Here is a 115,343-nt window from a genome sequence, read left to right as displayed (position 1 = left end):
AGCGCTACGTCCTGGACGGTCATGTCGCCGACCTGGTGCTCGTGGTGGCCAGGACGCGGGCGGGCGTGTCGCTGTTCGCGGTGGAGCGGGGCGCCGTCGGTCTCACCGCCGTCCCGGTCGCCACCCTGGACCCGACCCGCAAGCTCGCCCGGCTCTCCTTCGACCGGGTCCGGGCCCGCCCGGTCGGCGCCGACGGCGAGGGCTGGCCCGCGGTGGCCCGGATGCTGGACCTGGCCGCCGTGGCACTGGCGGCCGAACAGGCCGGCGGGGCGCAGCGGGTGCTGGAGATGGCCGTCGCGTACGCCGGGCTCCGGGTGCAGTTCGGGCGGCCCATCGGCAGTTTCCAGGCCATCAAGCACAAGTGCGCCGACATGCTGCTGGAGGTGGAGTCGGCGCGGGCGGCGGCCTACCACGCCGGCTGGGCGGTGGCCGAGGACGACGACGAGGTGCCCGTCCTGGCGAGCCTGGCCAAGTCCTGCTGCTCCGAGGCGTACTTCCACGCCGCGGCGGAGAACATCCAGATCCACGGGGGCATCGGCTTCACCTGGGAGCACCCCGCCCATCTCTACTTCCGGCGGGCCAAGAGCAGCGAACTGCTCTTCGGTGACGCCGCCCACCACCGCGAGCTGCTGGCTCGGCGGATCGGAGTCTGAGCACCGACCGGAGGAGACGTTGGAAGCAGCCCCGGGCACGCCCGCGTTCCCGCACCCGTCCCGCACCGGGTCGTTCCGCCACCGGGTGCGGGCCTGGTTATCGGCCGGCGTCCCGCCCGGCCTCACGGCGGACGGCCACCCGGCGGCACACGGCGACGCCCGGGAGGGCCCGGGGGCGCGGGCCGGGCACGACGGCCCCGGCGCGGCGGCGTACGCGGAGTGGGAGCGCAGGCTGCTCGACGCGGGTCTGGTGTGCCCCGCCTGGCCGCGGCGGTACGGCGGGGCCGGGCTCGGTGTGCCCGAGGTGCTGGTGCTGGAGGAGGAGTGCGCGCGCGCCGGCGTGCCGAGGATCGGACGGGGAACCGGTGAACTCGTCGTCGGCCCGGTCCTGTTGGCCCACGGCACCGAGGAGCAGCGGGCCCGGCTGCTGCCCCGGATCCGGTCCGGCCGGGACACGTACTGCCAGGCGTACTCCGAGCCGTCCCACGGATCCGACCTCGCCTCCGTGGCGACCCGGGGCACGGTGACCGGCGACGAGATCGTGCTCCACGGCCGCAAGGCGTGGGTGCGCGGTGCCCGCCGAAGCAGTACGGCGCTGGTGCTGTGCCGGACGGATCCGGCCGCGGACCGGCACCGGGGCCTGTCGTGCGTGGCGGTCCGGCTCGACGGGGGCGAGGGCGTCCGGGTGCGTCCGGTCCGGTCGGCGGACGGGTCGGCGGACCTGTGCGAGGTGGAGTTCGACGGGGCCCGCGCTCCGCTGCGCGATGTGATCGGCGGGCCGGGCGGCGGATGGCCGGTGGTCATGACCGCCCTGGCGCACCAGCGGGCCGGCCGCGCGGCGGCGGAACTCGCCGGTTTCGACGCCGCGTTCCGGGATGTCGTCCGGGCGGCGCAGAAGGCCGGGAGAACAGGAGACCCGCTGGTCAGGGGCCAGTTGGCGGAGGCGTACACGCGGCTGGCGCTGCTGCGCCGGGTGGTGGCCGATCCGCCGGCGTCCGGCGGGCCGGGTGCCGGGGCGGCCGTGGTCGGGCTGATGCGGGCCGAGTACCGCCGCCGGTTCGGTGAGATCGCCCTCGCGGTGACCGGCGCCTCGGGCCTGCTCGGCGCGGGTCCCGGGGAAGAGGCCGACGACCCGGCGGTCGGCCCGCGGCGGCTGTTCCTGTCGGGCCGGGGGGACACGATCGGCGACGGTACCGGCGAGGTGCTGCGGGACATCATCGCCGAACGCCTCCTGGGGCTGCCGAAGGAGCGCTCCCCCGCCGGGCCCGGCGGCGAAGTCCCGGATGGCCGAAGGTGATCGGCCCGGCCCGGACACGCGGCCCGACCCACGCCCCGTCACTAGGATTCCGCGCATGGCCACAGCCCCTCACGCAGTCCTCGGTCTCCTTGACCGCTACGAACCGAAGAGCACCGCCGAACGCGCGGACGTGGAGCGGGTGCGCGCCCTCGTCGCGTCCGGCGACCCGTGGCGGCGGTCCACCCCGCTGCACGTCACCGGGTCCGCGCTGATCGTGCACCGGGACAGCGGCCGGATCCTGCTGCGCTGGCACCAGCGCCACGAGTCCTGGCTGCTGGTCGGCGGGCACGCCGACCCGGACGAGGACGACCCGCTCGCCATCGCCCTGCGGGAGGGGCGGGAGGAGACGGGACTGGCCGACCTCGTGCCCTGGCCGGACGCCGGGGTCCGGCACCTGGTGATCGTGCCGGTGCCGGCCAACGCCCGGGAGGCGGCGCACGAACACGCCGACATCCGTTTCGTCCTGGCCACCCGCACCCCCGAGGCGGTCCGCCCGGAGAACCCGCAGGCGCCGCTGCGCTGGCTGACGCCGCGGGAGGCACGCCGGGTGATCACCGAGGAGAACATCCAGGAGACCCTGTCCCGCGTGGAGCCACTGCTCGCGGGCTGACCGGCCGGAGGGCCCCAGATGTACGCGGTGCTGTCAGTGACCGACAAGACCGGTATCACGGAACTGGGGGCCGGTCTGAGCCGTCTGGGCCTAAGCCTGGCGGCCACCGCCGGCACCGCCGGACTGCTGCGGGAGGCCGGGCTGGACGCCACGGTGATCGGCGACCTGTCCGGGGTGCCGGAGCTGATGGGCGGCCGGGTCCGGGCGTTCCACCCGTCCGTCTTCGGCGGGCTGCTGTACCGCCGGGGGCATCCTGCCGACGAGGCGGACGTCCTCCGTCACGGGGTGCCCCGCATCGACGTACTGGTGTGCAACTTCCGCGATCTGCCGCCGGACGACACCTCCGAGGACGTGCTGGACTCCATCGACGTGGGCGGCCCCGCCATGGTGCGGGCCGCCGCCAAGAACCACGCCGACGTGCTCCCCGTCGTGGACCCGGCGGACTACGGCGCCGTCCTCGCCGCCCTGGCCGCCGCCGACGGCCGGGCCGGCGCCACCGACCCCGGCTTCCGGCGCCGGCTGGCCGTGAAGGCGTTCGCACGTACGGCGGCCTACGACCGGTCGATCCACCGGCTCCTCGCCCGGCTCGCGGGGACCGGAGCGGGGCGGCCCCGGACCTGAGCCCGCACAGCCCCTGCGCCCACGACATCGAGGACGGTGGTCTTCCCCCATGGACATCCGGGCCCTGCACACGGAAGCACTGCTCGCCACGGACCGGTTCGTCGCCGCCGTCGGCGCCGACCGGTGGGAGGCGCCCACCCCGTGCGAGCGGTGGAACGTACGGCAGGTCGTGAACCACCTCGTGGCCGGGAACCTGTGGGTGCGCGAGCTGGGCGGCGGCCGGACGATCGAGGACGTCGGCACGGAACTCGACGGCGATCTGCTGGGGGACGACCCGGCCGCCGCGCACGCGGCCTCCGTCGCGGCGGCGACCGAGGCGTTCGCGGCCGGGGACGCCATGGACCGCCTGTGGCCGCTGTCCTACGGCGAGCGGCCGGGCCGGGTGTACGCCCGGCAGCGGTTCGTGGACGTGCTGATCCACGGCTGGGACATCGGCCGCGCGCTGGAGCCGGACCCGCGGCTGCCGGCCGGTCTGGTCGACGCCTGCCTGGAACTCTTCGACAGCCGCCCGCGGATGTTCGCCCAGTGGGGCTTCGCCGAGGTGACCGTGGAGCCGGGCGCGGACCCGCAGACCCGGCTGCTCGCCCTCGCCGGCCGCCGCCCCTGACCCGCCCGGGCGGGCACCGTACCGTCGGCTACCCCGGCGCCGGACCGTCCTCGTCCAGCGCCGCCAGGACCTCCCGGGTGTGCTCGCCGAGCACCGGGGGCCGCCGGTACACCCCGGAGGGGGTCGCGGTGAAACGGATGGGGCAGCCGGGGAACACCACCGGGCGGGCGCCGCCCGGCTGTTCCACGGCGACGAGCATGTCCCGGGCGCGCAGGTGGGGGTCGGTGAACAGGTCGGCGGCGTCGTTCACCGGCCCCAGCGGGACCCGGCCGCCGAGTTCCGCGGTGATCTCGGCGGTGGTCCGCTCCAGCGTCCAGCCGGCGATCGCGTGGTGCACGAGGACGGCGTTGGCGACCCGGTCACCGTTGGTGCGGGTCCGCTCGTCGGCGACGAGGTCGGGACGCCCGATCGTCTCGCACAGCACCTTCCAGTGGTTGTCCGTCGGGGCGGCGATGGCGCACTGGCCGTCCCGGGTGGGGAAGATGTCGAACGGCACCAGCTGCGGATGGCTGTTGCCGGTGGGGGCGCTGACCACGCCGGTGTAGGAGTAGCGGTAGACGGCGGTCTCGCACAGGGACACGATCGAGTCGACCATGGCCACGTCGACCATCTGGCCCTCCCCCGTGGCCCGCGCGTGGTGCAGGGCGGAGAGGACGCCGACGGCCGCGAGCGCGGCGGGGTACAGGTCGCCGATGGTCGGGCCGACGCGGACGCCCTCGTGCCCGGCCGGACCGGTCATGCTGACCAGCCCGCCCATGGCCTGCGCGACGATGTCGTAGGCGGGCCAGTCCACGTAGGGGCTGGTGCCGGTGCGCGGGTCGCCGAAACCGCGGATCGCCGCGTACACCAGCCGGGGGTTGCGGGCGTGCAGCGCCTCGTACTCCAGCCCCCAGCGCTCCATCACGCCCGACCGGTAGTTCTCCACCAGCACGTCCGCGCCGTCCACGAGCTTCAGCAGCCGCTCCCGGTCGGCGGGCGCGCCGAGGTCCAGGACGATGCCCAGCTTGTTGCGGTTGATGCTGGCGAACAGCCCGCCGTAGTGCCGGCCGGTGTCGTCCTTGGTGAACGGGCCGGCGAACCTGGGCAGGTCCCCGGCGGGCGGTTCGACCTTGATGACCTCGGCGCCGAGGTCGCCCAGGATCATCGTGCAGAACGGGCCGGACACGGCGCGGGTGAGGTCGACCACCCGGACGCCCCGGAGCGGGCCGGTGGGCCCGGGCCGCATCGGCGCGGCGTGCTCGTGGCCGGTCAGGTGGGCGCTCCGGTCGTCCGGCGCGTCGCCGGGGCTAGGCGTGGTCAATGCGTTCCGTCCCTTCCGAGGCGCTGACATCGGCGCGGCACAGGTAGCGGACCGGCCGGAACACCACGTCGCCGGTGAGCGAGACGGCCGCTATCGGGTGCGAGGGGCGCAGCCGGGGCTCGCCCCAGCCGGCGGCATCGAAGACGGCCAGCGCCGGCCTGCCGCGCCGGGCGGCCGTGATGTCGTAGGCGCGCTCGACCTGGATGAGCCGGTTGCCGCGCGGGGTGCGGGCCAGGTGCATGGAGTCGGTGAACTGCAGGTCGGCGGGGGCCAGCGGGACGGGGTCGAGCAGGCGCGCGTCGAGCAGCGGGCGGCCGGCCTCGCGGACCTCGGCGGCGGCGCCGTGGTGGCGCAGCCGCAGCCCCACGGCGGCCGGACGGGTGCGGTATCCCCAGCGCTGGGCGAGCAGCCGGGCGGCCTCCTCGCCGTCGATGAACCCGGACACGTGGAAGCCCCTGCCGCGCGCGCCGCTGCGGCACACGACGCGGGTCTCGGCCAGGGTGAACGGTCCGGCGTCGCTCTCGGCGGCCCGCAGCACGGACACGGTGATCACCGGGGGGTTGACCGGGTGCAGGGCCGGGGGCAGGACCTCCTGCCGGGCGTGGGCGTCTATCTGGTAGACGAGCTGGAGGAGTTCCGCGCCGTGGCAGACCAGCGGTTCGGTGGCGGGGGCGGCGACGTAGGGGGCGGACGCGGCCATCGCCTCGGGGTCGGCGGTTCCGCTGAGCATCAGTTGCCGCCCTCCGCGAAGTGCGGCATGACCTCGGCGGCGAACAGCCGCATGCTGGCCAGCACTTGGTCCTGGGGCACCAGATTCGCCGTGTTCAGCAGGAAGTTGATCGCGTCCACGCCCATGCTCTCCCAGATCTTGACGGCCTTGACGATGCGGTCCGGGTCGCCGATGGCGACGCCCTCGGGAACGGGCCGCCGGGCCGCCGGGTCGGCGTCGCGAACCCGGTCGACGCCGCCCGGCGCGAGGTTGCCGAGCGACCGGTACGCCGGGGTGGGGTAGACCTCCCGCGCCCACAGCAGCTGGCTGTTGAGCATGCCGAAGGCGTTGAACATGGTGCCGCCGATCCGGCTCGCGGTGGCGTCGTCCTCGTGGCAGAAGAGGTAGTTCATGGTGGCCACCTGGTCGTTGACGGCGCGGCCGGCCGGGTCGCACTGCTGGATGCGCTTGCGGTACTCGCCGGTGCGCCGTTCCTGTTCCTTGAAGCTCGCCGCGGCGACCCCGAGGCAGCCGATGCCCCGGTCGGCCGCGTCGCGTTCGGTGCCGGGCGAGGTCACCGTCACCCACAGCGGCGGGTGGGGGTCCTGCACCGGTTTGGGCACCACGGGACGCTCGGGCAGGGTGAAGGTGGTGCCGTCGTAGCCGACGCGTTCCTCGGTCCACATGCGGGGCAGTACGTCGATGTACTCGTCCCAGGACATCTTGGTGCTGTCCGGGTCGGCCATGAAGCCGCCCAGCTCGGTGATGGTCGAGGCGCGTGCGGTGCCGACGTCCAGCCGGCCCCCGGAGAGGATGTCGAGGGCGGCGGCCCGTTCGGCGACGCGCACCGGATGGTTGATCTGGGGCACGCACACCACGCCGCCGTGGCCGACCCGCAGCCGCGACGTCGACATGGCGACGGCGGTGAGGAAGACCTCGGGGGCCGAGCAGTGCGAGTACTCCTGGAGGAAGTGGTGCTCGACCGCCCAGGCCGTGGTGAAGCCCAGCTCGTCGGCGAGCCTGCTCTGTTCCAGGGCGTCCCGGTAGGCCTGTATCTCGTCGGCGTGGCCCAACGGCTGCGGTACCGACAGTTCGAAGAAGATGCCGAATTTCATGCGTGCTCCCGTCAGGCTCGTCCGGAGGCCGGCTGCGTGCGGTGGCCGCCGGGTGCGTCAGCCGGCCCCTGTCTCCGGGCCGCGCACCCGGCGTCCGGCGGCGACGACCAGCCGCGGGCGCAGCAGGGCCCCGAGGTCGCGCAGCGGGTCGCCGTCCACCGCGAGCAGGTCGGCGCGGTGGCCGGGCGTCAGCGTGCCCGCGTCCTCGATGCCGAGTCCGGCCGCGGCGCCGGAGGTGGCGGCGAGAAGCGCCTGGTGCCGGGTCAGTCCGATGCCGTCCTCCCCGGCCAGGGCCGCCAGGTCCGCCGGGAAGCCGTCGAAGGCGCGGTGCGGCACGCCCGCGTCCGAGCCCGCGACCATGGGCACCCCGGCGGCGAGCAGCAGCCGGAAGACCTCGCGGACGCGCTGGTGCCGGTCGCGGAACCGGGGGGCGATCAGCTCGGTGCCGTCGCGCATCCGGTGCAGGGCGCCGCTGATCGTGGGGACGAAGGCGATGGAGCGGGCGGCCATCAGGTCGGCGGTGGCCGGGTCGTAGGCGATGCCGTCGGCCGTCTCGAAGAGGCAGTGCTCGATGGTGCGCGCGCCCGCGGCGGCGGACCGGCGGATGCTGAGTGGGTCGTAGGCGTGGGTGGCGACCGGGCGGCCCAGCCGGTCGCTCTCCTCCACGCAGGCCCGGACCTCCTCCTCGCTGAACTGGGGCCGCACCGGGTTGGTCCGGGGCGTCAGGTTGCCGCCGCCGACCATGAGTTTGATCCAGTCCGCGCCGTCGCGTACCTGGGTCCGGACGGCCACCCGGATGTCGGTGGGCGAGTCGCACTCGTGGCTGAACCAGTGGCAGTGGCCGCCGGTGACGGTGATCGGCCGGCCGCTGGTCAGCACCCGCGGTCCGGGGATCCGGCCGTCGGCCACCGCGGCGCGCAGCGGGAAGGCGACCTCGTTCGGGGTGCCCAGGTCACGGACGGTGGTCACACCGGCCTCCACGGCGGCCCGCAGGTTGACCACGGCGCGTACGGCGAGGGCGGCGGCACCGGTCCGGGCCTCCCGCAGGTAGTCGCGGACGGGCACGTCCGAGCCGCTGAAGGTCAGGTGCACATGGGCGTCGATGAGCCCCGGCATGAGGGTGGCGCCGGGCAGGTCCAGCCGGGTGGCGGCCGTGGTGTCGCCGTCACCGAGGTCCGCCTGGCGGCCGACGGCGGCGATGCGGTCGCCGTCGAGGAGCACGAACCCGTACCGGAGGGGTGCGGCGGCGGTCCCGTCCCAGACCCGGTCGGCCGTGACGAGCCAACGCCCGGTACATTCCCGCTCGTTCACGCTCCCTCCTCCTCGCCGGGTACGCGGGCACGCGGGCCGCGTGCGGGCCCGCGCGGCGGCAGGACGGCGACGTCCGTGCCGCGGCGGGTGGGATGCGCGGGGCCGGAGGCCATGGGCGTGCCGGGTCGCGGGGGTGGCGTGGCGGTGTGGTCCGACGGTCGCTCGCGCCGCGCGGTCACGGCGCCGGCCGCGGTGGGCCCGTCGGCGCGGGGTGCCGCCCCGCAGCGGTGCGGGGGCGGTGGCGCGGGCGTCGCCCGCCCGGCACACGGCGGTATCAGGTCCATGCCGCACCCGCCCCGGGCTCGGTGCGGCGGGAGCCGGGCGCGAGGGCCGCGAGCCGGTCCAGTACCCGGTCCAGGTCCTGGGCGCCCCACACCCGCGTACCGGTCCACAGTTCGCACAGCGACCGGTACATCTCGCCGACGAGTTCCACCACTTCGCGCGGGAGGGGGTCGGGGGCGGGCCAGGCCGAGCGGGGACGGCCCTCGCGGACCCACTCCTCCACCCGGGACTGCAGGCCGGTGGCCGCGTAGTGGTCGCGCAGCACCTGCTTGTCGGCGTGGGCGCCGTCCAGCAGCAGCCGGGCCTCGTCGGGGGTGCCCGCGTGGTCGACCAGGATCAGCCGGCCCCGCGCGTCCCGGCCGTACTCGACCTTGCCGTCGGCGAGCACCAGCCCGACGCGGCGGGCGTGCGCGGCCACCACCTCGGCCACCAGCCGGGTACGGTCCTCCAGTTCGGCCTGCTGCTCCGCGTCCAGCCCGCCGATCGCCGCGGCTTCGTCCCGGCGCACGAAGCGGTCGATCTCCTCCAGCTTGGTGGTGTATTCGATGACCGGGCGTTCCAGTACGGTGCCGGGGGCTGGGGGACGCGTGAGGCCGATGTCGGCCGGTTCCAGCCGGCCCAGTCGCAGGCGACGCAGCACCGAGGAGCCCTCGGGGAGCATGGTGCGGAAGATGACCTGGAGCGGGACGAGGTGGTTGACGTCCGCCGGCCCGAGCGGCCGTTCCCTCGGGTCGACGACCCTCAGCAGGTCGAACTCCAGCCGGTCGGGCGGGTGGTAGGCGCGGAAGTGGCTGGGCACGCCCGCCTCGGCCAGCAGGCCGAAGTTGAACGCCGCGATGCGGCAGCACGCCTCGCCCTTGCCGGGGACGGAGTCGGGCATCTTGCCGTAGTGGAAGACCGAGTAGTCGTCGGTGAACCGGAAACTGCCCACTCCGGTGCGCCCGTCGGCCGGTGCCCGCCGGACGTCGAGATCCTTGGTCGAGAATCTCTTCGGCACTGCTGCCTCCTCGCGTGCTCGTGCCCGGCGGGGTTCAGTCGACGGTGGTCCGGCCGTCGTCGTCGAGCACCGGGACCCAGTCGACGTCGGCGGGGACGTTCCGGGCGCCGCTGAACCAGAACTCGCGGACGACGCCCGCTTCCCGCAGCCCGGACAGCCACCGGACGGCGGCCCCGGGGCGCCGGGTGAAGGCGTAGCACATCGGTCCCTCGGAGCTCATCGCGACGGCGTCGATCCCCTGCCCCCGGCGCGCTTCCTCCAGCAGGTGCTTGACCTGGGAGGACTGCATGTCGATCTGTTTCTGCTTGAAGTGGCTCTCGTAGGTCAGGAAGTTCACCGCGCGGCAGAAGGCCGGGTAGTCGGCCTCGAGGACCGAGGTGGCCAGGTTCATCAGGACCGCGTGGGCGGTGCGGCGGGCCTCCTCGGCCGGGATGGGCAGCGTCCGGGCGAAGAACTGCCGTTCGGTCTCGCCGTGCATCTGGTGGCCGTCGGGGATGATCACGAGGACCGGCCAGGTGGGGAACGGCGCCGAGATCAGCACGGGGGGCCGTTTCCCGCCGCCCGCGAACCGGGTCGGGACCAGGTAGCGCTTCGGGTCCTCGGCGAAGTCGTCGGGGTTGAGGTGGCCGCCGTCGACCAGGAAGCCGCCTCTTTCTATGAGGTTGGGGCTGGCGCCCGAGGTGCCGGCCCGGCCGGCGGTCCGGGCTATCTCCGCGGTGCCGACCTGGAGGCCGGCGAACTGGGCGTAGGCGCGGCCCACGGCGACGGCCGTGGTGGTGCCGGAGCCGAAACCGGTGTGCGGCGGGAGGCCCTTGCGGATCACCACCTTCGCGGGCGGGCCGCCCCACGCCTCGCGCAGGCGGTCCAGCAGGGCGCCGACGGCCTCCTGGTGGGCCGAGCCGTTCTCGTCCGCCTCGACCGCGTTCTCGTGGTGCGGCAGGACGACGGCCTCCAGGCCGGGCGAGCGCAGCGCCATGGAGGCCATGCCGTTGCGGCGGCCGGTCTCGCCGTTCAGGTCGATCAGTGTGAAGCTGACGCGGCATCCGGTGCGGACGCGCACGCCCCATTCCTGCGACAGGGCCTCGGACATGGCGTCTCCCCCAGTCTCCTCAGTGGACCGCGTCGCTCTGCGCGTCCTCGACCACCAGGTCCTCGTACCGGGCCCCCGGCTCGATCAGGCCCCAGCGCCGCATCCAGGCGTAGGCCTTCTCGAACTCCAGGCGGGTGTACGGCTCCGGGGGTACGTAGCGCAGCCGCGGCAGGTGGAAGTCGTCGGGGGTGACCTCGCCCGCGAAGACCTCGGGCAGCGAGTCGATCAGGTAGTGCAGGTAGGGGCGCTTGTCCCGGCCGAGCGCGGCGACCGCGCGGTTGACCGCCCGGTTGCAGGCCGCGTAGACGGCGCGGTCGAAGTCCGGTGCCACCAGCTCCAGTCCCGCGTAGTGGGTCTCGATGACCTTCTGGAAGCCCTGCTTCTCGGCCAGGGTGATCCACGGTTCCGACAGGGCGACGGCCGCGGCCTCGCCGGACTGGACGGCGCGGTAGCCGTCGAGGGTGTGGTAGCCCACCGTCTTGATCTCGTCGGCCTCCAGGAAGCCTTCCAGCATCTGGATCGCGGCGTAGTGGTTGCCGTTGTGGAAGCTGACCGCCACGGGCGCGTTCGCCAGCGTCTGGGGATAGATGTGCTTCGAGCCGGGCGCCGCCATGAGGGCCATCACCGCGACCGACGAGCGTTTCCCGATGATCCTCGCTCCCCGGCGGCTGTCGTGGGCGCGCCGGATCTGCCCCCACTCGCAGGCTCGGTACAGGTCGACCTGCCCCTCCTCGAAGGGCACGTGGTTGCGGATGGAGTCGACCAGCTCGTGGTCCGCCACCGGTTCGGTCAGCCTCTGCTCCGCGCGGTTCTGGATGAATTCCACCGCGACGTTTTCCTCGGCGAAATAGCCGAGTTCGTCGGCGACCAGCCAGGGCAGCGCGAAGACGGCGGACGGGCCGACACCTTCGGTGCGCACGGTAACCGTCATGAAAAACGACCCCTCTCCGAAACCGTATTCCGCCCGACTGAAGGAGTATCACACCGGGGGCGGACTGCCAACCCCGCCTGGTTTTCCCCGGATTAGGGCAGGGATGAATCGCGGCACCGTTCCCCTGATTTCCCGGCCAGGAAACCATGGTCGAATATCTCGTACGGGTATCTCGTGCGGGTAATTCAGGGTCTTCGGGCGGGCTCGGGAGGCACGGGGGCCCGTGCCTGCTCCACCGTGAGGACCGCCCGCGCCCTGGCCACGCCGAGCGCGAGGCACTCGGGAGGGGGCAGGTCCGACAGCAGCCCGGCCAGGAAGCCGCCGGCGAAGGCGTCGCCGGCGCCGACCGCGCTGGTGACCGGGGTGCCGGGCGCGGCGACACGGTGCCGGCCGCCCGGCCCGTGGACGAGCGCGCCGCGGGCGCCCAGGGTGACCACGCCGAGCATGCCGTGCCGGGCCAGCACCGCGGCCGCCGCCTCGGCGTCGTCGGTGCCGGTGAGCGCCGTGGCCTCGGCCTCGTTGCCGAGGACGACGTCGACTCCGGCGGCCAGCAGTTCGGCGAAGCGCCGGCGGCGGGTGCGGACGAGGGCGGGGTCGGAGAGGGCGAGGACGCGCCGGGCGCCGAGCGCGACGGCGCGCCGCAGGGCGTCCCGGGCCGCCGCGCAGCCCTCCTCGGAGGCCAGCAGATAGCCCTCGACCAGCATGCCGTCGCAGGAGCCGGCGTCGGCCAGGCACGCCTCCACCGCGTCCGGCAGCATCCGCAGCCGCCCGCGCTCGCCCTGCCAGATGAGGAAGGCCCGCTCGCCGTCGGGGAGCAGCAGCACCAGGCAGCGCCCGGTGCGGCCCCGACCGGGCGTGCGAACCGGCACCGACACTCCGCGCCCGGCCAGGTCGTCCCGGACCGCCTGGGCGAGCGGGTCGTCCATGCACGCCGTGGCGAGCGCCGCCCGGCCGCCGTCGGCCACGAAGGCGACGCAGGTGTTGGCGGCGCTGCCGCCCGCCGACACCACGGCCCGCGCGCCCTCCCGCTCCAGCCGGGCGACGACCTCCGCCAGCGCGTCGAACTCCAGGAAGTCCGCGGTGCCCGGTTCGACCCCGAGCCGGGCGCACACCTCCGGCGGGACGGCCACCACCAGGTCCGCGAGGGCGTCCCCGAGCGCGACGAGACTCGCGGGCGCCATCAGAGGCGCTCCGCCGGGCGGGTGAAGCGGTCCGCCGTCGCCGCCCGCTCCCCATGGTCGCCGTCGGCCGGCGCGAGCGATTCACGACCGGGCAGACCGAGGAATTCCCCGATCTTCCGCTCGGCGCGGATGCTGTTATCCCGTAACGGGGCGTCCCCGTCCACGAGAAGAAAGTGATCGATTCTCAAGAGGATCTCCCGGCCGCCTCGTTCGAAAGTCTCGGGCGCTTCCCATTACAGCAGTTTCGGGATGACCTCCCGGGTCAGCAGCAGGAAAGAGGCGTGACTCAACGGCGCGCACAGCAGGTAGTGCAGGCCGATCTCCTCCTTGAGGGCCCTGATGTGTTCGGCGACCCGGGCGGGGCTGCCGTGGATCACGACGTCGTCCGCGTAACGCTCGGCCCGGTCCCGGCTGTCGTGTCCCGCCCCGCGCGCCCCGGCCGGGCGGATGCCTCGGGAGTAGTCGCGCCGGGCGGGGTCGCTCAGGGAGCCGAGGGTCCAGCGCGCGCCGCGCAGCGCGATCTCCCGGGCCTCCTCGTCGGTCGGGGCGACCGCGATCAGCCGTGCCATGGGGACGACCCGGCCGTCGACGGGATGACCGGCGTCGGCCAGGCCCTGCCGGTACGCCCGGTACTTGGCCCCGATGCCGGCGTGGGTGGAGTGCGGGTCCATCAGGATGGAGTAACCGGCGGAGGCCGCCCAGGCGACCGCCTCGGGTGAGGAGGCGGCCATCCACACCGGCGGGTGGGGCCGTTGCAGGGGTTTGGGCAGTACCTCGATGTCCTCGAAGGAGTGGAACCGGCCCCGGTGGGTGAGGCGTTCCTGCCGCCAGGCCCCGAGGACGACCTCCACGTTCTCGCGGAACAGGGCGTAGCTGCGTTCGAGGTCGAGTCCGAACACCCGGAACTCGGTGGGGTCGTTCCCGCGGCCCGCGCCCCAGTTGACCCGCCCGCCGGAGACCACGTCCAGCAGCGCGATCTCCTCGGCGAGCCGCAGCGGGTGGTGCATCGCGGCCAGCGAGACGGCGGTGCCGATGCGCAGCCGTTCGGTGCGGGCCGCGACCAGGGCGCCCATCATGCTCACCGACGGGGAGACCGAGTAGGTGGTGAAGTGGTGTTCGGCGAGCCACACCGCGTCGTAGACCCCCGACCGCTCCATGATGTCGATCCGTTCCAGCGCGCGGCTGTAGACGGTCTCCGGTGGTATCCGGCGGCCGGGCCAGGAGAAGAACTGCAGTACGCCGAAGCCGAGCCGGCCGTGGTCCGCTGTCGTCATGCCAGTCACCCCAGTTTCGCCGAGCGCCGGTAGGTCACCTCGGGGTCGGTGAGTACGTTGACGAGGTACGGCTCCCCCGCCGCGAAGGCCCGGCGCAGCGCCGGGGCGATCCGCCGCGGGTCGGTGACGGTCTCGCCCGCTCCGCCGAGCGCCTGGACGACCTGGTCGTAGCGGCTGCCCGGCCTCAGGTCGGCCGCGACGTCCGCGCCGTAGAGGGCGCGCATGGGGTGCTTCTCCAGCCCCCAGCCGCCGTTGTTGCCGACGACCATCACCACCGGCAGCCGGTGCCGCACCAGTGTGTCGACGTCACCGGCCGAGAAGCCGAAGGCGCCGTCCCCGAGGAGGAGCACCACCTGCCGGTCCGGGTGCCGCAGCCGGGCGGCGATCGCGTAGCCGATGCCGTTGCCGAGGCAGCCGAACGGGCCGGGGTCGAGCCAGTGGCCGGGCAGGTGGGAGTCCAGGAGCCGGCCCGCGTACGACACGAAGTCGCCGCCGTCGCCGATGACCACGGCGTCGTCGTCGAGCTGGGCGATCAGTTCCCCGAGGACGCGGGCCGGGTGGATGGGCTCGCCCGCGTGTTCCAGTTCCGGCCGTTCGGCCGCGCGCAGGGCGCGTTCGCGTGCGCGCAGCCGCCGTATCCACTCCTTGTGGTCCGCCCGGGACCCGGACCAGGCCGCCATGCCGTCGAGGATGTGCCGCAGGTCACCGGCCGGGGCGGCGGCCGTGGGCACGTGCGTGGCGCGCAGCGCGGGATGGTCCACGGCGTGGACCACGCGCGCGTCGCCGAACCGGCCGAAGGAGAGCCGGAAGTCCAGGGGGGTGCCGGCCACCACGACGACGTCGGCCTCCTTCAGGGCGCCCCGGGACCGGCTGAACGCCAGCTCGTGCCGGGCGGGCAGACAGCCGCGGCCCTGCCCGTTGGCGAACGTCGGCACGCGCAGCGACTCGGCGCAGTGGCGCAGCGCCTCCCAGGCCCCGCCCCACCACACGTCGCCGCCGGCCACGAGGACCGGGCGGCGGGCGGTGGCCAGGAGTTCCGCGGCCTTGGCGACCTCGTCGGGGTCGGGGGCCGGCGGGTCGACGGCCGACGGCGGGCACAGGGGGGCGCGCGCCCGGCGGTGCATCACGTCGAGGGGGATGTCGAGGAACACCGGGCCGCGGTGCGGGGTGGTGGCGGTGGCCGTGAGCGCCCGCAGCTCGGCGGGGATGGCGTCGGTGCGGGTGACGGTCCGGGCGTCCTTGGTCACCGGCGCGACCAGGGGGATGTGGTCGAACTCCTGCAAGGCGCCGGAGCCCCAGCGCTTCCGTGCGGCCCGCCCGGCCAGCACCACGACGGGTACGCCGTTGGCCTGGGCGGTCGCCAGTCCGCTGATGCCGTTGGTGACGCCGGGTCCGGCGGTGAGCAGCGCCACCGCCGGGCGGCGCCCGAGCCTGGCACTGCCTTCCGCGGCGAACACGGCGGTCTGTTCGTGGCGGACGTCGACGATGCGCATCCCGGCGCCGGCCGCGGCGTGCAGCACGGAGAAGATGTGCCCGCCCGACAGGGTGAACAGGGTGTCCACGCCGAGCGCCCGCAGCGCGGCGACAGCGAGCTCCCCACCTTCCCCCTCGACCCACCGGCCCCCGGCCGGGGCCACGTCACCATCGCCCTGCCGGGACCCAGCCGGGACCACCTCCCCGTCAACCCACCCGGGCCGGCCCGAGGCCGCCTCCCCGTCAACCCACCCATGCCCCGTCAGGGCCACCTCCCCATCGACCGGCCCAGCCCCCGTCAGGACCGCGTCCCCATCGCCCCGCCCAACCCCAGCCGAGGCCGCCTCCCCGTCAACCCGCCCGGGCCGGCCCGAGGCCGCCTCCCCGTCAACCCACCCAGACCCGCCCGGGGCCGCCTCCCCGCCCTCCGGGCCACCGGCCGGCGTGCCGGTTCGGCGGTCGCTCGGCTCGGGCTCAGCAGTCGGCATGGCGGAGGGGTGCGGGGGTCCGGTGGAGGCGGGCCTTCGTGAGGGGCAGCGGGGGCTTGGGGGCGAGGTCCGTCGGGTGGGTGACGGGCTCGCCCGGTGGGCCGGTCCGCGGTCCCGGGGTGGCCGGGGCCGGGCTCGCCTCCGCGCGGGGCCGGGTCGGCCGGAGCCTTTCGAGGTCGGGCCTCGGCACGGTCTGGTGACGAGGGTTCCGGTAACCGTTCGGGTCCACGCCTGCCCCTTTGGTCGGCTGCTGCGGTCGTCGGGCTACTCGCGCTGCGTCCCCACCCGCAGCTCGCGGAAGGGCACGTCGCGGTCGGCCTCCGGCTCCCGGGGCAGGCCGAGCACGCGCTCCCCGATGAGGTTGCGCTGGATCTCGTCGGTGCCGCCCGCGATGGACAGCGACTGCACCGACAAGGCCATCTGCTGGAACGCGCCTTCGTCCGTGGTCTCCGGACCGGTCAGCATGCCCTCGGCGCCCAGCAGGGACAGGGCGGTGTCGCGGGCCTGCCGTCCGGTGGCGGAACCGACGAGCTTGCCCAGGGACGCCTCGGGCCCGGGGCGGCGCGCGGCGCGGGCCCGCTGGTTGCGCATGCGGTTGGTCCGCGCCGTCACGTACAGGGCCGCGAGCCGCTGGCGGACGACGGGGTCCTCGGACCGGCCGAGTTCACGGGCGAGGGCGATCAGCGCCTCCGGGGTGCGCACGCCCCGGCGCACCCCGGCGGCCCGTTCCGCCCGGCGGTGTTCCTCGGCGAGTTCCGCGATGGGGCGGTGGAGCATCCCGGCCCGCCGGCCGGGCCGGGCGATGCGCGCGGGCCTCAGGACGCCCCCGCCGCCCACTTCCTCGCGTTCGTAGGCCAGGCTGGCCACGGCCAGCGGCCAGCCCTGGCCGACGGCGCCGATGACGTGCCCGGCGGGCACCACCACATCGGTGAGGAAGACCTCGTTGAAGGTGGCGCGGCCGTTCATCTGCCGGATCGGCCGGACGTCGACGCCGGGCTGGTCCAGGTCGACGACGAACAGGCTGATGCCCTTGCGTTTGGGGACGGAGGAGTCCGTGCGGGCCAGGGCCAGTCCCCGGTCGGCGTCCTCGGCCTCCCGGGACCACACCTTCTGGCCGTTCAGGATCCAGCGGTCCCCGTCGCGGTGGGCCCGCAGTTGCAGGCTCGCCAGGTCCGACCCGGCGCCGGGCTCGCTGAACAGCTGGCACCAGGACTCCGTACCGGCGGCCAGCGCGGGGACCCAGCGGCGCTGCTGCCCGGGCGTGCCGTGTTCCAGCAGGACCGGGCCGCCCACCATCTGTCCGACACCACCGGGCGGGCCGATCGCGCCGGCTTTTCCGATCTCCTCGGTTATCACCCGGGCCGCCGTGCGGTCCAGGCCGCGGCCGCCCATTCCGGCGGGCCAGGCGGGAAAGGCGTATCCGGCCTCGGCGAGCGATCTCCACCAGTCGCCGACCGGAAGTTCCTCGCTCCAGTTCTCCCGGAGCCAGTCCCGTATCTCCTGCCGTAGCTCCGCCGGCCGGCCGGATTCCCGATTACCTGCCACCTGCCGGACACCTCCGAGGACTCGGTCGCCCTGTCCGTCATCTGTCGCACCACGGAATCCGCATGATCGATGTGGGGAATCCGGGCCCGCGGACGGCAGGACCCTCGTGCACGTGTATCGGGTGTGCGAAACGGTGGAACCCGGGCCGGTGCTGAAAGAGGATCACTGGTTGCCCGGTACAGCCAGTCTAGGGTCGGGCCGGGCCCAGGCCGATACGGAATCCAATTGATCGTCTTTTTTGGCTCATATCGTTCAGTGGCGTGCCGTCCCGTCGGCGCGGGGCCTTTTCCGTCCGGACGGGCGGAGTGTGTTTCCGGCCGGTGCCGGGCTCATACGGCCGCGCGCCGCACCGAGGCGCGCAGCAGGAGCGTCCCGGGGAGGCAGACGGCGAGCACGGTGGGTGCGACGGCCCACCAGCCGTCGGCCGCCAGCACCGCGAAGCTGACCAGGGGCGGGCCGAGCAGCGAGCCGAGGCTGCCGACCTGGGCCAGGAGCCCGTTGGCGAGGTCGATGTCGGCGGTGTCCGCGACGACGGCGGGGATCATCGCGAACGCGGCGGCGACGACGAGTTCGTTGGCCAGTGCCACGAGGACCGCGCCGGCGGCGGCGAGGCCGGTGCCGCCCCAGTGCAGGAAGGCGACGGCCGTGCCGAGGGGCATCAGCAGCGCGCCGGTGAACAGCCGGCGCACCGGCACCCCGCGCCGCAGCAGCCAGCCGCTGAGGAAGCCGCCGACGGTGCCGGTCAGCGAGACGGCCCCGGTGAGGGTGCCCGCCACGGACGTGGGCACGTGGAGGACTTCATGCAGATAGGTGGGGAGCAGGGACACCACCGCGACGATGGTGCCGCTGGCGGTGGCGAAGCCCAGGGACAGCAGGAAGGGCCGCGACAGGCGGCGCACCGCGCGCCGGTCGAGGGACGGCACGGCCGGGGCCGGCTCCCCGGCGGCCGCGGTCCGCCCGCCGCGCGCGAGGACGGCGGCGGCCCCGGCGGCGAGCAGGGCGCACGCCTGGACGACCAGCCAGGTGCGCCAGCCGAGGAACGCCGACAGCACCCCGCCGAGGAACAGCCCCAGCGCCAGGCCCACCGGGAAGTACGTGCCCCACACGGCGAGCGCGGTCATCCGCCGGGGCCCGCCGCCCATGGCGATGATGAGCGCCGGGGCGGCCACGACGACGGCGACGTACCCGACCCCTTCCACCAGGCGCGCGCCCAGCAGCGGCCAGAAGTCACCGGCCCGCGCCTCCAGCAGCCCCGCCGCCGCCATGACGACGCAGCCGGCCGGCAGGGCCCTGCGGGGCGCCGTGCGGGCGACGAGATAGCCGACCGGCAGCCCGACCACGGCGGCGACCGCCGTGATGGAGGAGGTGACCAGCGAGACCTGGTCGAGGGAGAGGGTCAGCGCGGCGCGCAGGTCCACCGCGATCGGGGCGATCTTGCCGAGCCCGGTGGCCGCCAGCATCCCGCAGCCGTAGAGCAGCGCGAACCGCGCCCAGTACGCCGAGGAACCCGGGGTTCCGGCGGCCTCCGGCTGCCCGGTCCGGACAGCGTCGTCTGCGTCGCTCTTCACGGGCCGGTCACCTGATGCGTCGGGGATACACGGAACCCGGAGCCTATCCGGGGCACTGCCGGGCGGCAAGGCGCCATACGAGTGGCCGCCGGGCAGCGAGTTGACATACTGTCAGGCGTCCCGGGATTTTCCCTGACCGTAAAGATCCGGACAACGGTCATCGGAATTCGCCGTCCCGCCGCGCGGGCGCGGTCGTGCGCCCGCGGACCGGCGGCGGAAATACGGCCGTCGCCGCCGCATTCCGGTCGGCTCCGCGAAATGCCCGGCCGACGGGCGGGGTTGACGGCTGCCGTGAGGGCCCGGTTTCCTGGAACGCGGACACGACCGGGGCCCGCGGAACGTCCTGGTGATACCGCTCGGTGAAACCTGGTGAAACCGCTCGGCGAAAAGGGGCGGGACGGCTCCGCTGCCGTCATTTCGAACTCCCGCACAGCTCACGCGAAAGACGCCGCGCGACCGGCGTCGGTATTTCTTCCGGAGAGGCGGCCATGGTCGGCGAGCCCGCGCGTCTGCGTCTGAAGTACGGCCTCAATCCCCAGCAGCGCGACGCGGTGGCCCAGCCCACCGACGGCGGTCCCCTGCCCTTGTCCGTCCTGTGCGGCACGCCCTCCGTCGTGAACCTGCTGGACGCCTTGCAGGGCTGGCAGCTGGTACGGGAGGCGAGCCGGGCGCTGGGCCTGCCCGCGGCGGCGTCCATGAAGCACGTCTCCCCCGCCGGTGCGGCCGTCGCCGGCGAGGTCGACCCGGTCGCCCGGGCCACCTTCCGGCTGGGCGACGCCGAGGTGTCGGGCCCGGCGTCGGCCTACGCCCGGGCCCGGGACTGCGACCCGCGCTCCTCCTACGGCGACCTGGTGGCCCTGTCGCATCCCGTCGACCGGGACACCGCGGCGCTCCTGGCCCGGGTCGTCTCGGACGGCGTCATCGCACCGGACTTCGAGCCGGGCGTGCTGGAGGTGCTGGCACGGAAGAAGCGCGGCGCCTTCCTCGTGCTGCGCGTCGACCCCGCCTACGAGCCACCCGACCGGCAGGTCAGGGACGTGTTCGGGGTCCGGATCACGCAGGGCGCCGACCCGCTCGTGATCGACCCCGGCACGCTGGCCGAGGGCACCGCGGGCGGCACCCCACCGACCCGGCAGCAGGTGCGGGACGCCGTGCTCGGGCTGATCACCGTGCGGTACACCCAGTCCAACTCGGTGGCGTACGTCCACGGCGGGCGCACGATCGGCATCGGGGCGGGCCAGCAGTCACGGGTGGACTGTGTGCGGCTGGCCGGGGAGAAGGCCGACCGCTGGCGGCTGCGGCGGCACCCGCTGCCGGCCGGGGCCCGGTTCCCCGGCTCGATGACGGTCCAGGACCGCGTGAACAGCGTGATGCGGCTGATCGAGGGGGAGCCCGGCTCCTGGCCCGGCGCGGATCAAGCGGATCAAGCAGATCAAGCGGACCGTCAGGTCGCCGGTCCGCCCGCCGAGCCGCTGGGTCCCGCCGAGCGGAGCGCCTGGCTGGCCGGGCACACACCCTGCACCCTCGTCTCCGACGCCTACCTGCCCTTCCGGGACAACGTGGACGTCGCGGCGGCGCACGGGGTGCGCTGCATCGTCGAGGGCGGCGGGTCGGCGCGCGGCCAGGAGGTCGCGGCGGCCTGCGAGGAGCACTCCATCACCCTGGTCCGGACCGGACTGAGGCTGTTCTGCCACTGAACCGCGGAGGCCCTGTGGAAGCGGAGGCACCGGACGGCACACGGCTCGCCGCGGCGGCGGACCACCCCGTGGCGCCCGGATTCGACGACATCACTATCGAGGCGCTGCTGGCGCGCCGGACGCTCAAGTGGGGCCGGCACGGCGGGGAGGTGCTGGGCGCCTGGGTCGCGGAGATGGACTTCCCCGTGGCCCCCGCCGTGCGCGAGGCCGTGCACGAGGCGATGGAGCGCGGCGAGACCGGCTATCCGCTGCGTGACATCCGCACCGGGCTGCCGTCCGCCTGCGCCGACTGGCTGGCCCGGACCAGCGGCTGGACGGTGCCGGCCGAGCGGATCTTCCTGATCCCCGACGTGCTGACGGGGGTCGGCCTCGGCATCAGCGCGTACAGCCGTCCGGACAGCACCGTGGTCGTCCCCACCCCCGCCTATCCGCCGTTCCTGGAGGTCGTGTCGGCGCTGGGCCGGCGTGCCGTCGAGGTGCCCCTCGTCCCGGACGGCGCACGGCGCGTCCTGGACCTCGACGCCATCGGCGCCGCGCTGGCCGGCGGCGCGGGAACCGTGCTGCTGTGCAATCCGCACAACCCGCTGGGCAGGGTGTTCACCCGGCCCGAACTCCGCGCGCTCGGCCGCTGCGTGGCCGCGCACGGCGCGCGGGTCGTCGCCGACGAGATCCACGCCCCGCTCACCTACCCCGGGCACCCCCACATCCCGTACGCCTCCGTCTCGCCGGAGGCCGCCGACCACACCCTGACCCTGGTGTCCGCCGCCAAGGGCTGGAACATAGCCGGGCTGAAGTGCGCGCAGGCCGTGCTGACCAGCGACCGCGACGTCCGGCGGTGGCGGGCCCTGCCGTTCCACTCCCGGCACGGGGCCAGCACCCTGGGCATCGCGGCGAACATCGCCGCCTACCGCGCGGGCGACCCCTGGCGCCGGGAGGCGGTGCGCTATCTGGACGGCAACCGTCGCTTCCTGGCACGGGTGCTGGGCGAACGGCTCCCGCAGGCGCGCTACTCGATGCCGGAGGCGACCTATCTGGCGTGGCTGGACTGCTCCTTCACCGGCCTGGACGACCCGGCCGGCTTCCTGCTGCGCGAGGCCCGCGTCTGCCTGAGCGACGGGGCGTTCTTCGGTGCGGCCGGCCGGGGGTTCGTACGCCTGAACTTCGCCACGTCGCGCCGGATCCTCGAACGCCTCACCGCCGCCGTGGTCGAGGCGCTGGCGCCATGACGCCCCCGGCCGAGGAACGGGACGTGCCGGTGGCGGGCCCGACCGCGCCGGGCGTCGGTGTCGCCCTCACGGTGAACGCGGTACCGGCCCGGTGCGTCGTGGATCCGCGCGAGTCGCTGCTGGACGTGCTGCGCGACCGGCTCGGTCTGACCGGGGCCAAGAGGGGCTGTGACCACGGGCAGTGCGGCGCCTGCACGGTTCTCCTCGACGGCCGGCGGATCCTTCCCTGCCTGATGCCGGCGGTACAGGCCCGGGGCGCCGAGGTGACCACGATCGAGGGCCTGGCGGCACCCGACGGCACCCCGCACGCGGTGCAGCGGGCGTTCCTCGACCAGGACGCCCTCCAGTGCGGCTACTGCACGCCGGGGCAGATCATGTCGGCGGTCGCCTGCCTGGCCGAGGGGCACGCCGGTGACGACGAGGAGATCCGGGAGTACATGAGCGGCAATCTGTGCAGGTGCGGGGCCTACCCGCAGATCGTGGCCGCGGTCCGCCAGGCGGCCGGTCCGGCCGCCGCCCGCCCCGGGGGACGGCCGGATGCGTGAGTTCGCGTACACGGCCCCCGCCACCCTCGCGGACGCCGTCGAGGCACTGGCCCGGGGCGGCCCCGGGACGCGGGTCCTGGCCGGCGGCACCACCCTGTACGACCTGATGAGGCTGGGCGTCGAGACGCCCCGCGCGCTGGTCGACATCCGCCGGCTGCCGGAGCTGGCGGGGTTCGACACCTCGGGCCCGGAGGAGCTGGTGTTCGGCGCCGGGGCCCGGATGGCCGACGTGGCGGCGGACCCGGTGCTGCTGCGGGACTACCCGGCCCTGGCCGAGTCCCTGGCCAAGGCGGCCTCCCCGCAGCTGCGCAACATGGCGACCGTCGGCGGCAACCTGCTGCAACGCACCCGCTGCCCGTACTTCCGCGCCGGCCCGCCGTACCCGTGCCACAAACGCGCGCCGGGCAGCGGATGCGCCGCCCGGCGCGGACCGGACCGGGACCAGGCGGTCCTGGGCACGAGCGCGTCCTGCACCGCCGCCTACCCCGGTGACTGGGCGGTCGCGCTGCTCGCCTTCGACGCCCGGCTGGACCTGGTGGGCCCCGCCGGGGCACGGACCATCGCGCTGGCCGCCCTGCACCGGGCACCGGCGGACACTCCCCAGTACGAGCACACGCTGGCGGACGGCGAACTGATCGTCCGGATCCGCGTCCCCGTCACCGCGGCCGGGCGCGGCTCGGTCTATCACAAGGCCGGGGACCGCGAGTCGTTCGCCTTCGCGCTCGCCTCCGCCGCGGTCGCCGTGGAGCTGGACCGTCACGGCACCGTCGTGGACTGCCGGATCGCGCTCGGCGGACTCGCCACGCGGCCCTGGCGGGTACCGGCCGCCGAACGCGCGCTGCTCGGCGGCGCCCTGACCGGTGAGGCGGCCCGGCGCGCGGGCGAGATCGCGCTGACCGGGGCACGCCCCGGTGCGGACAACGGCTTCAAGACGGCCCTGGGCGCCCGCACCGTCGCCGAGGCCCTGCGCGTCGCCCACGAACGGTGGCCCCGGTGACCGACCACCCCGCCCACCCGAAGGACCCGGTGACCGACCGCGACCCCCGACCGGCGGACCCGGCGACCGACCGCTGCCCGCGACCGACGGAGCCGGTGGAGCCGGCGAGCCCGGTGGCCGACCCCCATCCGCGACCGGCGGACCCGGTGACCGGCCCGTCGGTGGTCGCGGGGCGCGTCGACGCGTACGACAAGGTGACCGGGCGGACCCGTTACACCGGCGACCTCACCCGGCCCGGCCTGCTGCACGCCGCGCTGTCCACCGCGACGGCCGGCCGGGGCCGGGTCGTCGAGATCGACACCCGGGCCGCCCGCGCCGTGCCCGGCGTACGGCTGGTGCTGACCCGGCTGGACGGCGGGGCGGTGCGCCCTCCCGGCCACCCGGCCGCCGGCTCCGGGTACGGCTTCCAGAGCCTCCAGCCCCTCCTGGACGACCGGGTGGCCTACCGCGGCCAGCCCCTCGCCCTCGTGGTGGCGGACACCCCGGTCGCCGCCGAGGAGGCCGCCGGACTGGTCCGCGCCGTGTACGCGGCACAGCCCGTGGCGGTCACCCTCGACGCCGTGGGCGCGGAGACGGTGGCACAGGCCGAGGTGCTTCCGGAGCCCCGGTTCGCGGACGTCTCGACGGGGGACGCGGAGGAGGTCTTCGCCCGCAGCCCGGTCCGGGTCGACGCGGTGTTCGACTTCGCGCCGCAGCACCACGTGCCGATGGAGTTGCCGGCCACCGTGGTCGAGTGGCACGGCGACCGCCTGGTGGTGCACGAGAGCACCCAGAACACCGGCGCCGTACGGCACGGTCTGGCCCGTCAACTGGGCATCGAGCCGTCCCGGATCGACGTCGTCTCCCACCAGGTGGGGGGAAGTTTCGGCCAGAAGACCTGGCTCCAGTCGCACCTGGCGCCGCTGGCGGTGGCCGCCCGCCGCCTGGGCCGGCCGGTGCGGTTCGTCATGCCCCGGTCGCAGACGTTCCACGCGACCACCTTCCGCCCGGCGAGCCGGCACCGGCTCAAGGTGGGCGCCGACCGCTCGGGGCGGCTGACGGCCGTGGTCCACGAGGCCCGCCAGCAGACCTCCCGGCACGACCTGTTCCCCGCGGACTTCCTCACGGTCACCTCGCGCCTGTACGGGGTCCGGCACTTCCACGGGGCGCAGTGGCTGACGCGGACGGACGTGCAGACACCCGGGTTCATGCGCGCCCCCTTCGAGCATGTCGCGGTGTTCGCGCTGGAGACGGCCGTGGACGAGGTCGCCCACGCCACCGGCCGCGACCCGGTGGAACTGCGCCTGGCGAACGACACGGCGACGGATCCCGTGACGGGGCTGCCCTTCTCCTCCCGTCATCTCGCCGAGTGCCTGCGGCGCGGCGCGGCGCGGTTCGGCTGGGCGGCCCGCTCCCTGCGGCCGGGGTCGACGCGGGCCGCCGACGGGTCCCTCGTCGGCTGGGGGGTCGCCGCCGGCGCGTACCGGGCCTCGATGACACCGGCCGTCGCCCGTCTGACGGCGCACGCGAGCGGTCATCTCACGGTCGACGTCACGGGCCACGAGATGGGGCAGGGGCTGCGCACGGCGGTGACCCGCGCCGTGGCCGCCGACCTGGGCCTGCCGGCGGACCGGGTACGGACCGTGCTCGGCGACACCCGCGGGGTCCCGCAGCACCTGACCGCCGGTTCCTGGGGCACCGCCTCCGCGCTGACGGCGGTGCACGCCGCCCTGCGCGCCCTGCGCGCCCGCCTCGGGGTGCCGGACCAGGGGCCGTTGGACCTGACGGCGGCGGTCGCGGCGACGGGCCGCCCGGCGGTGGAGGCCGAGGCGTTCACCCGGGGGCCGGGGCAGTCGGCGGAGGCCGGCGACCGGCTGCGCGCCGGGGCGTCGGCGCCGGCCGGACCGGGGTATCCGGAGTTCTCGGCCTTCAGCTTCGCCGCCCACTTCGCCGAGGTCCGGGTGACCGAGGGCACCGGGCGGATCCGGGTGCCCCGGGTGGTGAGCGTCGTGGACTGCGGCCGGGTGGCCAGTCCGGTGACCGCGGCGGGGCAGGTGCGCGGGGGCGTGGTGTGGGGGGTCGGCGCGGCGCTGCGGGAGGGCAACGAGCCGGACCCCGTCTTCGGCGGCTTCGTCCACACCGATCTCGCCGAGTACCTCGTCCCGGTCAACGCCGACATCGGCCGTGTCGACGTCGAGTTCGTCGACGAGCCCGACTTCCGGCTGAACGCGCCGGGCGTCAAGGGGCTGGGCGAGGTCGCCTTCGTCGGCGTGGCCGCGGCCATCGGCAACGCGGTCCACCACGCCACGGGTCGGCGCCTGCGGAGGCTGCCGATACGCCGGGAAGACCTGCTGTGAGCCGTGTCGCGGCCCGAACGAACCGTGCCGCCACCCGAACGGGTGAGGCGGGCCGGCCCCGCGGCCCCTCCATCGGGTCCTCCCCCGGCATTCTCCGGACGCTCGGTGATCGTACGTCTACGTTACGCACATGCCGCGCTGTGTGCCGCGGCCGCATAAGGAGGAACCCTTTGACATCGGTCTGCGACCCCAAGTACGCCCCCGCCGGTGACGTGAGCGGAGCGCTCATGGTGATCGACTCCCGGCTCAAGTCCATCTACGACGGCGGGACCGAGATCGACCCCGAACAGCGGCAGTTGATCGAGCAGTTCACCGCGTCCCTGGGCCCGAAGGGGGCGCACGACCTGCTGGACGGCGCCTGCACGATCATCTACATGTTCATGACCTGGCTGCGGATGGCGTACGAGGACCACGACAAGGACGTCATGGAGTACGTGGTGCCGAGCCTGGTGGCCTCGATGCGCATGATGCCCAAGAGCATCCGCCCGGAGGCCATCCCCACCATGGCCGGCCTGGTCGTCTCGGCGGGCATGGGTCTGAGCCCCAGCCTGTGGCGCAAGCAGTACGGCAAGTGGACGAAGGAGGAGATGAACCCCCTGGAGGCCACCGCGTTCCTGCTCGCCGAGCACATCAACCGCCTCACCGACGACCGCGAGTTCGCCACCCGCCTCATCAGCAACGCGCTGTCCACCGCGGAAGGCGCCTGAGACATCCGGGCATCGTCACCGGTCGGGCGAGGCGCGTTCAAAAAGGGACGTTTGTGCGAGCGCAGACGGTACACACGATGAGCTAACAAGCTTTACCCGACGAACGAAACGGAGGCCACTATGGGCATCCTCGCGTGGATCATCCTGGGCCTGCTCGCCGGCGCCATCGCCAAGGCTCTCATGCCGGGCAAGGACCCCGGCGGCATCATCGTCACCATGCTCATCGGTGTGGCCGGCGGTCTGCTCGGTGGCTGGCTCGGGAAGGTGGTGTTCGGCGTCGACTCCGTCGACGGGTTCTTCGAGCTCTCCACCTGGATCGCCGCCATCGTCGGCTCCCTCATCCTGCTCGCCCTCTACCGCCTCTTCACCGGCAGCCGGCACTCCCACTCGCACCGTCACGCCTGACCCGCCGGTGCCGGCCGCGGGCCGGACCGGGACGCGCCGGCCGCGTCACGGCCCGGCGCAGGCCGGCCGCCCGTCGGCTGCCGGAAGGCCCAGCCGACCGGCCACGGTCGATAGAGACGTTCCCAGAGGGAGCCCGACCCGGGTGACCGCGTGCCGGTCGCCACGGGTCGGGTCCCTGTTCACGATCAGTACCGGCTTCCCCTCCTGGGCCGCCTGGCGGACGAACCGGAGCCCGGACATCACCGTCAGCGAGGAGCCCAGGACCAGCACCGAGGCCGCCTCACGGACCAGCTCGCGGCAGTGCTCGACCCGCCCCGGCGGCACCGCTTCGCCGAAGAACACCACGTCCGGCTTGAGGACGCCGCCGCAGAGCGCGCAGGGCAGCACCCGGAAGTCCCCGACCTGTTCGTCGGTGAGATCGGCGTCGCCGTCCGGGTTGATGCCGGCGGCCACCGGTGCGAAGCCCGCGTTGGCCTCTTCCAGCCGCCGGGCGAGCTCCCGGCGCGCGCTGCGGGCGCCGCAGGACAGACAAACGACCCGGTCCAGACTGCCGTGGAGTTCCACCACGTCCTCGCTGCCGGCGGCCTGGTGCAGGCCGTCGACGTTCTGGGTGATCACCCCCGAGAGCAGACCGTGCCGCCCGAACGCGGCCACGGCCCGGTGCCCGGCGTTCGGCCGGGCGCGCCCGAAGGTCCGCCACCCGAGGTGACTGCGCGCCCAGTACCGGCGCCGGGCCCGCGCGCTCGCGGTGAATTCCTGGTAGGTCATCGGGGTGTGCCGGCTCAGGCTGCCGCCCTCGCCCCGGTAGTCGGGGATGCCCGACTCCGTGGAGATGCCCGCGCCGCTGAGCACCAGCACACCGCCGGAGCTCAGCGCCTCCACGACCGGTTCCAGGTCCGTGCCGCCCGGCAGCGGGTCCTCGGGCGTCCAGTTCAGAGTGGGGCGCATACGCATACGGCCAGCGTACGGAACGGCGCCGCCCTGGTTCCGGCCGCCGGGTGCCGCCGGGCGCCGGGTCACGGCGCCTGCTGGGAGGCCGCGGCGTCGGGACGCAGATCGGCGAGGGTCAGCGGATGCGCCGGGGGCTCCGGCAGGATCACCTCGCGGGCGGTGTGCGGGCCGGTTCCGGCGTGCAGCAGCTCGCCCGGTTCCATCAGCCGCCAGCCGGGGTGGTCGTCCATGCGTTCGCTGGCGATGATCACGGCCGGGTGATCGGCCAGGGTCCCGGAGCGGACGCGCATACGGCCGTGGCTGCCGCTGTGGTCCAGGTGCCGGGCGCCGTGCTGTCCGCCCGCCGGGCGCTCCAGGACGTACAGCTCGTGGGTACCGGGGTAGCGCAGGGCCCACAGACCGCCGGGGGTGACGAGGACGAGGTTGAGCGCGTAGACGGGCAGATGCCGGGCGATCCACCGGGCGGCGTGCCGGATGCCGGCGTCGAGGTCGCCGCCGTTGTCCCTGGTCTCCCGGGTGATCAGGGCGAAGAAGCGCTCGGAGTCCGTGTCGCCCCCGACCAGTGAGCGGTCCTCGCCCAGGTGGTCGTCGAGCCGGTCGAGCCCCTCGATGACCCCGTTGTGCGCGAACAGCCGTCCGTCCTGGGCGAACGGGTGGGTGTTGCGGGCGTCCAGGCCGCCGGTGGAGGCGTAGCGCACGTGGGCGACGAAGGTGGCCGACTCCACCCGGCGGGCCTCCTCGGCGAAGGCCCGGTCCTCGTAGGCGGCGATCGGCGCCTTGTCGACGTGTGGGGTGCCGTCCGCCGCGAAGTAGCCGAGGCCGGTTCCGTCGGGGTCGTGGCGGCTCTGCCGGCTGAGGCTGTCGGGGGCGTCCAGCAGCCAGAACGTGGCGTGGGTGCGTCGTGGCGCACTGCTGAGGCCGAACAGGCGGCACATGGTCGTCCTCCTCGCTCGCCGGACCCCCGTCCGCGCGCGCCGACGGGGGGTCCGGCGGTGGTGCGTGGTCAGTGGCGGCCCGGGCGCCGCGGGTTCTTGGTCTCCGCGCCGTGCGCGAAGCCGCCCGCGTCGTCGGCGTCGCGGTGCGGCTCGCGCTGCTCGCGCAGGCGGGGCAGGGCGCGGCGCAGGTCCTCCAGGAGCAGGTCGGCCAGGTCGTGGCTGAAGCCGTTGCGGACCACGACGCGCAGGACGGCCAGGTCGGTGCGGTGCTCGGGGAAGGTGTAGGCGGGCACCAGCCAGCCGCGTTCGCGCAGCGCGGCGGAGACGTCGAAGACGCTGAAGGTGTCGGTTCCGTCACGCACGCGGAAGGCGAAGACGGGGAGTTCGCCGCCGTCGGTGATCAGCTCGAACGGGCCCAGCGCGGCGATCTCGGCGGCCAGCCGGGTGGCGACGTCGCGGCAGGTCCGCTGGACCCGCCGGTAGCCGTCGAAGCCGAGGCGCAGGAAGTTGTAGTACTGGGCGACGACCTGGGCGCCGGGCCGGGAGAAGTTGAGCGCGAAGGTCGGCATGTCGCCGCCGAGGTAGTTGACGTGGAAGACGAGGTCGTCGGGGAGGGCGTCCCTGTCGCGCCACAGCGCCCAGCCGACGCCGGGCATCACCAGGCCGTACTTGTGGCCGGAGGTGTTGATGGAGGCGACCCGGGGCAGCCGGAAGTCCCAGGTGAGGTCCGGGTCGAGGAAGGGCGCGATCATCCCTCCGGACGCGCCGTCGACGTGGACGGGGATGTCGAGTCCGGTACGGCCTTCCAGGTCGTCCAGGGCCGCGGCGATGCCGGAGACGGGTTCGTAGCTGCCGTCGAAGGTGGAGCCGAGCACGGCGACGACACCGATGGTGTTCTCGTCGCACAGCTCGACCGCCCGGTCCGGCGTGAGGTGGTAGCGGTCGCCCTCCATCGGGACGTAGCGCGGTTCGACCTCGAAGTAGTCGGCGAACTTCTCCCAGCAGATCTGCACGTTGATGCCCATCACGAGGTTGGGCCGGCCGGCGGGCCTGCCTTCGGCGCGCCGCTTGTGCTGCCAGCGCCGTTTGAGTGCCAGCCCGCCCAGCATCGCCGCCTCGCTCGAACCGGTGGTGGAGCAGCCCGTCGCACGGCGCGGGTCCTCGGCGTGCCAGAGCCGGGCCAGCATGTGGACGCACCGGTTCTCGAGTTCCGCGGTCTGCGGATACTCGTCCTTGTCGATCATGTTCTTCTCGGCGCACTCCGCCATCAGGAGCCGGGCCTGTGGCTCGGCCCAGGTGGACACGAACGTCGCGAGGTTCTGCCGGGCGTTGCCGTCGAGCATCAGCTCGTCGTGGACCACCTGGTAGGCGGTGTCCGGTTCCATCCCGTGGTCCGGCATCGCGTACCGGGGCACACGGACGGGCTCCCGGCTGAAAATCGGATTGATCTCCAGGTCCCGGCTCTCGCCGCGGTTGTCACGCCGCACCGTCATAAGCGCTCGGTCCTTCCTGCCCCGCCCGGCGGGGCACTGTCCGGGGTTCCCCACCAGAACCCGGCAAACCTGAACAAAGGGGACAGAGCTCAGGGGCCGGTCCCGCCCCGGACTGCGCGGCGTACGATCAACCGGTCCCCGCGCCGCAAGGAGTCTCCGCCCGATGTCCGCCGTCATTCCGCCGCCCCGCCCCGCGACCGGGCTGCTGCACGTGCGGCAGCACACCCGCGCCGAGGACGACGAGCGGCTGCACAGCCTGGTGTGGCGGGCGGGCGCGGGCTGGCGGATGATCAGCAGCGCCGTGCTCGGCGGAGGGATCGGGGAACGCTCCTGGGTGCTCAACGCCCAGGTGTCCCACGGCTACCGGCGCACCGACCCGGAGCGCCACCTCGCCGAGCTGGCCCGCGCCGCGGGCGCCCACGGGCCGGGGGTCGGGCTGATGACCGCCGCCGACGTCCGGGCGTACGGCCGCGCGTCCGACGGCGGTGCGGAAGCGGTCGCCACCGCCGGACTCGGGGTACGCGGCTGGGCCGCCTCCCCCGCCGAGGGCACGGCCGCGGCGGCACGGCCCGGCACGGTCAACATCCTCGTCGCGCTACCGGTGGCGCTGACCGACGCGGCACTGGTCAACGCCGTGGCGACCGCCACCGAGGCCAAGGTGCAGGCGCTGCTGGCGGCCGGCTACGACTGCTCCGGCACCCCCACGGACGCCGTGTGCGTGGCCGCCCGGTCCCCGCGCGCCGACACCGAGGTCCATGCGTTCGCCGGCCCGCGCTCGCTGTGGGGCGCACGGCTGGCCCGCGCCGTCCACGAGGCCGTGGGCACCGCCGCCCGGGCCGGTCTTCCATGACGTCGGGATCCTGAACGCGCGCCCCTGCCGGGCGCATCGGGTCGATCGCCTGGTGCCGGAGACCGACCGGCAGGCCGCTCGTCCGCGTCATGCGGAGGGGCGCCGACGACCCCACCGCGTCCGTCAGACGACCGGGGACCCGAGCCGCGCCCCGAGGGTCCGGGAGATCCCGCGCGCCGCGACCTGGACGAGCGGAGCGAGGGCGTGCGGGTTCACGGCGTCGGCGTGGGCGACGACCGAGACGGCCGCGACGGCGGTACGGTCCGGCCCGCACACGGGGGCGGCGACCGACACGGCGTCCATCGTCACCTGCCGGTCGCTGATGGCGACCCCGGTACGGCGCACCTCGGCGAGAGCGCGGCGCACGTCGTCCGGGGCGCACAGGGTCTTCTCCGTGTGCCGTACGAACGGCTGGGAGAGCACCCGTTCCTGCACCTCCCGGGGCGCATGGGCGAGCAGGACCAGGCCGACGCCGGTCGGCGCGAGGTCGAATCGTCCGCCGACGCGGGTGAGGACCCGGACCGCGTCCCGGCCGGCGAGACGCTCCACGTAGACGACGGACAGCTCCTCGCGGACGGCGAGCTGCACGTTCTCGCGGGTGATGTGCGCGAGGTCGGAGAGGTACGGCAGGGCGGCCTCGCGCAGTCCCAGGCCCCGCGGGGCGAGCGAGGCGATCTCCCACAGCCGCAGCCCGATGCGGTAACCGCCGTCCGCCTCGCGTTCCAGCGCACCCCAGCCGGCCAGTTCCCCCACCAGCCGGTGGGTGGTGGTGAGGGGCAGGCCGGTGTGGCGGGAGATCTCGGCGAGCCGCAGGACGGGCCGGTCGGGGGCGAATGCCTCCAGCACCCGCAGAGCCCTGGCCGTCACCGAACAGCCGTCGGTGGGGGCTCGACGCGGCATGCGGACCTCCTCGTGCGGGTGCGCGCCGCTCCACAGCGGACTCGGGCTCGTCGTCACCGAAAAGCTAGGCAGCCTTTTGACGGCCGTCAATGCGCCGGCGAGTATTCGGGACGGTTCCCCTCCTGCCGTCAGAGATCCCGGTTCCCCGCCTGCCGTCAGAGATCCAGGACCAGCCTCGGGCACGCCGCCCGGGAGACGCAGATCATCATCGTGTCGTGCGCCTCCCGTTCGGCGGGGGTGAGGAGGGAGTCGCGGTGGTCGACCGTGCCGTCGAGCACGGTCGTCTCGCAGGTGCCGCACGTGCCCTCACGGCAGGAGGAGAGGACCTGCGCCCCTGCCTCCTCGACCGCCCGCAGCACGGACTTGTCCGGCGGGACGGTCACGGTGATGCCGCTCCGCGCCAGCTCGACCTCGAACACCCCGCCCCTCACCGGCGCCTGAGGCTCCCTCGGTGTGAACCGCTCGACATGGAGGGCGCCGGCCGGCCAGTGCGCGCACCGCTCCTCGACGGCCTCGAGCAGCGTCTCCGGTCCGCAGCAGTAGACGAGCGTACCGGGGCGCGGTGCCCCCAGGAGCGCGTCGAGGTCGAGGAGCCCGTACGCGTCCTCCGGCCGGACCCGCACCCGCTCCCCGTACCGCGTGACAAGCGCGTCATGGAAGGCCATCGACGCGAGCGTCCGCCCTCCGTAGACCAACTCCCAGACGCGGTCCCGCTGTTCGGCCCGCTCCAGCATCGGGACGATCGGGGTGATGCCGATGCCGCCCGCGATGAAGAGGTACTTCTCGGCGTCCTCCAGGGGGAAGTGGTTGCGCGGGCCGCGCGCCCGGACCGGATCGCCCTCGGACAACTCGTCGTGCACGTGCAGGGAACCGCCGCGGCCTCCCTTCTCCCGCAGGACGGCGACACGCCACACGCGGGCGTCCTGGGGCGAGGAGCACAGCGAGTACTGCCGTACGAGATCCGGGGCGAGCACGAGGTCGATGTGCGCGCCGGGCGTCCAGGCGGGCAGCGGGGCGCCGTCGGCCCGCCGCAGGTCGAGCGAGACCACACCGTCGGCCTCGTCCGTGCGGCGGACCACGACGAGGTCGAGTCCGGCCTCGGATGCGCTGGTGTTTCCGGTCATCAGGGTTCCTTGAGTACGCACGTGCGTGAACTCCCGCATGAGCGGCAGCACATGCACATGGAGGAGTACGCGGGGTCAGGCGCCGACGAGGTGGCCCGGAGCCGGCGCGGCGGGGGCGGGCCCCGGTCCCGGGTGCCCGGCGGGGTGGGCGAGCAGCCACTCCCACAGCTCCACCGGGTCCTCGGACTCCCGGGACCCGCCGCACCAGCACCGGCCGCCGAGCCGGTCCGTGCCGGGAATCCACACGATCCGGTACACCGTGTCCCCGTCGAGCACGGCCGTGGGCCGCGGGCTCATCGGACGGCCGCCGCGGGCCCGGTCGCCCCCGCCTGGACGAGCCGCTCGAGGACGCGGCGGGCGGCCAGGCCACCGGTGTCGATGTTGATGCTGAGCTCCTGCGTCCCGGCCGGCTCGGCGGCGATGACCTGCTCCAGCCTGTTCAGGGCGACGACGTCCTGGAGGACGACGGTGCGGTTGTTCTCGTACAGGAAGTCGGTGACCGCCTGGTCGTCCAGGGCGAAGTCGCGGGCCACGGCCCAGAAGTCGTGGGTGGTGGTCTCGGTTTCGGGCGTGATGGCGTAGACGACCTCGACGTGGAAGGCGCCCGGGTCGCCGCCGTCCGCGCCGGGGTCCGGTGTACCGACGGGGGCGATGCGCGAGTGCAGCAGGTACAAGCAGGGCGCGTGGTACTCGATGTCCTGCCAGCGCGTGATACGGCCGGTGATGCCGGTGGACCTGGCGTAGAACGGCGGGCAGTCCGCGTCGTCCATGTGGCGGCTGACGCGGACGACGCCGGCCTTCTCGTCCACCTCGGTGGTGATGGGGGTCTCGGCGACCTCGGGGGTGCCGATGTAGCCGCCGTGCAGGTACGTCTCGTGGGACAGGTCCAGCAGGTTGTCCACGAGGAGGCCGTAACGGGCCGCCAGCGGTTCCATGCCGCTGATGGTGGTGTAGGCGGGCGAGTCCAGCCAGGGGGCGCGGGGGATGAGGGCCTCGTCGGCCTTGTCCCTGTCCCCGATCCACACCCACACGAAGGAGTCCTGCTCCTTGACGGGGTAGGACGCGAGCCGGGCGGTGCGCGGCACACGCTTCTGGCCGGGCACCCGCACGCACACGCCGTCGGCTCCGTAGGTGAAGCCGTGGTATCCGCAGACGACCGTGTCCCCGTCCAGCCGGCTCGGCTTCTCGGAGAGCGGGAAACGGCGGTGCACGCAGCGCTCGGCCATGGCGGTGACCTCGCCTGCCTCCGTACGCCAGAAGAGGATCGGCTCGCCGCAGACGGTTCGGGTGAACAACTCCCTCCCGATCTCGCTGCCGTAGGCGGCCACATACCACTGGTCGCGCGCGAATGACGTCGTCGTCATCGCCATCTCCTTCGGGGATTCACGGACTTCGGACGCCACTGCCCCCTTGCCCGGGAGGCCGGAGCGGGCGCCGTGGGTTCTCCAGAGTGCTGCGGACACGGGCCCGCGCACAGGGCGCCTTCCGCTGACCGGAAGACCCTCGTCCCGTCCCGTACTGAACGGCGACGCGTCCCCGACCGATCCGATGCACGGTATTCGGCCAGATCCGATGGCTTCGTGCCATTCGTCGGCAACAGGCCGCCGACGTCATGCGGGCGCCGCTACACAAGAACGCTGAGGCGGCGTTTCCGCCGTCTCGCCGTAAGGGTGGCCGGGCGGTGGGGAGGTCTGGACGGTTGCTGACCATCGACGTGGCGGTGCCGCTCGCGAACGGCGTCCCGCGGGCCGGCCGGTGAGTCCGCGCACCCGCAAAGTCCGGGCGGCGAAGGCCGGGCGCCCGTCGGCCCGGCGGCGTTCCCGCAGGCGGGGCCGGGGACGGCAGCGCGCCGAGGACCGGCTGATCGGCTTCCTGGCGGCCGTCGTCTTCGCCGCCGCCCTGCTGGTGACCGTCGTCAACTGGCTGCTCGTCCACTGGTGGATCCTGGCCGTCGCCGGCGGGCTCGCCGGAGCGGCCGGCGGTGGCTGGCTGTACACCAGGCGGCAGAGGGCGCGGTGGGAAGCGGTCCGCGCACAGGGCCTGCGCTACGGGCTCGCCCAGCTGGACGCCCTGCACCACACGAAGTTCGAGTACGCGGTACGCGACTTGATGCGTCGCGACGGCTGCCAGGACGCGGTCCGCGTCGGAGGCTCCGGCGACCTGGGCGCCGACGTCAAGGCCACGGACCCCTACGGCAGGCGCTGGGTCATCCAGTGCAAACACCGCCGCGACGGCCTCGCCGGCTCCGCCGTGGGCACACCGGACCTCCAGATCCTCAACGGCACGGCCCGCCAGGTCCACGGCGCCGACGTCGCGGTCATCGTCACCAACGGACGCGTCACCGCCCCCGCCGTCGACTTCGCCGGCCGGCAGCGCCTCCACGTGGTCGACCGCCGCGCCCTCGGCCTCTGGGCATCCGGCTCCCGCCCCCTGTGGGAACTCCTGCGCACCGTCCCACCACCTCGCAAGCCGACGGCCCGCTCCTGAACTGCGGCGCGCTGCCTGCCCGTTCCCCCATGGCGCACCCCATACCACCGGACCCGCCCTCTCAGGGGCCCGGCTAGGGTGGCCGAGGGGGATACGGCACATCGTCGGCAAGGAGTCATCGTGCGGTCACCGCTGTCCTGGTTAGCCCATCGCTGGACTTGGGGGCCGCGCAGTCTGCGCATGGCCGCGGTGACGTCCGTGGTGGCAGCCGTGTTGATCATCGTCACCGGTGGTGTCGTACGGGTCACGGGGTCGGGGCTCGGCTGCCCGGAGTGGCCCTCGTGCACCGGCCAGAGCCTGGCACCCACGGCCGAGATGGGAGTGCACGGTGCCATCGAGTTCGGCAACAGGCTGCTGACCGGTGCGCTGTGCGCGGTGGTCGGCTGGCTCATCGTCGCCGCACGGCTGCAACGTGACCCCTCGCGCCCGGTACTGCGCGGGGCCTGGGCCCAGTTCTGGGTCGTCGTCCTCAACGCCGTCGTCGGCGGTGTCACGGTGTGGCTGCGGCTCAGCCCGTACATCGTCGCCGCCCACTTCCTCGCCGCCGCGCTGTTGCTGGCCACGGCGACCGTCACCTGGGTACGCGTGCGGCGGCTGGATCACGACGTGCCCGCGCCCGCGGTTCCGTCGCGGCGTGCCGTCGCCTTGAGCCGGCTCCTGCTGGCGGGGACAGCCGTACTGCTCGTCGCGGGCACCGCGGTCACCGGTTCCGGGCCGCACGCCGGCGACTCCTCCGACGTGGACCGGATGCCGTTCGACTGGGCGGGCGTCACCGTCGTGCACGGTGTGCTCGCCGCCGGGTGCCTCGTCGTGGGCGGCCTGCTGTTCGCCGCTCTGCCCGGCGGTTCCCCGGCCCGTGGGCGTACCGGCGTGTTCCTGGCGGTCTTCGTGGCGCAGGGGGCTGTCGGGGTGTTCCAGTCGCTGGCCTCCTTGCCCTCGGTGGCGGTCATCCTGCATCTGTGCGGATCCGCCCTGGTCTGGGCCGGAGCGGTCCGTGTCACCCTCGCGGTGCGTCAGCACCGCACAGCCGTGCCGGTCGCCGATCGGCTCTTCCCCCGGCCCGCCCGCCCCACGGCGGCTGCCGACACGTGAAAGGACTGAGCTGCGCCGCCCGGGAGCGGTCAGGAGTGCGAGGATCTCCGCCACGGCGCAGGACGCCTTCGGCAGGGGTTCAGTCGCCTGTCGCGGCCAGTGCTCGCTCGGCCTGGCGGACGCGCCACTCCTCGATCGTCTCCTGTTGCCGTCGGGCTCGTTCGAGCAGGGTGGCGAGCCGGGCGGGGTCCAGGCGCTCGTCGGTGGTGCCGAGGCGCGACAGGACCTGCCAGCAGGCCGTTTTCCCCTCGATCCCCAGCCGCAGGGCTTCCAGGTCCAGGACGGTGCCGAGAGGGGAGGGACGCACCAGGTGGCCGTTGGGCTTCAGCCGTCCCAGTTTCTCGGCCGCCCAGCCCGCGCACACCTTGTAACGGCGGACGGGGACGCCGAGGTCCCGCATGATGTCCAGCAGCGCGGCCCGGTCCTCGGCGATCTCGGCCGCCACGGGCCCGATCGCGCGACCGAGCGCGGAACCGCGGGCGGTGCGCGCCAGGCGAGCGGCACGGTCGGTACCGGCGGTGGCGCCGGCGAGGTGGTCGTTGAGGTAGATGCCGAGCGGCCTCGCGTCGGCACCTCGTCCGGTGGATCGGCGCCGGTCGGCGCCGGAGTAGGCGAGAGCGTTCATCTGCGGCCTCCTAGTGTGCGTCGGCATCGGTCTGTGGCACCGTTTCCTCCTCGGGTCGGTCTTCCCCGTCACGGGTACCTCGGCAGCTCCGCGGGATACGCCGTCCGCGTCGTGCCGTGCCCGTGCCGGGGTCCGGGTACCCCGGGGGGCGTGGGCCGGGCGGCCTACGCCTCACGCGGGGGCCGTCCGGTCTCCTCGGCGCCGGTCGCCCGACGCGCGGCGTCGTCCGCCCCCTCCCCCTCGGCCCCGCTCTCGTCCGGGCCGCTCACCACGGTGAGCAGGTCGTCCCGCGCGGCCAGGGCGTCCAGGGAGAGGGTGCGGTAGCCGACCTCGTCGAAGAGCACGGTGATGCGGTCGCCGTCCTCGCTCAGCACGGTGCCGCCGCCCCACTCCCCGTGCCGTACCGCGGCTCCCGGCGGATAGGCGCCGGCGTCCGGGTGCCGCTGGGTGCCGGCCGGGTCGCCGACGCCGCTTTCCGGCTCGTCGCACCTGTCGCAGTTGCCGCAGGGTGCCTCGTACTCCTCCCCGAAGTAGCCCAGGAGGAAGCGCCGTCGGCAGCCGGTGGTCTCGGCGTACGCCCGTGCCATGTCCACGCGCGAGCGGTCCATGCGCTTGTGGGCCTCGGCGGTGTCCACGGCGCGGCGCACCGCGCGGGACGGTGTCGTGCCCCGGACCGGCCGGATGGCACCCGAGGCGTCCGTGACCAGGGCCCCGGCCTCCTCCAGCAGGTTCACGGCCGCGGTGACCCGGGCGCGCGACAGGTCGGTGTCCCGGCGCAGCCCGGCGACGTCCGGTGGGGCGTCGCGGTGGGCGTGGACCGCCCGTACGACCGCGTCCACGGCTTCCGGGCGGGGCGCGCGGCTGTTGAAGTACGCCTGCATCCCGGTGTCCTCGGTGCGGTAGTGCAGTACGGCGAGGGCGGGCCGTCCGTCGCGGCCGCAGCGCCCGATCTCCTGGTAGTAGGCGTCCAGCGAGCCCGGCAGCGACGCGTGCAGCACGAACCGCACGTTCTCCTTGTCGATGCCCATCCCGAAGGCCGAGGTGGCCGTCACGACATCCAGGTCGCCGGAGAGGAACGCCTCGTGGATCCGGCGGCGTTCGGCGGCGCGCAGGCCCGCGTGATAGGCGCCGGCCGCGAACCCGAGGGAGGCCAGCTCCGCAGCGTACGACTCGCTGTCCTTGCGCGTCGCCGCGTAGACGATGCCGGGCTTGGGAGCGGCCGCGGCGTCCTCGACGACTCGGGAGCGCCGTTCGTCGTCCTCCAGGTGGCGGCGCACGTCGAGCCTGATGTTGGGCCGGTCGAACCCGGTGACGAGCTGCCGCGGCCGGTCCATGCCGAGCCGTTCGACGATGTCCTGCCGTACCGGAGGCGCGGCGGTCGCCGTGAGCGCGAGGACGGGCGGGCGGCCCAGCCTGCGTACGGCCTGGGCCAGGCGCAGGTAGTCGGGCCGGAAGTCGTGGCCCCACGAGGACACGCACTGGGCCTCGTCCACCACGAAGAGGGCCGGGCGCGCCTCGGCCAGCCGCTGTACGACGTCGTCCTTGGCCAGTTGCTCCGGGGCCAGGTAGACGTACCGCGCCGAGCCCTCGCGCACCGCCGCCCAGGCGTCCTCGGTCGCGGCCGCGCCGAGGTCGGAGTTGACGGCGACGGCGCCGGGGCCGCGGTCGCCGCCGGGCAGTCCGGCGATCTGGTCCCGTTGCAGGGCCAGCAGCGGGGACACGACGACGACCGGCCCGGCCAGCAGCAGGGCGGGGACCTGGTACACGGCGGACTTGCCGGATCCGGTCGGCATGACGACGAGACAGTCCCGTCCCTCCAGCACCCACTCCATGGCGGTGAGCTGTCCGGGACGCAGTTCCTGCCAGCCGAACACCTCGGCGGCCGTCTCCCGCAGCCGCCCGGCCCGCCGACCGCGGGTCGATGGTGCTTCCCCGGTCATGGCGCGCTCCTCGCTCGGTGGCAGGGCCGTTCCGGGTACCCCGGGCGGGTCCGGCGACGCGGGTGTGTCCGCACGGTCAGGTGCCCAGCTGCCGCTGCAGCCAGTCGGCGGCGGCCCGGCGGAAGAGGCGGCGGTTGTCGGCGCGGAGGAACTCGTGTCCCTCGTCGGGCAGGGTGAGCAGTTCGGCGGTGACACCGCGTTCGCGCGCCGCCCGTACGAACTGCTCCGACTCCCCCGGCGGCACATTGGTGTCGTGCTCCCCGTGCACGGCGAGCACCGGTGCCCGCAGCGCGTCGACGCGGCTCATCGGTGACAGCGCCCGCAGCAGTTCGCGGTCGCGTTCGGGATGGCCGTACTTGTGGGCCGCCGACTGGGCGATCCAGGGTTCGGTGCCCTCGAAGAACGTAGCGAGGTCCGACATGCCGCACACCGCGATCCCGGTGCGGAAGAGGTCGGGGTGCCAGACCAGGGAGGCGAAGGTGAGGTAGCCGCCGTACGAGCGGCCCATCACCGCCAGCCGGGCGGGGTCGGCCAGACCGGCCAGCACGGCGTGGGCGGCGCAGTCCGCGACGTCGTCGATCGCGGCGAACCGTCCCCTGCCCAGGTCCGCGTCGACGAACGACCGGCCGTATCCGGAGGACCCGCGGACATCGGGTGCGAAGACGTCGACGCCCCGCCCGAGGATCTCGTGGTACAGCGGGTCGAGCACGGGGCGTTCCTGGTCCTCGGGACCGCCGTGCAGATGGAGGACGCAGGGCGCCGGTTCGCCGGGGGCGCGGCCCGGGGCGCGGTAGTACCAGCCGTTCAGCGGCAGCCCGTCCCGGGCGGTGGGGCGCAGCGGGACCGGCCGCACGGGCGGGCGGCCCGGGGGGACGGCGTCCTCGTCGCGGGACGACCACGGGGTGCGCACGGGGGTCGCCCCGTCCGGCAGCCACCAGATTCCGGGGCGGCGGCGGGACCCGGACAGGGCCAGCAGCAGCCGGGGGCCGGCGGCCGTGATGCGGGTGACCACTTCGTGCGGCAGGGACACGGGCCGGGGCGGGACCGTCTCCGGCCCGGACCGGGCGTCCGCGTCCCCGCTCCGTCCCGACTGGGCGGCCACGCCCCCACCCCGCCCGGACCGGGCGGCCACGTCCCCACTCCGCCCGGACCGGACGGCCGTCTCCCCGCTCCTCCCGGACCGGGCGGCCACGCCCCCATTCCGCCCGGACCGGACGGCCGTCTCCCCGCTCCTCCCGGGCCGGGCGACCGCGTCCCCGCTCCGCCCGGACCGCGCGGGCGCGCCCGCGCCCGGCCCCGGCCTCGGCCCGCCGACCCCGCTCGCGTCCGCCCCCGGCCCGCCGACCCCGCTCGTGTCCAGGACCTCCAGCTCGCTCACGCCCCGGACGTTCCAGGCGAGCACGGCCGATGCGCCGTCGCGGGCACACCGCAGCAGCTCCAGGTCGCTGTTCTCCCGCGAGGCGGCGACCGACCAGCCGCGCGGGTGTCCTTCCGGGTCGAGCCCGGCGGCGAGCAGGACCGCGAACTCCCGGTGGGCGTTGCTGCGCAGCCAGAGGGTGTCCGCGCGGGGCGAGAAGCCGCCGATCCACGGGTCCCCGTCGGCCACCGGCATCACACAGGTCGTCTCCAGGTCGGCGGTGCGCAGTACGACGGCCTCGCGCCGGCCGCGGGGCCCCCGGCGCAGCAGCGCGAGCGCGCCGTCCCGGCTGAGGTCGCACACGCGCAGCGTCGCCGCGTCCTTCTCGACGGCGAGCAGGGCGGGGGCGGCGACACCGTCGGGGTCGACGAGGTACGCCGACAGTCCGTCGCCGAATCCGGCCGTCGGGGCGGTTCCGCCGCCCGGTGCGCCGATCGCCGCCGTCCGCACCGTGAGCACGGGTGACGGCAGTCCGGGTCCGGGCGCCGTGTGGGGTGCCGGACCGAGGAGCCGGGTGTCGCCCGCCCGGTCCCGCCAGTGGGCCGGCAGGAGGCCGTCGGCCGCGCCGGGGCCGGGCGCACCGGGCTCCGCCGTGGTGTCCGGGCCGGGTGCGGCGGTGGGCACCGCGACGGTGACCGCGATCGCCGACCCGTCGTACGCCCAGCAGCCCAGGTGGGCGGAGCTGCCCGGCTCGGCCCCGGCGAGGATGTGCCGGTCGCCGCCATCGGGGCGGACACACAGGACCCGTGTGTGCTCACCGCCGCCGGGGGCCGTGGTGTAGGCGATCCAGCGGCCGTCGGGCGACCAGGACACCTCGGTCACGGGGTCCGGTCCGTCGTCGAGCAGGTGCACGTCGTCCCCGTCGACGGGCCCGGTCCAGAGCTGCGGCACGCCGCCCCGGTCGCAGATGAAGGCGACGCGGGTGCCGGACGGGTCGGCCGAGGGGTACCAGCAGCCGTGCGCGATGAGCCGCGTCGTCGCCTCGCGCGGCCCGGAGGCGTCCGGCAACGGGACACGGGCGGGTGCGGCGAAGGCGGGGGTACGGCCGCCCGGGGCCGGCGGGGCCGGGGGCGGGGACGGGGACGGGGGGACGCTCCGCTTCGGACGGGCGGCGGCGGGCCGCCCGGCACCGGCGGGGCCGGCGTCGGGCGAGCGTGCCACGAAGGGCTCCCCGGTCAGATTCCGTGCGTCTGCAGCCATATCTCCAGCAAAGCCACTTGCCACAGTGCGTTCGCTCCGCGCTTGGTGCGGTGTCGGTCGGGGGCCGCCAGCAGTTCGGCGACGTAGGAGTCCCGGAAGACGCCGCGGCGCTTGGCCTCGGGGGCGCTCAGCGCCTCACGCACCCGCTCCAGGACGGGTCCGGCCATGTGCGTGATCGCCGGGACCGGGAAGTAGCCCTTGGGACGGTCGACCACCTCGCGGGGCAGCAGTTTGCGGCCGGCCTCCTTGAGGACGCCCTTGCCGCCGTCGGCCAGCTTCAGCTCCGGCGGGCAGGCGGCGGCCAGTTCGACCAGTTCGTGGTCCAGGAAGGGCACGCGGGCCTCCAGGCCCCAGTCCATCGTCATGTTGTCGACCCGCTTGACCGGGTCGTCGACCAGCATGACGTGGGTGTCGAGGCGCAGGGCGGCGTCGAGCGCCGTCTCGGCCCCCGGCGCCGCCATGTGCTCCCGGACGAACCGGCCGGAGACGTCGTCGCGCGGCAGCATGTCCGGTCGCAGCATGGTGGCGAGGTCGGCGTGCGACCGGTCGAAATACGTCTCGGCGTACCTCTGCGGCTCCTCCTCGCGGGCCGCGGACGCCAGTCGCGGGTACCAGTGGTAGCCGGCGAAGACCTCGTCGGCGCCCTGCCCGCTCTGGACCACCTTGACGTTCTGCGACACCTGCTCGGACAGCAGGTGGAAGGCGACCACGTCGTGGCTCATCATGGGCTCGCTCATCGCCGCGACCGCCGCGTCCAGGGCCGCCGACACGCGCCGCGAGGGGACCACGAACCGGTGGTGGTCGGTGGCGAACTCCCTGGCCACCAGGTCGGAGTACCGGAACTCGTCCCCTTCGTCGCCGCCCTCCGCCTCGAAGCCCACGCTGAACGTCGCCAGGTCCCGCTGCCCCTCGTCGGCCAGCAGGGCCACGATCAGGCTGGAGTCCAGTCCTCCGGACAGCAGCACACCGACCGGGACGTCGGCGACCATCCGGCGCCGTACGGCGGTGCGCAGCGCGTCCAGCACCGCGTCCCGCCACTCGGCGACGCCCATGCCGGCGTGCTCGGGACGGCGGGTGTACGACGGCTGCCAGTAGCGGTGTTCCTGGTAGGTGCCGTCCGGCTCGACGACCCGCACGGTGGCCGGGGGAAGCTTGCGCACTCCCGCCAGCACGGTCCGGGGGGCGGCCACGGTCGCGTGCCAGCTGAGGTACTGGTGCACGGCGGCCGGGTCGAGGGAGGTGTCCACGCCGCCGGCCGCGAGCAGGGCGGGCAGCGAGGAGGCGAACCGCAGCCGCCCCGGCGTCTGCGCCAGGTACAGGGGCTTGATGCCGAGCCGGTCGCGGCCCAGGACCAGACGGCCGGTCCGGTGCTCGACGAGGGCGAAGGCGAACATGCCGTAGAAGCGGTCGACGCAGGCGGTACCCCACTGCCGGTAGGCCGCGAGGAGGACCTCGGTGTCGGAGGTGGACCGGAACCGGTGGCCGAGGGCCGTCAGTTCCGCGCGCAGCTCCTGGTAGTTGTAGATGCACCCGTTGAAGACGCCGGTGATCTCCTGCCGGGTGTCGGTCAGGGGCTGCGCCCCGCGCTCGGACAGGTCGATGATCTTCAGACGGCGGTGCCCCAGCGCGACGGCGCCGTGTGACCACACCCCCTCTCCGTCGGGTCCGCGGGCGGCGAGCCGGTCGTTCATCCGCTCGACGGCCGCGAGGTCGGGGCGTGTGCCGTCGAAGCGCATCTCTCCGCTCAGGCCGCACATCGGCAACGACCTCCCCACCGCGTGTACGGGTCGCACGGGGTGCGCGGCGGGCCGCCCGCCGGTATGTGGCCGGGACTGATCGACACGGTGGTGCTTCTCCTTCGCGACAAGAGTGAGTACGGGACGGGACGAATACGTGGATGGGAGTACCTGGATACGGATGCGTGGATACGAGTACCTGGATACGGACGGTGGATACGGGGATGCCTCGCGCGCTCAGCGGCCGGCGATTCCGGCGCGGCCGGCCCCGGAGGGGCGGGCGAGGGGCCGCCCGGGGGTGGTGAGGTTCCGGGCGGGAGCGGCGGGCCGGCGGCGCGGATGGTCGTCGCCCCGGGTCTCCGCGATCACCAGATCGGTGCAGGCGAGCAGGTCCTCCTCCGCGGCGGTGCGGCGCATGCGGTCGGCGGCGCTGCCGGTCGCGAGGGCCCGCTCCGCGAGGTCCCGGACCGTGGTCCAGTCCCCGGCGGCCTCGAGCGCCGGGCGCACCCGTCCCAGCAGGCGCCGTACGACCTGTGCCGCGGGTGCCTCGTGCATGGTCTCGGGGTCGATCAGGGCGCCTTCCAGGCCCGACCGCGCGGCCCGCCAGGCGGCGGCGCGCAACCACTCGTGCCGCCCGGCGCAGACGGGCGCGTCCGGCGCCTCCAGCCGCGCGCGGGCCTCGGTCACCAGGGCGCGGTAGAGCCCGGCGACCAGGACGACCGTCTCCGGCCGGGGGCAGGCGTCGCAGATGCGCAGTTCGAGGGTCCGCTGGTGGGCGGACGGCCGGATGTCGTGGTAGATCATGCCGGCGTCGCTGATGACGCCCGAGTCGATCAGGCACCGCACGGCGGCGTCGTACTCGGCGGCGTCGGCGTAGCAGCCCGGCGGGCCCGCGGTGGGCCATCGCTGCCACACCATGGTCCGCCAGCTGTCGTAGCCGGTGTCGGTGCCCAGCCAGAAGGGGGAGCTGGCCGACAGGGCGAGCAGGACGTGCAGCCATGGGGACACCTCGCACATGAGGCGCACGGCCAGGTCGCGTTCGGGCACGTCGACGTGGACGTGGGTTCCGCAGATCAGCTGCTCGTCGGCGACCATGCGGTATTCGTCGACCATGTGGCGGTAGCGGCGCCCGGGGGTCGGGCGGGTGTCCTGCGTGCGGGCGAGCGGCACGGTACCGGCGGCCACGACGGCGAGCCCGTGTGCGCTCGCCGCGGCGTCGAGCCTGCGTCTGGCACTGATCACGTCGTCGTACAGGCCGGCGAGGGACTCGTGCACACCGCTGTTCGTCTCGACGGCCGCCTGCTGCAGTTCGGTCGTGAAGGTGTCTGCGGGGAGCGTTTCCAGCAGGGTGTCGGCTCGGGGCGCGAGCAGGCCCGTCTCCACCTCGACGATGTGGAACTCCTCTTCCACTCCGATGCGAACGGTCACGGCACTCCTAAGGTGACGGGCAGACGCTGATTGCCTCGGCCGGGATCCGGCCCGCCCCACCGGTCCGCCGGAGCGGGGCTGTGCACACCTCCGACTTCCCACCAGACCCATTGCTAAGCAGGACCGCTCCTCAGAGCGAGTACCATCACAGACGAGCGCGACAGGTGGGCGCCGGTACGAGCCCTCGCCACAGCAGACGAACGAGGCGACGCGCGGACCGACGACTCCGGCGCCCTGACCTCGTCCACCCTCCCCGCACGTGGCGGCCACACACATACATGCCACCGGAACTATGGCGCCCCACCACATGTGCCCCTGAGTGCGAACCCCTCGGCCCGTGCCGGCCACCGCCGGAGCACTCCGAAGCCGGTGCGGGACCACGAGGCGTCCGGGCCGTCGGCGCCATCGTCCCCCGGGACACAACGCGCACTGGTGCGCAAACCTCACACCGCGTCAACTTCCTTAGCCGAGCGGGGAGTCGGAGTCGGCGGCCGATCGCGCCCTCCACGACCTCGGCCCGTCGCTCGCGTTCCGACCCGTGAACGGTTCCGCGAGGACACCGTTCCGTGCCGTCCGCAACCCGCCCCGCATCCGCCGCGCCCGAGCGTCCAGCCGTCGGCCCGCGCCGTGAACGCCGTTTGCGCACAACGGTGTTGAGAACACCGGAACCGCCGGACCCGTGCCGCGATCGGCGCCGGACGCCCGCCGTCCGTGCTGTCGGTGAGCTGGCGCATACCGACTGTGCACATGGGACCGAGACCGTCCCGCAACCGGGCACGCAACCTGTTCCGGAGCCGCCCGGGCCCGCACGGCCCTCAACCCGCCGCCGCACCCGATTCCGTCGATCATGACACCGTCGGACTGATGTCACCACAGGTCCAGCAGGAGTACATCAGCCACGGCCGTTCATGATCGTGGTCGCGGTGACCGTCCGCCCGCCCCGGCACTGAAAGTGATCCGGAACTAGTTCAACCGTTGCCCGAAAGCACCTTCTTCAGGTACGTTCCAATCGATCACGCAAAGTACTGGCCAGATTTGACCTGCGCGGCGCCCTCCGGGGGGAGTTCTACGGTTTGCGCGGGCACACGGTTTGGTAGGGGGGCGTACACGCATGTCTGCACGATGTCTTGAGTACGTGCAGTATCCCTGTGACCGATGTACGGCGACGCCGGCGACGCTCTGAGCGCCGGCTCCGCACCGCACGGTCCCAAGGGTTCCTTCCGGCGATCGGTTCACTGAACGAGCGCCGTTCCGACCTTTTCACGGCTGCCCGAAGGCAGCCGGAGCCACCACCGAACGCGCATTTCGCATGCCCGATGCCGGGAATGTGTTACGCGCGTCGATTCCACCTGCCTTATTTCAAGGCTCCCACTTGACGAATTCCAGGTTCGAAGGATGATGGCGAAACCAGCGGGGTCCGGAGAATTGTCCCTGTCAGAAATGCTGCGCGCGGCCACCGCCGCCCAGCCCGACCGGACTGCCGTCTCCTGTGGTACGGAGCGGCTCTCCTTTCAGCAGCTCAGTGAGCGCAGCGAGCACATGGCCGCCTACCTGCGGCAGCTCGGTGTGGGGGCGGACGACCCCGTCGGCATCTTCATGGAGCCGTCCGTCGACCTCATGACGAGCGTCTGGGGCGTCCTGCACTCGGGCGCCGCGTACCTGCCACTGTCACCGGAGTACCCGGACGAGCGGGTGCGCTACATGATCACGGACTCGCGGACCAAGGTCGTCCTGACCGCGGAGTCCCTGGTGTCCCGGCTGGCCGAGATGACACCGCCGGGGACGCGGATCGTCACCGTCACCGAGGCCCAGGCCCGCCCGGACCAGCCGGCCGCCGCCGGGACCGCCGTACCGCCGGCGTTCCCGCCCGCGCGGGGCGACACCCTCGCGTACGTCATCTACACCTCGGGGAGCACCGGCAACCCGAAGGGCATCGGCGTCGAACACCACAGCATCGTCAACCAGATGCGGTGGATGTCCGAGGAACAGGGCCTGGACGAGCGCAGGACGGTGCTGCAGAAGACGCCGCTGAGCTTCGACGCGGCCCAGTGGGAGATCCTCGCGCCGGCCTGCGGCAGCAGCGTGGTGATGAGCGAGCCGGGCCGCTACGCCGACCCCGGCGGGCTCATCGACCTGATCGTGGAGAACCGGGTCACCACCCTGCAGGGCGTGCCGACGCTGCTGCAGGCGCTGGTCGACACCGGCCGGTTGTCCGACTGCACCTCGCTCACCCACGTCTTCAGCGGCGGCGAGGCGCTCACCCGGACCCTGGCGGTCGAACTGCTCGACGCTTTACCGCAGATCGATCTGGTGAACCTGTACGGTCCGAGCGAGTGCACCATCAACGCGTCGGCCCACACCGTGGACCGCCGTACCGTCCACGAGGGTCCCGACCACGTCTCCATCGGCCGGCCGGTCCGGGGCATGACCTTCCACATCCTCGACGCGGCGCGCCGGCCCGTCGCCCCGGGTGAGGCGGGCGAACTCCACATCTCCGGCGTTCAGTTGGCCCGCGGGTACCTCCACAATCCCCAGCTGACGGAGGAACGTTTCCTCACCAATCCGTTCTCCACGGACCCGGCGTACGCCCGTCTCTACCGCACCGGTGACCTGGCCCGCTGGAACGACGACGGCACCGTACAGTTCCTCGGCCGCACCGACAGCCAGGTCAAGCTGCGCGGTTTCCGGGTCGAGCTGGACGAGATCAAGGTGTCCATCGAGAAGCACGAGTGGGTGAAGCGGGCCGCCGTCCTGGTCCGGGAGGACACCCGGGTCGGCGCCAACCTCATCGCCTTCATCGAGCTCGACCCGCAGCGCGCCGCGCTGATGGACCAGGGCAACCACGGCAGTCACCACCAGTCGAAGAAGAGCAGGCTGCAACTCAAGGCCCAGCTCGCCAATCTGGGGGTCCGTCAGGAGGAGGGCGCGGCGGTCGTCGAGCTGCCGGGCCGAGCGGCCACGGCCGACCAGCGGCGCACGGTGTTCGCCCGCAAGACCTACCGGTTCTTCGAGGGCGGCGGGGTCACCCGCGCCGACCTGCTGGCCCTGCTCGCCCGTCCGGCCGGGCAACCGGCCGCGCACCGCGACCCGGCCACCCTGAGCCTGTCCGAACTGGGCACCCTGCTGCGCTACTTCGGGCAGTTCCCGAGCGGCGAACGACTGCTGCCCAAGTACGGGTACGCCTCCCCCGGCTCGCTGTACGCCACACAGCTCTATCTGGAGCTGTCCGGCGTCGCGGGCCTCGAACCGGGCTTCTACTACTACCACCCGGTCGAGCACCGGCTGGTGCTGATCAGCCCCGCCGCGGCCGGCGAGCCCAGGCTGCGGGCCCACTTCATCGGACGCCGGTCGGCCATCGAGCCCGTCTACCGCAACAACATCCGGGAAGTCCTCCAGTTCGAAGCCGGCCACATGGTCGGCCTGTTCGACCACGTCCTCCCCGAGTACGGGCTGCGCGTCAACCCGGGGCCGGTCACGCCCGGGGTCAAGGACGTCCTGCGCTGCCCGGACGAGGACTACTACCTCGCGACGTACGACGTGGAGTCGGCGGCGGCCCCGGCCGTCACCAACCCGGTCGAGCTGTACGTGCAGGCCCACCCCGACCGCGTCACGGAGCTGCACGGCGGCCAGTACCGGTTCGACGGCGCCGAGTTGACGCACGTGTCCGACGACCTGGTCCGCAAGCAGGACGTCATCGCCATCAACCAGGAGGTGTACGACCGGGCGAGCTTCGGGATCAGCCTGATCGGGCGCGCCCCCGAGCCCTGGCAGCGCTACGTCGACCTCGGCCGGGAGCTGCAGCGCCTGCAGATGAACGGCCTCGACATGGGGCTGATGTCGTCCGGGTACAGCTCGGAGACCGGCAACCCGCTGCCGTCCGCCCGGCGCATCGCGGACATCGTCGACCTGGGTCCCGACGCGGCCTCCTACTTCGCCGTCGGCGGCCGCATCAGCGCCGAACAGCGGCTCAGCGAGGGCATGAAGGAGGACTCCGTCCACATGCGGGGGCCGGCCGAGATCGTCAAGGACAACCTCGCCGAGACCCTGCCCCCGTACATGGTGCCCAACCGGGTCACCGTGCTGGACGCCTTCCCGCTCACCCCGAACGGCAAGGTCGACCACCAGGCCCTGCGCGAGCTGGACAAAGCCGCCGTCGACGACACGGAGGCACCGGTCGTCCCGCCGCGCACCCCCACCGAGGAGGCCATCGCCGCGCTGTGGGGCACGGTGCTCCGGCAGGAGCGCGTCTCGATCCGGGACAACTTCTTCGCCGCCGGGGGGCACTCGCTGACCGCGGTGAACCTCGTCGGGCGGATCAACCGGGAACTCGGCAGCTCGCTGCCGCTGCAGGTGCTGTTCGACGCGCCGACCATCGCCGAGCTGGCCCGGCGTGTCGACCGTGAGCCCTCGACCGAGCTCACCCGGCTGGTGCGGCTGCGCGCCGGTGACGGCGTCCGGCCGGTGTTCTGCTGGCCCGGGCTCGGCGGCTATCCGATGAGCCTGCGGCTGCTGGCGGGCCGGCTGGAACTGGACCGGCCGTTCCTCGGGGTGCAGGCCCACGGCATCAACCCGGGCGAGGTGCCGTACCCGACGTTCGAGGAGATGGTCGCCCACGACATCGAACTCGTCCGGAAGGTCCAGCCGGCCGGCCCGTACACGCTGTGGGGGTACTCCTTCGGGTCCCGGGTCGCCTTCGAGGTGGCGCACCAGCTGGAGAGCGCGGGCGAACGCGTCGAGGAGCTGATCCTGATCGCTCCCGGCAAGCCGCCCGTGGAGGCCCGCGCCGATCAGCCGGACGGGGCGTCGGTGGGCTTCTCGAACCCGGCCTTCGTCTCGATCCTCTACTCGGTGTTCGCCGGAAACCTGGAGCCGTCGGCGGTCGAGGCGTGCCTGGCCGCGACCCGGGACGAGGACTCCTTCGTCGAGTTCGTCTGCGACCGGTTCGAGCACCTGGACCGTGATCTGGTGCGCCGGATCGTCGGCGTGGTGCGCACGACCTTCCCCTTCGAGTACGCCCCCGACGAGTTGGCCCGGCGCGGCGTCGACGCGCCGATCACGGTGCTCCGGGCCCGGGGCGACCAGGACTCCTTCATCGACTCCACCCCCGCGCTGTCGCGGTCGTCCCTGCGGATCAGCCAACTCCAGGCGGACCACTACGAACTGCTCCGCGCGCAGGGAATCGACGAACTCGTCTCCGCCCTTCAGGCCGCGCGCCTCCCGAGAAAGGCCATCGGAGTGCCCCACGTGAGCATCAAGCATTTCCCGAACAACCTCGCGGCCGACCAGATCTCCGCACTCGTGGACGCGATCACCAGCGCGGTGGGCACCGCCTTCTCGGTGGACGAGGGCGCCGTCTCGATCGCCCTCGAACCGGTCGCCCAGGAGGCATGGACCGAACGGGTGTACATTCCCGAGATCGTCCAAGGCACGGCGAAGCTGGTGAAGTCCCCCAACTACTGAAGTCCACCGCTGAGTTCGACGTGCCACCGGGAAAGACCAGACATGACATTACGGAGCATCGCATGCGTAGGCTGATCGTCAGGGCGAGGGAGGACCTCTCCGTGATCGTCGCGCGGGACCCGTCGGTCCGCACCCGCGCGGAGGCGCTGCTGCACCCGGCCCTGCCGGCGCTGTGGACCCACCGGCTGGCGCACGCCCTCTACGTCCGTGGGCACCGTCATCTCGCCCGCCTCCTGGCCTACACGGCCCGCGCGGTGACCGGCGGCATCGAGATCCATCCGGGCGCGCGGCTGGGCCGGCGCGTGTTCATCGACCACGGGGCCGCGGTGGTCATCGGGGAGACGGCCGAGGTCGGCGACGACGTCACGATCTTCCACCAGGTCACGCTGGGCTCGGTCGGCTGGTGGCGGGACGGCCGCCGGGCGGCCGGTGAGCGCCGGCACCCGGTCGTGGGCGACCGGGTGGTGCTCGGCACCAACGCGATCGTGCTGGGCCCGGTCACCGTCGGCGACGACGCGCTGATCGGCGCGGGCTCGCTCGTCCTGGGCGACGTGCCCTCGGGTGCCCGTGTGATGGCCCCCCTCGGCGAGGTCACGCCGCGCGTGTCGCCAGCGGACCGCGAGGAGGCGGACGCGCTGCTGCGCGCGCTGGCCTCCTCCGGATGCTGGTGACGGCCGGCCCCGTCCCCCGCCCCGCACGTCGCCCGCCGTTCCCCGCCCCCCGACCACGCGTCGGCAGCCATCGGAGGCACACATGATTCACGTCGGTGTCGTGGAGAGCAATCTCTCCGGATCCGGCTTCGAGGGCCTGCAGATCATCAAGGAACTCGACTGTCGCGTCACCTTCTTCACCCGCGACCTGGACCGCTACCTGGCCGTGCCGGGCGGTCCCGCCTACTTCGAGCAGTACGTCGACGAGATCGTCCACTGCGAGACGAACATCTACGAGGAACTCCTGCCGCACGTGCACGCGGCCGGGGCGAAGCACCCCTTCGACGCGTTCCTCACCCTCGCCGAGTACGACGTGGTCGTGGCCGCCCAGGTGGCGGTCCACCTCGGACTGCCCACGGTCAGCGTCGACGGTGTCGCGACCGCGCGCAACAAGGCGCTGATGCGCCGCCGCTGCGCCGAACTCGGCGTCGCGATACCGGCGTTCCGTACCGTGAGCGACCCCGCCGAGGCGGCGGCGGCCGCGGCGGAGATCGGCCTGCCCTGCGTGGTCAAGCCGGCCGACGAGACCAGCAGCGCCGACGTGCGGCTGGTGGAGACCGCGGAGCAGGCCGCCGAGCACGTCGCGCTGATCCAGTCCCGCCGGGAGAACACCCGCGGCCAGGCGCGCTACCACGAGCTGATGGTCGAGGAGTATCTGAGCGGCCCCGAGGTCAGTGTCGAGGTGCTGGCCGACGGCGACCGCTACGAGGTCTTCGGCGTCACCGACAAGTCGGTCGTCGGCCAGGGCTACTTCGTCGAACTGGCCCACACCTTCCCCTCCAGCCTGCCCGAGCCGGTGGTGCGCGCCTGCGGCGACCTGGCCGTCCAGGCGCTGCGCGCGGTCGGCTTCGACCTGGGCATGGCGCACGTCGAGATCAAGGTGACCCCGTCCGGGCCCAAGCTCGTGGAGATCAACCCCCGGCCCGCCGGCGGGAAGATCACCTACCTCGTCGACCGCGCCCTCGGCATCAAGTCCCTGGAGCTGGTGGCCCGGCAGTACCTGGGGCAGCCCCTGCCCGCCCGGGTCCTGCCCGAGCGGCCGGCCGGCGGCGCCGCCATCCGCTACCTGACCGCGCAGCCCGGCCGGGTCGTGTCGGTCGGCGGCCAGGAGCGGGCCGCCGCGCTGCCCGGCGTCGAGGAAGTGGTCGTCAAGCCGAAGCCGGGTTCCGTCGTGAGGGAGTTGCGGCGCAACGGCGACCGCGCCGGCCATGTGCTCGTGGTGGCCGACACCGCCGAGCTGGCGGCGCGCACCGCGGAGGCCGCCGCCCAGGAGATCAGCATCCGCACCGAGCCGGTCGTACGGCGTCCCGTCGCGGACTCCCTGGTCGAGCTGATCGGCGGTACGCCGCTGCTGAGGCTGCCGGTCCAGCGCGTCGTGGACGGGGTCCCGGACGACGCCGAGGTGCTGGGCAAGCTGGAGCTGTTCAACCCCTGGTCCAGCAGCAAGGACCGGGCCGCGCTGTCGATGCTGCGCGGCGCCGAGGAGCGCGGGCTGCTCACCCCGGGCGACGGCACGGTGATCGAGGCGACCTCGGGCAACACCGGCATCTCGCTGGCCGCGCTGGCGGCGGCTCGCGGCTACCGCTGCGTCATCGTGCTGCCGGACAACGCCACCCAGGAGCGGGTCGCCATCCTGCGGTCGCTCGGCGCCGAGGTCGTACGGACCCCGCACGAGGAGGGCTACCAGGCGGCGGTCGACAAGGCGGAGGAACTGCACCGGCAGACTCCCGGCTCGTGGTTCTGCTGCCAGCACGACAACCCGGACAACACCCGCGCCCACTACGAGACGACGGGCCCGGAGATCTGGAACGACGCCGACGGCCGGATCGACGTGTTCGTCTGCGGAGTGGGCACCGGCGGCACGCTCAGCGGCGCGGGACGCTACCTGCGCGAGAGCCACCCCGCGGTGCGCATCGTGGCGGTGGAGCCGGCCGGCTCGCCGCTGCTGTCCGGCGGCGAGCCCGGCGCGCACACCATCCCGGGCTACAACGGCGGTTTCATCGCGCCCACCACGGAGCGCCACCTCATCGACGAGGTCATCGCGGTCTCCGACGCGGACGCCCTGAACACCACCCGGCGGCTCGCGGCGCGCGCCGGTCTGATCGTCGGGGTCTCGGCCGGGGCCGTGGTCCACGCGGCCGGCGTCCTCGCGGCACGCCCGGAGTACCGGGGCCGGCGCATCGTGACCCTGCTGCCCGACACCGGCGAGCGCTACCTCAGTCTGCTCGGCCACGAGGCCGGGGCCGGCGACGCGGGCGGTGCCCGGTGACGACGCCCGAACCCACCGACGGCCGGCCCCGCCTGCTGATGGTGATGCCGTACCGCCAGTTCGTGCGCAAGGCCCAGGCCGAGGGGTTCTGGGTCGGCGCGGTCTGGGACCCGCGGCTGGAGTCACCGGAGTACCTCGACGACGTCCGCGCACTGGCCGACCTGTACGTGGAGACCGATTTCCAGGACCCGGACCTGCTGCGCCGCACCCTGCGCGAGGTGGCCCGGGAGCACCGGGCCACGGTGGTCTACCACATCGGCCGGGAGGAGACGATGGTCACCGCCCACGAGGTGGCCGAGGAGCTGCGTGCCGAACTCAACCCGGCCGCCGCGATCCGCTTCCTCGCCGACAAGCACGCGATGCGCGACCTGCTCGCCCGGCGCGGGCTGTCCCCGGTGTCCTTCGAGGCCGCGCCCACCCGCCGGGAGGTGCCGGGCGCGGTCGAGCGGATCGGCTGCCCGGCCGTCGTCAAACCGGCCGCGCTCGCCGGCAGCCGGGGCGTGTTCCTGTGGCAGGAGCCGCAGGACCGGGCGGCCTGGACGGCGCTCGTCGACGCGTACGACTACGACGGTCCGTTCCTGGTGGAGGAGTACCTGCGCGGCCCCGAGTACAGCGTGGAGACGCTGAGCCGGGACGGCCGCCACCAGGTCGTCGGCATCACCGAGAAGCTGCTGGGACCGCCGCCGCTGTTCGTGGAGGTGGGGCACGTCCATCCGGCGCCGCTCCCCGAGGACCGCCGGCGGGCGATCGAGGAGCTCACCACGGAGTTCCTCACGGCGTGCGGGTACCGGTTCGGCCCGGCCCACACCGAGATCATCTGGACCGAGCGCGGGCCGCGCATCGTCGAGTCGCAGGCCCGCCTCGGCGGTGACCGCATCCCGCGGCTCGTCGAGCTGGCCACCGGCCTGGACATCGAGCAGGCGATCTTCGCCGCCCTCGCGGACCGGCCGGCCGAGGTCTCCGGGGCGACGGCGACGGCGATCGTGCGGTTCTTCACCTTCCCGCCCGGCCGCATCGGCGAGATACGGGGCCTGGAGACGCTCACCGGCCTCCCGTACGTCGACGAACTGAGCCTCCGGCTGAGCCCGGGCGGCACGGTGCCGGAGGTCCGCGACTCCAAGAGCCGGCACGGCCACGTCATCGTCTCCGGTGCCACCCCCGAGGAGGCCCGGGCCCGGTCCGCGGAGGTGCTCGCCGCCCTCGAGGTCGTCGTCGACGGCACGCCCGTCCGGGCGGACGGCCGCACCGGAGTGCTGGGGACGCCCGTATGAGCGCCACCGGTCACGAAACCCCCCACGTACGAAGAAAGGCAGTGACCATGCACTGGCCCACACCCACCAGGAGGTCGCGATGACCACCCACGCCTCCGACGCGCAGGTGGTGTTCGTCGGCTACAACGCGGCCTACCTGCGCGCGATCGACGGGAACGTGCCCAGCGGGTCCGTCGTGGTGATCGAGGAACCCGACATCATCCGCAAGCGCGAACTGCGGGACGCCGCGGACCGGTTCGACTGCCTGGACCGGATCGTCCCCGCGAGCTACCAGCAGTCGGCCGAGGCCCTGGACCTGGCCGCCGAGCTGACGGCCACGCGTCCGGTGGCCGCCGTCGTCCCCGGTCTGGAGTACGCGGTGCCCGCGACGGCCGCGCTGGCCGAGAAGCTGGGGCTGCCGGGAGCGACCGAGGCGGCCGCGCAGGCGCTGCGCGACAAGGTGCGGCTGCGCGAGGTCTCCGGTGCCGGCGGCGTCCGCAATCCGCGCTGGCGCGAGGTGCACGGGCCCGAGGACATCCTGGAGTTCGCCGACGGCGGTCCCGTGGTCGTCAAGCCGGCGAACCGGCAGGCGAGTGTGGGCGTACAACTTCTGGACTCCGTCGACGCGGCGAGCGCTGCCGAGGCGTGGGAGCGGACCTCGTCCGCCGCCGAGTACGAGCAGGTGCCCGACCGGGCGCTGGCGTGGCGCTTCCTCGCCGAGGAACGCCTGCGCGGGCCCGAGTTCAGCGTCGAGGCACTGGTGCGCGAGGGTGAGGTCATCTTCGAGAACGTCACCGCCAAGACCGTCGTCCCCGGGCCCTATCCGGTGGAACAGGGCCACCTGCTGCCCGCTCCCCTGGACTCCGGCACGCAGGACGCGTTCCGGACGGCCCTGCGGAAGCTGGTCGCCGCGACCGGCTTCGGGACGGGCATCCTGCACGCCGAGTGGATCCTCACCGAGGAGGGCCCCACACTGGTCGAATGCGCCGGCCGCTGCCCCGGTGACTACCTGATCGACCTCATCGACCTGGCCTACGGCACCCGGATCCGGCTGACCCTCATCGACCTGCTCGCGGGCCGTCCGGTCACACTGCCCCGGTCCGCGCGGCGGACGTCGGCCATCCGGTTCCTGGCCGCCGAGCCGGGCACCGTCACCGGGATCACCGGCCTGGACGAGGCACAGCGGATGCCCGGCGTGCACGTCGCGGAGGTCGATGTGGAGGCCGGCCAGGAAGTGCGGGTCTGGGCGTCGTCCTGGGACCGGGCCGGGCACGTCATCGCGACCGGACCGGACGCGGAGACCACCCGACGACGCGTTCTCGACGCGGACGCCGCCATCCGCATCGCAACCGATTGAGGAAAGACATGTCTGCTGTGTGGCAACGCGTCCGCGGATGGCGCGGCTCGATGCCCGGAGGGTCGGTCGGTCTGCGGCTGGCCGTGATGGCGATGATCGACGCGGTGGGCACGGGTGCCTTCCTGGCCGTGTCCGTGCCGTTCATCACCCGGTCGGTCCACCTGTCGGAGGGCAACCTCGGACTGGGCCTGACCCTCTCCGCCGCCGTCGCCCTTGCCACGGCCATCCCGATCGGCGTCCTGGCCGACCGGATCGGCCCGAAGAAGGTGCTGGTCGGGGTGAGCCTGTGGCGCTGCGCCTGCTTCGTGGTCTACCCGTTCGTGCAGAACCTGTGGCAGTTCCTGACCGTGGTGTGCCTGCTCGGCCTGGTCGACAAGGCGGCGGCACCGATGGAACAGGCCCTGGTCGGGCAGGTCACGGCGACCGAGGACCGGGTCAGGGTCGTCGCGATCCTCCGGTCGCTGCGCAACGTCGGCTTCACCGTGGGCGCCCTGCTCGGCGGCATCGGGCTGCTGATCGACACCAGGCCCGGATACGCCGCGATCCTGCTGGTCAACGCCGCCTCGTTCGCCGTGCTCGCGACCCTGGCCGCGCGGCTGCCGCTGCTCAGCGCCCCGGCGAAGAGCCTGCGCCGGCGCTTCTCGGTCAGTGTGCTGCGGGATGGGTCGTTCCTGTCGTTCACCGGAATCAACGCCGTGCTCACCATGCACATGACCCTGCTGAGCATCGGCATCCCGCTGTGGATCGTGAAGCACACCGACGTCTCCTCGGCGCTCATCTCCCCCCTGGTGGCGGTCAACACCGTGCTCGCGGTCGCCCTCCAGGTGTGGGCCAGCCGCGACACCGACACCATCGCGGGCGCCGCCCGGGCCCTGGTCCGGGCCGGCATCTCGCTCGCGCTCTGCTGCCTGCTGCTCCTCACCGCACCGAAACTGCCGGTGGTCCTGGCCGTCGGCGTGCTGCTGCTGGCCATGATCGCGCTGACCGGCGGCGAGCTGTTCCAGTCCGCCGGCGGCTGGGGCGGCTCCTATCTGCTCGCCGCGCCCGGCCAGGAGGGCGTCTACCTCTCGGTCTTCTGGCTCGGCGTGGCCATCCAGCAGATCGCCGCACCGATCCTGGTCAGCCTGGTCGTCACGACCGGCACCTTGGGCTGGGTCGTGCTGGCCGCGCTGTTCGCCGTCTGCGGCCTCGCCGCGCCGGCCATCGGCCGCTGGGCGCAGGCCCGGGCCGACAGCAGGCCCCAGCCGGACCCGAACCTGGCCGAGGCCACGTAACCACCCATACCACCCCTGAACCGCCGGCCCGCTCCACCGAGCCGGCACTGTGTGAACACCATTTAAGGAGAGACATGTCCGTTCCGCTGTACGTTCCGTCGGGCGAAGGCGAGTTCGTCAACATCCGCGACACCAAGAGGACGTACCTCAAGCTCACCACGGCGGACTCCGACGGCGAGTTCGGCTTCTTCGAGCACCACATGGCGCCGGAGGCGAGCGGTGCCAGCCCGCACATCCACAAGAAGTCCACCGAGATGTTCTACGTGGTCAAGGGCGAGATCGAGTTCACCATCGGCGACCGCAAGGTGGTGGGTGAGCCGGGCGCGTTCGCCTACGTGCCCAAGGGTGAGCCGCACGGCTTCACCAACCGGGGCAACACGGACGCCACGCTGCTGATCATGTTCTACCCGATCTACAACCGCGAGGACTACTTCCGCGGCCTGGGGCGTCTGACGGCCAACGGCCGCAACCCCAGCCTGGAGGAGCTGCAGGAGCACATGGCGAAGTACGACCAGTTCATGGTCTGACCCGCCGGCAGACGGCACGGTCCGACCCGCCGGCCGGCGGCGCGCTTCGGCCGCCGGCCGGCCGCGACGAAACGGGGCCTGGCAGCGTTTCCGCCGCCAGGCCCCGGTGTGCGTCCCGGCGTCAGTCGCCCGCACTGTTCCTCACCCGGAAGCGCCACTGCAACTCCCGTACCTGCTCGGCGAGTTCCGGCACCGGGCCCGCCACCTCCTGCCCGGGGACGATGTCCTGGACGGACAGCGGGGCCAGGGGCGAGGTGATCGGCACGCCCCACTCGGCCTTCCAGTCCCGGGCCTGCTGGGACGAGCTCGCGTACACGATGCGGCCCAGTCCGGCCCAGGCGTGGGCGGCCGCGCACATCGGGCAGTGCTCACCGGAGGTGTACACGGTCGCCGTGGCCCGCTCCTCGGGACTCAGGTGGGTCACGGCCCAGCGGACGAGCTCGAACTCGGGGTGCCGGGTCGGGTCGCCCGTGGTGGTCTCGCGGTTGCGGTCCTCGGCGAGGATCTTGCCGTCGGCGCCGACGAGCACCGAGCCGAACGGCCAGTCGCCGGCGTCCACCGCCTCCGCGGCCAGCTCGACGCAGCGGCGCAGGTAGGGCAGTTCGGCCTCGTCGACGGTGCCGGCCCGGCCGGTGCCGTTCTGGGAAGGGTCGTGGTCGTTGGGGGCCACTGTGACTCCGTCTCTGTGGGAGGTGCGGTTACGGCCGGTGCGCGGCGAGGATGGCCAGGGCCTGCCATGCCTCTTCGGGGCGCAGGGTCTCGTTCGGGTCACCGAGGTACGGGTCGACCAGCACGGTCTCGGCCCCGGCCCGGCGCAGTTCCTCGATGTCCTCGAGAACCTGCTCGAGGGTTCCGGTGCCGGCCCGCCGATCGGGGTCGTCGATCGGCTTTTCGGTCAGCTGGAGATAGATGCGCGGCGCCAACTCCGGGTCCGGACGGCCGAGTTCGGCGGCGATATTCCTCAGCTGCGGCAGGGCCTCACGGAACCAGGACATGGTGAACCGCAGGGGGTGCCAGGGATAACCGAAACGAACGGCGCGCCGCATGCCGGCAACGCTGTTTCCGCCGACCCAGATCGGAATCTTTCCGCTGCCGTAGTCGGCCTCGTCGTCCCACGCGGTGCGCAGGGTCCGCAGGAGTTCGTCGGTCAGCGCGCCGCGCCGTTCGAACGGGACGTCCAGCGCCGCGAACTCCTCGCGGGCCCAGCCGACGCCGACGCCGACGATCAGGCGTCCGCCGCTGAGTTGGTGCAGGTTGGCCGCCATGCGGGCGACCAGCAGGGGGTGCCGGTAAGGCGCGATGAGGACCGTCGTGCCCAGCTGGATCCGGGTCGTGATCCCGGCCAGCCAGGCGAGCGTGGTGACGGGTTCGTAAAAGGGCGCCGGATATTGTTTCGCCACATCCGAAGTGATCACCACGTGGTCGGAGAGCATCAACAGGTCGAAACCCAGACCCTCCGATGTCTTGGCCCAGCGGGCCAGGTTGTCCGGGGTGGCACCCGGACCGAAGTTGGGAACATTCACGCCTATCCGCATGGACCCACACTAGCAACTGCACGTCAGCGGTGGGCAGTTGACCGAAGGCCGTACGGCGGCGAAATCCACGGAAAAGCGGCGCATTTCCCTCGCGGGGGGGCTACGGATTTCCCGGCTTCCGACTGCCGTGCGCCACAAGGAGGGAGAGGGGAAGGAATACGGCCAGACCGACCGCCGTGGCCGAAAAGCGAGGAGGGGCCGCCTGCGAGCGCATGACGGCCACCCCCAGGCAGTCGCGGAGCCGGATGAGGCCGTCGCGCAGCCGGGTCTTCACCGTGCCCAGCGGCAGCACCAGCGCGTCAGCGACCTGCCGGTACGTCAGGCCGCGGTAGTAGGCGAGCGTGACCGCCTGCCGTTGCGGCTCGGTCAGGGTGCGCGGGCAGCGCCGTACCTGTTCCCCGCCGGCACCGCCCGGCCGAGGGACGAGCAGTGGGCGTAGTCGACGCGGATGCCCGGGGCGGCCCCTGGTGGCGTAGGCGGGGCCGTGAGGGTTATCCGACGGGCATGGCGAGGCTTCATCTTCCAAGGCGGAAAGCACATCGCGGCGGCGACGAGGCGCCGGCACCCGAGGAGGTCGGGCCCGGGCCCGAGGTGGAGCGTCGGGCACCGGACACGCCGACGGAGCTGTCCAAGCGGGCCTGGCGCGGTGTGCTCAAGGGAGCGTTGCGGGAGTTCAAGGACGATGAACTGGCCGACCGGGCGGCGGCTTTGACGTACTACGGGGTGCTGTCGCTGTTCCCGGCGCTGTTGGTACTCGTGTCCCTGCTGGGTGTCACCGGCGAGTCCGCGACCGACGCGGTGCTGTCCAACATCCGGAAACTCGCTCCCGGTTCGGCCCGGGACATCATCACGAGGGCCGTGGAGCAGTTGCGCGACAACGCCGGCGTCGGCTCCGTCATGGCCGTCGTCGGCATTGTCCTGGCGGTGTGGTCGGCCTCCGGCTATGTGGCCGCGTTCATCCGCGCGGCGAACGCCGTCTACGACATGCCGGAGGGCCGCCCTGTGTGGAAGGTGCTTCCCGTACGGCTGGGCGTGACGGTCGTGCTGATGGTGCTGGCCGTGGTCAGTGCGCTGATCGTGGTGTTCACCGGCGGCCTGGCCCGCCACGCCGGTACCGCTCTGGGGATCGGGGACACGGCCCTGACGGTGTGGTCGATCGCCAAGTGGCCGGTTCTTGTGGTCCTGGCCTCCGTCATGATCGCGATCCTGTACTGGGCGTGCCCCAACGCGAAGGTGAAGGGCTTGAGGTGGATCACCCCGGGCAGCCTCCTCGCCCTCGTCATCTGGATGATCGCGTCTGCCGCGTTCGCCTTCTACGTCACGAACTTCGCCTCCTACAACAAGACGTACGGGACCATGGCCGGCGTCATCGTGTTCCTCGTCTGGCTGTGGCTCACCAATCTGGCCATCCTCCTGGGCCTGGAGTTCGACGCCGAGACCGTACGCCAGAGGGCCATCGCGGGCGGCCTGCCGCCTGACACCGAGCCGTACACCCAGCCCCGCGACACCCGGAAGTGGGACGAGGACGACCGGCGTCGACTGGGCGAGGTCTGACCGGTCACGCGACGGCCCAGCGAACCCCGCGGGCGTCAACGAGGTGCTGCCGACGGTGGAGAGACGCCCGAGATCGCGAAGTCCGAGTCCGGACGAAGTACGCGCGGGATATTGACACTCGCTGTACGCGCTGGCTTCATGAACCAGTGTTTGGGAGCGCTCCCATCCATTTTTGTCTCCACCCCCCGAACCACGCGCCGCAGCACGAACTCCCCTCTCCTGTCTGCCCACCGCACGGAAGGAACGTCCGTTGCGCCCGCTCTCCTTCCTCACCCCCCGAAGACGCTCCGCGCCCTCCGCGGCGGCTCCCGAGACCTGCCCGGCGGTTCCGGCCGGTGCCCGACGCTCCCGACTGGTGAGTGCGTGGGGAGCCGCGGTCGCCGTCGTCGCCGGCCTCCTGCTGCCGTCGGCCGCCTCCGGCCCCTCCTCCGCGGCGCCGACCGCCTTCAACTACGGCGAGGCGCTGCAGAAGTCGCTCTGGTTCTACGACGCGCAGCGGTCGGGGAAGCTCCCGGACGACAACCGCGTCTCCTGGCGCGGCGACTCCGCCCTCAACGACGGCAAGGACGCCGGCCTCGACCTGACCGGCGGGTGGTACGACGCCGGGGACCACGTCAAGTTCGGCCTGCCCATGGCCTTTTCCGCCACCCTGCTCGCCTGGGGCGGCGTCGAGCAGAAGTCCGCCTACGCCACCTCCGGCCAGCTCCGGTACCTCCAGGACAACCTGCGCTTCGTCAACGACTACTTCATCAAGGCGCACCCGTCAGCGAACGTGCTGTACGGCCAGGTCGGCAACGGCGCCGACGACCACAAGTGGTGGGGGCCGGCCGAAGTCATGCCGATGGCACGGCCCGCCTACAAGATCGACGCTTCCTGCCCGGGCTCCGACCTGGCCGGCCAGACCGCCGCGGCCATGGCGTCGTCCTCCATGGTGTTCGCCGACAGCGACCCGGCGTACGCGAGCGAACTGCTCACCCACGCCAAGCAGTTGTACGCGTTCGCCGACACCTACCGCGGCAAGTACAGCGACTGCGTCACCGACGCCCAGGCGTACTACAACTCCTGGAGCGGCTACAACGACGAGCTGGTCTGGGGTGCCGTCTGGCTGTACAAGGCGACCGGTGACGCCGCGTACCTGGCGAAGGCCGAAGCGGCCTACGACAAGCTGTCGACCGAGCCCCAGACGACCACCCGCTCCTACCGCTGGACGCTCTCCTGGGACGACACCTCCTACGGCTCGTACGTGCTCCTCGCCCAACTCACCGGCAAGCAGCGCTACGTCGACGACGCCAACCGCTGGCTGGACTGGTGGACGGTCGGTGTCAACGGGACCAAGGTGCGCTACTCCCCCGGTGGGCAGGCGGTCCTCGACAGCTGGGGATCGCTGCGGTACGCCGCCAACACCGCGTTCGCCGCGCTGTCGTACTCCGACTGGCTGACCGGCGACCCGGTGCGCAAGGCCCGATACCACGACTTCGCGGTCCGGCAGATCGACTACGCGCTCGGCGACAACCCGCGCAAGTCCAGTTACGTCGTCGGCTTCGGCGCGAACCCGCCGACGAAACCGCACCACCGGACCGGTCACGGCTCGTGGACCGACCAGCTCACCAGCCCGGTGGACAACCGGCACGTCCTGTACGGCGCGCTGGTCGGCGGGCCGAGCGCGGCGGACGACGCGTACACCGACGACCGGTCCAACTACGTGAACAACGAGGTGGCCACGGACTACAACGCGGCCTTCACCGGTGCCCTGGCCCGCTTGTACGCCGAGTACGGCGGCAGCCCGCTCGCCGGCTTCCCCCAGGCCGAGAAACCGGACGGCCCCGAGATCTCGGTCCAGGCGTCCGTGAACGCCTCGGGTCCCGGCTTCACCGAGATCAAGGCGTACCTGGTCAACAAGTCGGCGTGGCCCGCACGCGCGCTGACGCACGCTTCCCTGCGCTACTACTTCACCCTCGACGGCGGGGCGACGCCCGACCAGATCAGCACCACCACCAACTACAACCAGTGCGGCAAGGTGACCGGTCCGACGCGCTTCGAGGGCGACGTCTACTTCGTCACCGTGGACTGCTCCAACGCGGTGATCGCTCCGGCGGGCCAGTCGGCGTACCGGAAGGAGGTGCAGTTCCGCATCGCCTCGGCCGGGGCGTGGAACCCCGCGGACGACTGGTCCTACCAGGCCCTCCCGACGACGCCGGGCAGCACGCCGGTGGACGCGCCGCACATCGTGCTGGCGGAGGGCGCGGACACGCAGTGGGGCGCGGAGCCCGACGGCACCACACCCACACCCACACCCACTCCGACCCCTACTCCGACGCCCACACCCACCCCAACGCCCACCCCCACGCCGACGTCCCCCTCCACCCGGTGCGCCGTGACCTACACCGTCACCAGCGCCTGGAACGGTGGCTTCACCGCCGATGTCGGCGTGCGCAACACCGGCACGACGGCGGTCGACGGATGGCGGCTCGGGTTCTCGTTCAAGGGCACCGAGAAGGTGACGAACGCCTGGAACGCCACCGTCTCCCAGGCCGGATCCGACGTCACCGCCACGAACAGCGCGCACAACGCCACGATCCCACCGGGCTCCGGCGTGAGCTTCGGTTTCCAGGGCACGGGCACCCCCGCCGGGACACCCGCGGCCTTCACACTGAACGGAAAGGACTGCGGCTGAACGGTGGTCCGTTGACGACGAGCGGCCATGGCAGCACAAGGACGAACAACGGTGACTGCCATGGCGTGTGCGGCTGCCGAGGGGGCTACTTCTGCCGGTAGTTCTGCCTGGTCCGCCCTCGCCTGTGCGTGATCGACTGGCCGGAGGCGCTGGGGGTTGCCGCATCTCTCTCCTCGCCGTCACGACCGTTCACTTGACGAAGGAGCACGCACATGCGCAGGTTCAGGAGTGTCCTCGCGGCAGCCGTGACCCTTGCCGCGTTCGCAGGGGTGGGGGTCGCAGCGGCGCCGGCGCAGGCCGCGACCTACTGCACGAACAAGGGCCAGAAGTACTTCTGCGAGTACGGCGTCTCGACCACGAAGATGGCCAACGGGACGAAGGAGGAGTTCGTCGTCGGCAGCGATCACGCGGTGTGGACCAACTGGACCTACCCAGACGGCTCCTGGAACGGTTGGGTCTCCATGGACGGATGGGTCCAGAGCCGCATCGAGGCCGATGCCGAGCAGAAGACTGCCGACTCCTGGATCTCCATATCGGCCGTCGGCGGGGACGGCAACCGCTGGTTCCGCGTTCGCTACGGGAACGGTACGTGGTCCGACTGGCAGGTGAGCTGCTTCGTCGAACCCAACGGCCGCTTCTGCCCGTAACCTCCGTGCGCGCCGGCCCAAGCGTACGTTCCACCGCACCACGCCGAGCAGTCACAAGGCGCTTGGGAGAGGCGACCACTCGCCGTACCGCTGACCGCAGAGCTGCCAACTCGTCCGCGACAGAGGCTGCGGTCCTGTGTGCAGTTACTTCAGCGAACGGCTTGTCCGCCGGTTCCGTCCCAGAACCACGCTTGTCGTCGGTCTCGTTGCCGGTGCCGGGAGCGCCATCTCCCTCGCAACCGCGACGGCTTTGGACGCGGGCCTGGCCACCGTCCTCTCCCTTCTGCTGGTGACGGTGTCCACCGTCTCGCTGGTCCAGCCCACGGCCACCGCGCTCGCCCTGTCCGAGCAGGGGCGCCGGGCAGGCGCGGCATCGGGTTTGCTCGGTCTGGTGCAGTTCGGTACCGGCGGGGCCGTCGCCCCCCCTGGCTTCCCTCGTCGGGTCCACCGCCGTGGTCATGACCACCGCGATGGCGGCCGTTGTTCTCCTCGCCGTGATGGTGCTCTGGGCGATCCGCCCGCACGCGACGGACCACGAGCACGAGCTGCCGGCCCGGGCCGCCACGTGCCCCGCTCCGTCACCCGACGGCCTGCGAGCCGGTCGAGAAGCAAGCGAGTAGACAGGTGGACCGAGCGGGGGCGGGTCCCGGGGTGACCGTCCTTGGGTCAGAACGCGTCGGGAGCCGTGGCTCGGCCGGCCTGGCGGGTCGGGCTGTCGGACGGTGCGGGGGGCAGTTGAGCCGGGCTGACCAGTTCGCCCAGCACCTCGGTCATGAAGTGGACCAGCCACCGCTGCGCGGGGCTGCGCGAGGTCTCATGGCGTGCGTAGAGGGCCACCTCGATCGGCTCGGTCTCGAACGGCAGCCGGACCAGGCGTACCCGATGCGAGGCGCTCAAGACCTCCCCCGCGTACTCGGGAACGATGGCTATCAGGTCCGTTTGCTCCAGCAGATGGGGAAGCATCGAAATGCGGGTCGCCTCCACGGCCACCCGGTCCAGCAGCCCGTGCGCTGCCAGCAGGGCGCGCGGCTCCTCGTGACCGCTCGGACCGAACACGGTCGCATGGTGCTCGTTCGCCAGTTCCGCCATGGTCACCGCCTCCTCCCTGAGGCGTGGGTGATCGGCGGCGACCATGCCCACATGCCGCTCACGGAACAGCGGAATGCGCACCGTCCGGTGGGAGGTCAGCACCGGAGTCGCCAGGAAGACATCGACATCGCCCCGGCGCAGCTGCCGTTCGGCCTCGTCCACGTCCAACGGCCTGACGGTGAACGAGACGCGCGGCGCCCGCTCACGCGCGGCCGCCAGCAGACGCGGGAAGAGGGTCGCCTCGCCCACGTCGGACAGGGCAAGGGTGAAACGACCGGGCATGGTGCCCGGCTCGAAGCGCTCAGCCTGCCCGATCGCGCCGTCGATGTCCGCCAGGGCCCGCTGCAAAGGCTCGTACAGCCGCCGGGCGCCGGCCGTCGGCGCCAGCCCCCGTCCGGTGCGCCGGAACAGCTCGTCGTCGAAGTGCCGGCGAAGCTTCGCCAGGCTGTAGCTGACCGTGGGCTGGGTGAGATGAAGCGTCTCCGCGGTGACCGTGGTACTGCCCGTCTCGTACAGCAGCACGAAGACTCGGGCCAGGTTCAGGTCGAACTCCTTCATATCGATGCACTCTATATCGAGGTGCCAAAACATCTATTGGTATCTATGTCGAGGCAGCGCCTAGCGTGGCGCATGTCATCGCCGAAAGGAACGACAGTGCCCTCCGTACGCCGCGTCGCCCACGAGTTCCTGCAGCGCCAAGGGCTCACCACTGTCTTCGGCAACCCCGGTTCCAACGAGCTGCCCTTCCTCGCCGACCTGCCCGACGGCTTCCGTTACGTTCTCGGCCTCCACGAGGGTGCGGTCCTGGGCATGGCCGACGGTTACGCCCAGGCGACCGGACGGCCGGTACTGGTCAACCTGCACGCCGCTTCCGGGTCCGGGAACGCGATGGGCGCGCTGACGAACGCCGTGGCCTCTCGCACCCCGCTCGTGGTCATGGCAGGCCAGCAGGTGCGGTCCGCCATCGGCCCCGAGGCCAACCTCACCAACGTCGATGCCACCGCGCTGATGAAACCCCTCGTCGGCTGGGCCGCGGAGCCCGCGTGCGCCCAGGACGTGCCGCGCGCGCTCGCCCAGGCAGTCTTCGAGGCGCGACTGCAGCGGCGGCCGACGTATCTCTCCGTCCCGTACGACGATTGGGCCGCCGACTGCGACGACAACGCCACAGCGGTGCTCGACCGGCGGGTCCAGCGCGCCTCCGTGCCCGGTGCGGAGCAGGGGCGCCGGCTCATCGAGCAGGTCACCGCCGCCCGGCGGCCCGCGCTCGTGCTGGGCGGCGACATCGACTCGGCCGGTCTCTTCGACGACGCCGTCCGGCTGGCGGAACGCCTGGGCGGGCCGGTGTGGGCGGCACCGTCACAGTTCCGGCTGCCCTTCCCCAACCGGCACCCGCTGTTCCGTGGCGTGCTTCCCGCGGGCATCGCCCCGATATGCGAGGCTTTCGAGGGCCACGACCTGGTGCTGGTTCTGGGCGCGCCCGTCTTCCGGTACCACCAGTATCTTCCCGGCCGGTACCTGCCGGAGGGGACACGGCTGGTCCAGGTCACCGAGGACGCCTCCGCCGCCGCGCGGGCCCCGATGGGCGAGGCACTGGTTGCCGACCCGGGATGTGTCATCGACCTGCTGCTGAAGGAGTTCGACGCACCTGCGAAACCCGCGCCCGCGTACCGGCCCGCGCCCGAACCGCACACCGCTGACGGCGGACGGTTGCACCCCGATCAGGTGTTCGCCGCGTTGCGCGACGAGCTGCCCCAGGACACCGCGTACGTGGTGGAGTCGACCTCGACCACCGACTCGTGGTGGCGTCAGATGGACCTGCGCCGGCCCGGCTCGTACTACTTTCCCGCCGCGGGCGGGCTCGGCTTCGGACTGCCGGGTGCGGTCGGCGTGGCGATGGCACACCCGGACCGGCCGGTCGTCGGCGTGATCGGCGACGGCTCGGCCAACTACGGCATCACCGCCCTGTGGACGGCCGCCCGGCACCGGGTGCCGTTGACCGTCGTCCTGCTGCGCAACGGCACGTACGGAGCACTGCGCTGGTTCGGCGGGCTGCTCGGCGTCCCGGACACACCCGGACTGGACATACCTGGCATCGACTTCACCCGCATCGCGGAGGGCTACGGCGTCGCCTCCCGGCAGGTGAGCAACGTCGAGGAACTGCGCACGGTCCTCGCCGAGCAGCCGGACGGTCCCCGCCTCGTCCAGGTCGACACGGCCCTGACCACACCCTCCTGACATCCGCGCCCATCACCACCGGACCACCCCACGCCCCCCTCCCTTGCAGAAAGGCACACCGATGACACTTCTGAACGCCGAGGTATGGGACAGGAAGTTCTACAGTGACGGCTGGCAGGACTCCGCCCACGACTATCCGGTGATCGAGCCGGCCACCGGCAACGCACTCGGCACGGTGGGCCTGGCCACGCCCAAGGACGTGAACCACGCCGCCGCGCGCGCCGCCGAAGCGCAGCGGAGCTGGGCGGCGGCCTCCCCGCAGCAGCGAGCCGCGGTCCTGCGCCGCGCGGGCGAGTTGTTCACCGCCCACGCCGCGGAGATAGAGGACTGGCTGGTGCGCGAGGCCGGGTCCACGCGGGCCAAGGCGGCCGCCGAGACACAGCTCGCCGTCGGTGAGTGCTTCGAGTGCGCGACACTACCGACCCATCCCCAGGGCGAAGTCCTCACCTCCGAGGAAGCCCGTTGGTCACTCGCCCGCCGTCGTCCCGCCGGCGTCGTCAGCGTCATCGCGCCGTTCAACTTCCCGCTCGTGCTCGGCCTGCGTTCGGTGGCGCCCGCGCTCGCCCTGGGCAACGCCGTGCTGCTCAAGCCGGATCCGCGCACCGCGGTGAGCGGTGGCGTCGTCATCGCACGCATCTTCGAGGAGGCCGGGCTGCCGGCCGGTGTACTGCACCTGCTGCCGGGCGACGGCTCGGTCGGCCAGGCGGTCGTGGAGGCACCCGAGGTCCGGGTGATCTCCTTCACCGGCTCCACGCCGGTCGGACGGGCGATCGGCGAGCAGGCGGGACGCCTGCTCAAGCGCGCCCACCTCGAACTGGGCGGGAACAACGCGCTGGTCGTGCTGCCCGGAGCGGACGTGCGGAAGGCCGCTTCCGCGGGCGCGTTCGGCTCCTACATGCACCAGGGCCAGATCTGCATGACCACCGGCCGCCACATCGTCCACGAGTCGCTGGTCGAGGAGTACACCGCCGTACTCGCCGCGAAGGCGAAGGCGCTGCCGGTCGGTGACCCCGCCCGTGAGGAGGTGGCGCTCGGCCCGATCATCGACCGGCGCCAGCTCGAACGCGTGCACGGCATTGTGACGGCGAGCGTCACGGCCGGTGCCACCCTTGCCGCGGGCGGGGAGATGGACGGCGCCGGTTACCGCGCCACCGTGCTCACCGGCTTGACGACCGACATGCCGGCGTGGCGCGAGGAGATCTTCGGACCCGTCGCCCCTGTCATCGGCTTCTCGACGCTCGAGGAAGCCGCGCGGATCGTCAACGACTGCGAGTACGGACTGTCGGTCGGCATCCTCGGTGACGTCGGGACGGCCATGAAGCTCGCCGACCGGATCGACTCCGGCAAGGTCCACATCAACGAACAGACCGTCAACGACGAACCCAACGCCCCGTTCGGCGGGGTCAAAGCCTCCGGCACCGGCAGCCGTTTCGGCGGTGCCGCGGCCAACATCGAGGCATTCACCGAGACCCAGTGGGTCACCGTCCGTCCGGACATCGCGGACTACCCGTTCTGATTCCGGCACGGCGCCTGATCTCCTCCAAGCGTCTTCACGGCCCCTCGGTCCCGGGCATCGGACCGGGTCGGTCCCTGTCGGGACACTGCCACTCCGCCGCCTCCGGACGGAGACAGTCGTCGAACCCCGGGAGCAGGCCACGGCGGCGGCCCGGGAGGAGGCGGCCGCCCCGTACCCGGTCGAGCGAGGGCGTTCAGCGCTCCGAGAACTCGCCGGCCCGGTTCGCCCAGGCGGCAGCGCGGCGTCGAAGGCACGATGACGAGACCGACGGCGTCCGCTCTCGCGGGCCGCTCCGACCAGCTCCAGCAGGCCCAACTGCCGAGCTGTGAGCCACACTCAAGCTGAGATGATCAGTTAGAAGTCGTCCGCGCCGTTGCGGAGTTCCGGGGTCCAGTAGCCGGTGAGGGCCTTGGCCGGGTCGACGGCGATGCCGTCGCTGCCGGGTGCGGTGACGGCGATGACCGTGGAGTCGCCCTCCAGCTGCACGGAGAACGCCGACACAGGTTCGTTGTCCTCGTCGACCCCGCCGTCCGACAGCTTCACCAGGGCGTAGGCCGGGGCCCCGGCCGTGAGCACGGCCGGCGTGGCCGGCTTGCTCTTGGCGACGGCCGGGACGTCCTGCTTGTGGCTCTCCAGGAACTGGATGTGCGGGAAGCCCGTCAGTCGGCAGGAGTGCCCGGAGGTGTTGCGCGCCGTGAGGACGATGTGGGTGTAGGGCGGGCCGTCCTGCGTGGCGGCGGTGACCCGGACGTCCCGCGCGGCGCAGACCGGGGTGGCGGCCGTCCCGCGCCCACCGGTGGCGCCGGTGGCGCCGGTCGAGGAAGCGCCGGTGGAGCCCTTCGCCCCCGCCGAGCGCGCGGAGGCGGCCGACCCCGCCGCCTCGGAGGTGACCGTGTCCTTGGCGGCCGTCGTCGCGCCGGCCGCCGGGGACGACGCCACCGTGACCGACGTGGTCGGCCGGGACGACGACGTGCCGCCGGAGTCGCTCTGGCAGGCGGTGAGCGACAAGGCGAGAGCCGTGCCCGCGACGGCGAGCAGCGTGGAGCGGTGCAGCGTGTTCATGGAGAGGTCCCCCGTGCGTGGTGCAGGCCGCGGTGCGGTGCCGCCGGCCCGGATGGTGATGCCGGTCGGTCGACGACGGAGGGCGTCCTGGCCCGAGCGGCCCGGTGCCCCACAGGTCCGTCCGCCGGGACGGCCGGACCCGCGCAGGCCCGTGAACAGGCACTCCGTGTCGGCCTTCAGTCGACCACGTCCGGTTGTCCTCGCCCAGGCAGTTCCACCGGCAGAAGTACGGTCGGCGATACTTCTGCCGGGGAGCTCTCAACCAGACGAGCCGGACGATCAGGAATGCACGGTGCACGACGGCACGTCTTCGGGCAGGAACTTCGGGCAGCGGTTGCGGGCCTTGCGGTTGAACGCCGGAATGAGCCAGGAGGCGCTGTCCCACGAGGCCGGCGTGAGCGTGCGGGCACTGGCGGACATGGAGCGCGGGCGGACCCGGGGCCCCCAGCGCCGTACGGTGCGGGCGCTGGCGGAGGCGCTGGGCCTGGATGCGGCTGAGGCCGGCGAGCTGGAGGATGCCGCGAGCCTTGGCCGGCCCCGCCCCTGCCGGTCGGCGGACGCCGCCGCCCGGCTGTCCGCCACCGAGCCGGCGGCCGCCATGACCACGCGTGCACCTGACCTGCTACCGCGCGCACCGCGCGGCTTCCACGGCCGGGCGTCGGAGCTCGCGGCCCTGACCCGGGCTACCGCGGGCGAGGCCCCGGTCTGCTTGGTCGTCGGGCCCGCCGGGGTCGGGAAGACCGCCCTGGTCCTGCACTGGGCCCACCGCGACCCCGCCGGACTCACCGACGGGCGCCTCTATGCCGACCTGCGCGGCTTCAGCGACATGGGCGAGCCGGCCGCCGTCGAGGTGCTGCGCGAGTTCTTGGCGGCCTTGGGCGTGCCGCATGAGCGGATACCGGAGTCGGAGAACGGTGCGGCCGCACTGTTTCGGTCGCTGGCCGCCGACCGCCGGCTGCTGGTCGTCCTGGACAACGCCCGCGACTCCGAACAGGTCAGGCCGCTCCTGCCCGGCGGTGACCACTGCGTCACCGTCGTCACCAGCAGGCACCGGCTGCCAGGGCTGATCGTCAGCGACTCCGCCCGGCCCGTCGCCGTCGACGTCCTCGCTCCCCCGGACGGCACCGCCCTCCTGTCCCGAGTCCTTGGCACGCACCGGGTCCACGCCGAGCCGGCGGCCGCGCGCCGCCTGGCCGAGCTGTGCGGCGGGCTGCCGCTGGCCTTGCGGGTGGTGGCCGCCCGCCTCGCCGGCCGGCCCGACTGGTCCCTGGACTCGATGGCCGCCGAACTGTCGGACCACACACGCCGCCTGGGCCTGCTCGACCTGGAGGACACCGGTGTCCGCGCCGCACTGCACCTGACACTGCGGCAGCTCCCGGCGCCCATCTCCGAGGTGTTCGCCCATCTGGGCCGTCACCCGGGCACACACGTCGACCGGTACGCGGCGGCCGCCCTGGCCGGCACGGACCCGGCGGCCGCCGAGAGCGCCCTGGAGCACCTGACGGCCGCGCACCTGCTCACCGAGACGTCGCCCGGCCGGTGGGCGATGCACGACCTGGTGCGGCTCTACGCCCGCACCCTGGATGCCCACCCCGACACCCTCAAGCGCGTTCTCGACCACTACGTCGCCACGGCCATCGGGGCCGTGGCGGCGGCCGAACCCGGCTCGGAGGACTGTTTCCCGCTCCCGTCCGACTTTCTCGCGCCCGCCGCGGTGCGAAGGTTCGACGACCGCTCCGCCGCCGTGGCCTGGTTCGCCGCCGAGCGCGACAACCTCACCCAAGCGGTCGCCGCGGCCGACGCCGCCCGACTGCACGACAGGACCTGGCGCGTCGTCATGACGATGTGGCCGCTGATCGTGTGGCGTGTGCGCGACGGCTGGGCCCCGCTCCTGCAGACCGCCCTCACGGCCACGCGCGCCGCCGCCGACGAGCACGGCGAGGCCCGGCTGCTCAACGTCCTCGGCTGGGTTCTGACCGAGGAAGACCGCACCCCGGAAGCACTCGTCCACCTGGAGGCCGCGTCCACGCTCGCCGCCCGCGCCGGCGACGCGTTCGCCGAGGCCAACGCCCTGATCGTGCTGGCCATGGCCCAAGCTTCCCTGGGCGGTCTCGAAGAGGCCGCCCACAGCTGCGATCGCGCGGCCGACCTGGCCCGTCAGATCGGCGACCGCAGGATGGAACGCCTCGCCACACAGCACCTCGCCCGCCACCAAGCCGACGCCGGACACTGGCACCAAGCCCTCGCCACCGCGACCCACGCCCTGGCCTTCGAGGACCGGCCCGAGACAACCGACATCCCCCACATCCTGCTGCTTGTCATCAGGGGAGAAGCACTGCTCGGACTCGGGAAACAGGCCGAGGGCATCACCCAGCTCGACCTCGCCGCCCGGGAAGCCGAAGCGGCCGGCTACGACGACGGCGCGCTACGGGCACTCACCGTCCTCCTGCGGGCATCGGCGAACCCGGAGATCCGGGCACGGTACGACGCGGCACTCACACGACTCACCACACGCACCTGAACCCTGAAGATCCCCGCACCTCACGAGTTCGGACCTTTCGAGCAGGACGGGCGCGCTGACGACGCTATCGATGCGGTGGGTGCCGACGACCGGCAGCCTCTCGTCGGCCCGGGCGAGGTCCTTGCGGGCGACCGAGGCAAGCCTGCGGGCCAGGCCGTGGGCGGAGGAGTCGTCGCCGGCGCCGCGCGGTGAGCCATCCAGCCCGCCTCGCCCGGAGCCCTGCCCCTGACCGTCGCCCGCAACCCCGGCTGCGAGGTCGCCCACCTGCCCGGTCTGTCCGTGCGGCGGATCCCCGATCTCTGCCCAAGCGAGGCGAAGACCGACGCGAAGGACGCCGCACGGACCATGCCACACACCCTGCGCTCGCTCGAACCGACCGGGGAGATCACCACCGAGCTGACCGTGCTGGTGGGCTTCGGCCAGGACCCCGCGACCGAGGCGACCCGCACCTCGAACCGGATACGCGGCCTGCTCACCCAGTCCCACTCCAGCCTGGAACGCGTCCTGAGAGCCCGGTACCCGGAGAGGGTACGCCGGGTTCGGCGAGCAGCACGGAGAAACGGACCGGTGGCAACACCGGCACCGCGCTCCGTACCGGCTCAGCAGGCACCCCCCGCGCTCGGCCGGCTGAGGCTGTCGCGGATCCCGCCGAACCGGATGGCGGCGCTGGCCCGGTACGCGCTGGGGTCGAAGGCGCCGCTGCTGGAGCGGGCGCCGGAGCCCAAGCGCACGGCGATGCTCACCGCGGTGATGCGGCACCTGGAGGCGAAGGTGATCGACGAGGCCCTGGACCTGTTCCGGGCCTGGTGGCCACCCGGCTGCTGAACACGGCGAAGCGGAAGACGGAGAAGGAGCGGCTGTCGACGCTGCCGCAGCCGGAGAAGGCGTCACGGGTGCTCGCGCGAGCGGCGAAGGTGCTGCTCGAAGAGCTGGAGCTGGTCGAGGAGCACGGCGCGGACCTGGACGTCGCGGCGCTGTGGGCGGCGGTGGAGGAAGCCGCCCCGCGCGCCGCCGTGCTGACGGCGGCCGCCACGGTGGTCTCGCTGGTGCCCGGGGACGAGGGCTCCGCCGAGGTCGCCATGCGGGCTGCGCTCGCGAACCGGTACGCCACGGTGCGCCCGTTCCTCGCGCTGCTGGGCGAGTCGAAGGCGCTGGACGCGGCGAGCGCGGGCAGGCGGGTCCTGGCCGGGGCCCGGGGCCTTCCGGCGCTGGCGCGGCGGAAGACGGGGGTCAAGCCGCTGCTGCCGCGCGAGGTGGACGATCGTCTGGTGCCGCCCGCATGGCGCAAGGCGGTGTACGCCAACCCGGATCTGCCGCGGGGCGCGGTGGACCGGGACGCGTACGTGGTGTGCGTGCTGGGGCAGCCGCACCGGGCCCTGAACAACCGCGACGTGTTCGCCTCGCCCTCGCGGGCGGCGGGCGGGAAGTGTCGCAGTAGAGCGTCTACGACGGGGGCGACGGTTTCGTGCGGGCACCGCGGGCCGCCGCGCTGCGAGCTGTGTGCTCCTGCGGCTGGAACGGTCCATCCCACACCTTGCGATGGGAAGAGTTCGGCGAGCAGGACCTGGTCCAAGCGGCCGGGGGCGTGGCGGACACCTGTGCCCGGGAATGGGACGTGCACACCGGGGAGGTGGAGCGGTCGGCTATCACTGTGCCGGACGCACTGGCCGACCTGCTCGTGCGGGTCGAGTCGGAGATCGAGAAGCTGGCGAGGACGACACCGCTTGCGACGTTGCGGGCCGCACGTCGGCTGGAGGTGATCGCCGTGCAGACGGCGTACTGGCCGGGCCTGGCCGAGCAGTTGCAAGGCGCACTGAAGGCCCCGTCGGCCGGTCCCGCCGAGCCCGCTCCCCTGGGCGGCCCAGGATCGGTCGCGTCACCCGGACGACTGCTTACTTTGCTGGTGGCACTGGCGACTCAATTCGCCCGGGACCGCGTCTCGACAGCGACCCGGCCGGCTCGGGGCTGTGGCCCGGTGACAGTGGTGGCTTGGCGAGCGGCTCGATGTCCCCGACAGCCCGCCACCCTGCGCAACCAGGACAGTCGGGCGCCGGCGCGGCCGAGGACACGCTCACCGGGATCCGCCTCGCCCGCTGACGTCTCGTCCCCGGTGTCCCGCGCGGGGCCGAGCGGGGCGGCCGCTGCTGCGGCCCGGCACCAAGGGGGCCAGTAGCGGACGCCCCCGCCGACCCGGTGTGACCCCAGGGCTGCTGTTGGGCCACCCTTAACCCACGTGTCTCCTGCGCCTCTTGGCACGGCAGGGAAACGACGGCATTCTGAACTCCCCTTCCCCCCACAGCCGTTGTGGCTGCGCCCACGAGGAGGACGCAGTGTCGCCGAACAAGTCCGCGCCGCGCCGCAGGAGATGGCTCACTACGGTCACTGGGGCCATCGCCCTGGTCGTCGCCTTCCCCGCCACCGCCTTCGCCGCCCCGCCCCCGGCCCTGCCGGGCAACGCGGACGCGGCGGAATCCGCCTACCAGCCCGCCTTCGACTACGACACCGACGGCTGCTACCCCACGCCGGCCATCAGCGCCGACGGAACGGTCAACAGCGGCCTCAATCCGACCGGCGCCCTCAACGGCAACTGCCGGGACGCCTCCGACCTGGACAACACCAACGGCTACGCGCGGGCCAAGTGCAACGGCGGCTGGTGCGCGTACATGTACGGGCTGTACTTCGAGAAGGACCAGGCACTGGCCGGCACCAGCATCGGCGGTCACCGGCACGACTGGGAACACGTCGTGGTGTGGGTCCAGAACGGCACCGTGCAGTACGTGTCGACCTCCAACCACGGCTCGTTCACCGTGCACCCGCGCTCCGAGGTCCGCTTCGAGGGCACCCACGCCAAGGTCGTCTACCACAAGGACGGCATCAGCACCCACTGCTTCCGGCTGGGCACAGCGAACGACGAACCACCGGAGAACCACAAGGGGACCTGGCAGTACCCGACGCTGGTCGGCTGGAACGGCTACCCGGCGGGCGTCCGCGACAAGCTCAGCGCGTACGACTTCGGCAGCGCCAACTTCGGCCTGAAGGACACCGCCTTCGCCTCCCACCTGTCCTCGGCGAAGCCGTCCGGCATCTCCTTCGATCCGAACGCCTGAGCCGCGAGCAGCTCCGCGCGCCAGGCGGCGGCTTCGCCCATCAGCCGGCGCCAATCCTCCTTGGTGTGGGCAGCGGCACGCGCCATCGCCTGGCGCTGTCCCTCCGAGTGCGCCCACTTCAGCTCTGCCTCAGTGGCATAGCTCAGATCGAAAGTGACCTCACCGAAGACCTCGAAGCGTTCCTGGGGAGTCAGGGACACCCCGGTCTTCTGGACCCCCACCGCCCGTTCCGCCACCTCGGCCAGCCGCTGCAGCCTGGCGATCTCCTCACTCAGCTGCCGCTGCCGAGCCCGGAGCCGCTCCAGGGGGTTCACCTGCGGATCCTGGAAGATCGCGGCGATCTCGTCGAGGGGGAAGCCGAGCTCACGGTAGAAGAGGGCCAACTCGCGCCCGCCGCGCCCTCGGCGGGCGGCGCGGCACCGGTGCGGCCGGTGTCAACCGCCACTCCTCGTCCGCTAGGGCCGGCCCCGGCCGGTGTGGTGTTCGACGGCCGCCTTGACGAGGCCGGCGAAGAGCGGGTGGGGGCGGGTCGGGCGGGAGCGCAGCTCCGGGTGGGCCTGGGTGGCGACGAGGTACGGGTGGACGTCGCGCGGGTACTCCACGTACTCCACGAGCTTGCCGTCGGGGGAGGTGCCGGAGAAGACGATGCCGGCCTTCTTCTCCAGTTCCGCGCGGTAGGCGTTGTTCACCTCGTAGCGGTGGCGGTGGCGCTCCTCGACGTACTCCTTGCCGTCGTAGACCTCGCGCACGATGGAGCCCTCGCCGAGCTTGGCCGGGTACATGCCCAGCCGCATCGTGCCGCCCATGTCGCCCTCACCGGCGACGATGTCCATCTGCTCGGCCATGGTGGAGATCACCGGGTGGGCGGTGGCCGGGTCGAACTCGGTGGAGTTGGCGTCGGGGATGCCGGCCAGGTTGCGGGCGGCCTCGATCACGATGCACTGCAGACCCAGGCACAGCCCCAGCAGCGGGATCCTGTTCTCCCGGGCGTAGCGGATCGCGCCGACCTTGCCCAGCACACCGCGGTCGCCGAAGCCGCCGGGAATGCAGATGCCGTCCACGCCCGCCAGCTGGGCCTTGGCCCCGGCCGGGGTCTTGCAGTCGTCGGAGGTGACCCACTTGATCTTCACCCGGGCGCGGTTGGCGAAGCCGCCCGCGCGCAGCGCCTCGGTGACCGACAGATAGGCGTCGGGCAGGTCGATGTACTTGCCGACCAGGGCGAGGGTGACCTCGTGCTCGGGGTTGTGGACGCGGTCGAGCAGGTCGTCCCAGGTCGTCCAGTCCACGTCGCGGAACGGCAGGTCGAGCTTGCGCACCACATAGGCGTCCAGGCCCTCGGTGTGCACGACCTTGGGGATGTCGTAGATCGAGCGGGCGTCGGGGCAGGCCACCACGGCGGCCTCGTCCACGTCGCACATCAGGGAGATCTTCCGCTTGATCGCGGTGGGGACCTCCCGGTCGCAGCGCAGCACGATCGCGTCGGGCTGGATGCCGATGTTGCGCAGCGCGGCCACCGAGTGCTGGGTGGGCTTGGTCTTCAGCTCGCCGGAGGGGCCGATGTAGGGCAGCAGCGAGATGTGCACCACGAAGACGTTGTCCCGGCCGACCTCGTGGCGGACCTGGCGGACGGTCTCCAGGAACGGCAGCGACTCGATGTCGCCGACCGTGCCGCCGACCTCGGTGATGACCACGTCGACCTCGTCGGTGGCCATGCGCCGGATACGGTGCTTGATCTCGTTGGTGATGTGCGGGATGACCTGCACGGTGTCGCCCAGGTACTCCCCGCGCCGCTCCTTGGCGATCACGGTGGAGTACACCTGGCCCGTGGTGACGTTGGCGGAGCCGTCCAGGTCGCGGTCGAGGAAACGCTCGTAGTGACCGATGTCCAGATCGGTCTCGGCACCGTCGTTGGTGACGAACACCTCACCGTGCTGGAAGGGGTTCATCGTGCCCGGGTCGACGTTCAGGTACGGGTCGAGCTTCTGCATCACGACACGCAGACCCCGGGCCTTGAGCAGCATGCCCAGGCTGGAGGCGGTCAGACCCTTGCCGAGCGAGGAGGCGACACCCCCGGTGACGAAGATGTGCTTGGTCGTCGTGGATTTGGGCGGCATGGCCAAGAGGGGGCTCCCGTGGTCGCTGGCGGTGATGCGGTGCGGCTCACCGGGGCGGGTCGCTCGCGGCGGAGCCGGGTACGGAGACGTGTGTGAGGATCTCCGTGTCGCAGTCGAGGATGTGCGGTAGTGCTCCGAGCGTGCCGACGATGAAGCCGTACAGGCTGGTCTCGTCCTCGACACACACGTCCGCGAGAAGGTTGTGACGCCCCGTCACCGCGGCGCAGAAGCGCACGTCCTCGCAGGCGGACAAGGCGGTACCGACGGTTTCGAGACCCGCCGGGTGGACCTTCAGCCGCACGCGTGCCGTCACGGGACGGCCGAGGACGGCCGGATCGGCGGCGGTACGCAGGCGCAGCACCCGGCGTTCCAGCAGGGAGGCCACCCGGCGTCCCGCCGTGGCGGTGGAGAAGCCCAGCTCTTTGCCGAGGTCGGTGAGGCTGGTCCGGGCGTTCCTCCTCAGGACCTCGGCCACCCGCCGTTCGGTCGGTGTGAGGTCGTGCCGGCGCGGGGGTCCGGGCAGGGGCTGGACCAGGCTTGCCCGCAAGCGCTTCTCCTCCTCTGCGGTCAGGACGGGGGCGTGCCACTCGGCCTCGGTGCGGAACGGGCGCAGGGTGATGTGTGTCCCGAGCGCCACGGCGTCGGGCAGGCCGGGCGTTTCCTTCAACGGCGAGGGCAGGCGCGGATGCCCCCTCACGAGCAGGTGGCACCAGAAGAGGCCCGCCCCTCCGCTCACAGCGGCGACGTTAAGCACTTCCGGATGCCCTGCCAATCCTTGGCAGACATTTTCCAGACAATCGCTTGCTGTCCGCATCCTCATGTGGGCGGCGTACCCGAACCCGCTGCGCAGGGGGTCGAGATCGGCCGTACAGCGGATGAGGCCCGCGTCCAGGAGCCGCTGGACGCGCCGCGCCACCGAGCGCTCGTGCTCCCCGAATATGCGCCCGACCTCTGCCACACCGGCCCGGGGGTTGATCTGGAGTGCTGCCACGATGCGCCGGTCAAGGTCGTCACAGATGTCTGGATCGTTCATCACGCGGCAATGATGGCAGGATCTTTATCAGAAAACATACAGATCTTGTCGGCTTCGATCACCTGGGGCAGACTTGCAGACCCATCGCCGAACCGGCGCCTGGCGGGCTGGTCTTGTGCGACCTGTCTGTACGGGCCGAAAGGACAGGGCCTTTGTTAGGCGAGAGCACCACCGCAGCAGTCCAGGACCCCGTGACCTCCAGTGCCTTCCGCTCTGTTCTGGGACGCTTCTGTTCCGGCGTCACCGTCGTCACCGCCATGGGACCCACGGGTCCCGCCGGATTCACCTGCCAGGCGTTCTCGTCGCTCTCCCTCGACCCGCCGCGCATCGTCCTCTGTGTCAGCCGCGCCTCGACCAGCTGGCCGGTGATCAGGAGCAGCGCGTCCTTCTGCGTCAACGTGCTGACGGAGGAGCAGCGTTCCCTGTGCGAGCGGTTCGCGCGCTCCGGCGGTGACAAGTTCGAGGGCGTGGCCTGGACCGCGTCACCGGAGGGCGCGCCCCGCCTGGAGGGCGCGACGGCGTGGATCGACTGCCGCGTGCACACCGAGCACGACGGAGGCGACCACCTCGTGGTGATCGGTGACGTGCGCCGGGTCGGGGCGTCGGCCGACGCCCCGCAGCCCCTGTTGTACTACCGCGGCCGGTACGCGCGGATGGCCGACGCCTTCTGACAACGCGCGCCGGGCGGCGCGCCTCCGCCACGGCACGCGGCATCCCCTTCCACCCTCTTCTCCCCCGCGCCACCGGTACGGCCGCGCGTGCCCGCGCGGCAGCGGTACCGCGCACCACGCTGCCCGCTTCCGGGCCTGTCCACCGCGGTCGCCGGCCCGACGGAAGTCATCACCCCCGAAGAAGAAGGAGTGACAACGTCATGGAATCGAAGCAGGGAACCCGCGCCGAGGAGACGCCCGCACGCAAGAGCGGCCTGCTCCAAGGACTCGATGTGTTCGTGGGCGGACCGATCCAGCACGCCATCCTGGCGGACGGGTTCGTCGGTCACCTGCAGGACGCGATCACGACGGCGATCGGCATCGCCCGGGACAACGGAGCCAATGTCTTCTCGGCGCACGTCGTGGAGAAGTTCGGGGCCGAGACGGCGTCCTTCACGCCGGAGCAGGTCTCCGTGCGCGACTTCCGCTGGATGAGGAAGTGCGACGTCTTCGTGCCCGTCCTGCCGGTGCTGGAGGACGACACCCTGCGACGCACGGACGGCACCCATGTCGAACTCGGCTGGGCCACGGCCCTCGGACGCCCCATCGTCCTGATCACCAAGCAGCCGTTCGTCGACTCCGCGAGCCACCTCCTCAAGGGCCTCCACCGCGTGGGGGACGTCCAGGCCATCGACTTCGACGAGTTCACCGAGAAGCCGGCCCTGCTCATCGACGCCGTGCTCGCCGCCACCGAGCGGCAGCGCGAGGCCGTCAGCGCGAGCCTCGCCGCCTGACCGGCACCCGGCACCACACCGCCATCTGTCTCATCCACCGGACGGAGTCATCGAGTGCCTGACGTGTCGATATTAGGCCTGTCGCTGGCCAATCCCGTGATAGTCGGTTCCGGACTGCTGACGGACCAGGAACGCAACATCCGCCGGCTCATCGAGCGGGGCGCCGGAGCGGTCGTCACCAAGACCATCCACCCCAACCCGCCGCAGGGCCTGGACGAGCGGATCATCCGTCTGCCCGTCGGCATGCTCAACAGCACCACCTACTCCAAGCGACCGGTCGACCACTGGCTGGGTGTGCTGCGTTCGTTCGCCGACGACCGGCTGCCCGTCATCGCCTCGCTCCACGCCGACAGCCCGGCCGAACTCGCCGCTCTGGCCAAGGACGTCGAGGCGACCGGGTGCCGGGCCCTGGAACTCGGCATCTCCTGCCTCAACGAGGAGGAAGGGCTGGAGGACGACAACCCCGACCGGGTCTACGCCTACACCTCCGAGACCCGCGGCAGGACGGCGCTGCCCATGTCCGTGAAGCTCGCCGTCGGCGAAGGGCTCCAGGACCGGGTGCGTGCCGCCATCGCGGGCGGAGCGGACGCCATCACCCTCAGCGACACCATCGGCGGCGCGGCCGTGTCCCCCGCGACCGGACGGCTCGAACTCGGCGGTGTCTTCGGCTACTCGGGCCCCGGTCTCAAGCCGCTCGTCATCGCCGCCGTCTGGCAACTGCGCAAGAGGGGGGTCGAGTTGCCGATCATGGGCTGCGGCGGGGTCACCAGCGGTCGCGACGTGGCCGATTACCTCAGCGTCGGCGCGAACGTGGCCCAGGTGTACACGGCGCTGCACACCGACATGTACGAGACGCTGGAACGCATCGTGGCGGAGACCCGGGACCTCGTCGACGCTCCCGCCACCGCCCGAAGCGGAACGCACGCACGCGAGGAGGCGGCCCTGTGACCATCCGTCACCCGGGCGCACCGCTCCTCACCGACCTGACCAGCGCCCAGGTCGCCGACGCCGTGCGCGGGCGGACCGTCGTGTGGCCCATCGGGGCGATCGAGCAGCACGGCCCGCACCTGCCCCTGTCCGTCGACCTGATCCTGGCGGAGGCCTTCGCCGGCGAGATCGCCAGGGAACTCGACGCCTTCACCCTGCCCGCACAGGCCATCGGCGCCCGCTCCCTGCCGCAGAGCGGTGGCGGGCTGTACTTCCCCGGCACGGTGTACGTGGGCGGTGACACCCTCGTCCGCTTCCTGCGCGAGACGCTCACGGCCCTGGTGGCACTGCCCATGGCCCGGCTGATCGTGGTCAACGGGCACTACGAGAACGAGCCGTTCCTCTTCGAGGCGCTGGACCAGGTGCGCCAGCAGGGTCTGCTGGACAGCACCGAGGTGTTCGCCTTCAGCTGGTGGAGCCTGGTCCGCGACACCTGGACCGATGCGGAGATCCGCGAGTTCCCCGGCTGGCACGCCGAGCACGCGGGAGTCACCGAGACGAGCCTCATGCTCCACCTGCGGCCCGATCTCGTCACCGACGAACGTCCCGACCACGACAACCCGCCCCGGGCGGGCGTCTATCTGCACCCCGTCGACGTGGCACAGACCACCCATCACGGAGTCCTCTCCTCCACCTCCGGCGCCGACGCGGGCCTCGGGGAGAAGCTGCTGCGCCATGTCGTGGACGAGGCGACGGCCATGGTGCGCGAGGGCGCGGGACTGCTCTTCGCGCAGACCCGTCCGGACCGCCGCCGCCCGGACGCACAGCCCCGAACCGCCGCACGTCCCGAAGGGAGACAACAGCCGTGACCCGCAAGTTCCACCTCGCCTGTATCTTCAACTTCACGCCGGACGACTGGCAGGGCCCCTTCGGCAGCGGAGGCTCCCCGTGGGACGGCAGGTTCCACACGGAGGTGGCCCAGGCACTCGAACGCGCCTGCTTCGACTACGTGATCATCGAGGACAAGCTGATGGTCCCGGAGAGCTACGGCGGGTCCGCCGAGCGGGCACTGCGGCAGGGCATGGTCGTCCCCAAACACGATCCGGTCCCCCTGGCCGCCGCGATGGGCCTGGCCACCTCCCACCTGGGCATCGTCGCCACCCTGTCCACGCTGGCCTACCCGCCGTTCATGACGGCGCGCCTCGCCTCGACGATGGACAGCATGCTCGGCGGGCGCTTCGGCTGGAACATCGTCACCAGCGCCGAGGACTTGGCCGCACAGAACTTCGGCCTGCGAAAGCTGCCGCCGCGCGACGTGCGGTACGCCATGGCGGACGAATACGTCGACGTCGTACGACAGCTCTTCGCCTCCTGGGACGAGGACGCCGTCGTCCTCGACCGGGAGAACGGCGTCTACGCCGACCACACCAAGGTCCGCCCGATCCACTTCAAGGGCGAGTACTACAGCGTGCGTGGCCCGTTGAACACCGTGCCCTCCCCGCAGCACCGGCCCGCCTTCGTGCAGGCCGGCGCCTCCCCCCGCGGCCGGGTCTTCGCCGCGCGCAACGCCGACTCGGTCATCGCCATCGCCAACGGTGTGGCCGGAATGAGGGAATTCCGCGACGACGTGCGCAAACACGCCGAGGCGGCCGGCCGGGACCCCGACGACGTCAAGGTGCTGTTCTGCGTCACTCCCACGCTCGGCGAAACCGAACAGGAGGCACGGGACAAGCACCAGCGGATGATCTCGTCACCCCAGTTCATCCACGACATCCTCGCCGAGACCTCCGCGCTCACGGAGATCGACTTCGCCCAGTTCGACCTGGACGAGCCACTGCCGTACCGGCTGGAGACCAACGGGGAACAGGGGTCGCTGGACCAGCTCCAGCAGTGGGGCAGCGGCAAGACACTGCGGGAACTGGTGATGGACGCCGCCGGCGGGCTGGTCTCCTCGGTGGAACTCATCGGCACGCCCGACCAGGTGGCGGAGCGGATGGGCGAGGTGATGGAGGAGGTCGGCGGTGACGGGTTCATGCTCACCACCCCGGTTCTGCGGCTGAACCGCCGCTGGGTCGCCGATGTCACCGACGGACTCGTGCCCGCACTCCAGCGCCGCGGACTGACCCGGGCCGCGTACACGCCCGGCCACACCTTGCGGCAGAACCTCGCGGAGTTCTGAGCCGGCCTCCCGGCGGCACCCCACGGCGCACTCCGGGCCGCGTGTTTCCGCACCGGAACGCGTGCCGCCGTGCTCGCGGCCGGACCATGCGCGGCCCGGCCGCGCGGAAACCGACCGGGAACCCCTCCCGGGAGGCGGGCGGTCGGCGCTGCCGCCGGTGCGCAACGGCCTCCCGCCCGCGGCCGTCGCGGCCCGCGCCTCGCCCGCGACGAGGCCCACCGCGCCCCGCGACGACCGGCCGTCCGGTCCCGGCGCAGCCGCCCACCGTGCCCTGGTCAGGCGGACGCACCGGGACCGGACGGCGCTTCACAGCGCACCGTGTCGCGGTACCAGCGGCCCCACGCGTCCAGCTGCTCCGTGATGGAGTCGAGCGTGTGGCCGACGTCGGTGAGGGCGTACTCGACCCGCGGCGGCACCTCCCGGTACACGGTCCGCTCCACCAGCCCGTCCGCCTCCAACTCCCTCAGCTGGCGGGTCAGCATGCGCTGGGTGACACCCGGCAGCGCACGCCGCAACTCGCCGAACCGGTGCGTGCCCGAGACCAGCTGTTTGAGAATGGCCAGTTTCCAACGGCCGCCGAGCAGTTCCATGGCGAACTCGACCGCACAGTGATCCGAGGCTTCCTCCACCTTGGAACGCATCCCTGACCTCCATTGGTATACAGCGTGGTACTAGGTGACACGAATGACCGTACTTGCAGGCGGCGTCGGTACTTACGGAAGCTGAGACTATGACGGAGAGCAAGGCACCCACCGCGGCCGGATCAGCCGACGGGAAGAAGAGCGCGGACCGTGCGACGAACGCCGAGGGACCGGCGCGGCCGGACCTCCCCGCGCGACAGCGGTGGCTGGTCCTGGCCGTGGTGTCGGGCAGCCTCTTCCTGTGCGGCATCGACCTCACCGTCCTGCATGTCGCGGTGCCGAGCCTGAGCCGGGACCTGGAACCGAGCCCCGCCCAGTTGCTGTGGATCGTCGACGTCTACTCCCTGACGCTCGCCGCCCTCTTGGTGACCTGCGGCACCCTCGGCGATCGCATCGGCCGACGCCGCATGGTGCTCAGCGGCTTCGCCACCTTCGGCGTCGCCTCCGCCGCGGCCGCCTTCTCGACCTCGACCGCACAGCTCATCGCGGCCCGTGCCGCGCTCGGTGTCGGCGCGGCGATGATCATGGCGTCCACAGTGGCCATCATCCGGGTGGTCTTCCCCGACGACCGCGAGCGCGCCATCGCCCTCGGCATCTGGACCTCCGCGCACAGCGTCGGGGCCACCATCGGTCCGCTGGCGGGCGGTCTGGTCACCGAGAAATGGGGCTGGGGAGCGGTGTTCCTCATCAACGTCCCCATCATCGTCGTCATCCTGGCCGTCGGCGCCCGCGTCATCCCCGAGTCGCGCAACCCCGAACCCCGCCGCTGGGACGTGGCCAGCGTCGCGCTGTCGGTCACCGGTCTGGCGGGCATCGTCTACGCGCTCAAGCAGGCCGGCGAACACGCCGGGCTGAACACCGTGATCGTCGTCACCGGGCTCGTCGGAAGCGCCCTGATCTACGTCTTCGTGCGGCGGCAACGACGCATCGCCGAGCCGCTGCTGGACTTCGCCCTCTTCCGCGAACGTCGTTTCACCACCGCCACGCTGTGTGTCATCGGCTGCTTCGGCAGCTATGTGGCCCTGCTGTTCTTCCTCACCCAGTGGCTCCAGCAGGTGGGCGGCTACTCGCCGCTGCGTGCCGGGCTCGCGCTGATGCCGCTGGCGGGAGCCAACGCCCTCGGCGCGGTCACGGCCCCCTGGGCGGCGAACCGGTGGGGCAACCGCTGGGCGCTGACCGGCGCGCTCTCCCTGTTCGCCGTCGCGTACGCCGCCATCGCGGCCGTCGGCGACACCGCGCACTACGGCGTCCTGCTCGTCCCGCTGCTCGCCGCGGGGTACGGCGCCGGCATCGTCATGACCCTGGGCGCCGATTCCATCATGGGCGCCGCGCAACCCGAGCGGTCCGGGGAGGCGGCGGCCATCCAGGAGACGTCCTTCGAACTCGGCGCGGGGCTCGGGGTCGCCGTCCTCGGCACCGTCCTGACCGCCGTGTACCGCACGGGCCTGCCGCAGGTGCCGGGCCTGTCCGGAGAACAACGGGCCCGGGCGCGGGAGTCTTTCGCCGCGGCGGAGGACGTCATGACACAGGTGAAGTCCCGAACCGCCCGCGAGGTGCTGCACTCGGCACAGCATGCCTACGACCGGGGCTTCACCGCGGTGTCGGTGATCGCGGCGGTGGGCCTGGCCGGCACCGCGCTCATGGCGGCGACCCTCCTCCGCCCCCGCCGGGACACCGAGCGGACCGACGGGCACTGACCGGCCCGGCATGGTTGCCGATGCCGGCCGACAAGGGCCCAGCGCACTGCATCGCCCCGATGGCACCCACACATGGTTGCTCGGTGTCGCCATCGGCCGGAGCCGATCGGGACAACCAACCGCCGGGCCGGGCCGGCACGGGCGTGGGTGCCCGAGGCCATCGGACACAGTGGCCGGGTCAGTCGGTCATGTTGCCCATCTTCCAGACAGCTGGAGTTGTTCCCGGAGCGTGTCCGGTCCACGCCCAGCTGCCCCGCTACCAGGGCCGACCGTGCCCTCTCCCGCGCCCAGCGGAGGCCGCGCAATGGTCCGAAAGATCCTGGTTCAACGCAGCATAGTCAGCACCAAGTCAGCACGGGACGGGTGAAGAGAGGTGCTGACATGGGCTTTCAGTCGGCACCGAACCAGCACGGGAGTCAGCACCGCACCGCCAAATCACCCCACACTACGCGCACCGGACAGCGCTGGTCTCGACCGCTCCCGAGCCTCTGAACCACCCCCTCCCCGCCCCAGCATGGTGGCCGCACGCATACCCGCCCCCCGAACTATGGTGCCCCACCACATGTGCCCCTGACCTGCACCTTCCTACCGTGTGCCGACACGTATCCGTCGTACCCGTCCCCACCGCACACGAGGAAGTGGCGCACATGGCATCCGGAAACCCCGCTCCCCCACCCCCGGCGAGCCTCCCGAGGATCGTCGCCGCCAGCCTCATCGGGACCACCATCGAGTGGTACGACTTCTTTCTCTACGGCTCCGCCGCCGCGCTGGTGTTCAACGAGCTGTTCTTCCCGGACTCCGACCCGCTCGTCGGGACGTTGCTGTCGTTCCTGACGTACGCGGTGGGGTTCGCCGCACGCCCGCTGGGGGCGCTGGTGTTCGGGCACTACGGTGACAGGCTGGGGCGGAAGAGGCTGCTGGTGCTGAGCCTGCTGCTGATGGGCGGGGCGACCTTCGCCATCGGGCTGCTGCCCACCCACGCCACCGTCGGCTCCGCCGCGCCCCTGCTGCTCACCGCGCTGCGGCTGGTGCAGGGGTTCGCGCTCGGCGGCGAGTGGGGCGGCGCCGTGCTGCTGGTGTCGGAGCACGGCGACGCGCGGCGGCGCGGCTTCTGGGCCTCGTGGCCGCAGACCGGCGCCCCCGCCGGGCAGTTGCTCGCGACCGGTGTGCTGTCGCTGCTCACCGCCGTGCTGTCCGACGACGCCTTCGGCACCTGGGGCTGGCGGATCCCGTTCCTGCTGTCCGGGGTGCTCGTGCTGGTCGGTCTGTGGATCCGGCTGTCCGTCGACGAATCGCCCGTCTTCAAGGAGGCGTTGGAGCGGTCCCGGACGCGGCGGGCCCAGGCGGACGAGCAGCCGCCGCTGGTCTCCGTGCTGCGCCACCACTGGCGGGACGTGCTGGTGGCGATGGGCGCGCGGATGGCGGAGAACATCAGCTACTACGTCATCACCGCGTTCATCCTCGTCTACGCCACCACCTCGGCCGGTGTCTCCAAGCAGACCGCGCTGAACGCCGTACTCATCGGCTCCGCCGTGCACTTCGCCGTCATCCCGGCCTGGGGCGCGCTGTCCGACCGGGTCGGACGGCGGCCGGTGTACCTGCTGGGCGCGGCCGGTGTCGGGCTGTGGATGTTCCCGTTCTTCGCGCTCGTGGACACCGGGTCGTTCGGGTACCTGATCCTGGCGGTGACCGTCGGGCTGGTGCTGCACGGTGCCATGTACGCGCCGCAGGCCGCGTTCTTCGCCGAGATGTTCGCGACCCGGATGCGGTACTCGGGTGCCTCGATCGGTGCCCAGTTCGCCTCCGTGGCGGCCGGCGCGCCCGCGCCGCTCATCGCCACCGCGCTGCTCTCCGACTACGACAGCTCCATTCCGATCGCGCTGTACGTGATCGCCGCCGCCGTGCTGACCCTGGTGGCCGTGGCGTTCGCGCGCGAGACGCGGCACCGGGACCTCGGACGGATCGCGGACGAGGACGGCGAGCCCTCGGGCGCCGGCCCGGCCGCCCAGGTCCGGACCCGCTGACCGGCGCCGGGCCGATCCCGCACCGGCCGGCCTTCCCGTGGGGGCCGGTCAGTGCCGTGCCGCCGTCGCCAACCGGTGCAGTCTGAGCGCCAGTTGGATCTCCAGGGCACGGGCGGGGGCCTGCCAGTCCGGGCCCAGCAGGCGGCCCACGCGCTCCAGCCGCTGGGCCACCGTGTTCACATGGACGTGCAGCGCGTCCTTCGTGCGTGCCGGGCTCATCCCGCCCTCGAAGTAGGCGTCGAGGGTGCGCACCAGTTCCGTGCCGCGCCGCTCGTCGTACGACACCACCGGGCCGATGGTCCGCTCGACGAAGCCGGCGATGTCCCGGTCGCCCGCGAGGAGCAGGCCGAGGAAGCCGAAGTCCTCGGCCGCCGCGCCGTCACCGGCCCGGCCCAGCAGGCGCAGCGCGTCCAGGCAGCGGCGGCCCTCGGTGTAGGCGGCGGCCACGGTCTCGGGGTGCCGGGCCAGGCCGGTGACGGGTGCGGAGGCGCCGACCGTGACCGGCTGGTGGACGGCCGTGCCCAGGTGGCGGGCGGTGCGGCGGGCCACGTCGGTGGCGGTGTCACCGGCGCCGAGCGGCAGCAGCAGGACGGTGCCGCCGTCGCGGGCCGCTGCCAGCCCCCGCCGGGTGGCGGCCAGGTGGGAGGCGGCGGACCACAGCCGGCGGCGGGCCGCCGCCTCCTCGTCGGCGTCGGCCGCCGGGCCGTCGAGGCGGGCGGCGAGGACGACATGGGTGGCGTCCAGGTCCGCCTGGAGGCGCCCGGCGCGCTCGCGCAGCAGCCGCGGGTCCCGGTCGCGCGCGTCGAGCAGGTCGTCCAGCAGCTCGCCGCGCACCCGCTGTTCGGCCTCGGCGGCGGAGCGGCGGGCGAGCAGCAGCAGGGAGGTGACCATCGCGGCCCGCTCCAGGGTGCGCTGGTCGACCGGGTCCAGTCCGGGGTGGCCGCGCAGGACCAGGGCGCCGAGGAGTTCGCCGCCCGCGGCCACGGCGGCGATCCAGTCCTTGCCGTGCCGTACGGCGTGCCCCTCGGCGCGGGACGCCTCCAGCGCCTCGGCCGGTGCCGTGTCGGCCTCGGTGAACGTCACGGTGCCGTCGAGGACCTGGGAGACGGCGGCGGCCACGTCGTGCACCCCGCCGCCGCGCAGGACGAGTTCGGCGAGCCGGTCGTGCACCTCCGACGCCCGCTCGATGACGGCGCTGCGGTCCCGGATGATCTCGTTGGCGCGCTCCAGGCCGGCCAGGGCGGAGCGGGTCTCGGTGAGCAGGTTGGCGGTGTCGATGGCCGCCGCGGCGAGCGCGGCGAAGGAGCCGAGCAGGGCGATCTGCTCGCGTTCGAAGACCCTCGCCCGCCGGTCCGCCGCGAACAGGACGCCGATGACGTGCGGTCCGAGCATCAGGGGCACGCCGAGGATGGCGACCAGGCCCTCGTCGCGGACGCCGGCGTCGATGGCGTGGGTGTGCTGGAAGCGGGCGTCCTCGAAGTAGTCGTCGGTGACGTACGGCCGCGCGGTCTGGGCGACGAGTCCGCCGAGCCCTTCGCCCATGCCGAGGCGCAGTTGCTGGAAGCGGGCGGAGACGGAGCCCTCGGTGACCCGCATGTAGGTGTCGCCGCGGGCCGGGTCGTTGAGGCTGAGGTAGGCGACGTCCGTGCCGAGCAGTGAGCGGGCGCGTTGCACGATCGCCTGGAGTACGGCGTCCACGTCGCGCAGTCCGGCGAGGTCGTGGGCGGTCTCGAAGAGCGCCGAGAGCTCCGCCTCGCGCCGCCGTCGGCCCTCCAGTTCGGCGCGCACGCGCAGGGCGAGCAGCCGGGCCTCCTCCAGCGCGGCGATCCGGCAGGCCGGCTCGGCGGCGGCGCGGGCGCGCAGGACGGGCTGCTCGAAGGCCTCCACGGAGGCGTCGCGGGCGAGCAGGTCGAGGTACGGCGCCTCGGCGCTGCCGGTGGGTGCCGGGTGGAGGTGATCGCGGGACATGGTCACAGGATTCCGTATCGGCCACCGGACCGGCAGTCCTGTGGATAACTCCCGGAGCCGGTGGCGCCGGGCTGGTCAGTGGGCCGTCCACCCGCCGTCCAGGACGAGCGAGGTGCCGGTGACGAACGACGCCTGCGGGCTGCACAGGTAGGCCACGGCCTCGGCGACCTCCTCGGGTTCGATGAGCCGCCGCAGGGCGCTGTCCTTCAGCAGTACCTCGGACACCACCCGGTCCTCGGGGATGCCGTGCGCCCGTGCCTGGTCGGCGATCTGCTTCTCGACCAGTGGGGTGCGCACATAGGCGGGGTTCACACAGTTCGAGGTGACACCATGGGCGGCGCCCTCCAGCGCGGCCGTCTTGGACAGTCCTTCGAGACCATGTTTGGCGGCCACATAGGCGGCCTTGAAGGCGGAGGCGCGCAGACCATGGACGGAGGACACGTTCACGATCCGGCCCCAGCCTTGCGCGTACATGTGCGGGAGGGCGCCGCGGATGAGGCGGAAGGGTGCCTCCAGCATCACGGTCAGCACCGTGTGGAACACCTCGGGCGGGAACTGTTCGATGGGCCGTACCAGTTGCAGCCCGGCGTTGTTGACCAGCACGTCGGCGCCGGCGGCGACGCGTTCGGCGGCGTCCAGGTCGGTGAGGTCCACTACGTGCGGTACGACGGTGCCCGCGAGGCCGCCGGCCCGCTCCGCCTCCCGGGCCAGCCCGTCCAGGCCGGCCGCGTCCCGGTCGACGGCGCGCACCTCGGCCCCGGCGGCGGCCAGCCGCAGCGCGCAGGCGCGGCCGATGCCGCCGGCGGCACCGGTGACGAGCGCGGTGCGGCCGCCGAGGTCGAGGGCGAGGGCCTGGGGTCGTGGTGCGGGACCGGACAGGGGGGTGGGCGAGGTCATGGGCCGACCCTAAGCGGAGCCCGGTGGTCACCACATGTGGTGATGGCCCATACTTCAGCCGGCGGTCATAGGGTCAAACCATGTGGGTGCCTCGGACATGGCTTGCTTGATCCGGAAGAGCGCGAACTCGTGCAGTTCGGGCAGCGCGTCCACCGCGAACCAGCCGACCTCCAGCGACTCGTCGTCGTTGACCCGGGCCTCGCCACCCACGGCCCGGCAGCGGATGGTGATGTCCATGTACTGGCAGATGTCACCGTTGGGGTAGGTCACCGGATCCAGGGCCTGGACCAGGACGACCCGCTCGGCGACGCAGTGCACCGCCGTCTCCTCGTAGACCTCCCGCACGGCGCAGGCCGCGGGCTGCTCGCCCGGGTCCGGGATGCCGCCGATCACCGACCACTTGCGCGTGTCGGTCCGTCTGCCGAGCAGCACCCTGCCCTCGTCGTCGAAGACGATCGCGGTGACCCCGGGGAGCCACAGCAGCTGCTGACCGGCGGAGGCCCTGAGCGTACGGAGGAATTCTGGAGTAGCCATGACGCGACCCTAGCGGGCCGGAGCGCCGCGCCCCGGCACATCAAAGGGTCGTGCGGGCGCTCGTACGGCGGTCATGGAGAGTCCGCGGAGAGTCGTACGGCTACGCGTCGCCGGCGCGCCGGGCGCGCACTCCGGAGCCGATGGCCCAGCCGATCCCGCCCGCGGCGACCAGCACCAGGGCGATCTCCGGGAGGACGCCCAGCTCGGTGGCGGGAGTGGTGGACGTGCGCAGCGGCACCTTCTGGACGAGATGGGCGGGCACGAACATGCCGGTCCGCTGGGTGATCCGGCCGTCGGGCAGGATGATCGCGCTGACCCCGCTGGTCACCGGCACGGTCACGGTGCGGCTGTGCTCGACGGCGCGGACCCGGGACATGGCGAGCTGCTGGTAGGTCATCTCGCTGCGGTCGAAGGTGGCGTTGTTGCTCGGCACGGAGATCATCTGCGCGCCGTGCGTCACCGTGTCCCGCACGGCCCAGTCGAACGCGGCCTCGTAGCAGGTGGCCAGGCCCACCTTGGTCCCGGCGATGCCGAACACACCCGGCTCGGTGCCCCGGCTGAAGTCCTGGCGGGCCATCTCGGTCCAGCTCTTGTTGATGGCGCCGACCAGCGAGCGCAGCGGGAGGAACTCGCCGAAGGGCTGGATCTGCCGCTTGTCGTAGGTCTGCGTCGGTCCCTTGACCGGGTCCCAGAGGATCTGCTCGTTGAGCAGCTTGCCGTCCCGCCGCACCACACCGCCGACGGAGACGGGCACGCCGATGTCCTTGGCCGCCTGCTCGATGACGGCGGCGGCGTCGGGATACTCGAAGGGGTCGATGTCGGAGGAGTTCTCCGGCCACAGGACGAAGTCGGGCTTGGCCGCCTTGCCCGAGCGGACGTCGGCGGCGAGCTTGTGCGTCTCGCGCGCGTGGTAGTCGAGCACGGCCCGCCGCTGGGCGTTGAACTCCAGCCCGGCGCGCGGCACATTGCCCTGGATCACCGCCACGGTGGCGGTGCCGTTCTCCGCCGTGTCGCTCACCAGCGCGCGGGCCGCGACCGCGCCCGCCACCGGTACGGCCACGCTCAGCAGCGCGGCGGTCGCGGCGGCCCGCCGTACGGTCCGGGTGCGCCGCCGCTCGACGAGCAGCCGCCCGGCCTCGTACAGGCCGAAACCGCACAGGACGACCGCGAAGCCGAGCACGGGGGTGCCGCCCACCGCGGCGAGCGGCAGGAAGACGCCGTCCGCCTGGCCGAAGGCGATCTTGCCCCAGGGGAAGCCGTCGAAGGGCACGCGCGCGCGTGCCGCCTCGCCCGCCGTCCACAGGGCGGCGGCCCACACCGGCCAGGCGGGCAGCCTGGAGACGGCGGCGATGCCGACGCCGGCCAGGGCGACGAAGACCGCTTCGACGGCGACCAGGGCCAGCCAGGGCAGCGGACCGACCTCCACGCTGGTCCACACCAGCAGCGGCAGCAGGAAGCCCAGTCCGAAGAGGTAGCCGAGGCCGAGCGCGGCCTTCCAGCTCCGGCCGCGCAGCACCCAGGCGAGACCGGCGAACGCGGGCAGGGCCAGCCACCACAGGGTCCGGGGCGGGAAGCTGACGTAGAGCAGCACTCCGCAGAGCAGGGAGGCGGCGGCCGGGACCAGGCGCAGCAATCGGCCACGGCGCGCGGCGGACGCCGGGCGCGGTTCCAGCTGGTCCGGCTGGTCCACGGAGGTTGCGGTGACGGTCACCGGGTGAGTGTACGGCGGTCGCCGCCACCGCCGACAGCGCGGTCCGGCGCCGGTTCACCGGAGATCGCCGCTGGTGGCGGGCCGTTCGCGGGAACCGGTGGCCGGGCGCACGGCCGCCGGTGACCGCGTCGGCGCGGCCGGGCGCACGCCCGCCGGGCCGTGCCGGGGCGGACACCGGACCGGCGGAATCATGCCGTTCCTCCGCGTACCTCCCCCGAAGCGGTCCCCAGCCGTTACGGTGTGCCCAGCCTCGGCGGCCCGGCCGGACACCGGCCCGCGGCCGGGGCCTGCCAAGGCCGGGGGAGCGGGTACGAGGGGCGACGGGTGGGGTCGACGGGGACGCGGTCCGCGACCGGTAAGTGCGGCGCGGATGCCTGTGGCATGCGAAGAAACGTTTCCGACGGGACGGGCATGCTCTTGCTGGGGGCCTGTGCCGCGTGGTCGCTGATCACCGCGGCGGCCCGGGGCGGGCGGCCGGAGGGCATGCTGCTCGCGGTGCTCGCCCTGGCCGCCGGGTATGCCGCGGGCCGGATCTCCGGCGCGCTGCTGCCGGTGGCCGCGCCCAGCGTCGGCGCGGCGGCGGGGCTGGGGCTGGCGGTAGCGCTGCCCGACCTCTCCCCCGGCCCCTGGTACGCAGGTCCGCTCGGGCCCGCCGGCGGCACGGCCGCGCTGCTGGCGCTGGCCGCCGGGGCCGCGTGCTGTGCCGCCTGGGCGACGCGCGTACCGGCGCTCCGGATCGGGCTCGCGGCGCTGGCCTGCGCCACCGTGCCGGCCGGGCTGGCGCTGGGGTCGGCGGCCGGGTGCGTGGCCGGCGGGGCCGTCCTGCTGTGCGCGCCGGCCGCGGGCTCGGCGCACGGCCGGGGCAGGTGGCTGGCGGGGCTGGCCGGGGCGGCGGCCCTGGTGACGGCGGCGCTCTGGGCGGTCGCGGCGGGCGCGCTGCCCGACGGGCTCGCCGGGGCGCTGGGCGGCTGGTTCCCCGCCCAGCGGGTGCCGCAGTGGCAGGACGCCCTGCGGCTGGCGGACCACCACCTGGGGCTGGGCGTCGGTCCCGGCCGGTTCGGTGAGCTGGGCGATGTCGGCGGGACGCTGCCGGCCGACGGCAGACCGCACTCGGCGCCGTTGCAGCAGGCGGCCGAACAGGGCCTGGTCGGGGTGTCGCTGCTGGCCGCCGTGTTCTGCTGGATGCTGTACGCGCTGTGGCGCAGCGCGCGCCCCACGCCGGTCGCCCTGACCGCGGGCGCGGCCCTGACGGCGCTGGCCGCCCTCGCCTCGGTGAGCAACGCGCTGAGCTTCACCCCGGTGACGGCGGGCGCCGGCCTCCTGGCGGGCTGGGCCACGGCCCGGCCGTGGTCGGCGCCTGGTCACACCGGGACTGTCGGCAACGGCTGAGCCCTCGGCCCTGTCGCCGCGCTGCCGCCTGCCGCGCGCGTTCGAACGGCGGGAGCTGGGCCCTGTCGTCAGGCTCCCGCCTGCCTCGCGACGCCATGCACGCTCCCCCCAGGCCCTTCGAGCAATGCTCCCGCTCGTCGCCGCACCGGACCACAAGGACGTCCGGTACGAGGGTCAGGGCTCGGCTCGCAGCCGCCGACCGGGGCCCAGAGCACGCACCTGGCGCCCGCGCCGCCCGCCTCCGGGCGGACGGCTGAAGTTCGATCGACAGGACCTAGCCGGCCGTTCCCGGCCTGATCGTGCGCAGGCGGTCGCGGATGAGCCGGACCGCGGACTCCGCGTTGTCCACGGTGATGGTGAACGTGTGGCCGTCCCACAGGCGCAGCACGATGCCCTCGCCGCGGCGGACGACGACGGCGGTGCCCTTCTCGGGGCGCCAGCGGTAGCCCCAGCCGCCCCACTGCCGGGGTGTGACATGGGCGGCGAAGTCGGCGCCGGCCACATGGGAAAGCGGGATGCGGCGGCGCGGCAACCCCATGTGTCCGCAGCGCACTTCCAGGCACTCGCGGTCGAGCTTGAGGTCGACGTGTACGAAGGCGAGCGTGCCGAAGAGCACGAGCAGACCGGCCGCGATGCAGCCGACGACGGACATCACCAGCGCGGCGATGCCGGACGTCCAGGCCGAGTCCACGGCCAGCGCGATACCCAGCGCCAGGCAGGCGGCGCCGACGAGCGCGAACAGCCACTGCACCCGGTTGGTGGCGCGTCCCTTCCAGACCGGGGGAAGCTGTGCGTCGGCGTCGGGGTGGTCCCTCATGTGTACGAGGTTACCCGGATTTCGCCGCCCGGAGAGGGCGTAGCGCGCGGCGGGCGGCCGGCCGGTGCCCGGACCTGCCGGTCACCGAGGTCCGGACGTGCCGGTCAGCGGACCGGGCTGACGGCGCGCAGGAAGCGGCCTTCGTCGTAGGACAGCGCCGTGTCCGGGAGGGTCGCTTCCCGGCCGCTCAGCAGCACGGTGAGGGTGGTGTCGGCGGCGGCCCGCGGGGCCGGGTCCACACCGATCCGGCGCAGCGCCTGGGCGGCCACCGCCCCGGCGGTGCCGTGCAGCACCAGCGGCGGGCGGTCGGGCCGCTGGACGGCCGCGCGGATCCGCTCCGCGACCAGTTCGTAGTTGGTGCAGCCCAGGACGAGCGTGGTCACGTCGTCCGGGGTGCGGGCGGCGGCCGAGGCGATGGCGGCGTCGATCGCGGCGTCGTCGGCGTGGTGCACGGCGTCGGCGAGGCCGGGGCACGCCACCTCGGCGACGGCCACGCCGTCGGCGAACCGCTCGATCAGGCCGCGCTGGTAGGCGCTGCCCGTGGTGGCCGGGGTCGCCCAGATCGCGACGGGCCCGCCGCCCGCGGCGGCCGGCTTGATCGCCGGTACGGTGCCGATGATCGGCAGCCGGGGCTCGAAGCGCGCCCGCATCGCCGGCAGGGAGTGCACGGAGGCGGTGTTGCACGCGACGATCAGGACGTCGGGCTCGTGCGCGGCGGCGGCCTCGGCCACGGCGATGGCCCGCTCGGTGATGTCTTCGGGAGTGCGCGGTCCCCAGGGCATGCCGTCCGGGTCCCAGGAGAGCACCAGATCCGCGTCGGGCCGCAGCCGGCGTACCGCGGCGGCGGCGGGGAGCAGGCCGATTCCGGAGTCCATGAGCGCGATCTTCACCCGGCCACGATAGACGATGCCCCCTCACCGGCCCCGCCGGGTGGGGCAGACTGCCGCCGTGGACGCGTACTTGTGGATCACCGTCGTATCACTGGCCGCCTGGGCCTGGCTGCTGCTCGGCCAGGGCTTCTTCTGGCGCACGGACGTCCGGCTGCCGCCGCGCCGGGAACCGGACGCGTGGCCGTCGGTCTGCGTGGTCGTACCGGCCCGGGACGAGGCCGCCGTGCTGCCGGACAGCCTGCCGTCGCTGCTGGCGCAGGACTATCCGGGGCGGGCCGAGGTCTTCCTGGTGGACGACGGCAGCACGGACGGCACCGGGGAGCTGGCCCGCGAGCTGTCCCGGCGGCTCGGCGGGCTGCCGCTGACGGTGGACTCGCCCGGCGAACCGCCGGCGGGCTGGACGGGCAAGCTGTGGGCGGTGCGGTACGGCATCGGGCTGGCACGCGCGCGTGAGCCCGAGTATCTGCTGCTGACGGACGCGGACATCGCGCACGCGCCGGACAGCCTGCGCGAGCTGGTGGCGGCGGCCGAGGCGGGCGGTTTCGACGTGGTGTCGCAGATGGCGCGGCTGCGGGTGGCGAGCCTGTGGGAGCGGCTGGTGGTGCCGGCCTTCGTGTACTTCTTCGCGCAGCTGTATCCCTTCCGGTGGATCGGCCGGACGGGCTCGCGTACGGCCGCGGCGGCGGGCGGCTGTGTGCTGCTGCGCGCGGGGATGGCGGAGAAGGCGCGCGTCCCGGACGCCATCCGGCACGCCGTGATCGACGACGTGGCGCTGGCGCGCGCGGTGAAGGGCGCGGGCGGCCGGGTCTGGCTGGGACTGGCCGACCGGGTGGACAGCGTGCGGCCCTATCCGAAGCTGGGCGACCTGTGGCGGATGGTCTCGCGCAGCGCGTACGCCCAGCTGCGGCACAACCCCCTGCTGCTCCTCGGTACGGTCGCCGGGCTGGCGCTGGTGTACCTGGTGCCGCCGGCCTCCGTGGTCGTGGGCGCGGCCGGCGGCGGCGCGGCGACCGCGCTCGCCGGGGCGGTGGCGTGGGCGGTGATGGCGGGCACGTATCTGCCGATGCTGCGCTACTACGGGCAGCCGCTGTGGCTCGCGCCGCTGCTGCCGTTCACCGCGTTCCTGTACCTGCTGATGACGGTGGACTCCGCCGTGCAGCATTACCGGGGGCGCGGGGCCGCATGGAAGGGCCGTACCTACTCCCGCCCGGACGCCGTGCCCGACGAGGGCTGAACCCGGCCGCGCGTGGCCGAGTGTGCCGGCTGCGGCCGGGTCACTTGCGGCCGGGTGTCCAGTTCATGCCCCAGCCGTAGGCGTGGTCCACGGTGCGCTGCGGGCTCGTTCCGCGCTCCGGGACCAGGTACCGCGCCTCGCGCTGGACGATCAGGTCGCCGCCGGTGTTGGTGAGCAGGGCGAGCGCGCACACCGGGGAGGCGACGGTGCACTCGTCCAGCGAGAACTCGATGGGGGCGCCGTGCTGCGGCTGGAGGGTGACGGTGGCGTCCAGGTCGGCGAACGACCGGGCGCCCTCGTAGATGGTGACGAAGACGAGGATGCGCCGGAAGTCGCGGGTGTGGTCGAGGTTGATGGTGAGGTTCTCGCCGCGGGCCACGGCTCCGGTGCGGTCGTCGCCGTCGAGGTGGATGTACGGCGGCCGGTGCAGCGCGCCGAAGGCGTTGCCGAGGGACTGGACGACTCCCTTGCTGCCGTCGGCGAGTTCGTACAGCGCGCACAGGTCGAGGTCGATCCCGCTCTGGCCGCTCAGCCGGCTGAGCCAGCCCGTGGGCTGCTTGAGCAGGTGCCAGTTGAGGTTCACCCGCATCGCGCCGGAGGTGCCGCCCTGTTTGGCGAGCGAGACGGACGGGGCCGCCTTGGTGAGCGTGACCTTGGACAGCCGGACCGGCTGGGCCGTGGGAGGCGCGGTGGGGGGCGGCGGGGCGACCGGGGCCGGTGTCGCGGCTGGTGCCGCGTGCTGGGGTTCGTCCACGGTGATGCCGAAGTCCGTCGCCAGTCCTTCGAGTCCGCTGTCGTAGCCCTGGCCGACGGCCCGGAACTTCCAGCCGTCCTGGCGGCGGTAGAACTCGCCGAGCACGAAGGCCGTCTCCACCGTCGCGCCGGGGTTGTCGAAGCGGGCGACGACCTGTCCGGAGGCGGCGTCGGTCACCTCGATGTAGAGGTCCGGGACCTGCCCGAACGTGCCGCCGTCGGTGGAGGCGGCGAGAACGATCCGCTCGATGCCGCCCTCCACGCGCGCGAGGTCGGCCAGCAGGGTGTCGGTGACCCGTCCGCTCGCCGTGCGCTTGCCCTCGTGGCGTACGGCGCCGGAGGCGTGGGCGGGCTGGTTGTAGAAGACGAAGTCGGCGTCGGAGCGGACTTTCCCGGAGGCGAGCAGCAGGGCCGAGGCGTCGGCGTCGGGCACCCCGTGGCCGGAGCGCCAGCCCAGTTCGACGCGGAGCGCCGTCGTGGGCACCTGTGTGTTCGACCCTTTCGGCATGGTCATGTCCGCCCCCATCGGCGTGTTCGGCTCGGCGGGTTCCGCCCGCCGGTCGGCCCGTGTGATCCCTACCCCCACAACCTATTCCGCGCTCCGGCGCACGCCCAGGAGCGGCACAGGAAGATCGCCGGTCAACCGCCGGTAACACCGGAGGAACTCGGCCTTTACACGATCCAAACGTCGACTGGCGTCCCTTTTTGCCATGTTCGCTCGGATTGAGGATGTCAGACTCCCGACGACACGGAAAACAACCCTCTTATCGGTCTCCCCAACCAGCACATCGTGGGCTTAACTTATGTGCCATGACCTCCCCCCGCTCCACTTATGGTGGCGGCTACTACTCCGCCTCCTTCAAGGAGACCCCGATCTACGACTCGCTCGTCGCCGAGCGTGGCACTCCGCAGATCGCCCCGATCAGGGTCCCCGCCGCCTACGACACGGGCAGCAGCCTGCCCGCCCTGCCGTCGGCCCTGCCCGCCCTCCCGGCGGCCCCGTCCGCGCAGCAGCCCCCGGCCTACGGCTATCCGCAGGCGCCGCAGCCCGCGCCGCTCCAGCAGGCGCCCACGGCGTACATCCCGCAGCAGGCGAGCGCCCCGCGCGGCTATCCCGGCCCGCAGGCCCCGCAGCAGCAGCGGCCGATGGCGGGGGGCAACGGGTACGAGGCGATGCGCCCGGCCGCACCGCGCCCCGCCCCGGCTCCCTACCAGGACCCGTACAACAACCAGCAGCAGTACCGCGGTTACTGACGGCACCCCGGCTGTCGGTGCCGCCTGGCACGATGGACGGCATGGGAAACGCCGTAGTGCAGTCGATCCACGTCCATCCGGTCAAGGCGCTCCGGGGCGTATCGCCCCGGACGGCCGTGGTGGAGCCCTGGGGCCTGGCCGGTGACCGGCGCTGGACATTGATCGACGACGGGGGAACGGTCGTCACACAGCGCGAGTCGCCGCGCCTGGCGCTGGCCGCCGCCGAGCCTCTGGCCGGCGGCGGCATTCGTCTGTCCGCGCCCGGCCGGCAGCCGCTGACGGTCGAGGTGCCTGAGCCTTCCGGGACCGTCCTGGTGGACGTGTTCCGCACGAAGGTGGAGGCGGTCCCGGCCGCCGCAGCGGCGCACGATTGGTTCAGCGCCTATCTGGGGAGCGAAGTCCGCCTGGTCCACATGGACGATCCGGCCGTCCGCCGCCCGGTCGACCCGGGGTACGCCCTGCCCGGCGAGACGGTGAGCTTCGCCGACGGCTTCCCCCTGCTGGTCACCACGGCGGCCTCACTGAAGGCGCTGAACTCCCTGATAGCCGACGGGCCGCACGCCCACGAGGGCCCGCTGCCCATGAACCGGTTCCGCCCCAACCTCGTCGTCGCCGGCACCGAGCCCTGGGCGGAGGACGACTGGGTCCGGATCTCCGTCGGCGACGTGGTCTTCCGGGCCGCCAAGCCGAGCGCGCGGTGCGTGGTGACCACCACCGACCAGGACACCGCCGCACGCGGCCGGGAGCCCCTGTACACGCTGGCGCGCCACCGCAGGAGAGGCGGGAAGGTGCTGTTCGGGCTGAACCTCGTACCCGTCACGCCCGGCACCGTCGGCGTCGGCGACCCGGTGCGGGTGCTGGAGCACGCCTCGGACTCGGCCCGGGCGGCGGAGGGACGATGATCCGCCGGCGCGGGAACCGGGGCCGTGCGCCGGTCGTTGAGGGGGCGTGAGAAATTCATGAGAGACCGCGTACATCGCAGGTCACGGCGCTGGTGATGCCGCCCGGTCCGGGTCCGGGCGGGCACCGCCGCCGGGGGTGGTGACGGACCGGAAGGGGGGACGTGCGGGCACTCTCTGGGCTGTGGCGCTGGCGGCACAACCCGCTGCGCCGCGCGACCGATCTGGCCGAGGCGTGGCTGGCCCTCGTCGCGCTGCTGCTGATCGCCGTGGCCGCGCCCGTGACGGGCTGGCTGACCGGGCGAGCCGCCCAGGACTCGCTCCAGCGGTCCGCGCGGCAGCAGCAGCTCACGCGCCATCTCGTGACGGCCACCGTGGTGAGGGAGCTGGGCGGCACGCTGCCGGAGGCCGACCCGGAGTCGACCTCCGCGCGCGAGAGCCACAGCCGGGTCCTGGCGTACTGGCGGGCACCGGACGGCACCCGGCGGCACGGCCCGGTCCTCTCGGACCTGAAGTCCCCGCACCGGGGCGACCACTTCAGGCTGTGGACCGACCCGCGGGGCCGGACGACGACCCGCCCGCTGGACTCCGCCACGGCGACGACGCACGCCGCGCTCGCGGGGCTCGGCGCGGCCCTGCTGACCGCGGCCCTGGTCGAGACCGGCCGGCGGGTGACCGTATGGCGCCTGGTCCGGCGGCGGTACGCGCGCTGGGACCGGGCGTGGGAGCGGGCCGGCCCGGACTGGGGCAAGGCGGACACCAGCAGCTGACGGCCTCGAGGCTCCGGTCAACCGGGCGTATCCGCACGCGCTACGGTGGACCGGCCGGAGCGCCGCCGGCGACGCCCCTGGGTGCGTGACCCCCGGGGCGGGGGGACCGGGGCGCGCACGCGCTCACGCCCGCGGGCCGGGCACGAGAGCGGTCCGGCAGCGGCGGCCGCGCCCCGACGGGCGGCGGGCCATGAGGACGACAGGGTGGGGGCACGGCAACGCCATGGCACAGGGCACGGTCCAGGTGACGCACACCGGTACATCGCGGTGGCGGCGCCGCACGGGTGAGTACGCGTCGCTGGCCGCCGCCCTCGAGGCCGCCGCCGACGGCGACGTCCTCACCATCGCCCCCGGCACCTACCGGGAGAACCTCGTCGTGCACCGCGCGGTGACGCTGCGCGGGTCCGAGGGCTCGGCCGGTGCGGTGCGGATCGCGCCCGTGGACGGGGTGCCGCTCACCGTGCGGGCCTCGGCGGTGGTGCGGGACGTGCATGTGGAGGGCCAGGACGCGGCGGTGCCGGCGCTGCTGGTCGAGGAGGGCACCCCCGAGCTGGCGGACGTGCGGATCGTCACCCGGTCCGCCGTCGGCATCGAGGTGCGCGGCGGCGCCCGCCCGACCGTGCGCCGGTGCACCGTCGACAACCCGGCCGGCGTCGGCATCGCCGTACTCGACGCGGGCGGCGGGGTGTTCGAGGACTGCGAGGTCCTCGCGGCCGGGCAGGCGGGCGTGGCCGTCCGCGGCGGGGCCCGGCCGCGGCTGGAGCGCTGCCGGGTGCACCACGCCTCCGGCACCGGCCTCACCGTGACCGGGGAGAACACCGCGCTGGAGGCGGTGGGCTGCGAGATGTACGAGGTGCGGGGCGCGGGCGTGCAGGTCACCCAGCGGGCCACCGCGCATCTGACCGACTGCGAGGTGCACCGCACCACCGCCGACGGCATCACCCTGGACACCGACGCGGTGCTCACGCTCGCCGACTGCCGGCTGCACGACATCCCGGAGAACGCGGTCGACCTGCGCTCCCGCTCGGTCCTCACGCTGACCCGGACGACGGTGCGCCGGTTCGGGCGCAACGGCCTGTCGGTGTGGGACCCGGGCACGCGGGTGGACGCCAACCAGTGCGAGATCGCCGACAGCACCGGCGACTATCCGGCGGTGTGGGTGAGCGACGGTGCCACCGCGGTGCTCGACTCCTGCCGGGTGCACGACGTGCCGGACGCGCTGTTCGTCCTGGACCGCGGCTCGCGCGCGGACGTCGTCGACAGCGACCTGTCCCAGGTGCGCAACACGGCCGTGTCGGTGAGCGACGGGGCGACCGCGCAGCTGGACGACTGCCGGATCCGGGAGGCGGCCACCGGCGCCTGGTTCCGCGACCACGGCAGCGGCGGCACGCTGAACAACTGCACCGTGGACGACACCCAGACCGGGGTGATCGTCACCAAGGGCGCGGACCCGGTCATCGAGCGCTGCACGGTCGGCTCCCCCGCCGAGGCGGGTTTCTACGTCTCCGCGGGCGGCCGGGGCAGCTTCCTGAACTGCCGGGTCACCGGCAGCGGGGGTTACGGCTTCCATGTGATCGACGGCAGCCGTACGACGCTGCGCAAGTGCCGTACGGAACGCTGCGCGCGCGGCGGTTACGAGTTCGCCGACGGCGGGCCGGACGCGGCCCTCGGGACGGGTCCGGTCGTGGAGGACTGCACCAGCGACGAGAGCTCCGCCGCCCGGACGCCCGCGGTGCGGGAGCCGGCCGTGCAGACGGTGACGCAGACCCCGGGCCTGCTGGGCGCCCTGCCCGGGCAGCGGGCGGCGGAGCAGGAGCCGCCCGGCCCCGCCGCGGAGCCGGCCGGGCCGCGGCGGACGTCGCAGGACGTGCTCGGCGCGCTCGACGCGCTGGTGGGACTGGAGAGCGTCAAGCGCGAGGTGCGGGCGCTGACCGACATGATCGAGGTCGGCCGGCGCCGGCGGCGGGCGGGGCTGAAGGCGGCCTCGGTCAAGCGGCACCTGGTCTTCACCGGCTCCCCCGGCACCGGCAAGACCACGGTCGCCCGGCTGTACGGCGAGATCCTCGCCTCGCTCGGCGTGCTGGAGAAGGGCCACCTGGTGGAGGTGTCCCGGGTCGATCTGGTCGGCGAGCACATCGGCTCCACGGCGATCCGCACCCAGGAGGCCTTCGAACGGGCGCGTGGCGGTGTGCTGTTCATCGACGAGGCGTACGCGCTGTCCCCGGAGGACGCCGGGCGGGACTTCGGTAAGGAGGCCATCGACACCCTGGTGAAGCTGATGGAGGACCACCGGGAGGAGGTGGTGGTGATCGTCGCCGGGTACACCGCGGAGATGGAGCGCTTCCTCACCGTCAACCCGGGCGTGGCCTCCCGCTTCTCCCGGACCATCACCTTCGGCGACTACGGCCCGGAGGAACTGCTGCGGATCGTGCGGCAGCAGGCGGACGAGCACGAGTACCGGCTGGCGCCGGGCGCCTCCGAGGCGCTGCTGGCGTACTTCGCGGCGATCCCGAAGGGCCCGGCGTTCGGCAACGGCCGTACCGCCCGGCAGACGTTCGAGGCGATGGTGGAGCGGCACGCGAGCCGGGTGGCCCAGCTCCCCGACCCGACCACCGACGACCTGACCCTGCTGTACGCGGAGGATCTGCCCGAACTGCCGTGAGCGGCCGTGCCGGTCGCCCCCGGGAGTGCTACAGGTTGTCTCCCCAGCCGGACTGGATCATGGTCTGGAAGGCCCACCTCCCGTCCCGCTTGAGCAGGATGTCGGCGTACCTCAGGCGCTGGGAGTGGCCGTCGGCGGTCATGGTCGAGTCCGTGAAGACGACGGCCATCGAGGAGGACAGGAACACCGGGGTCCGGGTGGACTCGAAGGTGATGTCCTGGTCCCCGTCGCCCATCACCTGGGTCATGGTGGCGACGAACCGGTCCCGGTCCCACTGGGCCGAGCGGCCGTCGCCCTTGGAGTCGTCGCTGACGAGGTTGAGCGGGAACACCGCCATGTCCGCCATGCGCCGGACGTCGCGCCGGCCGCTCGCCGCGTCGTACTCGGCGAACCACGCGTCAAGGCTCGCGCGGTCCTCGGCGGTCGGGGTGTATCCGGTGTCGGGCAGGAAGGTCATGCGGGCTCCTTCGACGGTGGCGGAACGCCAGCTAATCAAGTTTGACTAGCCGAGAAGCACGGAGAGTACACCTCACCGCGCCGGTGATCAAACTTGATTAGTGAGGACGGTCAGGAGGGGTCCGGGCGGACCGGGTCCGGGCGTTGGGCCGGGAGGCCGGGCAGGAGGCGGGTCAGCAGCCGCGCTCGTTCGCGGGTGAAGGCGGGGTCCGACGGATAGTCGGAGTGGCCGAGGATCGGGGCCGGGAGCGGGTGGTCGAGGGTGCGGCCGTAGGCGCGGGGATCCGGCAGCGGCTCGTGGTCGACTTCCGGGGCGGTGCCGGCGGTGTCGGCGGGGATGCGGACCGGGCCGCCGATGGGGTCGGTACGGCGGTAGAGGTTGCGCCAGCAGGCGATGTCGCGGTGCAGCGCGGCGAGGGCCGGCGGGCCGAAGTGGGCCGGGAACCAGCGGCCGTACAGGCGCTCCAGCGGGGAGCCGTAGGTGAGCAGGGCGACCCGGGTGCGGACCGACGGCGGGAGCTGCCAGGCCGCCGCGGCGGCGAGGACGCTGCCCTGGGAGTGCCCGGACAGCACCAGCCGGCCGCCGGTGCGCCGGGTCCAGGTGACCATGCGCCAGGTCAGGTCCGGCACGGCGCGCTCGGCGTAGCAGGGCGGGGCGAAGGGGTGGGCGGCGCGCGGCCAGAACGTGCCGACGTCCCACAGGATGCCGATGGTGCGCCGGGCCGAGGCGTCCTTGTAGGCGCGCCTGCCCCAGGTCACGAAGAGCACGAAGCCGAGGCCGACCAGCCAGGAGCCCAGCGCCTGGGAGGTCTCGGCCACGGCCTGGACGAGGTGCGGGGTGCGGTGGGCCGCGCCCTCGGGGGTCTTCCCGGTGGCCGTGGCACCGGCCAGTGCCACCGCGCCCAGCAGCAGGGTGCCGGCGGTGAGGACGGCGACGACGAGCGGAACGCTGTCGGTCAGCGCGGCCATGGCACGGGCGTGCGCGATGGCGCGGGTGCGGGGCGGGTCCTCGGGTTCGCCGGGGTACTCGCCGCGCAGGCGGGCGCGTTCGGCGCGGGCGAGCCGGGCGGTGCGCATCGCGAGGGCGGCGGCCAGGAGCAGCAGCACCGCGATGAGCGGCGGGATGACGGAGGCCTGCCAGGTCAGCAGGGCGGGTGGACCGGCGAGCAGGGCCCGGGTGCCGTCCAGCCAGTCGGCGACGCGCTGGGCGACCCCGCCGGAGATCACTCCGCCCAGCGCGCAGGCGAGCAGGGCGACGGCGGGCCCGCCGAGGCCCCGCATCCCGGTGCGCGGGTCGGGCCGGCGCCGGTACAGGAGCCGGGCCGCCACCGCGAGCGCGATGATGACGAGGCCCTGGACCAGCATGAGGACGCCGAAGGCCGGAACGCCCGGCAGCCGCCCGGCGGACTGCCAGCCGGGCCGGGACCACCCGGCGTACAGCAGGGCGAGCAGCAGCAGGGCGAGCGCGCCGAGCGGCAGGCAGCGGTCCAGGTGCCGGTCGAGACGCCGGTCGAGACGGCGCTCGCTGCGGCCCCGGCGGCAGACCACCACGGCCACCGTGACCGCCCCGGCGGCCAAGGCGGCGATCAGGGCCCAGCCGAGGACGTCCAAGGCCCCCGGGCCGCCGGGCCCGCGGTCGAAGCGGGCGGCAGGGACGGTGACGGCCGCGGCCACCGTGAGCAGACCGGCCGCGGTGTGCGCGGCACGCAGCCGGGCGACCAGCCGGCGCCCGTACCAGAAGCCGGGCCGGGCCAGCGCGCTGCCCCTCGGGTCCGGCCGGGCGCCGCCCTCCGGCTCGGTGACGTCGGCTTCCGGCGCTGTGGCGTCCGGCGGTGTGGCGTCGGCGTCCGGCTCGGGGTCCGGGGACAGCGGCCGGTGGGACTCGTAGGCGCTCCAGGTGCGGTGCGAGAGGTACCAGAGCAGGCCGGTCAGCGCGGTCGGCACCGCGGCGGCCAGGGCCAGCCTGCGGCCGGGCGCGCTCCACCAGCCGCCGGCCCCGGCGGGCGCCCCGGGGCCGGCGGGAGCGAGGAAGCCCAGCCAGGAGTGGCGGCGTACGCACGCGGGGGCGCTCGCGCACTGCCAGGCCACCAGGTCCAGGGCGACCTCGCAGACGGCGGCGACCAGCAGCACCGTCAGGGTGAGGGCGGTGAGCCGGACCAGGAGGCCGTAGAGCCGCACGGTGCGCGGCCGGCCGGTCGCGGCGGGGCGCATCCAGTGGGCGAGGTTGACGACCATGAACGGCAGCAACAACAGCCACAGGGCGCGGCTGCCGTCGCCGGAGGTGAGGTTGCACCAGACGTACGCCTCCCGGACCGGCCCGCCGCGCGGGCCCCGGCCGTCCGGGGCGGAACCGGCGGGCCCGCCCTCCCCGGCCTCCCCGGTGTCCTCGACGTCCTCGGTGCGCCGGAAGACGGCGGCCGTGTCGTCGCCGGAGACCCGGACCGTGCGCGGATCGCCGAGCATCGCCTCGGGTGTGGTGCCGCCGACCCCGTGCACCAGCAGTTCCAGGTCGGTGTCCGGCTCCGCCGGCCGTCGCGCCGGCCACTCCGCCGCGCGGTCCTCGTACTCCCCCAAGGGCGGGCTCCCCGAGGGGAGGCTCCCTAAGGGCGGCCCCCCTGGGGCCCGGTCGTCATACCGGCCCGGTGCCGGGCCCTCGTACCGCTCGGCCGTCTGCTCCGCGGACCGGTCCTGCGCGCGTTCCATCGTTCGCACATCCCCCGTGACGCCTGACGTCTGTGTCGTGCGCGCCTCCAGGATGGCCGGTCCGGCCGCCGTGTACACCTCTCGTCACCGAATCTCCCCGAACCGGGTCGCGCGGACACCTCCGGAGGTGGTGGCGCGACCGGAGCCGCCCCGTGAAAAGATGGGACGCCCGCGCACTGCCCGAACGGACGGAAGTCCAGGTCGCAGCCGGTGCGCCGGGCGTGTCGGACGGTTGGCGGCGAAAGGACCGGAGCGTACGTGAGCGAGAATCAGAACCTCCTCGCGGAGCAGCGCCGCGCCCTGATCCTGGACGAGGTCCGGCGTCGCGGCGGAGTACGGGTCAACGAGCTGACCCGCAAGCTCGGCGTCTCGGACATGACCGTGCGCCGCGACCTGGACGCGCTCGCCCGCCAGGGGATGCTGGAGAAGGTGCACGGCGGCGCGGTACCGGTGGTGGAGGCCAGTACGCACGAGCCGGGGTTCGAGGCGAAATCGGGGCTGGAGCCGACCGCCAAGGAGGACATCGCGCGCGCCGCGGCCCGGCTGGTCGGCCCGGGGGCGGCGATCGCCCTGTCCGGCGGTACGACGACCTACGCGCTGGCCCGGCAGCTGCTGGAGGTGCCCGACCTGACCGTGGTGACGAACTCGGTGCGGGTCGCGGACGTCTTCCACGTCGCGCAGCGCACCTCGGGGCAGCGGCAGGGGTCGGCCACGGTGGTGCTGACCGGCGGGGTGCGCACCCCGTCGGACTCGCTGGTGGGGCCGGTGGCCGACCAGGCGATCGCCGCGCTCCACTTCGATCTGCTGTTCCTCGGTGTGCACGGCATATCGCCGGAAGCGGGGCTGTCCACGCCGAATCTCGCGGAGGCCGAGACCAACCGGCGTCTGGTGCACTCCGCGCGCCGGGTCGTGGTGGTCGCCGACCACACCAAGTGGGGCACGGTGGGCCTGAGTTCCTTCGCCACGCTGGACCAGGTGGACACGCTGGTGACCGACGCGGGCCTGCCCGCCGAGGCGCGCGCGGAGATCTCCGAGCACCTGCGGGTGATCGTGGCGGGCGAGCCGGAGGAAGAGGCCGTGGAGGCCTGACGGCTCCTGTCTTACGGGTTTTCCCGCACGGGTCCTGCCTCAGGGTTTTCCCGTGCTGGTTCTGCCTTACGGGACCTGCCTCAGCGGCCTTCCCGTACTGGTCCTGCCTGACGGGTCCTGCCTGACGGTCCCCATCCGGAGGGCCTTCGGCTATGGTGTGCTGGCTCTGGCCGTCGATCGCCCCACGGGGGCAGCACAAGGGGGTTCGCGCCCATGGCTCGTCGGCTGCGCCCGGTGGGTCCCGACTTCGTCGGGACCGCGCCCGTACGACTGGCCTTCGACCGGGAGATGTCCGCCGCCCCGGAACAGGTCTTCCACGCGCTCGCCGCGGACGTCTCCGGCTGGCCGCGGTGGTTCTCGGCGGTGACGTTCGCCCGGGCCACGGACGGCGGCGCCGGGCGGGAGATCCGGCTCCGGGGCGGGACGCGGTTCGAGGAGACGGTGCTCGTGGCACGGGACCCGGAGGTGTACGCCTACCGCGTCGATGTCACCAACGCGCCGGGCGCCCGGGCCCTGGTCGAGGAGTGGCGGCTGGCTCCCCATGGCACCGGCACCCGGGTGCGGTGGACCTTCGCCGCCGACGGGCCCGCGCCGTTCCGGTTCCTTCTCGGGGTGGCCCGGCCGGGTCTCGGGCGTGCCTTCCGGGACGCGGTGAGGGCCTTGGACCGACGGCTGGCGACGCGCTGACCCACACTGAACGCCAGACCACCGGGCGGCGGATCACCGGGCGGCGGAGGCGGCGCCGTCAGTCCGGCCACACCCCCGTCGCCATGAACGACCCGATCGCCGCCGCGTACGGCGCGATGTCCAGGCCCTGGGCCGCGAGCCACGCGTCCGAGTAGTACTTGTCGAGGTACCGGTCCCCCGGGTCGCACAGCAGGGTGACGACACTGCCGGTACGGCCCTCGGCCACCATCTCGGCGACGATCTTCAGCGCGCTCCACAGCCCGGTGCCCGTGGAGCCGCCCGCCCTGCGGCCGATGGCGCCCTCCAGCGCCCGTACGGCGGCGACGCTCGCCGCGTCCGGGACCTTCATCATCCGGTCGATCGCGCCGGGCACGAAGCTCGGCTCCACGCGGGGCCTGCCGATGCCCTCGATCCGGGAGCCGCAGTCGCAGGTGACGTCCGGGTCGCCGGTGGTCCAGCCCTCGAAGAAACAGGAGTTGTCCGGGTCGGCGACACAGATCCGGGTGTCGTACTGCATGTAGTGGACGTAGCGGGCGAGGGTCGCGGAGGTGCCGCCGGTGCCCGCCGTGGCCACGATCCAGGCCGGCTCCGGGAACCGCTCCAGGCGCAGCTGGCGGAAGATGGATTCGGCGATGTTGTTGTTGCCGCGCCAGTCGGTGGCCCGCTCGGCGTACGTGAACTGGTCCATGTAGTGGCCGCCGGTCTCCGCCGCCAGGCGGGCGGACTCCTCGTACATCTTCCGGGAGTCGTCCACGAAGTGGCACCGCCCGCCGTGGAACTCGATGAGCCGGCACTTCTCGGCACTGGTCGTGCGCGGCATGACGGCGATGAAGGGCACGCCGATCAGCTTCGCGAAGTATGCCTCCGAGACCGCCGTGGAGCCGCTGGACGCCTCGATCACCGGGCGGCCCGGGCGGATCCAGCCGTTGCACAGGCCGTAGAGGAACAGCGAGCGGGCCAGCCGGTGCTTGAGGCTGCCGGTGGGGTGGGTGGACTCGTCCTTCAGATAGAGGTCGATCCCCCACCGCTCGGGCAGCGGGAAGCGCAGCAGGTGGGTGTCCGCCGAGCGGTTGGCGTCGGCCTGGACCTTGCGGACGGCTTCCTTGAGCCAGTCACGGTAGGCGGGGTCGGTGCGGTCGACGTCGAGGGTGGCGCCGGGGGTGGTCTGGGGCGGGATGCTCACGGCGGGGCTCCTTGCACTCGTCGCCGACGGCGCCTGGCGCGGGCCGGCAGATCGAGCATAGGCGTCTTTCAACACCCTCCCCACCTGCATAAACGCATCTTTGGGCGGCTCCAAGGCAGGCTGGGGCACAGGCGTGCGACCCCGGCCGGGGCGCATGGGTGCGCGTGCTCCGGGTGACTCGCTCACGCGCCCCCGCGCGCACTGGTGCTCCTCGCCCGGCCGAGGCAGACTGCACGCGACGGGACGGTCCGTTCCGGACGGGGGCGCACGAGAAACCGACGAACCAGGGATTCACGCACCCAGGGAAGAGCGCGAGGGGGGCCGACATGACCGAGCCGGAGTTCCGGGCCACAGGCGTGCGGATCGGCAAGGGCCTGCGTTCGCTCACCCGGGCCGGGCAGGTCCGGATCAGCGACGGCAGGCTCCAGTTGCTCACCAGCTACGGCAGCGAGATAGACAGCGCGCCGGTGCAGGCGGTGCGCGCCTCCAAGCCGTGGTTCGCTCCGGACGACCGGGCGCTGGCCGACCTGAACGGCACGCGGTATCTGCTGACACTGGGCGAGCGCGACCCGGCGCCGGGCCGGCCGGGGCCGCCCGCCGCCCGGCGGTTCATCGAGGCGGTCCGCCGTGCCGCAGGGCGCGGCGGCTGAGCGGAGCGGGACGCGGCGACCGGCGAGCCGGGCCGCGCGCCCGTGCGCGGCGCGCGGTCGCGGCGAGTTGCGGGAGCGCGTGCGCTGCGTCACTCTGGTCTCACGTCACTCTGGGTTTACCGGCGATAACGCTGCGAACCAGCCCGCCGGCCACGACAGCAGGCGGACGTTTGGACGCAAGCACCCTGCTGGATCCGTTGTTCTCCGTGTTCTTCCGGTTCCTCCGGACCTCACATCGGGGAGTCGCAGCCGTGACCAGTCATCCAAGCAGGCACTGCACGGTGGAGCTCCAAGCCCTGCCGTCGCGGATCGGCCAGGTCCGCAGAATCGTATCTGCGCAGTTGCGCTACTGGCATCTCGACCCATTGATCGACCGGGCCGCGCTCGGTGTGACGGAGCTGCTCAGCAACGTCCACCGGCACGCCAGGCCCGACAAGTCGTGCACCGTGGAGCTGGAGTTGCTGCCGGACCGGCTCACGGTCTCGGTGCGCGACCACGACCCGCGCCTCCCGGTGCCGGCCGACACCACGGACGCGGCGGACACCACCCCCCTGGCCACCTGCGGGCGGGGGCTGGCGATGGTGGCCGCGGTGAGCGAGAGCTGGGGCGCGCGGCCGGACGGGGAGAACGGCAAGGTCGTGTGGTTCACCCTGCCGGCCACGGCGGCGGCCCACAGCCATCCGGCATGGTCGCCCCAGGACACGTCCCGGCCGGCCCCGGCACCCGCCACGGCGGCGGTCGCGGGCGGGATCTCGGCTCCGCCGGGAGCCGGGGCGGCGGCGGGAGGCGCTCCCGCCGTCCCGATGGAGGTGGCGGCGGCCGCGGCCCCCGTGGCCACCCCCGTGGCCGCCGCGGTGGCGAGCGCGGGGGCCGACGGTGGCGCGGCGCCGGGCGGAGCGGTCGGCTACGGCGGACGGTGACGCGGCGGGAGCGGCCCGGGCACCTTGTACCGGGGCGCTCCCGCCGCGTTCGCCGGGTACTCATGGCACGGACTCGCGGACCGGGAACGGCCTGACCGGCTGACGGACGGACTGACGGCTTGGTGAACTGGCGGACTGTAACTACTAGTATGTAAAGTGCTCTCATGAGCACCTCGGAACGACTGATCGAGTCCACCCGTGAGCTGCTGTGGGAGCGCGGGTACGTGGGCACCAGCCCGAAGGCGATCCTGGAGCGGTCGGGAGCGGGCCAGGGCAGCATGTACCACCACTTCAAGGGCAAGCCGGATCTCGCCCTGGCGGCGATCCGGCGTACCGCCGCCGAACTGCGGGCCACCGCCGAGGCCCTGCTCGGCGGACCGGGCACGCCCTACGAGCGGATCGAGGCGTATCTGCTGCGTGAGCGCGATGTGCTGCGGGGCTGCCCGGTCGGCCGGCTGACCATGGATCCGGACGTGATCGCGAGCGACGAACTGCGCGCGCCGGTGGACGAGACGATCGCCGCGATCCGGGACCGGATCGCCGAGCTCGTCGAAGAGGGCAAGCGGCAGGGGCAGTTCGCGCCCGAGCTGGACGGCGCGGAGATCGGCGCGGCCGTGCTCGCGACCGTGCAGGGCGGCTATGTGCTCGCCCGTGCCTCCGGCTCCCCCGCCGCCTTCGACGCCGGCGTGCGCGGCCTGCTCGCACTGCTCGCGCCCCGGACTCACGGAAACCACTGAGACTCTCGGGCCCGCCGGACTCCCCGAACTCCCCGGCCCCCGAGCCCGCCCGGCTTCCCGAAGCCACCGGACCCTCCGGGCTCACCCGGACTTCCCGACTTCCCGAACTCCCCGACAGGAGAACCGAGTCACGTGCACATCACCAGACGCCGGCCCGACACCCAGCAGGGTCCGGCGGAGAACTTCACCGGTGCTGTCTGGCTGGACGAGATAGCCGCCCCCGCCGCCCCGTCCCGGCTGCGCATGTTCAACGTCCACTTCGCGCCGGGCGCGCACACGGCCTGGCACACGCATCCGCACGGGCAGGTGCTGCACGTCCTGGAGGGCGAGGGCCTGGTGGGGCGCGCGGACGGCGAGGTGGAGGAGATCCGCACCGGCGACACGGTGTGGATCGAGCCGGGCGAACGGCACTGGCACGGCGCCGGGCCCCGCACCTTCATGACCCACCTCGCGGTCGTGGAGGCCGCCGAGGACGGCACGACGGCCGAGTGGCACGCGCACGTGTCCGGCTACCCCGCCTGAGAAGGGAAGCACGAAGTGCACGCGATGCAGTACGAGTTCACCTTGCCCGCCGACTACGACATGGGGCTCGTCCGCTCCCGGGTCGCCCGCGTCGGGCATGTGCTGGACGACTGGGACGGCCTGGGCATCAAGACGTACGTGATGCGCGAGCGCGGGGTGAACGGCTCACCGGTGAACCAGTACGGGCCGTTCTACCTGTGGAACACCATGGAGGGCATGAACAGGTTTCTGTGGGATGGGGCCTTCCAGGGGCCGGTCGACGACTTCGGCCGGCCGGCGGTCCGGCAGTGGACCGGCCTGGCCTTCGAGGAGGGCACCGCGACCGCCTCCGCGCCGGCGTACGCCGTGCGTCGGCGCCAACCGGTGCCGGAGGGCGTGGAGTTGGCGTCGTTCATGGCGGACGCGGTGGCCGACACGGGGAGGCTGGCGGCCGAGGACGGTGCGGTGCTCGCGGCGGCGGCCGTGGACACGCGTGCCTGGGAGATCGTGCACTTCTCCCTCTGGGCGCATGACGGCCCCAAGGCGGAAGGGGACCTCTTCGAGGTGCTGCACCTGTCCGCGCCCGGCCGGGACCGGCTCCCGCGCGGACGGCACTGGTGACGCTCGTCCGTACGGTCCTCGGCGACATCCGCCCCGACGAGCTGGGCGTCTGCGACGCGCACGACCATCTCTTCCTGCGCAGCCCGCGGTTGCCCGGGCAGGAGCTGGACGACGTCCCGGCCGCGCGGGCCGAGCTGGCGGCCTTCCGCGCGGCGGGCGGTGCGGCCGTAGCGCAGTGGACGCCGTACGGCATGGGCCGGCGGGTGGCGGACCTGCCGGCGCTGTCCCGGGCGACCGGGGTGCGGATCGTCTGCGCCACCGGACTGCACCAGGCGGTGCACTACGACCCGGAGGTGCTGGAGGAGCTGAGCGGTGGCCGGCTCGCCGGACTGTTCGTGACCGAGCTGACCGAGGGCATCGGCACGACCGGTGTGCGGGCCGGGCTGATCAAGGTGGCCGGTGGTTTCCACGGGCTCGACGCGCACGCCCGCTGGACCATGACGGCGGCGGCCGAGGCGCACCACGCCACCGGCGCGCCCATCGCCGTGCACCTGGAGCAGGGCACCGGCGCGCTGGACGTACTGGACCTGCTGTGCGGGGAGTTGGGGGTGTCCGGGGAGCGGGTGATCCTGGGGCACCTGAACCGCTCCCCCGATCCGGTGGCGCACCGGCAGGCCGCCGCGTCGGGCTGCTGGCTGGCCTTCGACGGGCCGTCGCACGCCCACCACGCCACCGACTGGCGGATGCCGGAGGCGGTACGGGCCCTGGCGGAGGCGGGGTTCGGGGACCGGTTGCTGCTCGGCGGGGACACGGTGACGGCCGGCGCCCGTTCGGTCGACGGCGGGCCCGGGATGCCGTATCTGCTGCGCCGGGTGCGGCAGCGGCTGGCGGAGGAGGTCGGCGCCGAGCTGGTGGAGCGCGTCCTGACCGAGCATCCGGGGCGGGCGTTCGCGACCCGCTGGGCCTGAGCGGAACGTGGCCCGATCCTGCGGATCTCTGTCCCGCCGGTCGGTTCCGCCGTCGGCCGGGGCCCGGAGGATGAGAGCCGACGACCACCGACCGCTGCCCGGAGGACGACAGATCATGGCCCTGGAGATGCGCACCCGCTGCGAGCGCTGTGAGACCGCCCCGCTGCCACCGGACGGACCGGCCCGCGTCTGCTCGTACGAGTGCACGTTCTGCGAGGCGTGCGGAGCGGCCCTGGGCCAGGTCTGCCCCAACTGCGGGGGCGAACTCGTGCCGAGGCCGCGCCGCGCGGCCCCGGCCCCGGCCGCGGTTCCCACGGGCCGGGTCGGGATCATCGGGGTGGGCGAGATCGGCCGCGCGCTCGTGGACGGCCTGTGCGGCGGCGCCGGGCGGCCGCCGGAGATCCTCCTCTCGCCGCGCGGGGCGGATACGGCGGCCGAGCTGGCCCGGCGGTACCCGAACGTGCGGGTGTGCGCCGGCAACCAGGACGTGGTGGACGGCTCCGACGTGGTGATCCTCGCGGTCCGCCCGCAGGACCGCGCCGAGGCCCTCGCCGGGCTCCGGGTCGGCGGCGACCGCGTCGTGGTCAGCCTGATGGCCGGGGTCGGGATCGACGAGCTGCGCCGGACGCTTCGCACCGAAGTCCCCCTGGTGCGGGCCATCCCGCTGCCCGCCGTGCGCGCACGGCGTTCCGTGACCGTGACCTACCCCGCGCACCCGGTCGTGGACGCCCTCTTCGACGGCCTCGGCGGGGCGCTGCCCGTCGCGGACGAAGCCCGCTTCGGCGTCTTCTCCGCCCTGACGGCCACACTGACCAGCCACTACTGGTACCTGGCCACGCTCACCGCCTGGGCCGCGCGGCAGGGCGTGCCCGCCGAGGCCGCGGACCGCTACGTCCGCGGCCTGTTCCAGGGCGTCGCACGCTCCCTGGGCGACGGCACCCGCTCCCTGCGCCAACTCGCCGGCGACCACGAGACGCCGAACGGCAGCAACGAGCGCATCCGCACCACCTGGTTCGACGCCGCCAACGCCGAGTCCCTGACCGGGGCCCTCGACGCGCTCCTCGCCGATCTGCGGCGGTCCAGCTGACCGGCGTACCGGGCTCAGGCCCCGGCCAGCGCCC

General features: G+C 73.2%; 95 protein-coding genes and 7 pseudogenes (2 of these 102 running past the window's edge). 56 read left to right on the top strand and 46 right to left on the bottom strand.

Annotation, left to right across the window (positions count from 1 at the left end; genetic code table 11):
• The 5 genes in view from ACSURM_RS32475 to ACSURM_RS32455 are tightly spaced (at most 55 nt apart) and all read left to right on the top strand, a layout consistent with a single transcriptional unit that may run on beyond the window.
• Positions 1–653 carry the 3' portion of an acyl-CoA dehydrogenase family protein gene (locus ACSURM_RS32475; protein WP_436959326.1) on the top strand. The gene continues 466 nt to the left of window position 1, outside the view, so 653 of the gene's 1,119 nt are visible here — the last part of the coding sequence; its start codon lies off the left edge, out of view; its stop codon occupies positions 651–653.
• 19 nt (positions 654–672) lie between these two features.
• Positions 673–1,950, top strand: a complete 1,278-nt coding sequence (locus ACSURM_RS32470; protein ID WP_436959324.1) for an acyl-CoA dehydrogenase family protein — start codon at positions 673–675, stop codon at positions 1,948–1,950.
• A 55-nt stretch (positions 1,951–2,005) separates the two neighbouring features.
• Positions 2,006–2,560, top strand: coding sequence for an NUDIX hydrolase (locus ACSURM_RS32465; RefSeq protein ID WP_436959322.1), 555 nt, complete (start codon positions 2,006–2,008; stop codon positions 2,558–2,560).
• 36 nt (positions 2,561–2,596) lie between these two features.
• Positions 2,597–3,181 carry a hypothetical protein gene (locus tag ACSURM_RS32460; RefSeq protein ID WP_436959320.1) on the top strand — a complete coding sequence of 195 codons (585 nt, stop codon included), beginning with the start codon at positions 2,597–2,599 and terminating at the stop codon, positions 3,179–3,181.
• Positions 3,182–3,230: 49 nt separating this feature from the next.
• Complete coding sequence (locus ACSURM_RS32455; RefSeq protein WP_436959319.1) at positions 3,231–3,788, top strand: TIGR03086 family metal-binding protein; 558 nt, start codon at positions 3,231–3,233, stop codon at positions 3,786–3,788.
• A 28-nt stretch (positions 3,789–3,816) separates the two neighbouring features.
• On the opposite strand, the gene ACSURM_RS32450 is transcribed toward ACSURM_RS32455, so the two are convergent.
• The 13 genes from ACSURM_RS32450 to ACSURM_RS32390 all read right to left on the bottom strand — a co-directional run bounded on the left by ACSURM_RS32450 (position 3,817) and on the right by ACSURM_RS32390 (position 19,052).
• Complete coding sequence (locus ACSURM_RS32450; protein WP_436959318.1) at positions 3,817–5,088, bottom strand: CaiB/BaiF CoA transferase family protein; 1,272 nt, start codon at positions 5,086–5,088, stop codon at positions 3,817–3,819.
• Positions 5,075–5,818 carry an acetoacetate decarboxylase family protein gene (locus ACSURM_RS32445; protein ID WP_436959317.1) on the bottom strand — a complete coding sequence of 248 codons (744 nt, stop codon included), beginning with the start codon at positions 5,816–5,818 and terminating at the stop codon, positions 5,075–5,077. Before ACSURM_RS32445 ends, ACSURM_RS32450 begins: the two co-directional genes overlap by 14 nt.
• Positions 5,818–6,912: an LLM class flavin-dependent oxidoreductase gene (locus ACSURM_RS32440; RefSeq protein ID WP_436959316.1), complete on the bottom strand. Its 1,095-nt coding sequence runs from the start codon at positions 6,910–6,912 to the stop codon at positions 5,818–5,820. The genes ACSURM_RS32445 and ACSURM_RS32440 overlap by 1 nt, the downstream gene beginning before the upstream one ends.
• Before the next feature lie 57 nt (positions 6,913–6,969).
• Positions 6,970–8,223 carry an amidohydrolase family protein gene (locus ACSURM_RS32435; RefSeq protein ID WP_436959315.1) on the bottom strand — a complete coding sequence of 418 codons (1,254 nt, stop codon included), beginning with the start codon at positions 8,221–8,223 and terminating at the stop codon, positions 6,970–6,972.
• A gap of 274 nt (positions 8,224–8,497) precedes the next feature.
• Positions 8,498–9,502, bottom strand: a complete 1,005-nt coding sequence (locus ACSURM_RS32430; RefSeq protein ID WP_436959314.1) for a phosphoribosylaminoimidazolesuccinocarboxamide synthase — start codon at positions 9,500–9,502, stop codon at positions 8,498–8,500.
• A gap of 34 nt (positions 9,503–9,536) precedes the next feature.
• Positions 9,537–10,592: a beta-ribofuranosylaminobenzene 5'-phosphate synthase family protein gene (locus tag ACSURM_RS32425; RefSeq protein ID WP_436959313.1), complete on the bottom strand. Its 1,056-nt coding sequence runs from the start codon at positions 10,590–10,592 to the stop codon at positions 9,537–9,539.
• A 19-nt stretch (positions 10,593–10,611) separates the two neighbouring features.
• Positions 10,612–11,523 carry an ABC transporter substrate-binding protein gene (locus ACSURM_RS32420; protein WP_436959312.1) on the bottom strand — a complete coding sequence of 304 codons (912 nt, stop codon included), beginning with the start codon at positions 11,521–11,523 and terminating at the stop codon, positions 10,612–10,614.
• A gap of 185 nt (positions 11,524–11,708) precedes the next feature.
• On the bottom strand, positions 11,709–12,704 hold the full coding sequence (locus ACSURM_RS32415) for a carbohydrate kinase family protein (RefSeq protein ID WP_436959311.1): 996 nt from the start codon (positions 12,702–12,704) through the stop codon (positions 11,709–11,711).
• Positions 12,704–12,868, bottom strand: coding sequence for a hypothetical protein (locus tag ACSURM_RS32410; RefSeq protein ID WP_436959310.1), 165 nt, complete (start codon positions 12,866–12,868; stop codon positions 12,704–12,706). The genes ACSURM_RS32415 and ACSURM_RS32410 overlap by 1 nt, the downstream gene beginning before the upstream one ends.
• A 69-nt stretch (positions 12,869–12,937) precedes the next feature.
• Positions 12,938–13,978 (bottom strand): LLM class flavin-dependent oxidoreductase, encoded by a 1,041-nt coding sequence (locus ACSURM_RS32405; protein WP_436959309.1) that lies wholly within the window; start codon positions 13,976–13,978, stop codon positions 12,938–12,940.
• Positions 13,979–13,983: 5 nt separating this feature from the next.
• Positions 13,984–15,615 (bottom strand): acetolactate synthase, encoded by a 1,632-nt coding sequence (locus tag ACSURM_RS32400; RefSeq protein WP_436959308.1) that lies wholly within the window; start codon positions 15,613–15,615, stop codon positions 13,984–13,986.
• A gap of 588 nt (positions 15,616–16,203) precedes the next feature.
• Positions 16,204–17,484 (bottom strand): acyl-CoA dehydrogenase family protein, encoded by a 1,281-nt coding sequence (locus ACSURM_RS32395; RefSeq protein ID WP_436959307.1) that lies wholly within the window; start codon positions 17,482–17,484, stop codon positions 16,204–16,206.
• 329 nt (positions 17,485–17,813) lie between these two features.
• A complete protein-coding gene (locus tag ACSURM_RS32390) occupies positions 17,814–19,052 on the bottom strand; it encodes an MFS transporter (protein ID WP_436959306.1) in 1,239 nt (412 codons plus the stop codon).
• A gap of 488 nt (positions 19,053–19,540) precedes the next feature.
• Between ACSURM_RS32390 and ACSURM_RS32385 the strand changes: the two genes are divergently transcribed.
• The 7 genes from ACSURM_RS32385 to ACSURM_RS32355 all read left to right on the top strand — a co-directional run bounded on the left by ACSURM_RS32385 (position 19,541) and on the right by ACSURM_RS32355 (position 26,965).
• Positions 19,541–20,749 carry a phosphoribosylaminoimidazolecarboxamide formyltransferase gene (locus ACSURM_RS32385; RefSeq protein ID WP_436959305.1) on the top strand — a complete coding sequence of 403 codons (1,209 nt, stop codon included), beginning with the start codon at positions 19,541–19,543 and terminating at the stop codon, positions 20,747–20,749.
• A 14-nt stretch (positions 20,750–20,763) separates the two neighbouring features.
• Entirely contained in the window at positions 20,764–21,975 is a 1,212-nt protein-coding gene (locus tag ACSURM_RS32380; RefSeq protein WP_436959304.1) for a MalY/PatB family protein, read from the top strand.
• Positions 21,972–22,520 (top strand): (2Fe-2S)-binding protein, encoded by a 549-nt coding sequence (locus ACSURM_RS32375; RefSeq protein WP_436959303.1) that lies wholly within the window; start codon positions 21,972–21,974, stop codon positions 22,518–22,520. Before ACSURM_RS32380 ends, ACSURM_RS32375 begins: the two co-directional genes overlap by 4 nt.
• Complete coding sequence (locus tag ACSURM_RS32370) at positions 22,513–23,517, top strand: FAD binding domain-containing protein (RefSeq protein WP_436959302.1); 1,005 nt, start codon at positions 22,513–22,515, stop codon at positions 23,515–23,517. The genes ACSURM_RS32375 and ACSURM_RS32370 overlap by 8 nt, the downstream gene beginning before the upstream one ends.
• Positions 23,514–25,853 (top strand): xanthine dehydrogenase family protein molybdopterin-binding subunit, encoded by a 2,340-nt coding sequence (locus tag ACSURM_RS32365; protein ID WP_436959301.1) that lies wholly within the window; start codon positions 23,514–23,516, stop codon positions 25,851–25,853. Before ACSURM_RS32370 ends, ACSURM_RS32365 begins: the two co-directional genes overlap by 4 nt.
• Before the next feature lie 170 nt (positions 25,854–26,023).
• Positions 26,024–26,560 (top strand): hypothetical protein, encoded by a 537-nt coding sequence (locus tag ACSURM_RS32360; RefSeq protein WP_436959300.1) that lies wholly within the window; start codon positions 26,024–26,026, stop codon positions 26,558–26,560.
• A 120-nt stretch (positions 26,561–26,680) separates the two neighbouring features.
• A complete protein-coding gene (locus ACSURM_RS32355) occupies positions 26,681–26,965 on the top strand; it encodes a GlsB/YeaQ/YmgE family stress response membrane protein (RefSeq protein ID WP_359048430.1) in 285 nt (94 codons plus the stop codon).
• A 45-nt stretch (positions 26,966–27,010) separates the two neighbouring features.
• Here the strand turns inward: ACSURM_RS32355 and ACSURM_RS32350 are convergent, their stop codons facing one another.
• From ACSURM_RS32350 to ACSURM_RS32340, 3 genes are all read right to left on the bottom strand, one after another.
• Positions 27,011–27,919, bottom strand: coding sequence for an NAD-dependent protein deacetylase (locus ACSURM_RS32350; protein ID WP_436959299.1), 909 nt, complete (start codon positions 27,917–27,919; stop codon positions 27,011–27,013).
• Positions 27,920–27,981: 62 nt separating this feature from the next.
• Positions 27,982–28,851 (bottom strand): class II glutamine amidotransferase, encoded by an 870-nt coding sequence (locus ACSURM_RS32345; RefSeq protein WP_436959298.1) that lies wholly within the window; start codon positions 28,849–28,851, stop codon positions 27,982–27,984.
• 68 nt (positions 28,852–28,919) lie between these two features.
• Positions 28,920–30,344 carry a glutamate decarboxylase gene (locus ACSURM_RS32340; protein ID WP_436959297.1) on the bottom strand — a complete coding sequence of 475 codons (1,425 nt, stop codon included), beginning with the start codon at positions 30,342–30,344 and terminating at the stop codon, positions 28,920–28,922.
• Between the two features lie 163 nt (positions 30,345–30,507).
• Between ACSURM_RS32340 and ACSURM_RS32335 the strand changes: the two genes are divergently transcribed.
• On the top strand, positions 30,508–31,194 hold the full coding sequence (locus tag ACSURM_RS32335; RefSeq protein ID WP_436959296.1) for an adenosylcobinamide amidohydrolase: 687 nt from the start codon (positions 30,508–30,510) through the stop codon (positions 31,192–31,194).
• A 123-nt stretch (positions 31,195–31,317) separates the two neighbouring features.
• Here ACSURM_RS32335 and ACSURM_RS32330 read toward each other — a convergent pair whose 3' ends face one another.
• From ACSURM_RS32330 to ACSURM_RS32315, 4 genes are all read right to left on the bottom strand, one after another.
• Positions 31,318–32,094 carry an IclR family transcriptional regulator gene (locus tag ACSURM_RS32330; protein ID WP_436959295.1) on the bottom strand — a complete coding sequence of 259 codons (777 nt, stop codon included), beginning with the start codon at positions 32,092–32,094 and terminating at the stop codon, positions 31,318–31,320.
• Between the two features lie 155 nt (positions 32,095–32,249).
• On the bottom strand, positions 32,250–33,218 hold the full coding sequence (locus ACSURM_RS32325) for a PDR/VanB family oxidoreductase (protein ID WP_436959294.1): 969 nt from the start codon (positions 33,216–33,218) through the stop codon (positions 32,250–32,252).
• Positions 33,219–33,293: 75 nt separating this feature from the next.
• On the bottom strand, positions 33,294–33,515 hold the full coding sequence (locus ACSURM_RS32320) for a hypothetical protein (protein ID WP_436959293.1): 222 nt from the start codon (positions 33,513–33,515) through the stop codon (positions 33,294–33,296).
• Positions 33,512–34,582: a Rieske 2Fe-2S domain-containing protein gene (locus ACSURM_RS32315; protein WP_436959292.1), complete on the bottom strand. Its 1,071-nt coding sequence runs from the start codon at positions 34,580–34,582 to the stop codon at positions 33,512–33,514. The genes ACSURM_RS32320 and ACSURM_RS32315 overlap by 4 nt, the downstream gene beginning before the upstream one ends.
• A gap of 391 nt (positions 34,583–34,973) precedes the next feature.
• Between ACSURM_RS32315 and ACSURM_RS32310 the strand changes: the two genes are divergently transcribed.
• Together ACSURM_RS32310 and ACSURM_RS32305 are read left to right on the top strand one after the other, a co-directional pair.
• A complete protein-coding gene (locus tag ACSURM_RS32310) occupies positions 34,974–35,705 on the top strand; it encodes a restriction endonuclease (RefSeq protein WP_436959291.1) in 732 nt (243 codons plus the stop codon).
• A 180-nt stretch (positions 35,706–35,885) separates the two neighbouring features.
• A complete protein-coding gene (locus ACSURM_RS32305) occupies positions 35,886–36,797 on the top strand; it encodes a COX15/CtaA family protein (RefSeq protein WP_436959290.1) in 912 nt (303 codons plus the stop codon).
• A gap of 79 nt (positions 36,798–36,876) precedes the next feature.
• On the opposite strand, the gene ACSURM_RS32300 is transcribed toward ACSURM_RS32305, so the two are convergent.
• From ACSURM_RS32300 to ACSURM_RS32280, 5 genes are all read right to left on the bottom strand, one after another.
• Complete coding sequence (locus ACSURM_RS32300) at positions 36,877–37,422, bottom strand: hypothetical protein (protein WP_436959289.1); 546 nt, start codon at positions 37,420–37,422, stop codon at positions 36,877–36,879.
• A gap of 164 nt (positions 37,423–37,586) precedes the next feature.
• Complete coding sequence (locus ACSURM_RS32295; protein ID WP_436959288.1) at positions 37,587–39,362, bottom strand: RecQ family ATP-dependent DNA helicase; 1,776 nt, start codon at positions 39,360–39,362, stop codon at positions 37,587–37,589.
• Positions 39,363–39,438: 76 nt separating this feature from the next.
• Positions 39,439–41,979 carry a S9 family peptidase gene (locus ACSURM_RS32290; RefSeq protein WP_436959287.1) on the bottom strand — a complete coding sequence of 847 codons (2,541 nt, stop codon included), beginning with the start codon at positions 41,977–41,979 and terminating at the stop codon, positions 39,439–39,441.
• On the bottom strand, positions 41,955–43,736 hold the full coding sequence (locus ACSURM_RS32285) for an N-acetylglutaminylglutamine amidotransferase (protein WP_436959286.1): 1,782 nt from the start codon (positions 43,734–43,736) through the stop codon (positions 41,955–41,957). Before ACSURM_RS32285 ends, ACSURM_RS32290 begins: the two co-directional genes overlap by 25 nt.
• A 216-nt stretch (positions 43,737–43,952) precedes the next feature.
• Complete coding sequence (locus ACSURM_RS32280; RefSeq protein WP_436959285.1) at positions 43,953–45,143, bottom strand: carboxylate-amine ligase; 1,191 nt, start codon at positions 45,141–45,143, stop codon at positions 43,953–43,955.
• 1,425 nt (positions 45,144–46,568) lie between these two features.
• On the opposite strand from ACSURM_RS32280, the gene ACSURM_RS32275 reads away from it, so the two are divergent.
• From ACSURM_RS32275 to ACSURM_RS32240, 8 genes and pseudogenes are all read left to right on the top strand, one after another.
• On the top strand, positions 46,569–50,603 hold the full coding sequence (locus ACSURM_RS32275) for an amino acid adenylation domain-containing protein (RefSeq protein ID WP_436959284.1): 4,035 nt from the start codon (positions 46,569–46,571) through the stop codon (positions 50,601–50,603).
• Between the two features lie 62 nt (positions 50,604–50,665).
• Complete coding sequence (gene epsC, locus ACSURM_RS32270; protein ID WP_436959283.1) at positions 50,666–51,274, top strand: serine O-acetyltransferase EpsC; 609 nt, start codon at positions 50,666–50,668, stop codon at positions 51,272–51,274.
• An 82-nt stretch (positions 51,275–51,356) separates the two neighbouring features.
• A pseudogene (locus ACSURM_RS32265) lies at positions 51,357–52,241 on the top strand (ATP-grasp domain-containing protein); the annotation flags it as partial.
• Complete coding sequence (locus tag ACSURM_RS32260) at positions 52,218–53,582, top strand: cysteine synthase (RefSeq protein ID WP_436961227.1); 1,365 nt, start codon at positions 52,218–52,220, stop codon at positions 53,580–53,582. The pseudogene ACSURM_RS32265 and the gene ACSURM_RS32260, both read left to right, overlap by 24 nt.
• A complete protein-coding gene (locus tag ACSURM_RS32255; protein ID WP_436959282.1) occupies positions 53,579–54,853 on the top strand; it encodes an ATP-grasp domain-containing protein in 1,275 nt (424 codons plus the stop codon). The genes ACSURM_RS32260 and ACSURM_RS32255 overlap by 4 nt, the downstream gene beginning before the upstream one ends.
• Before the next feature lie 79 nt (positions 54,854–54,932).
• Positions 54,933–56,189 carry an ATP-grasp domain-containing protein gene (locus tag ACSURM_RS32250; RefSeq protein ID WP_436959281.1) on the top strand — a complete coding sequence of 419 codons (1,257 nt, stop codon included), beginning with the start codon at positions 54,933–54,935 and terminating at the stop codon, positions 56,187–56,189.
• A gap of 8 nt (positions 56,190–56,197) precedes the next feature.
• Complete coding sequence (locus ACSURM_RS32245; RefSeq protein WP_436959280.1) at positions 56,198–57,463, top strand: MFS transporter; 1,266 nt, start codon at positions 56,198–56,200, stop codon at positions 57,461–57,463.
• Between the two features lie 74 nt (positions 57,464–57,537).
• Positions 57,538–57,990, top strand: a complete 453-nt coding sequence (locus ACSURM_RS32240; protein ID WP_381568734.1) for a cupin domain-containing protein — start codon at positions 57,538–57,540, stop codon at positions 57,988–57,990.
• Between the two features lie 121 nt (positions 57,991–58,111).
• On the opposite strand, the gene ACSURM_RS32235 is transcribed toward ACSURM_RS32240, so the two are convergent.
• The 3 genes and pseudogenes from ACSURM_RS32235 to ACSURM_RS32225 all read right to left on the bottom strand — a co-directional run.
• Positions 58,112–58,660 (bottom strand): nucleoside deaminase, encoded by a 549-nt coding sequence (locus ACSURM_RS32235; protein WP_436959279.1) that lies wholly within the window; start codon positions 58,658–58,660, stop codon positions 58,112–58,114.
• 28 nt (positions 58,661–58,688) lie between these two features.
• Positions 58,689–59,525, bottom strand: coding sequence for an LLM class flavin-dependent oxidoreductase (locus ACSURM_RS32230; RefSeq protein WP_436959278.1), 837 nt, complete (start codon positions 59,523–59,525; stop codon positions 58,689–58,691).
• 220 nt (positions 59,526–59,745) lie between these two features.
• Positions 59,746–59,922, bottom strand: a pseudogene (locus tag ACSURM_RS32225) (sigma factor-like helix-turn-helix DNA-binding protein); the annotation flags it as partial.
• Between the two features lie 107 nt (positions 59,923–60,029).
• On the opposite strand from ACSURM_RS32225, the gene ACSURM_RS32220 reads away from it, so the two are divergent.
• The 4 genes from ACSURM_RS32220 (at position 60,030) to ACSURM_RS32205 (ending at position 65,020) form a co-directional block, all read left to right on the top strand.
• Entirely contained in the window at positions 60,030–61,079 is a 1,050-nt protein-coding gene (locus ACSURM_RS32220) for a YihY/virulence factor BrkB family protein (RefSeq protein ID WP_436959277.1), read from the top strand.
• Between the two features lie 355 nt (positions 61,080–61,434).
• On the top strand, positions 61,435–63,753 hold the full coding sequence (locus tag ACSURM_RS32215; protein ID WP_436959276.1) for a glycoside hydrolase family 9 protein: 2,319 nt from the start codon (positions 61,435–61,437) through the stop codon (positions 63,751–63,753).
• A 212-nt stretch (positions 63,754–63,965) separates the two neighbouring features.
• Positions 63,966–64,400 (top strand): hypothetical protein, encoded by a 435-nt coding sequence (locus ACSURM_RS32210; protein WP_436959275.1) that lies wholly within the window; start codon positions 63,966–63,968, stop codon positions 64,398–64,400.
• Between the two features lie 458 nt (positions 64,401–64,858).
• Positions 64,859–65,020 (top strand): hypothetical protein, encoded by a 162-nt coding sequence (locus ACSURM_RS32205; protein WP_436959274.1) that lies wholly within the window; start codon positions 64,859–64,861, stop codon positions 65,018–65,020.
• Between the two features lie 46 nt (positions 65,021–65,066).
• Here the strand turns inward: ACSURM_RS32205 and ACSURM_RS32200 are convergent, their stop codons facing one another.
• Positions 65,067–66,047, bottom strand: a complete 981-nt coding sequence (locus tag ACSURM_RS32200; protein WP_436959273.1) for a LysR family transcriptional regulator — start codon at positions 66,045–66,047, stop codon at positions 65,067–65,069.
• Between the two features lie 96 nt (positions 66,048–66,143).
• Between ACSURM_RS32200 and mdlC the strand changes: the two genes are divergently transcribed.
• Positions 66,144–67,724 (top strand): benzoylformate decarboxylase, encoded by a 1,581-nt coding sequence (gene mdlC, locus ACSURM_RS32195; protein WP_436959272.1) that lies wholly within the window; start codon positions 66,144–66,146, stop codon positions 67,722–67,724.
• 61 nt (positions 67,725–67,785) lie between these two features.
• Positions 67,786–69,240 carry a benzaldehyde dehydrogenase gene (locus ACSURM_RS32190; protein ID WP_436959271.1) on the top strand — a complete coding sequence of 485 codons (1,455 nt, stop codon included), beginning with the start codon at positions 67,786–67,788 and terminating at the stop codon, positions 69,238–69,240.
• Positions 69,241–69,594: 354 nt separating this feature from the next.
• On the opposite strand, the gene ACSURM_RS32185 is transcribed toward ACSURM_RS32190, so the two are convergent.
• Complete coding sequence (locus ACSURM_RS32185; RefSeq protein WP_436959270.1) at positions 69,595–70,302, bottom strand: DUF4232 domain-containing protein; 708 nt, start codon at positions 70,300–70,302, stop codon at positions 69,595–69,597.
• A 361-nt stretch (positions 70,303–70,663) separates the two neighbouring features.
• Between ACSURM_RS32185 and ACSURM_RS32180 the strand changes: the two genes are divergently transcribed.
• The 4 genes and pseudogenes from ACSURM_RS32180 (at position 70,664) to ACSURM_RS32165 (ending at position 75,930) form a co-directional block, all read left to right on the top strand.
• Complete coding sequence (locus ACSURM_RS32180) at positions 70,664–72,823, top strand: ATP-binding protein (protein WP_436959269.1); 2,160 nt, start codon at positions 70,664–70,666, stop codon at positions 72,821–72,823.
• A gap of 198 nt (positions 72,824–73,021) precedes the next feature.
• A pseudogene (locus ACSURM_RS32175) lies at positions 73,022–73,339 on the top strand (IS110 family transposase); the annotation flags it as partial.
• A gap of 99 nt (positions 73,340–73,438) precedes the next feature.
• Positions 73,439–74,232 (top strand): annotated as a pseudogene (locus ACSURM_RS32170) (Tn3 family transposase); the annotation flags it as partial.
• A 921-nt stretch (positions 74,233–75,153) separates the two neighbouring features.
• Positions 75,154–75,930, top strand: a complete 777-nt coding sequence (locus ACSURM_RS32165) for an NPP1 family protein (protein WP_436959268.1) — start codon at positions 75,154–75,156, stop codon at positions 75,928–75,930.
• On the opposite strand, the pseudogene ACSURM_RS32160 reads toward ACSURM_RS32165, so the two are convergent.
• The 4 genes and pseudogenes from ACSURM_RS32160 to ACSURM_RS32145 form a co-directional block, all read right to left on the bottom strand.
• Positions 75,897–76,307, bottom strand: a pseudogene (locus ACSURM_RS32160) (MerR family DNA-binding protein); the annotation flags it as partial. The gene ACSURM_RS32165 and the pseudogene ACSURM_RS32160 overlap by 34 nt on opposite strands.
• 78 nt (positions 76,308–76,385) lie before the next feature.
• Complete coding sequence (locus ACSURM_RS32155; protein ID WP_436959267.1) at positions 76,386–78,044, bottom strand: CTP synthase; 1,659 nt, start codon at positions 78,042–78,044, stop codon at positions 76,386–76,388.
• Between the two features lie 46 nt (positions 78,045–78,090).
• Positions 78,091–78,780, bottom strand: coding sequence for an Lrp/AsnC family transcriptional regulator (locus ACSURM_RS32150; protein WP_436961226.1), 690 nt, complete (start codon positions 78,778–78,780; stop codon positions 78,091–78,093).
• A 168-nt stretch (positions 78,781–78,948) separates the two neighbouring features.
• Positions 78,949–79,077 (bottom strand): annotated as a pseudogene (locus ACSURM_RS32145) (AsnC family protein); the annotation flags it as partial.
• Positions 79,078–79,268: 191 nt separating this feature from the next.
• Between ACSURM_RS32145 and ACSURM_RS32140 the strand changes: the two are divergent.
• The 5 genes from ACSURM_RS32140 to ACSURM_RS32120 all read left to right on the top strand — a co-directional run bounded on the left by ACSURM_RS32140 (position 79,269) and on the right by ACSURM_RS32120 (position 83,627).
• Positions 79,269–79,748, top strand: coding sequence for a flavin reductase family protein (locus tag ACSURM_RS32140; protein WP_436959266.1), 480 nt, complete (start codon positions 79,269–79,271; stop codon positions 79,746–79,748).
• A gap of 200 nt (positions 79,749–79,948) precedes the next feature.
• Entirely contained in the window at positions 79,949–80,521 is a 573-nt protein-coding gene (locus ACSURM_RS32135) for a nucleoside 2-deoxyribosyltransferase (RefSeq protein ID WP_436959265.1), read from the top strand.
• 63 nt (positions 80,522–80,584) lie between these two features.
• Entirely contained in the window at positions 80,585–81,469 is an 885-nt protein-coding gene (locus ACSURM_RS32130) for a dihydroorotate dehydrogenase (protein ID WP_436959264.1), read from the top strand.
• The gene (locus tag ACSURM_RS32125; RefSeq protein ID WP_436959263.1) at positions 81,466–82,317 is read left to right on the top strand and encodes a creatininase family protein; all 852 of its coding nucleotides are present in this window, start codon (positions 81,466–81,468) and stop codon (positions 82,315–82,317) included. The genes ACSURM_RS32130 and ACSURM_RS32125 overlap by 4 nt, the downstream gene beginning before the upstream one ends.
• Complete coding sequence (locus ACSURM_RS32120) at positions 82,314–83,627, top strand: NtaA/DmoA family FMN-dependent monooxygenase (protein WP_436959262.1); 1,314 nt, start codon at positions 82,314–82,316, stop codon at positions 83,625–83,627. The genes ACSURM_RS32125 and ACSURM_RS32120 overlap by 4 nt, the downstream gene beginning before the upstream one ends.
• Before the next feature lie 275 nt (positions 83,628–83,902).
• On the opposite strand, the gene ACSURM_RS32115 is transcribed toward ACSURM_RS32120, so the two are convergent.
• Entirely contained in the window at positions 83,903–84,268 is a 366-nt protein-coding gene (locus ACSURM_RS32115; RefSeq protein ID WP_249460190.1) for a winged helix-turn-helix transcriptional regulator, read from the bottom strand.
• An 89-nt stretch (positions 84,269–84,357) separates the two neighbouring features.
• Between ACSURM_RS32115 and ACSURM_RS32110 the strand changes: the two genes are divergently transcribed.
• Positions 84,358–85,965, top strand: a complete 1,608-nt coding sequence (locus tag ACSURM_RS32110; RefSeq protein ID WP_436959261.1) for an MFS transporter — start codon at positions 84,358–84,360, stop codon at positions 85,963–85,965.
• Between the two features lie 647 nt (positions 85,966–86,612).
• Positions 86,613–87,989, top strand: coding sequence for an MFS transporter (locus ACSURM_RS32105; protein WP_436959260.1), 1,377 nt, complete (start codon positions 86,613–86,615; stop codon positions 87,987–87,989).
• A gap of 48 nt (positions 87,990–88,037) precedes the next feature.
• Here the strand turns inward: ACSURM_RS32105 and ACSURM_RS32100 are convergent, their stop codons facing one another.
• The 4 genes from ACSURM_RS32100 to lnt form a co-directional block, all read right to left on the bottom strand.
• The gene (locus ACSURM_RS32100; protein ID WP_436959259.1) at positions 88,038–89,957 is read right to left on the bottom strand and encodes a helix-turn-helix domain-containing protein; all 1,920 of its coding nucleotides are present in this window, start codon (positions 89,955–89,957) and stop codon (positions 88,038–88,040) included.
• A gap of 75 nt (positions 89,958–90,032) precedes the next feature.
• On the bottom strand, positions 90,033–90,854 hold the full coding sequence (locus ACSURM_RS32095) for a 3-hydroxybutyrate dehydrogenase (protein ID WP_436959258.1): 822 nt from the start codon (positions 90,852–90,854) through the stop codon (positions 90,033–90,035).
• 54 nt (positions 90,855–90,908) lie between these two features.
• The gene (locus tag ACSURM_RS32090) at positions 90,909–91,388 is read right to left on the bottom strand and encodes an NUDIX hydrolase (protein WP_436959257.1); all 480 of its coding nucleotides are present in this window, start codon (positions 91,386–91,388) and stop codon (positions 90,909–90,911) included.
• 100 nt (positions 91,389–91,488) lie between these two features.
• Positions 91,489–93,099 (bottom strand): apolipoprotein N-acyltransferase, encoded by a 1,611-nt coding sequence (gene lnt / locus ACSURM_RS32085; protein WP_436959256.1) that lies wholly within the window; start codon positions 93,097–93,099, stop codon positions 91,489–91,491.
• 411 nt (positions 93,100–93,510) lie between these two features.
• Here lnt and ACSURM_RS32080 point away from each other — a divergent pair, with 411 nt between their 5' ends.
• Entirely contained in the window at positions 93,511–94,488 is a 978-nt protein-coding gene (locus ACSURM_RS32080) for an O-antigen ligase family protein (protein ID WP_436959255.1), read from the top strand.
• 274 nt (positions 94,489–94,762) lie between these two features.
• Here ACSURM_RS32080 and ACSURM_RS32075 read toward each other — a convergent pair whose 3' ends face one another.
• Both ACSURM_RS32075 and ACSURM_RS32070 read right to left on the bottom strand, forming a co-directional pair.
• Positions 94,763–95,305 carry a phage holin family protein gene (locus tag ACSURM_RS32075; RefSeq protein WP_436959254.1) on the bottom strand — a complete coding sequence of 181 codons (543 nt, stop codon included), beginning with the start codon at positions 95,303–95,305 and terminating at the stop codon, positions 94,763–94,765.
• Positions 95,306–95,409: 104 nt separating this feature from the next.
• A complete protein-coding gene (locus tag ACSURM_RS32070; RefSeq protein ID WP_436959253.1) occupies positions 95,410–96,195 on the bottom strand; it encodes a glutamate racemase in 786 nt (261 codons plus the stop codon).
• Positions 96,196–96,235: 40 nt separating this feature from the next.
• Here ACSURM_RS32070 and ACSURM_RS32065 point away from each other — a divergent pair, with 40 nt between their 5' ends.
• Complete coding sequence (locus ACSURM_RS32065; RefSeq protein ID WP_436961225.1) at positions 96,236–97,429, top strand: glycosyltransferase; 1,194 nt, start codon at positions 96,236–96,238, stop codon at positions 97,427–97,429.
• A gap of 40 nt (positions 97,430–97,469) precedes the next feature.
• Here the strand turns inward: ACSURM_RS32065 and ACSURM_RS32060 are convergent, their stop codons facing one another.
• Complete coding sequence (locus ACSURM_RS32060) at positions 97,470–98,690, bottom strand: TerD family protein (RefSeq protein WP_436961224.1); 1,221 nt, start codon at positions 98,688–98,690, stop codon at positions 97,470–97,472.
• Between the two features lie 302 nt (positions 98,691–98,992).
• Here ACSURM_RS32060 and ACSURM_RS32055 point away from each other — a divergent pair, with 302 nt between their 5' ends.
• From ACSURM_RS32055 to ACSURM_RS32040, 4 genes are all read left to right on the top strand, one after another.
• Entirely contained in the window at positions 98,993–99,436 is a 444-nt protein-coding gene (locus tag ACSURM_RS32055) for a DUF6643 family protein (protein ID WP_436959252.1), read from the top strand.
• Between the two features lie 41 nt (positions 99,437–99,477).
• Positions 99,478–100,338 (top strand): MOSC domain-containing protein, encoded by an 861-nt coding sequence (locus tag ACSURM_RS32050; protein ID WP_436959251.1) that lies wholly within the window; start codon positions 99,478–99,480, stop codon positions 100,336–100,338.
• A 161-nt stretch (positions 100,339–100,499) separates the two neighbouring features.
• Positions 100,500–101,105 (top strand): Rv1733c family protein, encoded by a 606-nt coding sequence (locus ACSURM_RS32045; protein WP_436959250.1) that lies wholly within the window; start codon positions 100,500–100,502, stop codon positions 101,103–101,105.
• Positions 101,106–101,328: 223 nt separating this feature from the next.
• A complete protein-coding gene (locus ACSURM_RS32040; protein WP_436961223.1) occupies positions 101,329–103,767 on the top strand; it encodes a right-handed parallel beta-helix repeat-containing protein in 2,439 nt (812 codons plus the stop codon).
• A 28-nt stretch (positions 103,768–103,795) separates the two neighbouring features.
• Here the strand turns inward: ACSURM_RS32040 and ACSURM_RS32035 are convergent, their stop codons facing one another.
• Together ACSURM_RS32035 and ACSURM_RS32030 are read right to left on the bottom strand one after the other, a co-directional pair.
• Entirely contained in the window at positions 103,796–104,224 is a 429-nt protein-coding gene (locus tag ACSURM_RS32035) for a nuclear transport factor 2 family protein (RefSeq protein ID WP_436959249.1), read from the bottom strand.
• A 110-nt stretch (positions 104,225–104,334) separates the two neighbouring features.
• On the bottom strand, positions 104,335–106,926 hold the full coding sequence (locus tag ACSURM_RS32030) for a hypothetical protein (protein WP_436959248.1): 2,592 nt from the start codon (positions 106,924–106,926) through the stop codon (positions 104,335–104,337).
• A 258-nt stretch (positions 106,927–107,184) separates the two neighbouring features.
• Between ACSURM_RS32030 and ACSURM_RS32025 the strand changes: the two genes are divergently transcribed.
• Both ACSURM_RS32025 and ACSURM_RS32020 read left to right on the top strand, forming a co-directional pair.
• Positions 107,185–108,015: a DeoR/GlpR family DNA-binding transcription regulator gene (locus ACSURM_RS32025; protein WP_436959247.1), complete on the top strand. Its 831-nt coding sequence runs from the start codon at positions 107,185–107,187 to the stop codon at positions 108,013–108,015.
• A 213-nt stretch (positions 108,016–108,228) separates the two neighbouring features.
• Entirely contained in the window at positions 108,229–108,702 is a 474-nt protein-coding gene (locus ACSURM_RS32020; protein WP_436959246.1) for an SRPBCC family protein, read from the top strand.
• Positions 108,703–108,760: 58 nt separating this feature from the next.
• Here the strand turns inward: ACSURM_RS32020 and ACSURM_RS32015 are convergent, their stop codons facing one another.
• Complete coding sequence (locus tag ACSURM_RS32015; RefSeq protein ID WP_436959245.1) at positions 108,761–109,885, bottom strand: PLP-dependent cysteine synthase family protein; 1,125 nt, start codon at positions 109,883–109,885, stop codon at positions 108,761–108,763.
• Positions 109,886–110,211: 326 nt separating this feature from the next.
• On the opposite strand from ACSURM_RS32015, the gene ACSURM_RS32010 reads away from it, so the two are divergent.
• The 8 genes and pseudogenes from ACSURM_RS32010 (at position 110,212) to ACSURM_RS31975 (ending at position 115,309) form a co-directional block, all read left to right on the top strand.
• Complete coding sequence (locus tag ACSURM_RS32010; protein ID WP_359050941.1) at positions 110,212–110,535, top strand: hypothetical protein; 324 nt, start codon at positions 110,212–110,214, stop codon at positions 110,533–110,535.
• Between the two features lie 251 nt (positions 110,536–110,786).
• Positions 110,787–111,455, top strand: coding sequence for an ATP-binding protein (locus ACSURM_RS32005; protein WP_436959244.1), 669 nt, complete (start codon positions 110,787–110,789; stop codon positions 111,453–111,455).
• A gap of 164 nt (positions 111,456–111,619) precedes the next feature.
• Positions 111,620–112,192, top strand: a complete 573-nt coding sequence (locus tag ACSURM_RS32000; RefSeq protein ID WP_189993317.1) for a TetR/AcrR family transcriptional regulator — start codon at positions 111,620–111,622, stop codon at positions 112,190–112,192.
• A gap of 132 nt (positions 112,193–112,324) precedes the next feature.
• Positions 112,325–112,714 (top strand): (R)-mandelonitrile lyase, encoded by a 390-nt coding sequence (locus tag ACSURM_RS31995; protein WP_436959243.1) that lies wholly within the window; start codon positions 112,325–112,327, stop codon positions 112,712–112,714.
• Positions 112,715–112,729: 15 nt separating this feature from the next.
• On the top strand, positions 112,730–113,314 hold the full coding sequence (locus ACSURM_RS31990; protein WP_436959242.1) for a DUF4865 family protein: 585 nt from the start codon (positions 112,730–112,732) through the stop codon (positions 113,312–113,314).
• The gene (locus ACSURM_RS31985) at positions 113,311–114,222 is read left to right on the top strand and encodes a phosphotriesterase family protein (protein ID WP_436959241.1); all 912 of its coding nucleotides are present in this window, start codon (positions 113,311–113,313) and stop codon (positions 114,220–114,222) included. Before ACSURM_RS31990 ends, ACSURM_RS31985 begins: the two co-directional genes overlap by 4 nt.
• A 115-nt stretch (positions 114,223–114,337) precedes the next feature.
• Positions 114,338–114,520, top strand: a pseudogene (locus ACSURM_RS31980) (DUF1272 domain-containing protein); the annotation flags it as partial.
• 30 nt (positions 114,521–114,550) lie between these two features.
• Positions 114,551–115,309 (top strand): NAD(P)-binding domain-containing protein, encoded by a 759-nt coding sequence (locus tag ACSURM_RS31975; protein ID WP_436961222.1) that lies wholly within the window; start codon positions 114,551–114,553, stop codon positions 115,307–115,309.
• 14 nt (positions 115,310–115,323) lie between these two features.
• Here the strand turns inward: ACSURM_RS31975 and ACSURM_RS31970 are convergent, their stop codons facing one another.
• Positions 115,324–115,343 carry the final stretch of an ROK family protein gene (locus ACSURM_RS31970; RefSeq protein WP_436959240.1) on the bottom strand. Its footprint extends 1,225 nt past the window's final position, so the window shows 20 of its 1,245 coding nt (coding positions 1,226–1,245); its start codon lies beyond the right edge, outside the window; it ends in the stop codon at positions 115,324–115,326.

The organism is Streptomyces sp. SudanB182_2057 (assembly GCF_964272715.1).
GTDB lineage: Bacteria > Actinomycetota > Actinomycetes > Streptomycetales > Streptomycetaceae > Streptomyces > Streptomyces rubradiris.
This window is presented reverse-complemented; position numbering and strand designations above follow the sequence as displayed.

Coding starts and splice junctions, on each gene's coding strand:
- ACSURM_RS32035 (WP_436959249.1), bottom strand. CDS start 104,224: ATGACCTTCCTGCCCGACACCGGATACACCCCGACCGCCGAGGACCGC.
- ACSURM_RS32060 (WP_436961224.1), bottom strand. CDS start 98,690: ATGCCGAAAGGGTCGAACACACAGGTGCCCACGACGGCGCTCCGCGTC.
- ACSURM_RS32340 (WP_436959297.1), bottom strand. CDS start 30,344: ATGACGGTGCGGCGTGACAACCGCGGCGAGAGCCGGGACCTGGAGATC.
- ACSURM_RS32295 (WP_436959288.1), bottom strand. CDS start 39,362: ATGACCGGGGAAGCACCATCGACCCGCGGTCGGCGGGCCGGGCGGCTG.
- ACSURM_RS32465 (WP_436959322.1), top strand. CDS start 2,006: ATGGCCACAGCCCCTCACGCAGTCCTCGGTCTCCTTGACCGCTACGAA.
- ACSURM_RS32230 (WP_436959278.1), bottom strand. CDS start 59,525: ATGCGGATAGGCGTGAATGTTCCCAACTTCGGTCCGGGTGCCACCCCG.
- ACSURM_RS32155 (WP_436959267.1), bottom strand. CDS start 78,044: ATGCCGCCCAAATCCACGACGACCAAGCACATCTTCGTCACCGGGGGT.
- ACSURM_RS32425 (WP_436959313.1), bottom strand. CDS start 10,592: ATGTCCGAGGCCCTGTCGCAGGAATGGGGCGTGCGCGTCCGCACCGGA.
- ACSURM_RS32415 (WP_436959311.1), bottom strand. CDS start 12,704: ATGGCGCCCGCGAGTCTCGTCGCGCTCGGGGACGCCCTCGCGGACCTG.
- ACSURM_RS32080 (WP_436959255.1), top strand. CDS start 93,511: ATGCTCTTGCTGGGGGCCTGTGCCGCGTGGTCGCTGATCACCGCGGCG.
- ACSURM_RS32190 (WP_436959271.1), top strand. CDS start 67,786: ATGACACTTCTGAACGCCGAGGTATGGGACAGGAAGTTCTACAGTGAC.
- ACSURM_RS32335 (WP_436959296.1), top strand. CDS start 30,508: ATGTCCGCCGTCATTCCGCCGCCCCGCCCCGCGACCGGGCTGCTGCAC.
- ACSURM_RS32245 (WP_436959280.1), top strand. CDS start 56,198: ATGTCTGCTGTGTGGCAACGCGTCCGCGGATGGCGCGGCTCGATGCCC.
- ACSURM_RS32020 (WP_436959246.1), top strand. CDS start 108,229: ATGGCTCGTCGGCTGCGCCCGGTGGGTCCCGACTTCGTCGGGACCGCG.
- ACSURM_RS32320 (WP_436959293.1), bottom strand. CDS start 33,515: ATGAGCCCGCGGCCCACGGCCGTGCTCGACGGGGACACGGTGTACCGG.
- ACSURM_RS32370 (WP_436959302.1), top strand. CDS start 22,513: ATGCGTGAGTTCGCGTACACGGCCCCCGCCACCCTCGCGGACGCCGTC.
- ACSURM_RS32095 (WP_436959258.1), bottom strand. CDS start 90,854: ATGACCTCGCCCACCCCCCTGTCCGGTCCCGCACCACGACCCCAGGCC.
- ACSURM_RS32285 (WP_436959286.1), bottom strand. CDS start 43,736: ATGTGCGGCCTGAGCGGAGAGATGCGCTTCGACGGCACACGCCCCGAC.
- ACSURM_RS32205 (WP_436959274.1), top strand. CDS start 64,859: ATGACCACCGCGATGGCGGCCGTTGTTCTCCTCGCCGTGATGGTGCTC.
- ACSURM_RS32455 (WP_436959319.1), top strand. CDS start 3,231: ATGGACATCCGGGCCCTGCACACGGAAGCACTGCTCGCCACGGACCGG.
- ACSURM_RS32420 (WP_436959312.1), bottom strand. CDS start 11,523: ATGACGGTTACCGTGCGCACCGAAGGTGTCGGCCCGTCCGCCGTCTTC.
- ACSURM_RS32305 (WP_436959290.1), top strand. CDS start 35,886: ATGGCCGCGGTGACGTCCGTGGTGGCAGCCGTGTTGATCATCGTCACC.
- ACSURM_RS32445 (WP_436959317.1), bottom strand. CDS start 5,818: ATGCTCAGCGGAACCGCCGACCCCGAGGCGATGGCCGCGTCCGCCCCC.
- epsC (WP_436959283.1), top strand. CDS start 50,666: ATGCGTAGGCTGATCGTCAGGGCGAGGGAGGACCTCTCCGTGATCGTC.
- ACSURM_RS32010 (WP_359050941.1), top strand. CDS start 110,212: ATGACCGAGCCGGAGTTCCGGGCCACAGGCGTGCGGATCGGCAAGGGC.
- ACSURM_RS32350 (WP_436959299.1), bottom strand. CDS start 27,919: ATGCGTATGCGCCCCACTCTGAACTGGACGCCCGAGGACCCGCTGCCG.
- ACSURM_RS32135 (WP_436959265.1), top strand. CDS start 79,949: ATGGAATCGAAGCAGGGAACCCGCGCCGAGGAGACGCCCGCACGCAAG.
- ACSURM_RS32240 (WP_381568734.1), top strand. CDS start 57,538: ATGTCCGTTCCGCTGTACGTTCCGTCGGGCGAAGGCGAGTTCGTCAAC.
- ACSURM_RS32040 (WP_436961223.1), top strand. CDS start 101,329: ATGGCACAGGGCACGGTCCAGGTGACGCACACCGGTACATCGCGGTGG.
- ACSURM_RS32300 (WP_436959289.1), bottom strand. CDS start 37,422: ATGAACGCTCTCGCCTACTCCGGCGCCGACCGGCGCCGATCCACCGGA.
- ACSURM_RS32185 (WP_436959270.1), bottom strand. CDS start 70,302: ATGAACACGCTGCACCGCTCCACGCTGCTCGCCGTCGCGGGCACGGCT.
- ACSURM_RS32440 (WP_436959316.1), bottom strand. CDS start 6,912: ATGAAATTCGGCATCTTCTTCGAACTGTCGGTACCGCAGCCGTTGGGC.
- ACSURM_RS32315 (WP_436959292.1), bottom strand. CDS start 34,582: ATGACGACGACGTCATTCGCGCGCGACCAGTGGTATGTGGCCGCCTAC.
- ACSURM_RS32100 (WP_436959259.1), bottom strand. CDS start 89,957: ATGTCCCGCGATCACCTCCACCCGGCACCCACCGGCAGCGCCGAGGCG.
- ACSURM_RS32090 (WP_436959257.1), bottom strand. CDS start 91,388: ATGGCTACTCCAGAATTCCTCCGTACGCTCAGGGCCTCCGCCGGTCAG.
- ACSURM_RS32325 (WP_436959294.1), bottom strand. CDS start 33,218: ATGACCGGAAACACCAGCGCATCCGAGGCCGGACTCGACCTCGTCGTG.
- ACSURM_RS32180 (WP_436959269.1), top strand. CDS start 70,664: ATGAGCCAGGAGGCGCTGTCCCACGAGGCCGGCGTGAGCGTGCGGGCA.
- ACSURM_RS32250 (WP_436959281.1), top strand. CDS start 54,933: ATGACCACCCACGCCTCCGACGCGCAGGTGGTGTTCGTCGGCTACAAC.
- ACSURM_RS32210 (WP_436959275.1), top strand. CDS start 63,966: ATGCGCAGGTTCAGGAGTGTCCTCGCGGCAGCCGTGACCCTTGCCGCG.
- ACSURM_RS32385 (WP_436959305.1), top strand. CDS start 19,541: ATGGTCGGCGAGCCCGCGCGTCTGCGTCTGAAGTACGGCCTCAATCCC.
- ACSURM_RS32375 (WP_436959303.1), top strand. CDS start 21,972: ATGACGCCCCCGGCCGAGGAACGGGACGTGCCGGTGGCGGGCCCGACC.
- ACSURM_RS32200 (WP_436959273.1), bottom strand. CDS start 66,047: ATGAAGGAGTTCGACCTGAACCTGGCCCGAGTCTTCGTGCTGCTGTAC.
- ACSURM_RS32105 (WP_436959260.1), top strand. CDS start 86,613: ATGGCATCCGGAAACCCCGCTCCCCCACCCCCGGCGAGCCTCCCGAGG.
- ACSURM_RS32000 (WP_189993317.1), top strand. CDS start 111,620: ATGAGCACCTCGGAACGACTGATCGAGTCCACCCGTGAGCTGCTGTGG.
- ACSURM_RS32345 (WP_436959298.1), bottom strand. CDS start 28,851: ATGTGCCGCCTGTTCGGCCTCAGCAGTGCGCCACGACGCACCCACGCC.
- ACSURM_RS32290 (WP_436959287.1), bottom strand. CDS start 41,979: ATGGCTGCAGACGCACGGAATCTGACCGGGGAGCCCTTCGTGGCACGC.
- ACSURM_RS32055 (WP_436959252.1), top strand. CDS start 98,993: ATGACCTCCCCCCGCTCCACTTATGGTGGCGGCTACTACTCCGCCTCC.
- ACSURM_RS32355 (WP_359048430.1), top strand. CDS start 26,681: ATGGGCATCCTCGCGTGGATCATCCTGGGCCTGCTCGCCGGCGCCATC.
- ACSURM_RS32030 (WP_436959248.1), bottom strand. CDS start 106,926: ATGGAACGCGCGCAGGACCGGTCCGCGGAGCAGACGGCCGAGCGGTAC.
- ACSURM_RS32405 (WP_436959309.1), bottom strand. CDS start 13,978: ATGACGACAGCGGACCACGGCCGGCTCGGCTTCGGCGTACTGCAGTTC.
- ACSURM_RS32075 (WP_436959254.1), bottom strand. CDS start 95,305: ATGAGGGACCACCCCGACGCCGACGCACAGCTTCCCCCGGTCTGGAAG.
- ACSURM_RS32330 (WP_436959295.1), bottom strand. CDS start 32,094: ATGCCGCGTCGAGCCCCCACCGACGGCTGTTCGGTGACGGCCAGGGCT.
- ACSURM_RS32220 (WP_436959277.1), top strand. CDS start 60,030: ATGGCGAGGCTTCATCTTCCAAGGCGGAAAGCACATCGCGGCGGCGAC.
- ACSURM_RS32110 (WP_436959261.1), top strand. CDS start 84,358: ATGACGGAGAGCAAGGCACCCACCGCGGCCGGATCAGCCGACGGGAAG.
- ACSURM_RS32050 (WP_436959251.1), top strand. CDS start 99,478: ATGGGAAACGCCGTAGTGCAGTCGATCCACGTCCATCCGGTCAAGGCG.
- ACSURM_RS32115 (WP_249460190.1), bottom strand. CDS start 84,268: ATGCGTTCCAAGGTGGAGGAAGCCTCGGATCACTGTGCGGTCGAGTTC.